Genomic DNA, 105489 nt, shown 5'->3' on the forward strand with positions numbered 1-105489 from the left:
CGACGCAACGGTAAAAAGGTGCCAGATGATACATGACCGTTGCGTTCGATCTAGGCTATGAAGGCAAACCGTGCAACACCTCATTAGGTACCACTGATGTTGATAATTTATCTTATGTAAAATTACGAATAGTCGACGACACCATCAAGCAAGCCGAGTTCGAGCATCTACCGTCAGTATCTTCTGACTCATGTAAACTCCTCGCATGCCTCCAGAAATTGACTACCTCAACCCAGCTCTGCCCCCAGGCCTCCGCCACGTGTCGATGCCCGTGGTCGACGCGACTCCGGAAACCCTCACCGGATTTGGCAGGCTTGTAAGGGACCCAAGCGAGTGCTCGATCGAGATTGTGCAGTGGCCGGCGTTGGGGACAAGACCCATAGACCCCGGAACCGGTGACGAGGCAGGCACAACCGAAGGCACATTCGTGAGCGAATGGCGCGGCGACATTCTCTACGGTCAAAACGAAGCTGTAGGCGGCAATTACATCCTTGCATACGCAAAGGAACCTGAAGCAGCCCGCGACGACCACGCCAACGCGCCGGAACGCATGTTGCTCTGGCACGCGAACTACCACCCAGACGGCGGACAACTGTTCTTCCCACTGGACCATCGCCCCTTCTACGTTCCATTGGCATTGCCCGGCGACGACATCGCGCCGGAGAAGTTCGTGTGCTTTCGCTTCGATGGACAGCAGGGTCTCTACATCCATCCAAACATCTGGCATGAAGGCGTGTTCACGCTTCGAGGGACACAGCGGTTCTTTGACAAACAAGGCGCCGTCCACGCTCGCGTCTCTGTCGATTTTGCCCGCGAGTTCGGTTGCCTCCTCGAGGCGCCGATCACCAGCGCCGCCTAACCGCTTGGTCTAGACACCGACCTGCAGCGATAAAGCGCAGACAATCAGCGTCTTGACGTATCGATGCGGCCATTGAGCGACCGCTTCAAACCCCCAAATCAGCCAGAATCTGTTCAGCGAGAAAATCGCAGGGCGGTCGCCCGGACCGCGCACTGCGGGCCAGAACGACTTCGAGGTCATTCAGCGGCGGCAGCCCCTCGTTCTGCGACAACTGAACGAGGTGAGCCGGTACGCTGCACCGTGCAAGAGGCGCTATCGCGAGCCCTGCTTCGACCATGCTGATAAGGCCCAACAAACTCGGGCTTTCGTAGGACATCCGGTATTTGATATTTTCCCGTTGGAGCGCGCTGATGGCATGGGCACGTGCAGTACTGCCATGCGCGAAAACGGCAATCGAAAGCGGGCGCTCTTTCCACACTTTTCTTGCGGGCGACCCGACCCACACCATTGGCTCGAACCGGATGAATTCGCCCGCGACGCCCCTTGTTTTCGTGAAGCAAGCCAAGTCGAGCGTGTTGTCTTTAAGCAATGGAACAAGCTCACTGCTTGGCAAACCGATCACCCGGATTTCTACGCGCGGATGAGCAACCGCGAACTTTGCCAGAACCTGCGGCAGCAACGACGAAGCGTAGTCGTCCGGAACACCGATGGTGACGCGCCCCTTCATCTCCGGGCGCACTACTGACGCCCACGCTTCCTCGCGCATCGCAAGCATTCGACGGCCATAGTCCAAAAGCGTCTTGCCCTCCGCGGTAATCGCTACGTTGCGGGTGCTTCGCGCAAAGAGCGGTTTTCCCAGCGCTTCTTCAAGCGCCTTAATCTGCATGCTCACTGCCGACGGCGACCGACGCACGGACTCCGCACCGCGAACAAACGATCCTGTATCAGCAACCGCCACCAGCATTTCAAGCACGTCCAGATCGAGCTTTTTCACTTTGGTAAGAAAATCTGATTAATAAGTTCAGTTTAATCCGTTTTACTGGAGTATGCATCAAAGCGATACTAGGCCCAATGACCACTTCAGGAGCCCGGAAAAATGCACGGCACAGCTTCGATTTACGGATTTCTGGCGGTCGGCGGAATGCTTGCTGTGACACCGGGGCCGAACATGATCTACGTGATGTCGCGCTCGATTGCGCAAGGACGCACGGCCGGGCTTATTTCGCTTGCGGGCGTCATGCTCGGATACCTCTTCTATATGTTTGGGGCAGCGTTCGGCATCACCGCCTTTTTCCTGAGCGTGCCTTATGCAGGCAGCGTTCTGGGCGCAGGGGGCGCTGCGTATCTGTTCTATCTGGCGTGGCAGGCTGTGAAGCCTGGTGGCCGCTCTCCGCTGGAGGTTCGTGAACTGCCTCGCGAACACCCTCGCCGGCTCTTCGCGATGGGCGCAACGACTAGTCTGTTGAATCCCAAGCTCGCGATGATCTTTCTGTCACTGCTGCCGCAATTCATCAACTACCAGGACGGCAGCGTTCTTAGGCAATCGCTCGTGCTCGGCTCGTCGTTGATTGTCGCGTTCGCATCCGTCAATGGTTTCGTGGCGGTCTGCTCGGGCAGCATGGCGACGTTCCTCTCCAGTCGCCCGGGACTCCTGCAGGTTCAACGCTGGACTATGGGCGTAGTTCTGGTTGCCCTCGGCGCACATATGAGCATCGATGCATTGAAGCTCGGAGGCATCACCTAGAGGGACACTTAAGGTCAAGACCTCGTCGGACGTCAATCCGAAAGCCTTGCACCTAGTAATCCGCCCAACCGTCCTCACCGATTAGCGGCACGAAGCTCACGTCGCCTAACCAGCACTCGTGATAATCCTGTTCACCGTGCCGCACCAGTTTGATCAATTGCTGATGGTGACGCTCGCGCCCTACCGGCATCACGATCCGGCCACCAATCGACAGTTGCGAACGCCATGCTTGCGGGATACGCGGGCCGCCAGCCCCGGCGATGATCGCGTCATACGGTGCATAGTCGCTCAAGCCGACCGTGCCGTCGCCAAGATGAACGGTCACGTTGAATATACCCAGCCGCGTCAGCGTCTCGCGAGCGGCGTCGGCGAGCACCGGATCGCGTTCAATGGAATGGACGTGCGCCACGATTGCCGCCGCAATCGCGGCGGCATACCCTGACCCCGTGCCGACGTCGAGAATCCGGTCGCGAGGTCCCAGTTCGGCCGCCTCCATCATCTGCGCGACGATGGCGGGCTGCGAAATCGCTTGCTGGTTCGCGATAGGCAACGCGCCATCGTCGTACGCGAATTCACGGAGTTGCGCAGGCACGAATTCCTCGCGCGGCACATGGCGCATCGCGGATAGCACGTTGGAATCGCGGACGCCCCGCCCCGCGATTTGCCGTACAACCATCCGCTCCCGGGCTTCCCTGAAATCGATCATCGTGGCCTCCGTCTGAGGGTCGCGCAGGCTTTGCAGCAGGCTGCACATTGCTTCCACCGGACGATTCAATTTTGCGCCTCGCTCGATTTCAGCGAACGCGAATTAGCCTTGCATTCGACGCAGCCCGACGAATCAGGTCCTCAACGGCCATGCGCTTAAGGGTCAGCACTGATGGCGTCGTATGGCACATTGGTCCGTTTTCGCCAATAATGGCCCAACATCCACTACTGGACGAGGGCGGCCATGCATTACAGCCCCGACGCCATCCGGACCATCGCTCTGGTCGGCCATGCAGGATGTGGCAAGACATCGCTTGTCGAAGCCCTGCTCCATCAAGGTGGCGAGTTACGCGCGCCCGGCAGCGTGGAGCGCGGCACTACGGTCTGCGATTTCGACCCGCTCGAACGAAAATATCACCACTCCCTGAACTCCGCCGTCGCCCACCTGCACTACCGGGATACCCGCATCTATCTGCTGGATACGCCCGGCTATCCGGACTTTTCCGGGCTGTCGATCAGCGCCCTGCCCGCTGTAGAAACCGTCGCCATTGTCATCAACGCGCAGACCGGCATTGAAATGACCACCCGGCGCATGATGGCCTGGGCGGAAAACCGCAAGCTGTGCAGAATGATCATCGTGAACGGTATCGATCGCGACAAGGTCGACCTTCCGGGGCTTCTGACGCAAATCCAGGAAGCCTTCGGCAAGGAATGCCTGCCCATCAACCTGCCGGCGCAAAACGGCAGCCAGGTGGTGGATTGCTTTTTCAACCCCGCCGGCGACGCCGACTTCCTGTCTGTTGCGGCGGCGCACAATGCGCTGGTCGATCAAGTGGTCGAAATCGATCCTGCCTTGATGGAGATATACCTGGAGCAAGGCGAAGCCATCAGCCCGGAGCAGTTGCACGAGCCCTTCGAGCGGGCGCTGCGCGAAGCTCATCTGGTGCCAATCTGCTTCACGTCAGCGGCCAACGGCGCCGGCATCGCGGAATTGCTCGACGTGTTCGTCCGGCTTTTGCCCAATCCGATGGAAGGCAACCCGCCCCTCTTCTACCGCGACGCCCGCGGCCGCCAGGAAATCGTACGTGCCGAACCGGTCGCCGACAAACATGTATTGGCGCACGCCTTCAAGATCGTCATGGACCCTTACATCGGCAAGATGGCCGTGTTTCGCGTCCATCAGGGCACGATCAGGCGGGATAGCCAGCTCTATATCGGCGACGCACGCCAGCCGTTCAAAGTCGCCCATCTGATGATGCTGCAGGGCAAGGAACACGTGGATGTCCCACAAGCCGGCCCAGGCGATATCTGCGCCACGGCCAAGATCGACGAGATCGGCTTCGATGCCGTGCTGCACGACGCGCCTGAGGACGGCAACATCCACCTGACCCCGCTCGATTTCCCCACGCCGATCTATGGACTGGCGATCGAGCCTGCGCGCCGGGGCAACGAGCAGCGCCTCTGGGAGATTCTGCAAAAGCTGCGTGCGGAAGATCCATGTCTGCGCATCGAGCACCCGGTTGGCACCAACGAGACGGTGGTGCGAGGCCTCGGCGAGTTGCACCTGCGCCTCATGCTGGAGCGACTATCCGAGCAGTACAAGCTCGAGGTCGTGACGCGGCCACCGAAGATCGCCTATCGGGAAACCATCGGCGCCAAAGCCGAGGGGCACCATCGCCACAAGAAGCAGACCGGCGGCGCCGGGCAATTCGGCGAAGTGATGCTGCGCGTGGAGCCACTGCCGCGCGGTACGGGGTTCGAGTTCGTCGACGCCGTCAAGGGTGGCGCTATCCCTGGGCAGTTCATGCCGGCCGTGGAAAAAGGCATCCTGCAGGTCATCGATAGCGGGCCGCTGGCCGGCTTCCCGATGCAGGACGTGCGCGTCACCGTCTTCGACGGCAAGAGCCATTCAGTCGACTCAAAGGAAGTGGCATTCGTTTCCGCCGGGCGCAAGGCCTTCATCGACGCGGTGCTGAAAGCTCAGCCCGTGCTGCTCGAACCGATCGTGGACATCGAGGTGATGACGCCGGAAGCCGCAATGGGTGACATTATCGGCGACCTGTCCGCCAAGCGCGGGCAAGTCCATGGCACACGTTCGGCCGCCGGCAACGCCGTGGTCGTCGCAGGCCAGGTGCCATTGTCCGAACTCAACGACTACCAGTCGCGGCTGAACGCCATCGCGGGCGGGCACGGCAACTACAGCATCCAGCTCAGCCACTACGATCCGGTACCTCCTGCGCAGCAGGAGCGGATGGCGTCGCAACACAAGAAACAGGGCGACGGCGCAGCGCAGTGAATGTTGCACCTGCGTCCCGGACGCGCTGGCTGGCACTTAAGTGCCAGCCCCGTCACAGATGCCTCAGAACGAATGCCGCATCCCGATCCGCACATCAGACTGCGTATTCGACGACGACGGCGTGAAGCTGTAGCCGATCACCGCATTCACGCCATCCGACGCACGCAGATAGTCGCCGGAAATATACACATCGGTCCGTTTGGACAACAGGTAGTGCAACCCGAGCGAGCCCTGGTTCCAGTGATTGCCTTCAAAGGCCGTGTGTTGATAGCCGCCGTACAGCGACAGCGCAGGCGTGAAGTTATACGATGCGCCTCCTTCGTAGACCTGCATGCGCGAAGTCTGCCCGAAGCCCTTGATCGTCGTGTACGTGAAATCGCCGGTGAGCATCAGGTTGCCGATCGTATACGCGGCGCCGATCGCGAACGCGCCTTGCTTATCCACCGGGAATGCCGACGAGCCATACAAATCCGTCACCGCGCCAGTGGCCGGATCGACGGAAACGGTCGGCTGGCCGAGGAAGGTGTGCGTGCCGATCATCGCGTACGGGTCGAACGCATAGATGCCGAACGGATTGTTCAACTGCGTATACGCCACGCCCATGTTGAACGGACCGTGGTCATAATGCGCGCCGACGCTCCATGCGCTCTTCTGATGGAAGTCGCCGGCGGTATTGCCGAACGAGTACATGCCGCCGAAGGTGAAGCCGGCAAAATCATTCGACAGGAACTTCACCGAGTTCGGCAGACGGTCGCCGTTCATCCGGTCGAAGTCGCCCTGGTGAATCGCGTAACCGCTCGCCCATGCGGAGATGTTGTACAGAAAGACAAACTCTTCGGTCATATCGAGCTGATTGCCGAACGAGAAAGTCCCCCACGAGTTCTTGATCCCGACATAAGCCTGGCGTCCGAATTCAGCGCCGCCGAATCCCAATTGCCCATTGCCCAGGTGAAAACCCGATTCGAGCACGAAGACCGCTTGCATGCCGCCGCCGAGATCTTCCACGCCTTTGAAGCCGATCCGGTTGCCGTACGAAATGCCGTCGTCGAATTTGTACTGGTGTGCGCCGCCGGCGTTGTTCACGTAGGTAATGCCTGCGTCCAGAATCCCGTACAGGGTGACGCTGCTTTGCGCATGGACCGCCGTCGGTGCGCATACCGCGCTTGCCGCGAGGGCGAGTCCCGAAAGACTAACGGCATTTTTCTTCTTCATCTAGTTCTCCCCTGCTCTTTGCCTGCGTATTTCGTTAGATAAAGCGATCCCTGCTGCGTGTTGTCTTCCAACGCGCGGCGCTTCTCGCATGACGGGCAGTTCGAAATCGGCTGAGACTGATTGAAACGGATTGAAGCTCACTAACGCTGACCTGGCCGGCTAATGCTGACTTGACGGACCAGGCTGATCGAAGCTATCGGCACTGCATACGATGCATCTGCATGCCTGCATCGACGAGTCAAGAATAAGTGTCCAGATTTAAGATGATTCGACCGGATGCGACATGAATCTGTCGAGTAGCGACCTCGTAGTCAGGAATGCCCGAGTTATTTCACACCGAGTGCGGTCTGCACAGCTTGCAAGCCGTTGGCGCCGCTGGCGGTGTTCACGCCGTCGAGCCATGACTTCAGCAATTCCGGGTGGCGCCTGAGCGCTTCGGTGGCGGCCGTGTCGACACCAGTCTTCTTCTCGAGCACCTCGGTGATCACGCCGTTTTCCAGATCGACATTGAACGTGAGTTGCCTGAACAGGCGGCCTACATTCGGACACTGCTCGGCATATCCGCTACGCGCAACGGTATTGACCGTGGCGCCGCCGTAGTTCGGCCCGAAGTACCTGTCACCGCCGTCGAGGTAAGTCAGCTTGAACTTCGTGTTCATCAGATGCGGCTCCCACGCAAGGAACACGATCCATTTCTTCTCACGCACCGCGCGGTCGACCTGCGTGAGCATGCCGGTCTCGCTCGATTCGACGAGCTTCCAGCTGCCGAGCCCGTAGGCCTTGTCGTCGACCATCTTCTTGATGTTCTGATTGGCCGGCGCCCCCGGTTCGATGCCATAGATCTTGCTGTCGAACTTGTCGGCGTTCTTCGAAAGGTCCGCGAATGAATGCACGCCTGCGGCCGCCACGTAGTCGGGCACCGCGAGCGTGAACTTCGCGTTGCTCAGATTCGGATGCACGACCTCGATCGATTTTTCATCCTCGAATGGTTTCACGACCGGTGCTTGCGCCGGCATCCAGTTGCCGAGAAACACGTCGATTTGCCCTTTTTTCAAGCCTTGATAGGTGATCGGCACCGACAGGTTCGACACGTTCTGATGGTAGCCGAGCCCCTTCAACAGCACACCGGTCATTGCATTGGTCGCGTCGATGTCGGTCCAGCCGGGCCCCGCCATGTTGACCTGCGTACAGGACTGCGGCTCGGCAGCCACGGCAAAGGTGGCCGCCGCGCACAGCAGCGCAACGCCGGATACAGCCTGTTTGAAGAGCTTTTTCATCATGTCGGCTTCCTGTAGATGGGTTGAATCGTGAGCGGAGACGTCAGCGCGTTACAGCGGGAAAACGCGCCATCGCTTCGAGCGTGTCGAGGTCGATGTGATTGCGCATGTAGCGCTGGCTCGCATCGACATGCGGCTGCCAGTCCCATGACGCGACCGTGCCTTGCGTCGTGGCCTCGAAATGAAAACGGCGGCGGCGCTGGCTTTTCAGTACTTCGTTGTGCAGCGCGGCGAGGTTCCAGCGTTGCGTGATCTCCTCACGAAATGCCGAGACCTGTGATGCATATTCGGCGCGCGCGGCGAGATTCTCGCGTTCGAGCGGGTCCGATGTTACGTCGTACAGCTGGTCTGGATCGGCCGGCGTGTGAATGAATTTGAAGCGGCCGCGTCGCAGCATCACAATCGGCGCTATAGCGCCTTCCGCCAGGTATTCACCGATCGCTTCGTCGTGGCCAGCTTGTATGCCGTGCAGATGCGGTACGAGACTTTGGCCATCGAGCGAATCCGGCCAGGTTGCAGGCTGCTCGCCGCGCGCCAACTCTACTAATGTGGGCAGCAGATCGAGATGCGACACCGACTCGTGCACTCGATGCGCATCGAACCGCTGCGGCGCATGAACGATCAACGGTACGCGGCAGCCTCCTTCGAAGAACGTCATCTTGTACCAGAGCCCGCGCTCGCCGAGCATCTCACCGTGATCGGACGTCACCACGATAAGGGTGTCTTTCGCGAGCCCTGACTGTTCAAGCGCCTCGAGGATCGCACCGAACTGGTCATCGACATAAGAGATCGCGCCGTAATAAGCGCGTCTTGCATTGCGGATCTGCTGGTCGGTCGGCGGCGTGCGATCGGTTTCGCATACGTGGCGCAGGCGCTTCGAATGCGGATCGGCTTCATCGAGCGAATCGCGATGCGCGGGCAGATCGATGTCTTCATCCGCATACATGTCCCAGTACTTCCGCGGAATCGCGTACGGGTCGTGTGGATGCGTCAGCGAGGCGACCATGCAGAACGGCCGTGCATCTTTGCCTGCATGCCGCTCACGTGTGATATCGAAGAGCTTCTGGCGCGTGGTGAACGTGACTTCATCGTCGAAGTCCAGTTGGTTCGTGCGCACGCACGGACCCGCGTCGATCACCGAACTCATGTTGTGGTACCACGTGGGGCGCGTTTCGAAATCGTCCCAGTTCGGGGTCCAGCCGAAATCGGCTGGGTAGATGTCGGTTGTGAGCCGCTCTTCAAATCCGTGCAACTGGTCGGCCCCGCAGAAGTGCATCTTGCCGGACAGGATCGTGCGATATCCTTCTGCGCGAAGATAGTGCGCGAAAGTCAGCGTTTGCGACGGAAATTCTGCTGCATTGTCATAGGCGCCGATCGCGGACGGCAGCTTGCCCGATAAAAAAGAAAAGCGCGACGGTGCGCACAATGGACTGGCGCAATACGCCGAGTCGAATACCACGCCCTGCTTCGCGAGGCGATCGAGATTGGGGGTTTTCGTTAGGCGATGCCCGTATGCGGCAAGCGCAAATGGCGTCATCTGGTCGGCCATCAGAATAAGGATATTCTGTTTCGTGTCATGCATTGGAGCGTGCCTCGAATAGAATCGCAAATAGGGGTGCGGGTGTCGTTGCAAGCGGGATAACCGATGTGCCGGTCCTCGCGTGAACACCACTATTGCCGTCCAATTCGCCGCTGTGAAGACGGCAAATCGTTATGTGCCTATAAGGGGGCCTTATGTCGAGGCAGGATCGCTTGCCGCCGATGCAGGCGTTGACGATGTTCGAATCCGCAGCGCGTCTCGCGAGCTTCACGGCGGCTGCACGCGAACTGGGCTCGACGCAGCCGGCGGTTAGTCAGCGTGTGGTGCAACTCGAAGAAGCACTCGGTGTGCCGCTGTTCGAACGCGGCCATCGCGGCGTCACGCTGACGGAAGATGGTGTGCGCCTCTTCGAAGCGGTGCGCAACGCCCTCGACACCATCCGCCTCGCCACCACCGAGATCCGCGCGCGGCGCACGCCGCAAACGCTCACGCTCTCCACTGACTTCGGTTTCGCGACCTACTGGTTGATGCCGCGGCTTTCGCAATTCAAGGCGCTGATGCCGGACGTCGACGTCAAGATCATCACGTCGCAGAGCGTATTCGATCCATCGCACGACCAGGCGGACATTGCGATTGCGTTCGGCGATGAAGATGCGGACCTGAGCGCGCGGGGTGCGCTCAAGCTATTTCCTGAGCGTGTCACGCCGGTGTGCAGTCCGGCTTTTCTCGCGGCGCATCCGCAATTGCGCACGCCTTCGGACCTGTTGAGCTTGCCGCTGCTGCACCTTGAACCTACACAGCCGGCACGGTGGCTGTCGTGGGTCGACTGGTTCGCCGCGCAGGGTCTGGATGCACCGGCCGCTCATCGCGGCATCACATTCAATAGCTTTACGCTCGTGGCCCACGCGGCGATCATGGGCCAGGGCATCGCGCTCGGTTGGGCGCCACTGGTCGACGAACTTCTTGCCACGGGGCAACTCGTCGAACTGTTCGACACGCCTGTGGTGACGGAGCGCGGCTATCTGCTCGTCACGCAGCGCGCGGCGACACCGGCGGTCAGCGCATTCCGGCAATGGTTGCTCGGCGAATGTGGACTCGATGCTGAGTGAGGCGGTCGCTTCAGAAAAGTTGATTGTGAACCACAGTTCACATATGTGGAATCTATCGATTACACTCCCTGCATTGTGAATATCCGCACCACCGCGACAAGTGAACAATGGAAAAGATCAAAACTCGGCAATGGAATTCAGCCGAACACCTGAAGACCGAAACGGACATGGCTGAATATTTTGAGGCCTGTCTGCTTGAAGGCGGCGACGACCCGGCATTCCTCGTGCATGCGTTGGGCGTGATCGCGCGTGCGCGTGGCATGGCGCAACTCGCCCGCGACACCGGAATCTCGCGCGAAGGTCTCTACAAGGCGCTGTCCGAAGATGGCAATCCCAGCTTCGCGACGATCATCAAGGTGATCCGCGCCCTCGGTCTGGAACTGCACGCGGCACCTGCCCACGCCTGAGATTGATTTGTGCCTGGGGCGCGCTGCTCTTTCCCCCCACCCTCCCCTGACGCTCCCATTCCAGCGCGACGGCGGTTAGCTTCTATCCCCCTGTACCGCTGATTTGCTCTACTGCGATGATGCATGCCGCGCCCCGCGGCGTTGCCCTATTGCCTAACTGGAGAGCGCATGTCCGCCGATTCCCGTCCCGATCAACTGGTTCTCACGGTCGCCTGTCCTAGCGCGGCGGGCCAGGTCGCCGCCGTCGTCGGTTTTCTCGACCGGCATCATTGCTACATCGACGAACTGACCGTTTTCGACGACGACCTCAGCGAGCGCTTCTTCGTACGCTGCGTGTTTCATGGCGTCGACACCAACGAGACCCTGCACATCGCGGCACTCAAGCGCGAATTCAAACCGATCGCCGAGCGCTTCCGGATGACATGGGCGATGCATGACGTCGGCACGCGGCCGAAGGTGCTGATCATGGTGTCGAAACTCGAACACTGTCTTGCCGATTTGCTGTTCCGCTGGCGCATGGGCGAGCTGAAGATGGATATTGTCGGCATCGGCTCGAACCATCGCGATCTGGAGCCGCTCGCGCAACAGCACGGCTTGCCGTTCCATCATCTGCCGATCAGCGCCGATACCAAACCGCAACAGGAGGCGCGTTTGCTCGATCTGTTTGAAACCTCAGGCGCCGAGTTGATGATTCTTGCGCGCTACATGCAGATTCTTTCAGGCGAAACGAGCCGTGCGCTCGCGGCACGTGCGATCAACATCCACCATTCGTTTCTGCCTGGCTTCAAAGGCGCCAAGCCTTACCACCAGGCGCATACGCGCGGCGTAAAGCTGATTGGCGCAACCGCGCACTTCGTCACCGACGATCTCGACGAAGGTCCGATCATCGAGCAAGTCGTGGAGCGCGTCGATCATTCATACAGCCCGGAGCGGCTGCTAGCGACGGGGCGCGACGTCGAATGCATCACGCTGGCCCGGGCCGTGAAGGCGTTTATCGAGCGACGGGTGTTTATCAACGGCGATCGCACAGTCGTTCTGCAATAAAAAAAACGCCGCTGAAAGCGGCGTTCTTTATCGTACGAGTTGCCGCTCAAAACAAGCGGCGACTCACTCACCTCAAATACGACATCACTTCACCCAGCTATCCACACGATCTCCGTGCGCGCTGATCCACGCATCGGCAGCCGCCGTCGGCTTCTCGCCGTTCTGCGTCGCCAGCATCACGCTGTCGATCTCGCCCGGTTTCCATTGAAACTTCTTGAGGAACGCGACGACCGTCGGCGCCTTCGTCTCCAGTCCAGGATTGACGACGCTATCCACGTGCTCCGCTTCGCCGAACACCTTCTTCGGATCGTCGAGGAATTTGAGCTTGTACTTCGCGAACATCCAGTGCGGCTTCCAGCCGGTGACGATAATCGGCTTGCTCGCCGCTTCCGAGCGCGCCAGTTCGGCAGTCATCGCACTGCCCGAGCTCGGCATCAGCTGATAGTCGAGACCGTATGCCTTGATCGCTTCGCTGGTTTTCTGCATCACGCCCGCGCCGGCATCGATACCGACAATACGCGAGCCGAATTCCGCTTTCTTCGCTTCCAGATCGCCAACGCTCTTCACGTCCGCGTTATCCGGTACGATCAGGCCAATCTTCGCATCATTGAAGTTGGCACCCAGGTCGACGACTTTATCCTTGAAGTTGTTCCAGTACGCGCCATGCGTGACCGGCAGCCATGCGGACAGCGTTGCGTCGAGGTCGCCGCGCGCCACGCCTTGCCACATCACACCGGCTGCGACCGGTACGAGCTGCACCTGATAACCGAGGCGCTTTTCGATCACGCGCGCAGCGACGTTTGTGGTTGCGACGCTGTCGTCCCAGCCTTCTACATAGCCGATCTTGATGGTCGGCTTGCTATCGGCCGACACACTTACGCTGCTTGCCGCCAGCGCCGCACTCAACGCGCTCAACACGAATATCTTTTTGATCAGTCTCATCGCCGTTCTCCCGTTCACCGTCCAAACTACCCATTGAGCATTTAGAATCGCCAACCAGAATTGCCGGGTAGCGTTGTTTTCCGACATCCAGTTGTCCGCAGGCGACTTCGACCTCGACCTCGACCGCGAGTCCCGTTCCCGCTCTTGTCTTACTTATCGACGACGAGATCGCTCAGCGGCTTGCTGCAGCACAGCAGCACCATGCCCTGATCGATTTCGCGCTGACGAATCCCGCCGGCGTGTTTCATGGCAACTTCACCAGACACCAGCTTCACCTTGCAGGTGCCGCACATGCCCTGCGTGCACGAGGACGGGAGCCGTATGCCGGCCTTCTTCGCCGCGTCGAGTACATGCTGGCCGCTGCCGCATTCGATTTCGCGATTGCTTTTAGCGAAGCTCACCTTAAACGTCGTTTCTATTTCCACCGGCGTGATCGGCACCTGCGCGGGTGCAAATCCAGCCGCGTGCTCACGCGCTTCGACAAAGCTCTCCGCGCTTGCCGTGGGCGCCTGCAGCGCATCGGCGACATGCGCGGCCACCTCGCTGATCGTCTCGAACGAGAAGCTTTCCTCGTGATAATGGCTGCGATCGAAGCCGCCTTCATCCAGCAGATGACGGACTGCCTGCATGTAGGGCGCCGGACCGCAGGTGAAAATCTCGCGATCGAGAAAATCCGGCGCGATGAGTTTAAGCAACGGCAGGGTCAGAAAACCGGTGACACCAGGCCAGTTCGTGCGCGCACCAACCCGCTCACAGACGAAGGCTGTGCGGAAATTGGCCTGATTCGATGCAATCAGATCGAGTTCGCGCGCGAAGATGATGTCGTCCGGCGTGCGAGCACTATGCACGAACACAATGTCGCTATCTTCGCCGAGTTCGTGGTGCGCGCGGCTCATCGACATCAGCGGCGTAACGCCCGAACCCGCGGACAAGAACAGAAACTTACGCGCCGGATGCCGCGCACAGGTGAACTCGCCGGACGGCCCCAGCACACGCACCTGCGTACCCGCGTGCAGATTGTCGTGCAGCCAGTTCGATACCTTGCCACCCGGCACGCGCTTCACGGTGATGGAGATGGTGTGCGGGCGCGTGGGCGGCGAGGAGATCGTATAGCAGCGATTCACGGCCTCGCCGTCGATCTCCAACTCGAGCGTGATGAACTGTCCCGGCTCGAACACGAACGCCCGCTCGGACGGTGCGCGAAAGAAAAAGCTCTTCACGTCGTGCGTTTCCTGACGGACCTGGCAGCACACCAGTGTCTCGTCGGTATCGCTGTTCCAACGCGCCGGCAACGTCTCCCAGAACCGCGGTTGCGTCACCCGGCTCGAAGTTTCGCGGCTTGATACCTCGCGGTTTGGAGCCGGCTCGGGGCTGAGCTGAAGCGTCGCCTGATCGCGCATCATTATTTTCTCCCGCTCCTGGTTGCGGTATCGCGCTCAGCGCATGAAAGACACGACTTTTTCGCCGTGCGAAACCGGCGTATCGCCGGCATCATGGGTTTGGGGCGCATTGCTGAATTCCGCAATACGGCCGATGTACCACTCGCAGAACTTTTCGACGAGGCCTTCGGTGAACGGCGAATACGGACCCGGTTCGTACGCGCTGCTGGTCGCGCCGCGTTGCGAGTACTCAACAAGCGCACGATCCTGGTCATTGGTGGCGCGCCACACGGCCGTGAGATTGTTCACGTCGTAATCGATGCCTTCGCGCGCATCCTTGTGGACGAGCCACTTGGTGCGCACCAGCGTTTTACCTGCGGACAACGGAATCACCGAAAAGCTGACGATGTGATCGCTCATGAAGTGATGCCACGAATTCGGCTGCGTCCAGAACGAGAGACCACCGAGGTCCGCCTGCTCGAAACCGCCGAGCAACTTCTTCGAGGCCACCTTCGCGTCCATGGTCTGCGATTCGCCGTCGCGATCGAGCGGCAGGCGTTGCGTGCGGAAGCCCGTCACCAGATCCGCCAGACGGTCGATTTCCGCCGACGGCAGTTTCATCGCCTCCCATTGCGCGGTACGGCGCGCCACGGTCTCTTCGAACGCGGCCATGCCTTCTTCATTGGCGGGTGTGCGTTGATACCCAAAACCGTATTCGTAAAGCGAAATCGTCAGCTCGGGATGATTCGCGACGCAGTGGTAGCACTCGCGATTGTTCTCCATCGTGAGCTTCCAGTTGCCCTCTTCGATGATATCGATCGTCGCTGCGACCTTGCAGCCGGCGAGATCGTGCGGCAGCAGGTACGGTTCCATCGCGGCGCGCATCACGGAGAAGTCGGCCGGCGGTTCATCAGCGAGACAGATGAAGATCAGACCGGCGAGATTCTGGAGGTGCACCGCTTTCAGGCTGTGCTTGCAGCGGTCGAACTGGTCGCCCATATGCTCGGCGAACATCAGATCGCCGTTCAGGTTGTAGGTCCAGCTGTGATACGGGCAAACGATATTGCCAAGCGAACCCTTGTCCGTATTGCACAAACGCGCGCCACGATGGCGGCAAACGTTGTGAAACGCCCGCACCTGCATGTCGTCGTCGCGTACGATCAGGATCGAATCGTTACCGATTTCCACTGTGATGTAGTCACCCGGCTCCGGAACATCCGGTTCCACCGCGACCTGAATCCAGTGCTTGCGGAAAATCGCCTCCATGTCGAGCGCGAAAATTTCCTCGCCCGTATAGAACGGCGCTTCCAGCGTGTGATTCTTTTTGCGGCGTTCGATCATTGCGCGAACGTCTGCCGAAACTTTCATTGTGTGCTCCGTTGCATGTCACGTCTGGCGCTGCGCCAGGCCCTCCTGGTCGCATGCTGGCCCGAACCGGAAATCAATAATCCACGAGTTGATGCTCGCGCAAATACGCGAGGATCACTTGTGCTTTTTCGACGGAACTCCCTTCAATTACGACGCTGCCGCCGCGGCTTTCGGTCGTCGTCGCCGAGAGCATGCGGGCATGGCCGGAGCGCTTTTCAGCAGCGGCGAGGCGCACCGGTTTGGCGGTCGCGGGACGGATCGTCCAGGCGGGTTCGTCGGGGTTGGCTGCGGGTGGCCTTCCGGGCGTTGTTGTCGCGACCGGACGGATCGTGCCTTCGCGCAGCCTTGCATAGGCGTAACTCGGCGCCGTGTTGGCCATCGGATGCACGGCGATCAGTGCCGGCAGCCGCACTTCGACGCGGCGGCGCAAGCCTTTCGGCATGAATTGCCGGACTTCGGCATGGCCGTCGCGAATCGTCAGATCGACCGCTGCGCCGACCAACGGCATGTCAAGCGCACTCGCTACTTGATACGGCAGCATGCCGCTATCGAAGGCGCCTTCGGCGCGGGTGCCGGTCAATACAAGGTCGTAGCCTTGCAAACGCGTGGCGAGCGGCGCTATCGCATCGCCTTGCCATTCAGGCGTTGCCGGCATTTCCAGCACCTCGACAGTGCGCGCGCCGAGCGCCAGATACTCGCTGAGCGCCGGGTTCGACGGATCGCCCGCGTGCAATACGTCGAGCGTCGCGCCGTGTGTTTTGGCGAGCGAGAGCGCGATCGTCAGCGCGGCGGCGTCGTTGCGGCTATAGCGCGCCGTGCCGCTGACAGGGTGCCGCCCCACGGAAACCAGTACGGCGATTTTCATGCAAGCGCTCCTTCCGCAACAGCCGTTGAGTTCAATAGCGCCGCCCCCGTCCCGCGTGCCGTACGTGCAGCCGCCGCGGCTTCATTCAGCGCCGCGATGGTTTCCTGCGCATCGGCGATGACGGTCAGATTGGCGCGTTTGGCGATTGGCGCGCTGGCGTCGAGATTCACGGCGATCACGTGCCGGCAATCCTTGATGCCCTGCAGATGCTGAACCGCGCCGGAAATACCGAACGCGATATAGACGCTCGCCTCGACCGTCTTGCCGGTGGCGCCAATCTGCTTGTCGCGGGTGAACTTACCGTCGTCCACGGCGACGCGGCTTGCACCGATCGCAGCGCCTAACGTGGCCGCAAGACGCTCGAACGCGGGCACATCGCTAACGCCGTTGCCCGCCGAAACGATGAAATCCGCTTCTTCGAGCGCGAGCTGGGCGGCGTCGATTTCCTCGATGCCAAGATCGCGCACGACGCCTTTGGACGACGCCGGTTCGCCATCGAAACGCCACACCACTCGCTCGCCCGCCCCCAAAAACGGCAGTTTCGGATCGACCGCGTTCGGTGCAAGCAACACGACTTCCGGCAGTGCGCGTACGGCGAACGCCGTATTCGTCTGAATATAAGCAGCGACATGGTCCGCATCGATCTCGACGACATGCGTCGCGACGCTCGCGTTCGCGGCGGCCGCGTAACGGCGACCGAGGTCGCCGTCGCCGGTCGCGTTGTCGGGCAGGAAAATATGCGCCGGTGCATAGGCCGCGACGCACGCGGCCAGTGCGTTCAATTCGTCGAGCGGCGCGAAAACGCGGCGGTCGAACATCGGCAACTCGATCAGCTTGTCGGCACCAAGCGCAGCGGCGTCGCTGCTGAACTCACCGAATACGAGCAGTACGACTTCAGTGGTCGCATCCGCGATCAACGCGGCGGCGGCCAAGGTCTGACGCGCGTGATCATCCAGCGCGCCGCGGTCCGCGTGAGCAGCCACCAGCAGCACGCGCTGCGCTGCGGCCGTCGTGCGGCGCGGTTTTGCGTGCTCGCGATGCGCCGCCCCCGTCGAGCCATGCGCCGCAAGCTCCGTCGAACCGGCAACAGCCGTCACGCCGAGCGTAATACGCCTGAGCCCATCGGCCGTAATCGTGAACGGCCGGCGCGGATCGATTCGTTTGAGAGTGTTCATGGCGTTACTCCAGCGCCGCTGCAACCAGTTCGGCGACGTCCAGCACTTCCGGACGCGGGCCGACCACGCCTTCGAGCATCGCCGTGCAATTCGGGCAACCCACCGCGACGATTTCGGCGCCGATCGTGCGGGCGTCGTCGATACGGATATCCGGAATGCGTTTTTTCCCGGGGATGTCAGTCAATGGCGCACCACCGCCGCCTCCGCAGCAACGTCCGCGCATACCATTGCGTTCCATCTCGACCACCTTGATGCCGATGGATTTCAGCAAACGGCGCGGCGCTTCCGTCTCACCGTTATAGCGGCCCAGATAGCACGGATCGTGATACGTGATCTTGCGGTCCGCGAACGCGGCGACCGCCTTCGGCGACAGCTTGCCGCTCGACACCAGTTCTTCGATCAGTGCCGTGTGATGCTGAACCTCGTAGAAGCCGCCGAGTGCGCGATATTCGTTGCGCAGGCTGTGCAGCACGTGCGGATCGGCGGTAACGATCTTGCGGAACGAGTACTGCGAGAGCGTGCCGATCAGCCGTTGAGCGAGTTGCTGGAAGGTCGCTTCGTCGCCGAGACGCCGTGCCGTATCGCCGGTATCGGTTTCGACGCCACCGAGCACCGCGTAGTCGATCCCTGCCCGGTTCAGCACCTTGATCAGCGCACGCAGCGTGCGCTGATAGCGCATGTCGAATGCGCCTTCACCGGCGATTAACAGCACGTCCACCTGCCGGCCCGGTTGTGCAACCTGTACTTGCAGATCGACTGCCCAGTCGTAGCGCGCGCCGATGTCGTAGCCGTTCGAACTGCCGGTTTCGCGCAGATTGGCGAGCGTGATCGGACCTTTTCCGGGCACGCTGCCTTCGACCAAGGTCTGGTTGCGGCGCATATCCACGATCGCGTCGACGTGCTCGATCAGCATCGGGCACTCCTGCACACAGGCGCGGCACGTGGTGCACGACCACAGCGTGTCGGCTTCGATCAGGCTCGATACGAGCGGTTTGCCCGGCGCGCCACCGTGTTTGCCGACCGGAATGCCCGGTGTCGGGCTACCGGCATAAGCCTCGTCCGTGCCACCGACCATGCCCGTGACGAGATCCTGAATCAGCTTCTTCGGATTGAGCGGCTGCCCGGCGGCAAATGCCGGGCACGCCGCTTCGCACTTGCCGCATTGCACGCAGGCGTCGAAGCTCAGCAACTGGTTCCAGCGGAACTCGACCGGCTTGCCTACGCCGTATTCCTTCGCGTCGAGGAGCGGCACCTTCAGTGCAGTCGGCGGCACGACATCGTTGTCGTTGCGCTCGGCAAAACGCTCCTGACGCGGATGAAACGCGAGGTGCAGCAACCCGGCGAGCGCATGCTTCATCGGACCGCCGCGAGCCGCGCCGAAGGTCATCGTGAACGCGCCCACCGCGATCAGCAACGCGACGATAATCGCCAAAGCACCCGACATCGCCGCAGCCGGCAGCGCAATGAAGAGCGCCAACCCGAGCGCGAACGACCCAAGCAGCAGCGGCAGATGATCCCAAGGCCCGCGCGAGAGCCGTGCCGGCACCGCCTTCGCGCCATGCCGCCGACGCCAGACGAACACCGCGCCGACCAGCATCACCAGCGCCGCCAGAAAGATCAGCTTGTCGAGCCACGGCGAGTAGATCGCAAGACCGTAGTTGACGAACACCAGCGACATCGCGAGGATCGCCCCGCCCGCCGTCGCAACGTGCGTCTTCGCGATGTACGGGTCACGAGCGACCACATGGTGCAGGTCGACGAAATAGCGCTTCGGGATCGCCAGCAGATTGGTCCAGCCGTACGCGCCCGCCGCCGTGGCACGGCCTTCACGCCAGTAGGCAGCACGTTTGGCAAGCGCGAACGCGAGACCCGCCACCGACAACCACAGCAGGACGGTGATGACAAACACGGGGCTCATCGTCAGAAATCCTTGCAAAGGCGCAGCGCGTCATAGATCGCGCCGTGAATGTTGTGCATGGAAATGCAGTCGCCGACGCGGAACAGCAGGAAGCGGCCGTTACCGAGTTCTTCGCTGAGCGACGGTTGCGGCTCGGACGCAAAGAGCTTGTGCACGTCCACCTGGCCGCGATTCACCGACTCGGGCTTGAGCGTCCAGTAGAGCTGGTCGTTCGGCGTGCTGCCGTTCTCGATCACCACCTGATCGACCGCGCGTTCTTCCTGCTCTTCCGTGTACTCGTTGCGGATCACGGCGATCTTCTTGCCGTCTTCCTCGTACACCTTGTCGAGCCAGTAGTTCGGCGTGTGAATCACGCCTTGCGCATAGAGGCGTCGATAGAAAATCGGGAACGTGGTGCCGCCGACGTCGTCGGCCACCTTCACGTCCGGCGTGACGATCTCGACGTTCGAGCCGCGGCTCGACATGAAATCCGCGACGCCCGCGCCGGCATGCGTACTGACGCCGTCATACACCAGCACGTTCTTGCCTGGTTCGACCTTGCCCGACAACACATCCCATGAACTGACCGCGAGTCCTTCTTCGACGCCCCACGCCGCGACTTGCGACGTGAACGACGAACCGCCCGTGGCCAGCACGACGATGTCCGGCTTCTCGGCCATGATGGTCTTTTCGTCAGCCGCAACGCCAAGACGCCGATCGACGCCGAGGCGTTTCGTTTCCATATCGAACCAACGCACGATGCCTGCCATCTGCTCGCGCTGCGGCGCTTTCGCGGCCAGCATGATCTGACCGCCGACGTAGTCGTTCTTCTCGAACAGCACCACGTCATGACCGCGCGACTTCGCCACACGCGCCGCTTCCAGTCCAGCGGGACCCGCACCGACCACGACCACCTTGCGCTTCGGCCCACGTGTCTTCGCGATCACGTGCGGCATGGTTTCTTCACGCGATGTCGCGGCGTTCTGCACGCACAGCACGTCCAGGCCGTTGTACTGGCGGTCGATGCAATAGTTCGCGCCGACGCATTGCTTGATTTCGTCCTCGCGACCGTCGCGGATTTTGATGACCATATGCGGATCGGCAATCTGCGCACGCGTCATACCGACCAGATCGACCATGCCGCTCGCGAGCAGACGTTCCGCCTGGCCCGCATCGCGAATGCTTTGCGCATGCATCACCGGCAGCTTCACCACCGACTTGATTCCGGCCGCGAGATGCACGAACGGTTCGGGCGGCAGCGCCATCGGCGGCATGCAGTTCGCCAGCGTGTTGTGCGTATCCGCGCCGGAACCGATCACGCCGAGATAATCGATCAGGCCGGTTTCGCTCATCGCCTGGGCGATCTCTTTCAACTGTTCGTGGTCGAGACCGTCTTCATGGAATTCATCGCCACACATGCGCAAACCGACGCAGAAATCCGCGCCTACCGCTTCGCGCACGGCCTTCAACACTTCCGTGCCGAAGCGCAGACGGTTCTCGAGCGAACCGCCCCATTCGTCGGTGCGGAAATTCGTGCGCGGGCTCCAGAACTGATCGATCAGATGCTGGTGAGCCGCCGAGATTTCGATGCCGTCCATGCCGGCATCCTTCACGCGCTTGGCAGCCGCGGCAAAGTCCGTGATGATGCGGCGAATCTCTTCCACTTCGATGATCTTCGCATTGCCGCGGTGCACCGGCTCACGCACGCCCGACGGCGACATCAGATGCGGCCAATGCTCGCCATGAAACGCCGAGCGGCGCCCCATGTGCGTGGCCTGAATCATGATCTTTGCACCGTGCTGATGCATCGCTTCAGCGAGCCGCGCGAGTGGATCGATGATCTTGTCGGTCGAGAGATTCACCGACTTCCACCAGCCTTGCGGGCTGTCGATCGACACAGGGCTCGAGCCGCCGCACACGGCGAGGCCGACGCCGCCCTTGGCCTTCTCTTCGTAGTAACGGATATAACGGTCGCCGGGCAGACCACCCGGTTCCGCATACACCTCGGCGTGCGCGGTGCTGACGATGCGGTTACGCAACGTCAGCTTGTTCAGCGTGAGAGGCTTGAAAAGGTTCGGGTAACGCATCGCGATCGACCTCGGAATGGATAGGCTTTGTGCGTTTTTACGACGCGAGCGGCGACACTTCGAACACGCAGTGATCGTGGCCTTCTGCCGCGCAGCGCGCTTCCTTCGAATGGGACGGCGGACCCTTGCGCTGTCCATCCGGCGCGGTGTCGTTGACCCAGTCCATCGCGCCCGCGAACCAGCCGGCGAACATGTAGCAAAGCTTGCCTTCCTTGCCCGGTTGCGCGAGCACGAACGACGAGTGGTGCAATTCAATGCGGGCATGCGAGCTCGACGGATCGGCTTCCGTAATCGTGAAGAGGCCCCAACCGCGTTGCGACAGGCGGTTCAGGTAATGCTCGAACACCGCCATGCCGGCAATACCGTGCTGCTTCGCTTCCTTGTCGCACCAGAAATACGCGGACTTGTAGCCGGCTTTGTAGAGAATCTCGGCATACGTGTCGATGCCGAGCGCTTCCTCAACGGCCGTGTGATTGTTCGTGAAGAAGTGACGCGGCACGTAGAGCATCGGCAGCGCGTCGGTGGTCCAGACGCCGGTGTTCGGATCGACGTCGATAGGCAGTTGGGGTTGCATGTGGGGGCTCCGTTTTTTTAGGTTCAGGTTCGGTGAATGGCAAATCAGACTTTCCAGACTTCGCCGAACACGCGTACCCAGTTTTCACCCATGATCTTCTTGATGCGCGTCTCGCTCCAGCCGGCGCGTTCCATCGCGGCCGTCAGGTTCGGAAACTCGCCGATCGTGCGAATGCCTTCCGGATTCACCACCTTGCCGAAGTTCGTCAGTTGGCGATAACGGCCCTTGTCGTGCGTGATCCAGTCGAAGAACTCGGTGCTATAGCCTTGCGTGAAGTCCGTGCCAATGCCAACCTGGTCTTCACCGATCAGATTCACCACGTATTCGATCGCTTCGATATAGTCTTCGACGGTCGCGTCCGGGCCACGCTTCAAGAACGGCGCGAACATCGTCACGCCCACGAAACCACCCGCGTCAGCGATCTCTTTCAGTTGCTCATCGCTCTTGTTGCGCGGATGCTCTTTCAGCCCCGACGGGCAGCAATGCGAGTAGCACACCGGCTTGTTCGAGGCCGCGATCGCTTCGGACGACGTCTTGCCGCCCACATGCGAAAGATCGACCATGATGCCAACGCGATTCATCTCCTGAATCACTTCACGGCCATAGCCCGACAGGCCGCCGTCACGCTCATAGCAGCCCGTGCCGACCAGATTCTGCGTGTTGTAGCAAAGCTGGACCACGTTCACGCCGAGGTCCTTGAAGGCCTCGATATAGCCGAGGTTGTCTTCGAACGCATGCGCGTTCTGGAAGCCGAAAATGATGCCGGTCTTGTTCTCTTTCTTCGCGCGCAGGATGTCGTCGGTGGTGCGCACAAGCGTCAGGATCTCGCCGTATTCGCGGATCTGCTGCTTCATTTCAGCGATGTTGTCGACGGTCTTCTGGAAGCTTTCCCAGACCGACACCGTGCAGTTCACCGCGGTTACGCCGCCCTTGCGCATGTCTTCGAACACCGAGCGCTCGAACTTCGAAATGTTCAGACCGTCGATGATGATGCTGTTGTCGTGCAGAGTGCTCATCGTTTGCTCCAGGCGTACTTAGTAGATGGGAAAGCGTTCGCACAGCGCGAAAATCTCGCGGCGCACGCGTTGTTCGGTTGCGGCATGGCCTTCCGGGTGATCACGCAGCGCATCGAGTACCTCGACGATCAGCCGCCCGACTTCGCGGAACTCACTCACGCCGAAGCCGCGCGTGGTGCCAGCCGGCGTGCCGAGGCGAACGCCGGAGGTGACCGTCGGCTTCTCGGTGTCGAAAGGAATGCCGTTCTTATTGCAGGTGATGCCTGCGCGTTCCAGTGCCTGCTCGACCTGATTGCCTTTGAGGCCCTTTGGACGCAGATCGACCAGCAGCAGATGGTTATCCGTGCCGCCCGTAACCAGATCGACGCCACCGGCTTTCAGCACTTCGCCGAGTGCCTGCGCATTCGCGAGCACGTTATCGATGTAGGTTTTGAAACCCGGTTGCAGCGCCTCGCCGAAGGCAACGGCCTTGCCGGCGATCACATGAATCAGCGGGCCGCCCTGCAAGCCCGGGAACACGGCGGAGTTGATCTTCTTGGCGATGTCTTCGTCATTCGTCAGTACAAAGCCGCCGCGCGGACCGCGCAACGTCTTGTGCGTGGTCGATGTGACGACGTGCGCGTGCTCGACCGGATTCTGATGACGCCCGGCCGCGATAATGCCGGCGATGTGTGCCATATCCACCATCAGCTTCGCGCCCACGCCATCGGCGATTGCGCGCAGCCGTGCGAAGTCCAACGCACGCGGATAAGCCGAGAAGCCGGCGATCAGCAGCGCCGGTTTGTGCTGCTGCGCGAGTTCTTCGATCTGCTCGTAATCGATCAGCATCGTGTGGCGATTCACGCCGTATTGGACCGCGTTGAACCACTTACCCGACATCGCCGGCTTGGCGCCGTGGGTCAGGTGCCCGCCCGCGTCGAGCGACATGCCGAGCACCGTGTCGCCCGGCTTCACCAGCGCGAGCATCACCGCGCCGTTGGCCTGCGCGCCGGAATGCGGCTGCACGTTGGCGAACTTCGCGTTGAAAATCTGCTTGATGCGATCGAGCGCCAGCGTTTCGATCACGTCGGCGTATTCACACCCGCCGTAATAGCGCTTGCCCGGATATCCTTCCGCGTACTTGTTGGTCAGCACCGAGCCTTGCGCTTCGAGCACCGCGCGCGACACGATGTTTTCCGACGCGATCAACTCAACTTGCGACTGCTGGCGCTCCAGCTCTTTCAAAATGGCGCCGCGCACCGCCGCGTCACGCGTGGCCAGCGATTCTTCGAAGAAAGGATTCGGGTTCGACATGGAAGGTCCGTGGGGTGGTTGGCGAAGGACCGGAAGCGGGTTGCTGATCGGGCTGTGAAGCCCTGCTGCCACCGGTCTGCATTGGGTCTATTCTTGACTCTCGCCCCGCGCGCCAATTTACGAATTCAGACGCGTTCTTTGCCTTTTCCGCCATGAGCGACCTTTTTCGACAAGTCGCGATGGCAGGTTTCGAACGATCGTTAGCGGTTCGCGCTTTTGCTGCACTGCAGCTGATCGTTGTGCGCAGTTCGGGTGCGCGTGTGGGCTCAAGTAGCTCCGTTCTGGTGCCGTTCGTTTAGCGATCCGACTGTATTGATGCGCAACCGAGGGTTTAGCCTGATGGCACGTTAGTTGCGCTAGTACTCAAAATTGCAGGAGTCGCTGCTCCCCACGGCGACGCGATATTACAGATTCGAAGGAATCATTTCCCCCATGTCCACCGATCGCACGGCGTCGTTGTCGCACTTTGCATTCATGCCGGTGCCGAACTTCACGATGATCGCGTTCACCAACGCGATCGAAGTTCTCCGCATGGCGAACTACCTGACTGGACAAACGCTTTACCGCTGGTCGATCGTGAGCCCCGAAGGCGGCCCGGTGACGGCGAGCAACGGCCTCTCGGTCGATACGGGTCCGGTCGAGTGTGTCGGTCAGCCGGATATCGTGTTCGTGGTCGGCGGCATCGACGTGCAGCGCGCCACCACCCCTGCCCATCTCGTCGCGCTGCGCCGATTCGCCCGCATGGGCAGCGTGCTCGGCAGCCTGTGCACCGGCACCTATGCGCTGGCGCGTGCCGGCTTGCTGGCCGGTTATGCGTGCGCGATTCACTGGGAGAACATGTCGGCGCTCAAGGAAGAGTTTCCCGACACGCGTTTTCTGAAAGAACTGTTCGTGATCGATCGCGATCGCGTTACGTGCACGGGTGGCGTGGCGCCGCTCGACATGATGCTCAACCTGATCACGCCGCGGGTCGGTACAGCGCGCGTCACGCAGATCGCGGAGCAGTTCATCGTCGAACATGTGCGCGATAACAGCGCACAACAGAAAATGCCGCTGGTGGCGCGGCTCGGTTCGGCCAATAAGTCTCTCTTCGAAGTGATCTCGCTGATGGAGAACAACATCGAAGAGCCGCTTTCGCGCGAAGAACTCGCGCGGCTCGCCGGTATGTCGCAACGGCAGTTACAGCGCCTGTTCCGCGAGCATCTGGGGATGACGCCCACGCATTACTATCTGACGCTGCGCTTGCGGCGCGCCCGCGAGTTGCTGCTGCAGACCGATATGTCGATCATGCACATCACGATGGCTTGCGGCTTCCAGTCGGCTTGCCACTTCTCGAAGAGCTACCGCGACGCGTTCGGCACCGCGCCGACGCGTGAACGGCGCAAGCAGGCGCCGTCGCTGGCCTCAGTGCCGGTGCTGGCGGCTTGAGTCGAATACCTCGCTGATAGAAGGTGATTGAAGGGACCGCGAATGCGGTCCCTTTTCGCGCCGTCAAGCCGCTTTCAGCAACCCGTGCGGGTCGATCACAAACTTCTTCGGCGCGCCGCCATCGAACTGCCGGTAACCGTCCGGGGCCTGGTCGAGCGAGACAACCGTCACGTTCACGATATCCGCAATCGGCAACCGGTCCCACAGGATCGCCTGCATCAGATTGTGGTTGTACTTCATCACCGGCGTCTGCCCCGTGTGGAACGAGTGCGACTTGGCCCAGCCGAGGCCGAAGCGGATGCTCAGGCTGCCTTTGCGGGCAGCGGCATCGGTGGCGCCCGGATCGTCCGTCACATACAGACCCGGAATGCCGATCGCGCCCGCGGCACGCGTGATTTCCATCAGCGAATTGAGTACCGTGGCCGGCGCTTCCTCATGAGAGCCGCTGCTGCCGTGACCGTGCGCCTCGAAACCGACGCAGTCCACCGCGCAATCCACTTCGGGCTTGCCGAGAATCTGTTCGATCTGCTCGCCGAGCGTCGCGTCCTTCGACAGGTCGATGGTCTGGAAACCCATCTTGCGAGCATGCGCGAGACGGGCCTCATTCATATCGCCGACGATCGTGCAGGCCGCGCCCAGCAAGCGTGCTGAAGCAGCCGCCGCCATCCCCACCGGCCCAGCGCCCGCAATATAAACGGTAGCGCCCGGCTTCACGCCTGCCATCACCGCTCCGTGATAGCCGGTCGGCAGAATGTCGGACAGACACGTCAGGTCGCGGATTTTCGACATCGCCTGCGCGTAATCGGGGAATTTCAGCAGATTGAAGTCAGCGTACGGCACCAGCACGTACTCGGCCTGGCCGCCGATCCAGCCACCCATGTCGACGTAGCCATAAGCGCCGCCCGCCCGCGACGGATTCACATTCAAACACACGCCGGTGTGCTGCGCCTTGCAGGTCGGACAGCGTCCGCAAGCGACGTTGAACGGTACCGACACCAGGTCACCAACCTTCAACGTTTCAACATCACGGCCCACCTCGATCACCTCGCCGGTAATCTCGTGGCCGAGTACCAGGCCGACCTCGGCGGTCGTGCGGCCACGCACCATGTGCTGATCGGAGCCGCAAATATTCGTGCTTACCACCTTCAGGATCACGCCGTGGCCGATTGACCGGCCACGCGGATCGACCATCTTCGGAAAGTCGATCGACTGCACTTCCACCTTGCCCTGCCCTAGATACACGACGCCGCGATTGCTGCTCATTTGTCTGTCTCCATGTCTCGTGAGCGGCGCGTCTGACTCTACGTGACGCGCCGTTCAACGAGCGTAGCGCCCGCTGAAACAAAGGACATGTACCGAACACGACACCGGTTTGGCAGGAACCGACACGCCGGACGCAACCCACGCCCATGCTGATGCAACCCGGTTTTTATTGATTGACCGTTCAATATAAAAAAACTAGTATTCCCCATCGAACACTTGGGCGGCTGGCCTGCGCCCGCCGCCTCCAGCCCTATGCCCAAACTTGGAATGCGCGAAATCCGCCGCGCCCAGCTGATCGACGCAACGCTGCTGACCATCGACCAGACTGGTCTCGCCGGTGCGACGCTCGCTTCGGTCGCGCAGCGCGCGAGCATTTCCACCGGCATCGTCAGCCACTATTTTGGCGACAAGGACGGTTTGCTCGAAGCCACCATGCGCCACGTGCTGCGCGATCTGTGGCAAGCCACGTCAAGACGGCGACGCGCGGCGAAGGCCGATCCTCGTTCGAAGCTTCGCGCAGTCGTCGCGGCAAATTTCGACGCCGAGCAGACCAGCGGCCCCGTCATGAAAACGTGGCTCGCGTTCTGGTCCGAGAGCATGCACAAGCCGCAATTGCGGCGGCTGCAATACGTAAACACGCGGCGCCTGAACTCGAACCTGTGCGCGGATTTTTCCAAAGCGTTGCCGCGTCCGGCGGCGCGCCGTGCGGCGAGCGGCCTCGCGGCGTTGATCGACGGGCTATGGCTGCGTGGCGCTTTGTCCGGTGAGCCGTTTGATACCAAGGCTGCACTGCGCGTGGCAAACGAATACATCGATCTGGTGCTGGAAGCACGTAACTAGACCAGCGAACATTTCCGAAAAAAGGAGCAAGTCATGGCGGTATTCGAAACGCAACGTCTCTATATAGGCGGCACCTATGTCGACGCGACCAGTGGCGAGACCTTCGACACGCTCGACCCCGCCACGGGCGAAACGCTCGCCGCCGTGCAACAGGCCTCAGCGGCGGACGTGGATCGCGCGGTGCAATCCGCACGCGACGGTCAACGCGAGTGGGCAGCGCTCACGGCGATGCAGCGCTCGCGCATCCTGCGCCGCGCAGTCGAGATCCTGCGTGAACGCAATGACGAACTCGCCGCGCTCGAAACGCGCGACACCGGCAAGGCGATTGCGGAGACTCGGGCGGTCGATATCGTCACCGGCGCGGACGTGATCGAGTACTACGCAGGGCTTGCTACCGCGATTGAAGGTCAGCAGATTCCGTTGCGGCCCTCTTCGTTTGTTTATACGCGGCGTGAACCGCTAGGTGTGTGCGCAGGTATCGGCGCATGGAATTACCCGATCCAGATCGCATGCTGGAAATCGGCGCCCGCGCTGGCAGCCGGCAACGCGATGATCTTCAAGCCAAGCGAAATCACGCCGCTGTCTGCACTGAAACTCGCCGAGATTTATACCAAAGCCGGTGTACCGGCAGGTGTGTTCAACGTCGTGCAAGGCGACGGACGCGTCGGGGCGATGCTCGCCGCGCATCCGGACATCGAAAAGATTTCATTCACTGGCGGCGTTGAAACTGGCAAGAAGGTGATGTCGCTGGCGGGCGCTTCGTCGCTGAAGGAAGTGACGATGGAACTGGGCGGCAAGTCCCCCCTGCTCGTATTCGACGACGCCAACCTCGAACGCGCCGCCGACATCGCGATGAGCGCCAACTTCTTCAGCTCCGGCCAGGTCTGCACGAACGGCACACGTGTATTCGTGCAGCGTAACGTGCTGGAACGGTTCGAAGCGCTGGTGCTGGAACGCGTAAAACGGATTCGCGTCGGCGCGCCCACGGACGCCGACACCAACTTCGGTCCGCTGGTCAGCGCCGCGCAATTGCAGAAAGTGCTTGGCTACATCGAAAGCGGCGTGCAGGACGGCGCGCGGCTCCTCGCAGGCGGCAAACGGCTGACGGAAGGCCACTTCGGCAACGGCCAGTACGTCGAGCCGACGGTTTTCACCGGCTGCCATGACAACATGCGCATCGTGCGCGAAGAAATCTTCGGCCCGGTGATGAGCATCCTCGTTTTCGACGACGAAGACGAAGCGATCTCGCGCGCCAATAACACCGCTTTCGGTCTTGCTGCGGGTGTTGTCACCGAGAACCTGGCGCGTGCGCATCGCGTGATTCATCGGCTCGAAGCGGGTATCTGCTGGATCAACACCTGGGGCGAGTCGCCCGCGGAAATGCCGGTGGGCGGCTACAAGCAATCGGGCGTCGGCCGTGAGAACGGCATCACCACGCTCGAACACTACACGCGCATCAAGTCCGTGCAGGTCGAACTCGGCCCGTATCAACCGGTGTTCTAAGGAGAGTTGGCGATGGCTTCGAACGAATACGACTACATCATCGTCGGCGCGGGTTCAGCGGGCAACGTGCTCGCCTCGCGCCTGACCGAAGACGCGGACGTGACCGTGCTGCTCCTCGAAGCAGGCGGCCCCGACTACCGTTTCGATTTCCGCACGCAGATGCCCGCGGCCCTCGCCTATCCGTTGCAAGGTCGGCGCTACAACTGGGCGTACGAGACCGACCCCGAGCCGCATATGAACAACCGACGCATGGAGTGCGGGCGCGGCAAAGGGCTCGGCGGTTCGTCGCTGATCAACGGCATGTGCTATATCCGCGGCAATGCGCTCGACTACGACGGTTGGGCAACACGCTCTGGACTGGAAAACTGGACCTATCTGGATTGCCTGCCGTACTTCCGCAAAGCCGAAACACGTGATGTCGGCGCGAACGCCTATCACGGCGGCGACGGCCCGGTCCACGTGACGACGAGCAAGCCCGGCAACAATCCCCTGTTCGCGGCAATGGTCGAGGCCGGCGTGCAAGCGGGTTTTCCGCGTACTGACGACCTCAACGGCTATCAGCAGGAAGGCTTCGGCCCAATGGATCGCACGGTCACGGCGAACGGCCGACGCGCCAGCACCGCGCGCGGCTATCTGGATCGTGCGAAGAAGCGTCCGAATCTGACCATCGTGACGCACGCCATGACCGATCGCGTGCTGTTCCTCGGCAAGCGTGCGATAGGCGTCACGTATCTGCATCACGGTAGTGCCGAAACTGCGCATGCTCGCCGCGAAGTGCTGGTGTGCAGTGGCGCGATTGCCTCGCCGCAATTGTTGCAACGCTCAGGCGTGGGCCGTTCGACGTGGCTGCGCGAACTCGACGTGCCGCTCGTGCACGATCTGCCGGGTGTCGGCGAAAATCTGCAGGACCATCTGGAGATGTACATCCAGTACGAATGCAAGGAGCCAGTTTCGCTGTATCCCGCGTTGCAATGGTGGAATCAACCTGCCATTGGACTTGAATGGATGTTTAACGGCACGGGTATTGGTGCGAGCAATCAGTTCGAAGCGGGCGGCTTCATCCGTACCCGCGATGAGGACCTGTGGCCGAACATCCAGTATCACTTCCTGCCCGTCGCGATCAACTACAACGGTTCCAACGCGATCAAGATGCACGGTTTCCAGGCGCATGTCGGCTCGATGCGCTCGCCAAGCCGTGGACGCGTGAAGCTCACGTCACGCGACCCTGCCGCGCATCCGAGCATCCTGTTCAATTACATGGCCGATCCGCTCGACTGGCGCGAATTCCGTGACGGGATCCGTATTACGCGCGAGATCATGCGGCAGCCGGCTTTGGATCGTTATCGCGGGCGTGAGTTGAATCCGGGCGCGGAGTTGACCACCGATGAGCAACTCGATGCTTTCGTTCGCATGCGTGCGGAGACCGCGTTTCATCCGTCGTGCTCGTGCAAGATGGGTTATGACGATATGGCTGTGGTGGACGGCGAGGGACGCGTGCATGGGCTTGATGCGCTACGCGTCGTCGATGCGTCGATCATGCCGCAGATCACAACCGGCAATCTGAACGCGCCGACGATCATGCTCGCGGAGAAGATCGCTGATCGGATTCGAGGGCGGGAGGCGCTGGCGCGGGTGGGGACGCCGTACTTCGTGGCGAATGGAGCGGTTTCGCGGAAGCGTGAAGTAGCGGCAGTCTAATCCGCGTCGACACCGACCATCGCCCCCACCAGAAGTAAAAAAGCCGCGAACATTTCGCGGCTTTTTTCGTGTTGGCTCAGAGGGTAAGCGGTTATTCTCAGACGAGACAGGACACTCGGTAAGCGTCACTCTCGCGCAGGACTCAACACCCCCTGCGCGTCCGGCTCAACCGCCTCCGACACCAAGGTCTCCAACGCCAGTCCACGCGTCTCGATCCCCATGATCCATACTGCCGCGGCCGCGATCACAAAACACATCGCGCCAAGCGAAAACACGCCGCCTTGCCCGAACATCGGCAGCACCACGCCGACCACGTAAGGACCAATCAAGGAACCCACACGGCCAATCGCCGATGCAAATCCTGACCCCGTAGCCCGTGCTCCCGTGCCGTAAAGCTCAGGCGTATAGGTGTAAAGCACCGCCCACATTGCAAACATAAAAAACTGCATCGCAAGTCCGGCGCAGATCAGCAGCGTCGGCGTTTGCGCGTGTAGCGCGGTTTGCCCGTAGACATAGGCCATCACCGCGCTGCCGGTCAGCGACGCGATACAGGTTGGCTTACGTCCCCAGCGTTCGACCAGCCACGCAGCGCAGATAAAACCCGGAATCCCGCCGAGCGAAATCAGTACCGTATACAGCACCGACTTCGTCACAGCGAAACCCGCTTGCTGCATCAAAGCGCCGAGCCACGACGTCAGCCCGTAAAAGCCGAGCAATGCAAAGAACCACAACGTCCACACCATGATCGTGCGGCGCCGGTAGGCTACGCTCCAGATCTCGCGGAATGCACTCGTGCCCTTCGCTGCCGGCGGTTCCTGCAACATCACCGGTGCGCGCAACTGGCTCAGTCCAGCCGCTTTCATCACCTTCACTTCGACCTCGGCGAGGATCTTGTCCGCCTCGGCGAGGCGTCCGCGATGCTCCAGCCAACGCGGCGATTCCGGCACAACGCGACGCACGATCAGCACGAACACGGCGGGAATCGCCAGAAGCGCAAACTCCATGCGCCACCCAAACGCCGGCAACACAAAATACGACACCACGCCTGCCGTGATAAACCCGAGCGGCCAGAAACCATCCATCAACGCGATCAGCCGTCCGCGTGACTTGGCAGGCACAAACTCGGACAAAAGCGTCTGAGCAATGGGAAACTCCATGCCCATGCCAATACCAAGCAGCACGCGATAGAAAATCAGCGCTTCGACGCTCTGCGCGGTAGAGCACAGATACGACGCGAGCCCCCACAGCACCATGCTCCACTGAAACACGGGGCGGCGTCCGAAGCGATCGGCCAGTAAGCCTGCGACGGCCGCGCCGATCACCATACCGAAGAAGCTCGCGCTCGCGACCAACCCCGCCGTCGCGCTCGACAGATGGAATTCGCTCCTGATCGAACCGAGCACGAAGGTCATCGTGCCGAGATCGACCGAGTCGAAAAAGAACGCGATCGCGATGATGATGAAAATGGTCCGGTGATATCCGGAGAACGGCAGTCGTTCGAGTCTGGCGGCTGCGCTCGCGCGAGGCTGAAAAACGGTAGACATGTCATGCCCTCGTTGATGCGGCGGCTGCCGCGTGGACGTTCCGATCAGTGCGTATTCAGTAGACGCCGACATAAATCGGCCACATAGAAGAAATACGTCATTGGGATGGAACGAGGGCGTCGTTAGGGCCGCAACCGCGCACGCGCAGCGCCGGCAATCCGCGCAAGCGCATCCGCACTCAAGCGAGCGGCGATCTTCTCAACGTATTCGTGATGCCGCGATTGCAGCGGTGCGCCCAACTGCTGTGCAAGGAGATAGCGGATCAATGCGATGCGCCGGTGCCGCAATACGATGCTCTGATCGAGCAGCTCGAGCGCGGCATGGGCATCGCCCTGTTGGCACGCGCGTTCGGTGAGACGCGCGGTGGCTAGACGTGTCGACGTCATGTCAGTCGGCGGTCGGGAGAGCCGCGAGCGGTGCTTGATAAGCCAAACACCGCTCGCCGCGCTTCACGACATCAGCGGCTCGGCCGCATCGAGCATGATTTTGACAAAGTAGTCCGCAAAGCTGCGGCGCACGACGATATCGAAGCTGTCCGCGCCGGTGGGCAACAACGTCATCGACGCTTTGAAGTAATGACTCTGCGCGCACTGCCCTTCGCCGAACAGTTTCGGATGCAGATCGAGCGGACAACCGCGCGCCAGCACCTCACGCGTACGCGTGCCGCTAATTTCGAGCATCGTATAGCCGCTTCCGATATCCACCGCCGACGCGAACACGCCCACAAATGCTGCACCAAGCTTTGCCTGCAACGGTGCGGTACGCGTCGCGTCGTGCGCCATGGCCGAGCGCACCAGCCACTCGTCGGGGCCGAGCCACAGCATGTCGTAGCCATTGCCGTGCGCAATAGTGTTCGCCTTCTCAGGCGGCCGGCAGCCGATCACGCTTTCCACCGCGCTCACGAACGCCGCGTCGCGCGTGTCGCCACGCACGTTCACCAGTTCCAGGAACGGCCGCTCGCTCAAACGGAACGCCGCCGACACCGTCGCCTGATGCTTCTTCAGCAGCGCATCCGCGCCCACCAGCGGCGACTCCTGCCACACGCCCGTTTGCTGGCCGACAGCGCGATCCACCGCCGACACCGTCCCTCTTGTTTCATTCCACATGTTGACGTGCTCCTTCGCTGTCGTAGAACACCGAGCTGGTGACCTTGGCCGCAATCTGTCTGCCGCTCGCGAGCGGAATTGTGACTGTTTCGCCGATCTTGTCGAGACCGCCCTTCACTACCGCCATGGCAATCGAACGCTTCAGGATCGGACTGTAATAGCTCGACGTGACGTGGCCGAGCATCGGTGCGGTATCGCCCTGGAACGGACCCGCGACGATCTGTGAGCCTTCAGGGATCACGAACGACGGATCGTCCGCGAGCAGCCCGACCAGTTGCTTACGCCCCGCCTTCGCCGTATCCGAGCGCGTCAATGAACGCTTGCCGAGAAAGTCTTTCGACTTCGCGACCAGCCCGCCCATGCCGAGGTCGTACGGCGTCATGGACCCATCCGTGTCCTGCCCGACGATGATGTAGCCCTTCTCAGCACGCAGCACGTGCATGGTTTCCGTGCCATACGGCGTGATGTCGAATTCCGCACCCGCGGCCATCAGCGCCTCCCACACCGCGCGGCCGACGTTCGCGGGGACGTTCACTTCATAAGCCAGTTCGCCCGAGAAGCTGATCCGCATCACGCGCGATGCCGCACCCGCCACGGTGCCTTCGCGATAGCTCATGAACGGGAACGCCGCGTTCGCAAAATCGATGTCGTGGCAAACCTTCTGCAGGACCTTGCGGCTGTTCGGACCCACCACGGCAAACGTCGCCCAATGATCCGTTACGGAAGCGAGCCGCACGCGCATGTCCGGCCACTCGGTTTGCAGCCAGCGTTCGAGCCACGTCAGCACGCGTGCCGCGCCGCCCGTGGTGGTCGTCATCATGTAGTGCTGGTCGGCGAGACGCACCGTCACGCCGTCGTCGAAGATCATGCCGTTTTCGTCGAGCATCAGGCCGTAGCGGCACTTGCCGACTTCCAGCTTACTCCACGGATTCGTATAGACCCAGTTCAGCAGCTTCGCCGCATCGGGGCCTTGAATGTCGATCTTGCCGAGCGTCGAAGCATCGAGAATGCCGACGCTCGTGCGCACCGCGAGCGACTCGCGCGCCACTGCGGCATGCATGTCCTCGCCGGCCTTTGCGAAGTACCAAGGGCGCTTCCAGTTGCCCACGTCCTCGAACGCCGCACCGTTTTCCACGTGCCATTCGTGCACGGCGGTCTTGCGCACCGGATCAAGAAACTCACCCAGCTCGCGGCCCGCAAACGTGCCGAACGTAACCGGCGTGTAGTTCGGACGGAACGTTGTCGTGCCTGTTTCGGGAATCGTTTTGCCGAGCGCCTGCGCGAGAATCGCCATGCCGTTGATGTTGCCAAGCTTGCCCTGATCGGTGCCGAAGCCCATCGCCGTATACCGCTTCACGTGCTCGACCGATTCGAAACCTTCGCGCGCCGCGAGAAAAATATCGGCTGCCGACACGTCGTTCTGGAAGTCGACGAACTGCTTCGGCCCGCGCGTCGCCAGTTCGCGGCCGCCGACCAGCCACAGCGGCTGCATCTTCGTTTCGCTAACCTCGGCGACGTGCACGGGATTCGGCCGCGCAACGATGTGACCCGCCGCACGCGCAGCCTCGACACCGGCATCGACCGCGAAGCGAATCCCTTGTCCCAGCGTGAAATCGCCGGCACACGCACCAACGCTCGTCTCCGCCTGCATCGCCTTGCCCGGCACGAAGCACGCCTTGTCGTCATGCCAGTGCGCCTTGCCGCCCGATTGCGCGAATAGGTGCAGCACCGGGCTCCAGCCACCGGACATCGCGAGCAGATCGCAGGGCAGTTCGCCCTGCTTCGCACCGACCTGTCCGTTCGAATACGACGCGACTTCGACCGAGGCAACCCGCAGCTTGCCGTGCGCCGCTGTCACAGCCACACCGTTCATCACCTTGACGCCATAGCGCCGAGCGAGCGCGGGCAGCGTGCCCTTCGATTCGCCCGCGCGCGGATCGATTACCGTCACCAGGGCACCGGCCGTTTTCAGATCGAGCGCACATTGATAACCGTCGTCGTTATTCGTGAACACGACGGCATTGCGGCCCGGCAGCACCGCGTAGCGATGCAGATAGGTGGACACAGCCGAGGCCAGCATCACGCCCGGCAGATCGTTGTTGCCGAATACGATCGGCCGCTCATGCGCGCCTGTTGCGAGAATCACGCGTTTCGCGCGGATCTTCCACATCAGTTCGCGCGTACCCTTTCTCTGCGACACCGGCAGATGCTCGGTGAGCCGCTGCGTGACAGTGATGAGGTTATGGTCCTGGTAACCGAATGCGGTGCTGCGGCACAGGATCGTCACGTCCGGCATCTGCCGCAACTCGTCTTCGATCTTGTGGACCCATTGCAGCGCCGGTTTGCCGTCGATCTCCGCGCGGCACGACAGCAGCGAGCCGCCGAGTTCCAGCTGATCGTCGATCAGCGTGACGCGTGCGCCAGACAATGCTGCTGCATGCGCGGCCGCCAGCCCCGTCGGGCCACCGCCGACCACCAGCACGTCGCAATGCGCAAAGCACTTGTCGTAACGGTCCGCATCGGTTTGCTCGGGCGCCTTGCCGAGACCAGCTGCATCGCGAATCACTTCCTCATATTTCGGCCAGAACTTGCGCGGCCACATGAAGGTCTTGTAATAGAAGCCCGCCGGAATGAAGCGTGCGAACTTCTGATTGATCGCCATGCGGTCTTTTTCGATGCTCGGCTGCGCGTTCACGCTGGTCGCGACGAGTCCCTGATACAACTCCACTTCGGTCGCACGTGCGTTCGGCACCGTGTACGCGCCGGTTTCGAGCTGCACGACCGCATTCGGCTCTTCCACCCCCGCCGTCACGATGCCGCGCGGCCGGTGGTACTTCCAGCTGCGCGCCACGAAGTGCTCACCGTTCGCGAGCAGCGCGGACGCGAGCGTGTCGCCCTGATAGCCCTGAAACTTGCGCCCGTTGAACGTGAAGTTCAGTACGATCGCGCGGTTGATGCGCCCACCGCTGGGGAGTCGGTCTTTCTGGCTCATGGTGCCTTGCCCTCGTGTGCCTTGTCTTGTGCGTTAGCCTCGTTGCTGTCCATCGCAAGCAGCGGACGTTCGAACGTCTCGTAGCCCTGAATCTCGTAGCTCACGGTGTCGCGCTGAGCCTTGAACCAGCGGCGGCATCCTTGCGCGTGCATCCATTGCTCGCGATGCACGCCGCGCGAATTCTTGCGCATGAACAGGTAGTCGCCCCATTCCTTGTCGGTGAGTTTGTCGGTGTCGAGCGGACGCGCAATATCCGCTTCGCCGCCGCAGGAAAATTCGGTTTCGGCGCGTGGCCCGCACCAAGGGCATTCGATCAGCAGCATCTGGTTTTCCTAATGTGCGTTAGTGGGCAACAGCGGCAGCGCCGTGCTCGTCGATCAGATGGCCGGTATAGAACCGATCCAACGAAAACGGCGCGTTCAGCGGATGCGGCTCGTCCTTCGCGATCGTGTGTGCATAAGCCCACCCGGACCCGGGCGTTGCCTTGAAGCCACCCGTACCCCAGCCGCAATTGAAATAAAGCCCCTTCACGTCGGTCTTGCTGATAATCGGGCACGCATCCGGCGATACATCCACGATGCCGCCCCACTGGCGGTTCATCCGCACGCGCGAAAACACCGGGAACATTTCAACGATCGCTTCGAGCGTGCCTTCGATGATCTGGAAGCTGCCGCGCTGACCGAAGCCCGTGTACTGATCGACGCCCGCGCCAATCACCAGGTCGCCCTTGTCGGACTGGCTGATGTACGCGTGCACCGCGTTCGACATCACCACCGTATTGACGACCGGTTTGATCGGCTCCGAGACCAACGCCTGCAAAGGATGGCTCTCCAGAGGCAAACGGATACCCGCCATATCAGCGAGCGACGAGGTGTTACCCGCCGCGACCACCGCAACCTTCTTCGCCTTGATGAAACCCTTGGTGGTATCCACGCCAACCACCTGGCTGCCGTCGCGGCGAATCCCCGTGACCTGGCAGTTCTGCACGATATCGACACCATGCTGATCCGCGCCGCGTGCGAAGCCCCACGCCACCGCATCGTGGCGGGCCACACCGCCGCGGCGTTGAATCGACGCCCCGAGCACCGGATAGCGGCTGTTCAGATTGATGGTCGGCTCGATTTCCTTGATCTGCTCCGGCGTGAGGAATTCGGCATCCACGCCGTTCAGCCGGTTTGCATTCACGCGGCGCTCGGTGTCGCGCACGTCCTGCAAGGTGTGCGCGAGGTTCATCACGCCGCGCTGGCTGAACATCACGTTGTAGTTAAGGTCTTGCGACAGACCTTCCCACAGCTTCATCGCCTTTTCGTAGAGCGCGGCCGATTCGTCCCACAGGTAATTCGAACGCACGATCGTCGTATTGCGCGCGGTATTGCCGCCGCCAATCCAGCCTTTCTCCAGCACGGCGATATTGCGCACGCCATGCTCCTTCGCGAGGTAATAGGCAGTGGCGAGGCCATGCCCGCCGCCGCCGACGATCACGACGTCGTATTCACGCTTAGGCTCCGGGCTCTTCCACTGACGCTCCCAGTTCTCGTGATACGACATCCCGTTGCGCAACAGGCTGAATATCGAATAGCGGCTCATTGTTGGTCCTTTGGGTCCTGTTGTTACTCTTTGATTCTCAACTTGTTCAACACTCGATGACGTTCACGGCGAGTCCACCGCGCGACGTCTCCTTGTATTTGGTCTTCATGTCCGCGCCGGTTTCGCGCATCGTCTTGATCACGTTGTCGAGCGACACGTAGTGCTGGCCGTCGCCTTTCATCGCCATGCGCGCCGCGTTGAGCGCCTTGATCGCGCCCATCGCATTGCGTTCGATGCAGGGAATCTGCACGAGCCCGCCAACCGGGTCGCAGGTCATGCCGAGGTTGTGTTCCATGCCGATCTCGGCGGCGTTTTCGACTTGCGTCGGCGTACCGCCCATCACGGCAGCGAGCGCCGCGGCGGCCATCGAACACGCAACGCCCACCTCGCCCTGGCAGCCCACTTCGGCGCCGGAGATCGAAGCGGTTTCCTTGTAGATGATGCCGATCGCCGCGGCCGTCAGCAGGAAGGTGACGATGCCCTCGTCATTCGACGCATGCATGAACTTCACGTAGTAATGCAGCACCGCCGGAATCACGCCGGCCGCGCCGTTGGTCGGCGCCGTGACGACGCGCCCGCCCGCCGCGTTTTCTTCGTTCACGGCCATCGCGTAGAGGTTGACCCAGTCGAGCATCGACAGTGGATCGCGCAGCGATTCTTCCGAACGGAAACGCAACTGCGCGCACAGGTCGGCCGCACGGCGCTTCACGTGCATCGGGCCCGGCAACTCGCCACGCACCTTGCAGCCACGCTCGACGCAGGCGGACATGACGCGCCAGATCGTCAGCAGCCCTTCGCGCACTTCCTGTTCGGTGCGCGACGCGCATTCGTTGCGCAGCGTAACCTCGGCGATCGACAAACCGGTTTCGCGGCATACACGCATCAGATCGTCGCCGGTGCGAAACGGGAACGGCACTTCCGCCCCAGCACGCAGGCCATTGACGCGATCACCTTCGCGGTTGATCACAAAGCCGCCGCCGATCGAGTAATACTCCTTCTCCACCAGCAACTGGCCGTTCTCGTCGAAGGCCTGAAAACGCATGCCGTTCGGATGCACGATGCTCGAACCGGGCGCGCCCGGCATTAGCTTGCGAAAGAAGCCGAGTTGTTCGCGCTCGTCGAATTTGACCGGATGCTTGCCGAGCAGCACCAGCTGCTTCGTTTCGCGAATCGCCTGCAGGCGCGGTTCGATCACGTCCGGGTCGATCAGATCGGGCAAATTGCCTTCGAGGCCGAGCAGCACCGCCTTGTCCGTGCCATGCCCTTTCCCGGTCGCGCCGAGCGAGCCGAACAGCTCGACCTTGACGCGCCGCACGAAGCTCAGCAGATTGGCGTCTTCGATATGCGAGGCGAAGCGGCACGCAGCAATCATCGGCCCGACGGTGTGCGAGCTGGAGGGACCGATGCCGATCTTGAACAGATCGAAGACGCTGACGTTCATGGCGTGCCTTATACGTTGCGATACTTAGGGTGCCGGGTTTGGCTTGAACTAGCCCCTATTGCACCGCACGTCAAATTGGACCGATAGAATAAAAACGGCATGACAGTGGGATAGTGGCGTCAAGCAGGCCGCCGGCCAAGCGCTGCGGCGGATTTGCGATGACTTCTGACGCATTTGCGACATGAGCCGCTTAAGCGTCCCTGTCCCCGGTGCTATGCTTGTTTCAACCTCTTTCCCTTGCTGGCTGCATGCATGAATTCCGCTGAACCGCTTCCGCTTCAATCGATCGACGGCACCTCGAAGCAACGCATCCGCTTCGGCATCATCCTGCTGCCGAACTTCACGCTGACGGCGTTCTCGGGTTTCGTCGACCTGTTGCGCCTGTCCGCGGACGAAGGCGACTTCAGCAAGCCCGTGCGCTGCTCGTGGAGCGTGATAGGGGAAACCCTCGCTCCGGTGCGTGCCAGTTGCGGGATCCAGATCACGCCGTGGGAAACGTTCGACAACGCCGAGCCCTTCGATTACGTCGTGGTGGTGGGTGGCCTGCTGCATTCGGGGCCGGCTGCGAACGATGCGACGCTGGCCTTCATCCGTCGCGCCGCCGCCACCGATGCGACGCTCGTCGGCATGTGCACCGGCGTGTTCTCGCTGATGCGTGCTGGCGTGCTGGAAGGCCACCGCATCTGCGTAAGCTGGTTTCACTACTGGGATTTCATCGAGCGCTTTCCGTCGGTCAATGAGGAGGCGCTGGTGGCGGATCGGCTATTTGTGATCGATCGCCGGCGCATTACGTGTTCCGGTGGGCGGGCATCGATCGACGTGGCGGCCGCGATTCTGCTGCGTCACTTCGAAACGGCCACGGTGCAGAAGGCGTTGCGGATTCTGCTGGTGGACGATATGCAGAAGGGCAATGCGCCGCAGCCGCATCCGCCGGGGTTGGCGCCTGCCGCGCATCCGAAGGTGAAGCGCGCGATTCTGCTGATGGAACAGCATGTGGGGCGATCGTTATCGCTCGATGAACTGGCGCGCAAACTCGATCTGTCGCCGCGTCAGCTCGAAAGGCTCTTCAAGGCGCAAACCGGCAAGGCGCCGCAGGCCTATGCGAAGCAGGTGCGTTTGCGCACTGCCGCCTGGCTGCTGACGAGTTCGGATAAAACGGTGGCGGACATCGCGTCGAGTTGCGGCTTTTCCGATGCCTCGCATCTGGGCCGAGAGTTCCGCAAGCAATTCGGTTTGCCGCCGATGATGTACCGCGAGCAACGCGGTACGGCGGCTGAAGTGGATGACGGCTCGGGCTATGACGAAACCTTTCCGGGGCGGGCTCAGGCGATTTGAGGGCGGTATTTGTTGATTTGTTGTCCGGGTTTTTCAGTCCCGCTTTCGCGCCGCCGGAGCGGCGCGAAAGCTAAACCCAAACGCTCGACTCTCAACCTTCACTTCCCCGCAACATAAGCCTTCACCGCCGGCAACCCATCCTTCCCGTCAAAGGTCTTCACGCCGGCAAGCCACTTGTCGAGCACAGCCGGATTCGCTTTCAGCCAGTCCTTTGCCGCTTTGTTCGGATCCGTCTTGTTCATGATCGGCAGCATCACGTGGTTTTCGATATCCGTCGTGAACTGCAGGTTCGACACGAGCTTCGCGACGTTCGGGCAACGCGTCGAGTAATCGCTCGGCGTGACCGTCAGCACTTTGGCTTCGCCGTAGTTCGGGCCGAACACGTCGTCACCGCCGGACAGATAGTCGATCTTCATCTGCACGTTCATCGGATGCGGTTCCCAACCGAGGAACACGATCGGCTTCTTGTCCCGAACCGCGCGATTCACTTCGACCAGCATGCCCGCCTCGCTCGACTCCACCAGCTTGAACTTGCCGAGGCCGTACTGGTTGCTGTCGATCATCTTCTTGATCAGCGCATTGCCGTCGTTACCCGGCTCGATGCCATAGATTTTGCCGTCGAGCTTGTCGTAGTTCTTCGCAATGTCCGCGAAGGTTTTGATGCCAGCCTGATACGCGTAGTCCGGCACGGCCAGCGTGTATTTCGCGCCCGTCAGGTTCGGCGTAGGCAGCACGGTGAGCTGGCCGGCCTTCTTGAACGGATCGATCATCGGGTCCATGGTCGGCGACCAGTAGCCGAGGAACACGTCGATCTGCTTGCTCTTCACACCCGCAAAGGTGATCGGCACCGAAGCGATGGTTTTGGTCGGCTTGTAGCCGAGCCCTTCAAGCACGGTCGAAGCGAGACCGGTCGTTGCCGCGATATCGGTCCAGCCGACATCGGCGAACCGGACGTCCCGGCAGGTGGCAGGTTCCGCGGCAAGGACAGATGACATCGACAGCGCGCACAACGACGCAGCCCACAAACGTTTCATGGCGATCCCTTTGGGTGATTGATGCTTTACTGGTTTTAATAATCGAATCGGATTTTCAAAGTGCGACTTCTTGCGTCGACTTCATTGACGTCAACTCACTTACGCAGACTCTTTTACGCCGACAAGCGTCGCTCCACACTCGGTGCGTGACCGAACTGCGCGCGATAGGCCTTACTGAAATGACACGGCGAATGAAAGCCGCATACAGCCGTTACTCGCGCAATCGACGCATCCGTATTGCGCAGCAGTTCACGCGCACGACGCAAACGCAGCGTCAGGTAATAGTGCGTCGGCGACACGCTCAGAAACATCTTGAACATCCGCTGCAAATGACGTTGCGACAGATGCACGAGCCGCGCGAGCTCATCGAGCGACAACGGCTCTTCGATATTCGCTTCCATCAAGCGCACGACTTCGATCAATTCCGCCCGCGAGAAGCCGACCCGCGCATCGACGGGAATATGCTGATAATCCGTCGAACCACGAATCCGCTCGACGATGAACTGCTCGGATACTTGCGCCGCGACTGCATGGCCGAGGCGCATGCCCACCAGGTTCAGCATCAGATCGAGTGGCGCGGTGCCGCCGGTGCAGGTCATCCGGTCACGGTCGATCACGAACAGTTCATCAGCAAAACGCACGTGCGGGTAACTCTTGTGCAAAGGCGACATGTCTTCCCAATGCACGGTACAGCGATAACCGTCGAGCAGATTGGCAGCCAGCAGCGCATACGGTCCCGTACAAATGCCTCCAAGCGGAATACCCTTCGACGCAACGTCTTGCAGCAACGCGATGATCGTCTCGTCCACGTAGTCGCGCACATGCCAGCCGGCGCAGACGATCAGTACATCCGGCATGCCCGCTTCGGCCAGCGTCGTGGTCGGCTTCACGGTGATGCCGTTACTCGCTCGCGCCGGCTCGCCGTCCGGCGTAATCACCGACCATGTGTAGTGCTGCGCGCGGCCCACGTAGTTGGCCATGCGCAGCACCTCGACCGCGCTTGTGAACGCGATCATCGAAAAGTTCGGCAACGTCAGAAAACCGAAGTGCGCGAGCCCGGACAGCGGCGAATCGGATGGGGCCTCAACAACTGGAGAGATCGCGTCGCGCTTCATAGGCGGCTCAGCCGTGCTGGGCCGCCGGCGCCCGGCGCACCTTCATGACGCTGCGCAAGCCCGACAACAGAGGCGCCCGCGCCGTACCCGGCGAGCGGCCGAAGCTTTCCGTGATGCGGTCGAGAATGATCGCCAGCATCACCACCGAGAGGCCGCTTTCAAAACCCAGGCCGATATCGAGCCGTTGAATACTCGCCAGCACGTCGTTGCCGAGACCGCCCGCGCCGACCATCGAGGCGATGATCACCATCGAGAGCGCCATCATGATGGTCTGGTTCACGCCGGTCATGATCGACGGCAGCGCATTCGGAAACTGCACCTTGTAGAGCAATTGCAAGGGCGTGCAGCCGAACGCCTGCCCTGCTTCGACGATTTCGCGATTCACATGCTTGATGCCGAGCGACGTGAGACGCACCGCAGGCGGCATCGCGAAGATCACCGTGGAAAGAATCCCCGGCACGCGGCCGAGACCGAACAGCATCGCCGCCGGAATCAGGTAGACGAACGCGGGCATGGTCTGCATCAGATCGAGCACGGGACGCACCATCATTTCGACGGTGCGGCTCTTCGCGGTCCAGATGCCGAGCGGCACGCCGAGCAGCAGACTGATCAAGGTCGACGACAGCGTGAGACCGAGCGTGATCACCATCTGATCCCAGAAGCCGGTGCCGTAGATCAGCAGCATCGCCAGCAAGGTGAACAGCGCGAAACGCCAGCCCACCCGCCACAAACCGACACCGACGAAAAACGCCATCAGCGCCCACATCGGTACCGCTTGCAGGCCGTGCTCGATCAGCGCGGCAAAACTCTCGATGACCTTGCCGATCGAGTCGAAGGTTTTAGCGTCGTGGTCGAGCAGGTAGTGAACGCCGTGATCGACCCAGGCGCCAAGTGGAATGACTTCAGACATGGGAACCTCGATGGCGCGTGAGAACGTTCAGCACGTTCGTCTTGTTGACCGAACCGCAGTAGGAGCCGTCCGCTTCGACGACCGGCAGCGGCGCACGGCTCGCCACCACGCGCTCGACGACGTCGTCCAGCGGCGTGGTGCGGCGGATGCACTCGATGTGATTGAGCTGCGGCGACGCGCTGCCCATCGCATCGCGGCACACGAAGCCGCGGAACTTGCGCTCGCTGTCGAGTACGAACGCGTATTCGGCGCTGCCGTTGAGCGTCGCGGCCACGCTCGAGGCGTCGATCTGCGGCGAATGCTGCATGAGCGGCACGGCGTCCGTCTGCATCAGGTCGCCGGCCGTCAGATAGCGGCTGGTGTCGATGCCTTCGAAGAACGCGCGCACGTAGTCGTCGGCGGGATTGGTGATGATTTGCTGGGGCGTGCCGACCTGGACGACCTTGCCGCCTTCCATGATCGCGATCCGGGTGCCGATGCGCATCGCCTCTTCCAGATCGTGCGAGACGAACAGGATGGTGCGCTGCTGCTCGCGTTGCAGATCGAGCAGCACGTTCTGCATTTCCTTGCGCTTCAGCGGATCGAGTGCGGAGAACGCCTCGTCCATGATCATCAGCGACGGGTTGACCGCCAGCGCCCGCGCCAGCCCGACGCGTTGTTGCATGCCGCCGGATAGCTGGGCCGGCAGCTTTTGCGCGAACGGCGCGAGGCCGACCTGCTCGAGCACGGTCATGGCGCGCTTCTCGCGCTCCTTCTTGCCGATGCCCGCCACTTCCAGCCCGAACGCGGCGTTGGACAGCACCGTACGCTGTGGCATCAGCGCGAAGGACTGGAACACCATGCTCATGTCCTTGCGGCGCAGCGCCGTCAATTCCGCGCGCGGCACGCTGGCCACGTCGCGGCCGTCGATCAGCACCTTGCCGGCGGTCGGCTCGACGAGACGGTTGATCAGGCGAATCAGCGTCGACTTGCCGGAGCCCGACAGGCCCATCAGCACGAAGATCTCGCCTTCCTTGACTTCGAACGATACGTTGTGGACGCCGACTATCTGACCGGTGCGCGCGAAGACTTCTTCTTTGGTTGCGCCGCCTGCCAGCATGCCGATCGCCTGTTTCGGGTTGGTGCCGAACACCTTGCACAGCCCTTCGACCACGACCTTGGGGGAATTCATTGAATGCTCTCCGTTGTCGACCGGGGTTAGCGCATTAGCCCCTACTCCGGTCCCATGCAAGACTTTGCTGCGGTGGCGGACGTCCGTCCGCGCTGTGCATACATAGTTGCCAGAAAAAAGTACGCCTAGCCGACTATTTGCGACAACCACATGTGGAAATGCGACACCGCCCGTGCGCGGGCGTCGGCTGGTGGCGAGTGAAGCCTTGCTGGCCAAGGGTTTGCGGGGTGTTGGAGGGGTTGACCGGCCGTGTCGCGCCAGAGCAAGTGAGGGCGGTCTGGCGGAAAAAAAACTATGCGGACGACGTGGCAGGCGCATTTTGCCGCAACGCAGCAAGCGCACCGCCGCTCAGCGACTGTCGTTGCGCGTCCGCGACGTGGGCGCCAAGATCAGTTATCGAAGCTCAATGACGGGCGCGAACCACCTGCAGCAGACGGTCCGCCCGCGAAAAATACCAGACCGCAAGGCCGCCCAGCACGGGGTACATGCAACACAGGCGCGCTAGCGCCCAAACCTCAGCAGAAAAGCCCATCGCGATTCCCCGCCCATCGTAGATGCCATTCGGCAAAATTTGAAACGGCGCGACCTGGCTATTGATTGCTGGTTCGAGCCGAAAACAGCGCCGCTGGTTACGCGCAGTGGAGGAAAACCGGCGGTCTGGCCGGTTCATCGTGCACGGAAATCATTAGGGCAACCTTAAGGCTGCGCGCCGTTACGCCGTGTTACCAATCTCGCATCCCTCTTGCACCTGCAAACCGCGGCCCTGCCTAAACTGCGCACCATCTTCACTGCCATCGCCTGCCATCTTCGGGCGAAAAGAAAAACATGCGCAAGAACCTATTATCAGTGATTCTCGGCGGCGCGATATTAGTGGCTTCCACAGTCGCTTCCGCGCACGTTGACGTGGGCATCGGCATCGGCATTCCCGGGCCGGTTTTCGTGCCTGCGCAACCGGCTTACATTGCGCCTCCGCCGGTCGTTTATGCGCCCCCGCCGGTGGTGGAATATGGCTACGGCTACGGCGACGACTGGCGTGCCCGTGAATGGCATGAGCGGCAGGAGTGGCGCGAACGGCAGTGGCGCCACCATGAGCATGAGGAGCACGAGCGCGAATGGCGTGAACGCCATGGTTGGGGGGATGGGGATTGAAAACGCGGAAGAAAGTTGTTTGAGCGCCCCTAAGGAGAAGTTAAGGAAAGCTTCTTATTCTGTGGGTACGCGTCGACCGGAATGGTCGGCGCGGCACCATCACACTATTGGAGAGCCTTCATGAAAGCACTCAAACACGTCATGCTCATTGCTTCGATCGTCGCCATCCCTACCCTGTCGTTTGCGCAGCAGATGAACACACCGACGAACGACACAACACCGACACCAACCGTCTCGATGCAAGACACGCAGAACAATCAGGCGGGTACGCAATATCAGCAGCCCTCACACAAGACGTCGGGCTATGGTGACAGCTCAGGTTACGGCGCACCCGCTACAAGCTTTTCGCAATCTTCGACGATGCATTTCGCGGGTAAGGACTCGCGACTGTTCAAGCATTGAATACGCGCGATGATGCGTCGCACTTCGGCGCCGTCTCCGCGCTAACCATTGTTCGCACCATGTCAGCGGACAACAATTAGCGCGGGAGCGAGGCACATCGTCAATCGGGAAACCGATCAGAAAGCCAGCGAGATCATTGCGGCGCAGGAGCCGCCCGATATCCTCGCCGGCCGATAGCCAACGCGAGCATGGCCGATACCGCAAGACTCGCCGCCACCACATAAAGTCCTGCGGCATATCCCCCCGTCACACTCTTCAGCCAGCCGATCGCAAACGGACCGACGAAACCGCCAAGATTGCCGATCGAGTTGATCATCGCGATACCAGCCGCTGCACCGGCGCCAGAGAGGAACGTGCTCGGCATGGCCCATAGCGGCGCCTTGGCCGCGCTGATGCCCACGTTCACGAGAATCAGCGCGAGCACCACCGCAAGGACGGTATCCGCAAAGCCCGCCCACGCGAGTCCGACGCCGGCTGCGACGCACGGAATCACCACGTGCCACGTGCGCTCGCCGGTGCGATCCGAGTGGCGTGCCCACACCACCATGCCGATCACAGCCAGTACGCTCGGAATCGCGTTCAACGCGCCGGTACCGAGTGCGCTAAAGCCGAATTGACGAATGATCAGCGGCGCCCACAGTCCGAGCGTATAGAGTCCTGCCGAGGTGCCGAAGTAAATCATCGACATGATCCACACGCGCGGGTCGCGCAGCGCGGCGAGCGCACCCGCCGCGTGGCCTGCCTGCGATTCACGTCCCGCGCGTTCTTCGCGCAAGGTTGCGACGAGCCACGCTTTCTCATCCGCGGCAAGCCACTTCGCCTTCTCCGGCGAATCGGTGAGCGCTTTCAAAACCACGAACCCGAGTACGACAGCAGGAATTGCCTCGATAAGGAAAAGCCATTGCCAGTCTTTCAAGCCGAACAGGGCCGGCATCTGCATGATGGCACCTGAAATGGGTGACCCGATTGCCGTCGACAACGGCGCGGCCGCCATGAACGCGGCCGCCGCAACGGCACGCTGCCGTGCGGGAAACCACTGGCTGAGATAAAGAATGATGCCGGGGAAAAAGCCGGCTTCGGCCACACCGAGCAAAAAGCGCAGCGTATAGAACGAATTCGGCCCGACGACAAACGCGGACGCCGCCGACACCAGCCCCCACGTCACCATCACACGTGCGATCCAGATGCGTGCACCGACCTTGTTCAGAATGAGGTTCGAGGGCACTTCGCACAGAAAATACCCTAGAAAGAAGATGCCGCCGCCGAGCCCGAACATGGTCGGCGAGAGGCCGAGGTCCTTGTTCATCGTGAGCGCGGCAAAACCGACGTTCACACGATCGAGAAAGCTCACAAAATAAAGCAGCATGACGAAGGGCAAAATGCGCCACGTCAGCTTGCGAACCACACGGGCTTGCAATTCATTGGCCATGCCAGTCTCCAGTCTTTGAATCGCCCGTGACGGTTTCGTCCGGGCGTTTTGTTTTTGTCTGATGCGGGCGTTGTGTATTGCGTATTGCGTGTTACGTGCTCAGGCGGCTTTGAACTCCGCCGCTGGTTTCGCGGCGAGGATCGCGCAGACGGCATCGGTCACCTGCACGGTCGTGGCCGTTCCACCAAGGTCGCCCGTGTGCAACGCCGGGTCAGCCGTGATGCGTTCGATCGCGCTCATCAATTGCTGAGCAGCGGCCATCTCGCCGAGATGCTCGAGCATCATCACAACCGACCAGAACGTGCCGACCGGATTGGCGAGACCCTTGCCCATGATGTCGAAAGCGGAACCGTGAATCGGTTCGAACATCGAGGGGTAGCGGCGCTCGGGGTCCAGATTCGCGGTCGGAGCAATGCCGAGGCTGCCGGCCAGTGCCGCGGCCAGATCGCTGAGAATGTCCGCGTGAAGGTTCGTGGCGACGATCGTGTCCAGCGTGGCCGGACGGTTGACCATGCGCGCGGTGGCGGCGTCGACGAGTTCCTTGTCCCATTTGACGTCGGGAAATTCCTTCGAGACTTCGAGCGCAATCTCGTCCCACATGACCATGGCGTGGCGTTGCGCATTGCTCTTGGTGATCACCGTCAGTAGCTTGCGCGGCCGCGATTGCGCGAGGCGGAACGCGAAACGAAGAATGCGCTCGACGCCCGCGCGGGTCATCATCGAAACATCGGTGGCGACTTCGATCGGATGACCCTGGTGTGCGCGTCCGCCTACGCCGGAATACTCACCCTCCGAGTTCTCGCGAACGATGACCCAGTCGAGATCCTTCGGTCCACAGCGTTTTAACGGTGCATCGATGCCAGGCAGGATGCGGGTAGGACGCACGTTCGCGTATTGATCGAAGCCCTGGCAGATCTTCAGGCGCAAACCCCAAAGCGTCACGTGATCGGGAATATGTGGATCGCCCGCCGAGCCGAACAGAATCGCATCCTTGTTGCGGATGGCGTCCAGTCCATCGGCGGGCATCATCACGCCGTGCTGGCGGTAGAAATCGCCGCCCCAGTCGAAATTCTCGAACTCGAACTGGAAGGCGTCGCTTTGCGCAGCGATGGCTTCGAGAACCCGTTGGCCCGCGGGCACGACTTCCTTGCCGATGCCGTCGCCGGGAATGGTTGCGATGCGATAGGTCTTCACTGCCGTCTCCTTGGTGTTGAACGTATGGCTGCATCCTAGAACGGCAACAGCACGCGGAAACGCTGCTAGACTCAAAGCATCCTTAACCTGAAGTTAACAATGGGCTGCTCGACGGCCTGCTCGTTGGCCCACTCAACACATGACTTCGTCGATACAACCGGAAGACCTCGCCTTCTTCTCCACGCTCGCCGCAAGCGGCAGCCTGACCGCGACTGCACGCGAACTCGGCTTGAGCACGGCGGCCGTGAGCAAGCATCTGGCGCAAATGGAATCGCGCGCGGGCGTGTCGCTTGTCAACCGCACAACGCGGCGCATGAGCCTCACGCCGGAGGGCGAGCTCTATCTCACCCGGGCGCGGCGCATCCTGAGCGAAATGGACGACCTGGCCCAGTTGCTCGGCGGCTCACAAGCAGCCCCGAAAGGCCTGTTGCGTGTGAACGCGACGCTCGGTTTCGGCCGCAGTCACGTGGCGCCGCTTATTTCCCGATTTGTGCGGCGCTTTCCCGAGGTTGACGTGCAGTTGCAACTCTCCGTCGACCCGCCACCGATTAGCGACGACGCCTTCGACGTGTGCGTGCGTTTCGGCGAACCACCGGATGCGCGCGTGATTGCGCGCCGGGTCGCGTCCAATCGCCGGCTGCTGTGTGCATCGCCCGCGTATTTCAGCAAACGACGAGCACCGCGCAGTCCCGCGGAGTTATCGCAACACAATTGCATCGGCATTCGTCAGGGCGACGATGGCTACGGGCTATGGCGTTTGACCAGCGGACGCGGCGCGGCCGAAAAGACCGAGACCGTCCGCGTGCGCGGCAACCTCACCACCAATGACGGCGAGATCGCGGTGAAGTGGGCGCTCGACGGGCACGGCATTCTGATGCGGGCCGAATGGGATATCGCGGAGTATCTCGCCGATGGTCGCCTGATCCACGTATTGCCGGAATACCGCACGCCCGATGCCGATATTTACGCGGTGTACCCGCAACAGTTGCAGATGACGGCGCGGGTCAAGGCATTCGTCGACATGCTGATCGAAACGTTCGGCGCACGCTGAGTCAGTTCTTTGCTAGTTCTGCAGTGCAGAACTACTGCATCCGCTGCCGACCTCGCAATTCAAACCGGATAATTCCAGCAATCTCCTTGTATTACATAGCCTTACGGCACAGTTCAAGCACACCTTCAGCGCCAGGTGTTTTCCCTATTTTGGCCTGCATTGCAGGCCAAACGAGCGATTTCCCCCGTTGACACAGTACGAACGGTCGTGCCAAATTGTGCCTGCATCCTGTGCGCAAGCATGCGATCAATGAACTCCTAGCAGCGCCGAGCCGCCCCAGCACCCAGGAGACAAGCCAGCCGGCAATCGGACTCGAGACGCGTACCAACAGATCCACTATTTCGCATCCCTTACCAGATCGCGAGGGCTCTTTATCGCCTGTTGAAATCGTATCGCGCAACAGATCGCCAGAATCTTGCAGCACAAGCATTACTTCGGCAGTTCAATTGATTCCAATAAACAAGGAGACACGAAGCATGCCGGCAAGTCATCGCAATCGAATTGGAGCCATTCTTGGATTAGTGGGCGCATGCGCCCTGGGCACGGCCCAGAGCGCCCATGCGCAAAGCAGTGTCACGCTGTACGGCATCGTCGACGGCTCGATCCTCTACACCAACAAAACGCTTAACGCGACCACCGGTCAGAACGCCGGCCGTCAATACTCGTTCACCGACAGCGGGCTTTCCGGCTCGCGCTTCGGCTTGCGTGGCGCCGAAGATCTCGGCGGCAGCATGCGCGCGATCTTCGAACTCGAAAGCGGTATCAGCATCGCCAACGGCGCGTTCAGCAATTCGAACGGCAACGCGTTCGGGCGGCAGGCTTGGGTCGGTGTGGACAGCCGCTACGGTACGGTCAAGGCCGGCTTGCAGTTCTCGCCCTTCTTTCTCGCGGTGTACGACTTCGATCCGCGTGAGATGTCGTACTTCGGCAGCGGTCTCATCACCTATCTCAACAACGTCTATGTGACCGGCCTGTTCAACCCGAACGGCATTTCGTACACGTCGCCGGAAATCGCTGGCTTGCAAGCCAGCGCGATGATGGCGCTGGGCGGCACGGCCGGGGACTTTCAGGCGGGACGGCAGTACTCGGCGAGCCTGCGCTACCACCTCGGCACGCTGACCGTCGATGCCGCGCTCTACAGCGGCAATGCCGGCGGCAGCGCTGCATCGATCGCGATTCCGAGCGTGGTCGAATTCGACGGCCGTGCAATCGGCGCCAGCTACGTGTTCAATAACCTGACCGTGAAGGCTTCCTACGTGCAGTACAAGGTGGCCGGCTCATTCAACGATCGTGTCTATTCAGGCGGCGCCAGCTATCGCATCACACCTGCGCTGAACGTCGACGCGGGTGTGTGGGTCACGCGCGATGGCAACAACTCGTCGAACAATTCGATCCTGGCGTCCACCGGGATCGACTATTCCCTCTCGAAGGCTACCGTGGTGTATGGGCAGGCCGGCTTCGTGACGAACCACGGTGCCATGCACACCGGACTGTCTGTCAACAATGCACTGAACGAAGTGACCGGCACAACGGCCGGCGTGAACATCGGCATGCGGCACATGTTCTAACCGCCGCAGAACGCGAGATGCCGGCGTGCCGCACAAGCGGCGCGCCGGATCATGCAAATGGGCGACTTGATGCGCGTCAGCTAAGTGACTTCCCTAATAATCTGCAATGCAGAACAATCCAATGGAAAAACCTATTGACGAAAAGTGAACGCCCGTGCCAAATTTCTCTAACGCCGCCACACATCACCATCTTCAGTTTGCGCCGATGCGTGCGTGTTTTAAGCGTCGACAACCGTCGATAACGGTCGCCGGATTCGAGAAAGCGGCTGTTGTCCCGTCCGTAGTCAGGCGTGCGGCGATGCGTTCCCCGCAGCAAGGGTAACGATTGCACAGCGCGCCTCCGTTGGAGGGTGTCAAAGCGTGGACATGTTTTTGCAGCAGCTTCTCAACGGCTTGACGCTGGGCGGCATCTACAGTCTCGTCGCACTCGGACTCACGCTGGTCTACGGCATTCTCGCCGTGCCCAATTTCGCTCACGGCGCGTTCTACATGGTCGGCGCGTTCGTCTCGTTCTACCTGATGAGCCGGCTCGGCTGGAACTACTGGCTCGCGATGATCGGCTCCGGCCTCGCGGTCGCGTTACTCGCGATCCTCGCCGAGCGGCTGGTGTTCCATCCATTGCGTAAATCTTCCGAATTGCATCCGATGATCGCCGCAATCGGCCTCCTGCTGTTTCTCGAAGCCGGTGCGCAGGCGATCTGGGGCGCGGACTTTCATCGTATGGCCACGCCTTACGCGGGGATCATCGATCTGGGCGGCGTGACCGCGCCCGTGCAGCGCCTGCTGATCATCGGCGCAGCGTTCGCGTTGGTGGTGCTGCTGCAACTCTTCCTCAAATACACGGTGATCGGTTCGAGCATCATCGCGATGGCGCAGGACCGCGAAGGCGCCTCGCTGATGGGCATCGACGCCAACAAGGTGACGATGCTGACTTTCGGCATCTCCGGCCTCCTCGCCGCCGTGGCCGCCACGTTGTACGCGCCGATCAACCTCGTCTATCCCGCGATGGGCCAACTGGTGATCCTGAAAGCCTTCGTGATCATCATTCTCGGCGGCATGGGCAGCGTGCCGGGCGCGATCGTCGGCGGATTGATCATCGGCATGGCGGAGAGCTTCGGCGCCTTCTACATTTCGACCGACTACAAGGACATCATCGCCTTCGTTCTGCTGGTGGTGATCCTGTCGGTTCGTCCTCAAGGACTGTTCACCAGGGAATTGCGCGCATCGTGAAACCAGTCATGAAATTGTTCGAGGGCAAGCTGGGGTGGACACTGCTGTTCGTGCTCGGTCTCGTGTTTCCGTTTCTGGCCACCAATGACTACATGCTCACCGTGATGTCCACCGCGTACGTCTTCGCGCTGGCCACCGTCGGGCTGAATCTGATCACCGGCTATACGGGGCAGTTCAATCTCGCGCACGGCAGCTTCATGGCGGTGGGCGCGTACACGGTGGGCATTCTCACGGTCGATCATCAGGTGCCGTTCTGGATCGCGTTCATTGCGTCGGGCGTTGTCGTCGCGATACTGGGTGCGCTGGTCGGCCTTGTGTCGCTGCGTCTGCGCGGCCACTACTTTTCTATTTTTACGCTGTGCGTCGGCTACATCATGTTTCTCGTCATCGAGAAATGGGACAGCCTTACGCATGGCGTCTCGGACATTGTCGGCATCCCGGCGCCTTCGGGCTTCGGCATCGTCTCGTTTGAAAATCCGCGGCCGCTCTATTACCTGGTGTTCGCCTTTCTGGTGCTCGGCGTGTGGCTGATGCATCGCATCGCCGACTCGCTGCTCGGCCGGACCTTCATGGCGATCCGCAATAGCGACGGTCTCGCACAGTCGCTTGGTATCAACCTGATGCGCAACAAGGTGCTGGCCTTCGTGCTGTCGGTCGTCTATGCCGGGCTTGCGGGTGGACTCTATGCGGGGTCTGTGCGCTTTCTCGGACCGGATCTTGCCGGCGTCGAACATACCTTTGACATGACCATGTACATGCTGGTGGGCGGCATCGGCACCCTCGCCGGCCCGCTGCTCGGCGCGCTCGCCATACCCTGGCTCACGCAGTATCTGCAGTTCTTGCAGGCGTACCGTTTCGTCGTGTTCGGGCCGATTCTCATTTTGCTGGTGATCTTTTTGCCGAACGGGATCGTCGGTTTGTATAGGGCGAGAAAGAGCAAGCACGCGAAACTGGCAACGGCAAAAAACGGTGTCGTCTCGCGTCAATCGCAGCCCACGCGCGGAGACCGTCATGCTTGAAATCGACTCGCTCAGCAAACGCTTCGGCGGTCTCGTCGCGGTCGACGACGTCAGCACGCACATCGAAGCCGGCAAGATCAATGCAATCATCGGACCGAACGGCGCGGGCAAGACCACGTTCTTCAATCTGATCAGCGGCACCCATCTGCCGAGCTCGGGGCGCATCCGCTTCAAAGGTCAGGACGTGACAAAGCTGGCCGCCGACCAGATGGCGCGCCTCGGCATTGCGCGCACATTTCAATCCACCGCGCTGTTCGACCGGGCCAGCGTGCTCGACAACCTGATCGTCGGCCACCGGCTGCGCACCCGCTCGGGGCTGTGGGACGTGTTGACGCATTCCACGCGGCTCAAGCAGGAAGAGCGTATCTGCCGCGAGAAGGCGCGCGAGGCCCTGGATTTCGTCGGACTGTCGGCGATTGCGGAACGGATGGCCGGCGACATCTCGCAGGAAGAGCGCAAGCGTTCCGCCGTGGCGCTCGCGCTCGCCACCGAACCGAGCCTGATGCTGCTCGACGAGCCCGCCGGCGGCGTCAATCCCGAAGAGACCGAAGGCCTCGCCGAACTGATCCGCAAGCTGGTGAAACACGGCGTGACGGTGTGCCTGGTGGAACACAAAATGAACATGATCATGAAGCTCGCCGATCGCATCATGGTGCTGAACTACGGCAAGAAAATCGCCGAGGGCACGCCTGCCGAGATTCGCGCCAACCCGGCCGTGATCGATGCCTATCTGGGGAGCGAACATGCTGAAGTTTGAGAACGTCGCGCTCGATTACGGCAGTTTCCGCGCGCTGGACGGCATCACGCTGCACGCGGACGACGGCGAACTGGTCGTGCTGCTCGGCGCCAACGGTGCGGGCAAGAGTTCGATCTTTCTCGCGGCAAGCGGCCTGCGCCGCGCCACGAGCGGCAGCCTGCGCCTCGGAACGCGCGAACTGCTCGGCATGACGCCCGCGCAAATCGTGCGCAACGGCGTGATTCAGTGCCCCGAGGGCCGCAAGCTGTTCCCGGGCATGTCGGTGCTGAAGAACCTCACGCTCGGCGCCTATGTGCATCGCGGCGACAAGGCCGGCAATCAGCGCAATCTCGATCAGGTATTCGCACTCTTTCCGCTTCTCGCGGAGCGCAAGGATCATGCGGCCGGCTCGCTGTCCGGCGGGCAGCAGCAGATGGTGGCGATCGGCCGCGCGATGATGGCCCGGCCCAAGGTGCTGCTGCTCGACGAACCGTCGCTCGGTCTCGCGCCGCTGGTGGTCAAGCAGGTGTTCGAGGTGATCCAGCAGATCAATCGCGCGGGCACGACGGTGCTACTCGCCGAACAGAACGCGTTTGCAGCGTTGAAGATCGCGCACCGTGCCTACGTGATCGAGAACGGCCGCATCGTGCTCGAAGGCGATCACGCGAGTCTGATGAACAACGAAGCAATCCGGCGCGCTTACGTCGGCGGCTGAACGGATTTGATGCACAGCCTGACGCATGGCCATAAATGTGACCATGAGCGTCGGGCCATATTCAAACAATCCCAAAGGAGACACGTATGACGATCAAACGCTTGTGCGGACGCGCTGGAGTAGTTGCGGCGGTCGCCACGACTGCGCTGCTGGGCACGGGCGCCGCGATGGCGCAGCAGGTGGTGCATATCGGTTACTCTGGTCCGTTGAGCGGAGGCGCGGCGAAGTACGGCCAGGAAGTGCTCGAAGGCATGCAGATGGCCGCCGCCGACGTCAATCAGGCCGGTATCGAAGTGGCCGGCAAGAAGATCAAGCTCGAAATCGTGCCGCTCGACGACAAATACAACCCCGCCGAAACCGCGATCAACGCCCGGCGTCTTGCGCAGGAACAGCAGGCCGCTGTGGTGCTCGTGCCGCATTCGGGCGGGGGCTTCGCCGTGCAGACCAGCAATGAGCAACAGAAACTACTGCTGCTCTCGTACACCAGCGTGCCGCAGATCAGCGAGCGCGGCAACAAGCTCACTGTGCGTATTCCCCCGGCGTTCACGTCATATCTGAACTCGTTCATCAAGTACGAAATGGCGACGTACGGCAAGAAGGTCGCACTCGCCGCCACCGACACCGACTACGGCAAGGTCTGGGTCGCCGCATTCAAGCCCGCGTGGGAAGCCGCCGGTGGCACGATCGTCGCGGACAATTCGATGTCGTATAACCGCGCCACCGATTTCTACAGCGGCGTAAGCCGTGTGCTGGCAGCCAAACCGGATGTGATGTTTATCGGCGGCCCGTCCGAGCCGACTGGCCTGATTGCGCAGCAGGCACGCGAACTGGGTTTCAAGGGTGGCTTTATCGTGATGGACCAGGCCAAGCTCGACGAAGTGGCCAAGGTGACCGGCGGCTATGCACCGCTGAACGGCGCGATCGGGGTATTGCCGCTGGCCAACGATGAAACGCCGAACGCTAAAGCGTTTGTCGAGCGCTTCCGCAAGAGTCACGGCGGCCGCGATCCGAGCCAGGAAGTATCGCTGAACTACACCGCGGTCTACGCGACTGCCATCGCGATGAAGCTGGCCGGCAGCGTCAGTGATGCGACCGCGATCCGCAATCAGTTCGATAAAGCCGTGAAGGCGCTGCCGCCACAGGCCAATCCGCAGAGTGTGACGGGCGTCGATGACCACGGTGGCTTTGTGATCGGTAATCCGGTTGCGGCAGTGGTTCAGGGTGGACAGTTGAAGTCGGCGGTGTTGAGTTCACTGACAGCGGCGAAGTGACGATGTGACGGCCTGATATAGGCGTAAAAAAAGCGCCGTGGGTTCCACGGCGCTTTGCGCATTTCCAGTTCGGATTACCCCTTCAACGCCTCGATAATCTGAACACGCACATCGGGCCGCTCGGCAAACGGATCGGTCGGATTACGCGGCGTCACGATATCCTCAGCGCGCGTTTTCACTGCGGCCAGCGCGTGCGGATGCGAGAAGATATAGAACTGCTCTTCGCGGATCGCATCGAACACCATGCCCGCGACGGTTTCCGCACTCACCTTCCCCGAACTCACCGCCTTTTCGCTCATCATGCGCGACACGCGTTGCGACAAGGTCGGCGGCGTATCGTTGTCCAGTTCGGACGGACGATTGCGGTGGGCCTTCGCGATACCCGTCGGCACAAAGTACGGGCACAACACCGAGCACGTCACCTGCTGCGTGACCAGCGAAAGATCCTGATAAAGCGACTCGGTCAGCGACACCACCGCATGCTTCGACACGTTGTACGGCCCCATCATGGGCGGATTGAGCATGCCAGCCATCGACGCCGTGTTGACGATGTGCCCGCGATAGTCCGGATCGCGTTTGGCGGCCTCGAGCATCAGCGGTGTGAAAGCCCGCACGCCGTGAATCACGCCCCAAAGGTTGACGCCGAGCAGCCATTGCCAGTCGCGTTCGGTGTTCTCCCACACAAGGCCGCCGCTGCCGCCTACGCCCGCATTGTTGAACACCAGATGCACGCCACCGAAGGCGTCGAGCGTGGCGCGCGCCAGTGCTTCGATTTCCTCGCCTTTCGCAACATCGACGCGGCGCGCGATGGCCTGTGCGCCGGCCGCGCTCACCTCGGCGAAGGTTTCGTCGAGTGCGTCCTGTTGTACGTCGGCGAGTACGAGGCGCATGCCCAGCTTCGTGCCGAGCCGTGCGAACTCGCGGCCGAATCCGGAGCCCGCGCCGGTAATCACTGCAACCTTGCCTTCAAAATTGTCCATGCCTTGTCCCATTGCCAGTTGGTGTGAGTTGGTCTATCCAGCCAGGTGTATTCGGACGTCTCTATACACTGTGCTAGCGCGCGGCGGGATAGTACTGCTCGCGCAATTCCCGTTTCAGCACCTTGCCGATCGGACTGCGCGGCAACGCGTCGACAAAGGTCAGCGCGGAGAGCCGCTGCATCTTGCCGAGCCGCGCGTTGACCCAGGCCAGCAGCGTGTCGGCATCGATCGGTGCAGCCGGGCGAAGCACCACGAACGCAACCGGCGTCTCGCCCCATTGCTCCGACTGCGCGCCCACCACGGCCACATCCGCGACATCCGGGTGCGAGCACAGTTCAGCCTCGAGGTCGCTCGGATAAACGTTGAAGCCACCCGAAATGATCATGTCCTTCTTGCGATCGAGCAGCGTCAAAAATCCGTCTGCGTCGAAACGACCCATGTCGCCTGTGCGGATGAAGCGCTTGCCACTCGGGTCGTACCACTCCGCCTCGGCAGTTTTCTCCGGTTGACGGTAGTAGCCGGTCATCATCGCGGGCGAATGGCCGACGATTTCGCCCACCTCGCCCGCTGCGACCTCGTTGCCGAGCTCGTCGATCAGACGAATATCGTGACCTTCGATCGGTTTGCCGACCGTATGCAGCTTGGTGGGCCATTCGTTGGCCTCCAACTGACACGAGCCACCGCCTTCGGTCATGCCGTAGTACTCGGTGAGCTTGCCCGGCCAGCGGCGCACCACGTCCGCCTTCACGCTCGCCGCAAACGGCGCGCTCGTGCAGAACTTGGCCTGAAAGCTGGAGAGGTCGTAACGGTCGAAGTCTGGATGGGCCATCAAGCGCTGATACTGGACCGGCACCAGCATGGTATGCGTGACGCGGTACTGTTGCGCCAGTTCGAGATAACGTGTGGCGTCGAATTTCGGCATCAACACGACTGTGCCGCCGAATGTCAGCGTCGGCATGAAACTTACGAGCGTCGTGTTCGAATACAACGGCGTGGAGATGAGCGTGGTGGCGTCTGGGCCATAGCCACGTTCGATGCTGCGCACCGCATAAGCCCAGCGCATGCCGTGCGACTGCACAATGCCTTTCGGCGTACCCGTAGTGCCTGACGAATAGATGATGTTGAACGGCCACGCCGGATTGATCGTGACAGCTTCAGGCGTCGCACCCTTGGGCGCGAGCCACGCTTCAAGCGGGGTGCCGCCCGCGTGCGCATCGAGTGCGATGGGGATTGCGCTGATCTCGGCGGCCACCGGTTCGAGCAAACGCTTGACGTCGGCATCGAGAAACAATAGCCGCGCACCCGAATTGCCGATCATGCTGACGAGACTCGCCGCGCTCGACGACGGCGCGAGCGGCGCGACCGCCGCCCCTGCCCGCAAGCCGCCGAGAAACACCACAGCGTATTCCACCGAAGCGGCCGCGCATAAAGCAATCGCATCGCAAGGCTTGATGCCGTCGCGCTGCAACGCGGCAGCAAAGCGATCGACTCGTGCATCAAGCGCGGCATAAGTCACGACCTCCCCGTCACAGATCAATGCCGCGTGCTCACCGCGTTCTTTAGCGAAGCGGCGGAGCATATCGGTGATGCAGACGAAGGGTTCGTCCAGTAAGGCTTCGAGCCATGTCATGATGAGGCGCCTCCTATGTTGCCAGTGTCGCCGTTGCTCTCACTCGCCGCGGCCGTGCGTGCCGCATCCTCTTCCTGCAACTTGCGCCACAGGATCTTGCCGCTGCCCGACTTGGGCAGCGACGTCACGAACTCGACAATGCGCGGCGCCTTGTAAGACGCCATCTGATCGTGCGCCCAGTCGATGATTTCCTGCTCCGTGATCGCGCCGGCATGCACCGCGGCGGGCACCACCAGCGCCTTGACCGTTTCGCCGCGCTTCGCGTCCTTCACGCCGATCACACACACCTCCTGGATCGCGGGATGCCGGTACATAAGCGCCTCGACTTCCGCGGGCCACACCTTATAGCCCGATGCATTGATCATGCGCTTGAGGCGATCGGTCATGAAGAAATAGCCGTCCTCGTCGATATGACCGAGGTCGCCGGTACGTAGAAAACGCTTGCCGTCGAGTTCGATAAACGCTTCTTCAGTCGCCTTGGGATTGCGCCAGTAGCCTTGCATCACCTGCGGCGCGTTCACGATGATCTCGCCGGTTTCGCCTTGCGGTAGTTCCTGCAGCGTGACTGGATCGATCACGCGCGAGTCCACGTCGAATACGGGAATGCCCAGGCACTGCGGCTTCGGCCGATGCGGGGGGTTGATGTGCGTGCCAGCAATCGTCTCCGACATGCCGTAGCCTTCGACATAATCGAGCCCTGTCAGCGACTTGAGCTTTCTGGCAATCGCGTCCGGCATTGCCGCGCCGCCGCCCCGTGCGCCCGTCAGGCTAGACAGGTCGTACTCGCCGAGCTTCGGGTTCGACAGAAAATCGACCATCATCGCCGTGATCGACTGCCATGCGGTCACGCGATATTTCTGCATGCATAGCGCCGCGGCTTCGCGATCCCAGCGCGGCAACACGATAATCGTGGCGCCGGAGTAGACCGCGCTGTTCATGCCGCCTTGCATGCCGGTCACATGAAAGAACGGCAATATCGATAGATACACACCGTCCGGCGGCGCCGAGAACCAGACGCAACCGCCGAGCAGCGTGCTCATCACGCTGCGATGCGTATGCATGCAGCCCTTCGGCTTGCCGGTGGTGCCGGACGTGTAGGGCATCACGCACAGATCGTCCGGACCGGTGGTGAGCGGACCCGGCGCGATATGCCGTTCGAGCACCTCGCGCCAGGGCGTGACGCCGGGAATATTGAAGGTCTTGCGCGGCGCCGCCACGAACTCTGGAACGGGAATCGGCGACGGCCGCTTCAGATAATCGCTATACGTCGCGACGATGACGTGCTCGATGCCCTGCCCCGGCCCCTTGCCAATCAACGGCTCGACGTTCGCGAACAGGCATTGCGGCGCAATGATCGTGGTCGCCTCGCTGTCCTCGACGTAATGCGCCAGCTCACCGCTCATGTTCATCGGATTGACCGGCACCACGACGGCGTTCGCACGCAGGATCCCGTAGTAAGCGATGATCCACTGCGGACTATTCTGCATGTAAAGCAGCACGCGGTCGCCCGCCTTGACATGGCATTCCTGCTGAAGAAACCCTGCGATACGCTCGGTTTCGTCCTTGAACTCGCCGAACGTAACCGGCGTGTCGTAGAAGACGATGAACGGTTTGTTGGGAAAACGCGCCGCCGACACCTCGGCGTTATAGAAAATATTGGTCTCGGGCAGCGTCAGATGCAGCGGCACTTGCGGCGGCCAATTCGGGTGATGGCGTTCGTTCATAGGCGTCTCCTGCCTTTACTGTCTGTGCGCGTTTCACACGGATGGTGCGCGCTTCGTTCACATCCGCCGCGTGAAGGACGCGGCGGGTTAATGCGTCATGGCAATCAAGGGAATCAGTTGCTTGATGAATGCCCGAGATGACGTCCAAGCTCCATCTTCGCAATGGCGTTACGGTGCACTTCGTCGGGGCCGTCCGCGAAACGCAGCGTGCGCGAACTCGCATACGCGCGAGCGAGGCCGAAGTCGTCGCTGACCGCGCCGCCGCCATGCACCTGCATCGCCCAGTCGATCACCTGGCACGCCATGCTGGGCGCGGCCACCTTGATCATGGCGATCTCCTGACGTGCGTCCTTGTTGCCGACCGTATCCATCTTGTGCGCCGCGTTCAGCACCAGAAACCGCGTCTGGTCGATCATGATGCGTGCATTCGCGATCCGTTCGCGGGTGACGCCCTGGTCCGCAATCGGTTTGCCAAACGCTACGCGTTCCAGCGAGCGGCGGCACATCGCTTCGAGCGCACGCTCAGCGCGTCCGATCAAACGCATGCAGTGGTGAATACGGCCGGGTCCGAGCCGCCCTTGCGCGATCTCGAAGCCGCGGCCCTCGCCGAGCAGCATGTTGCTGGCCGGCACACGTACATTTTCAAAGGAGATTTCGGCGTGACCATGCGGCGCGTCGTCATAACCGAATACTGGCAGATGACGCAGTACTTTCACGCCCGGCGTGTCTATCGGCACCAGAATCATCGATTGCTGCTGATGCCGGTTGGTGTGGTCCGGGCTGGACTTGCCCATGAAGATGAGGACCTTGCAGCGCGGATCGTTCGCGCCCGAGGTCCACCATTTGCGGCCGTTCAGAATGTAATCGTTGCCGTCGCGTTCAATGCGTGCTTCGATATTGGTCGCGTCTGACGACGCCACTTCCGGCTCGGTCATTGCAAAGGCCGAGCGGATCGAGCCGTCAAGCAACGGCAGCAGCCATTGCTGTTGCTGCTCCGGCGTTGCGTAACGCACCAGCGTTTCCATGTTGCCGGTGTCCGGCGCCGAGCAGTTGAAAGGCTCCGCGCCGATATGCGAGCGCCCCATGATTTCGCACAGCGGTGCGTATTCGAGGTTGGTGAGCCCCGCGCCGTATTTCGATTCGGGCAGGAACAGGTTCCACAAACCCACGGCCTTCGCTTTCTGTTTCAATTCCTCGATGACCGGCGCGGGCTGCCAGCGATTGCCGGATTCACGCGCGGCGTCCATCTGCGCTTCGAAAACCGCCTCCGCTGGATACACGTGCTCGTCCATGAAAGCGTTCAGGCGCTGCTGCAAACTCTTGACCTTGTCCGAGTGCTGAAAATTCATGCGGCGTCTCCATCTTTTTAGGTAGACGCAGCGCGCCCTTGCCAGCGCGCTGCGTCTGAAGACCACTCAATCAAACAATGATCGAGCCGCCATCCACCGCAAAATACTGTCCCGTGATATGACGCGACGCCTCACTCGCGAGGAACACGACCGGACCTTTGAGATCCTCATCGCCGCCGAGACGCTGCAACGGCGTGCGCGAGACGACGGTGTCTTCGAGTTTGTCGAGCAAGCCCGCCGTCATCTTCGACGGGAAAAATCCGGGGCAGACCGCGTTGACGTTGATGTTGTACTTGCCCCATTCCGCCGCAAGCGCCCGCGTGAAATTGATCGCCGCAGCCTTGGAGGTGTTGTAGGCAATCGTATTCATGCCGGGCGGCGAACCCTTCAGCCCCGCCACCGACGCGATGTTGATGATCTTGCCCGCACGACGCGGGATCATGCTGCGCTTGCCGACTTCCCGAGCGACGAAAAACGGCGCATGGACATTCAGGTTCATCACCTTGTGCCACGCCTCGTCGGGGTAGTCCTCGGCCGGTGCGCCCCACGTCGCGCCTGCGTTGTTCACGAGAATGTCGATGCTGCCATGCAGGCCGAGCACTTCATCCACGAGACCAGGGATACCCTCGAAGCGCTGCAGATCGTTGACGATGGTCTGTACCTCGACACCCCGGCTTTGCAGATGCGTTTTCGCTTCGGCGAGCTCATTGGTCTTACGCGCGGTGATCGCCACGCGGCAGCCCATTTCTCCCAGTGCCTCGGCCATTTGCAGGCCCAGCCCGCGTGAGCCTCCGGTGATCAGTGCAACCTTGCCGTCCAGTTGAAACAGGTCTTTCACAGACATTACGACGCTCCTCCAAGTTGTTCTGCAATGCAGACTTATATTCCAGATTTGCTACCCATCATACGTGCCGAAATTCAGCCTGTAAATAAAAGCACGCTCATTCACTTTTGATTTAAACTGACACGCATCGTCGATGGGCGGGTCATCGGGACTTACCCGAATACCGCACTTTTCAATCGAGCCGCGTCTATGCGATTTCGTGGGTTTCCGCGCGTGTCGTGTAGTTGTTCTGCATAGCGGCTCACCTTTGGACGGGTCTTCTCCCATGCAAGATGCGCTGATCATCAACTCGCGTGATTTGGAATTCCAACTGTTCGAGGTGCTCGAGGCCAAGACGCTCACGCAGCGCGCACGCCACGCCGATCACACTCGCGAGACTTTCAACGCGGCGCTCGAAACCGCTCATGCGGTCGCCGCCGAAAAGTTCGCGCCGCACAACCGCCTTTCGGACGAGCACGAACCGCAATTCGACGGTCAACGCGTCACCATGCCCGCCGAGGTCAAAGACGCACTCGACGCGTTCCGCTCTGCCGGTTTCCTTGCGGCAGGCAAAGACTACGAATGGGGCGGCATGCAGTTGCCCTCGGTGATTTCCTTTGCATGCCTGTCGCTCTTCAAGAGCGCCAACATCGCCACCTCGTCTTACGCGATGCTGACCACCGCGAATGCGAACGTAATCGAGCGCTTCGGCAGCGCGGCGCAAAAGCGCAAGTATCTACAGGCCTTATTCGAAGGCCGCGCGTTCGGCACGATGGCGCTGACCGAGCCGCAAGCGGGCTCGAGCCTCTCGGACCTCGTCACCAGTGCAACGCCTAACGAAGACGGCACCTATTCGATCCGCGGCAACAAGATTTTCATTTCGGGCGGCGATCACGAGTTGAGCGAGAACATCGTTCACCTGGTGCTGGCGCGTATTCCCGGCGGGCCGCCGGGCGTCAAAGGCATCTCGCTCTTCACGGTGCCGAAATTCCATGTGAATGGCGACGGCAGCCGCGGTGCGCGCAACGACGTCGCGCTCGCGGGCTTGATTCACAAGATGGGCTGGCGTGGCACCACGTCGACGATGCTGTCGTTCGGCGAGCGCGGCGAATGTATTGGCGAGCTGGTGGGCGAACCGCATCACGGTCTCGCTTACATGTTCCACATGATGAACGAGGCACGCATCGGCGTCGGTCTCGGCGCGGTGATGCTCGGCTATCGCGGCTATCTGGCGTCGCTCGATTACGCACGTGAACGGCCGCAAGGGCGACGTCCGGATAACAAGAATCCGCTCGATCCGCAATTGCCGTTGATCGAACACGCCGACGTGCGCCGCATGCTGCTCGCACAAAAAGCGTATGTGGAAGGCGCGTACGCGCTGTGCCTGTACGCGGCTCGCCTCGTCGACGAACAGAACACCGGTGAGAGCGACACTGCACGTGCCGAAGCGGGCCTACTGCTCGATCTGCTGACACCGATAGTGAAGTCGTGGCCCTCGCAGTGGTGCCTCGAAGCGAACAGCCTGGCGATCCAGATTCACGGCGGTTACGGCTACACGCGTGAATATCCGGTCGAACAGTTCTATCGCGACAATCGCCTGAACATGATTCACGAAGGCACGCACGGTATTCAGGCCATCGATCTGCTCGGCCGTAAAGTCGTGATGAAACAGGGTGCGGCGCTTAAGTTGTTGGGGCGTGAAATACAGCGCAGCGCCGAATCGGCTCGCGCTCATCCGGCACTGCAAGCGTATGCCGATTCACTCAGTCAGGCGTGGAGCGAATTGACCGGCACGGTCGAAGCGTTATTGCCCACGCTTGCCGGCGAAAGCGAACGCGCGCTTGCCAACGCGAATGCCTTTCTCGAAGCGTTCGGTCATGTCGTGATTGCGTGGACGTGGCTGCGGCAGGCGATTGTTGCGAGCGGCGCGCTACCTGATGCGAAGAGCGAAGCCGACCGTGACTTCTATCGCGGCAAGCTGCATGCGTGTCAGTGGTTCTTCCATTGGGAATTGCCGCGCGTCTCGCTGATGCTTGCCACGCTGCGCAGTCTCGACGATACGACGCTCAGCATGGCGCCTCAGTGGTTCTAAGCGGCTTCAACGCGGCGGCGTTCGATGCAGCTATCGACGCCGCTCGATACCGCTCAATGCGACAGCGCGATTTCCAGTTGCGTCACCACGTCGATTAGACGTGGCCGCACTTCTTCGAGCAGGAATTCCTTTGAGAGCTTGAACGAAGGTCCGCCAACATTGATCGCCATGATCGGCAACTCGCCACCCGGCTGGAAAGCACGCGCGATGCCGTTCACCTCTTTCTGCCAGTCCCCGAACGAAGTCGTCACACCGAGCGTGCGGTAATCTTCGAGCGCATTCTCGATGCCGCGGCGTGTTTTCGGCCACTGGACGTGATCGAGCTCACGCACCTGCTCCATAAAGCTGAGACGGTCGTGTTCAGGGATCGCCGCGAGCCACGCGCGGCCAATCGCCGACGTGGCGACCGGAATACGCGAACCGACTTCCAGCGTCAGCGTGAGCGCCACCGAGGCCCGGCAATTTTCCACGTAGATCATCGAGAGCCGGTCGCGCGTACCCAACGACACGGTTGCGCCGACAATATCGGCCAACTCCTGCATCACCGGCCGGGCGATCTTGCGGACATCGAGCCGCGCCAGCATCGCGCTGCCCAGCGCGAGCGAAGCCGTGCCAAGCCGGTATTTGCCGCTCTCTTTCAAATGAATCAGATAGCCAAGCAGCGTCAGCGTATGGGTCAAACGCGATACCGTCGATTTCGGCAGCTTGCAGCGCAATGCGAGTTCCTGATTGCTCAGCGATTTGTCGCCTGAGCGAAAACACGCCAGCACTTCGAGTCCGCGCGCGAGTGCCGTAACGAAATGCCGGTCGTCCTTGTGCGCCTCGTGCGCCGTCCGGCTCGCAAGGACCGAATTTGCGCCGGCGGATGCAGCGGGTGTCTGCTCGCCGTCTGCCGCGCTCGGGTCCTCGACCGGATGATCGATCGGGCTGTGATTGGTTTTGCTCAAAATGAAACGCGCTCCCGCGAAACGGCACCATCTGAAGGACAAACCATAGTCCGGAACAAGGGTGATCCGGGCTGCGGAATTATAGACAAATGCAAAAAATCGCTCAGACTTCTTCTTTCGGCGCCACCACCACCGGGCTGAAAAAATAAACTACGGCGCCGACAGCAAGCAGCACGACGGTCACCGAGAACAGCGCCGAATAGATCCCCGCGTTCGATAGATGCGCCTGTTTTGCGACACCCGCGATCCAGCCGAAACAACTGCTGGTCAGCGCCACGCCGAGAAAAACGAGGCTATTGAGCAAGCCCAGACCGAGCCCGAGCCGGCGCGGTGCAATGATGGCGCGCGCTTGCGACATCACGAGCGGATGGATCGAGCCGACCGAGAACAACACGCAGATCAACGCGACACTGACGCCCCAGTTGCCGTCCGGGCTGACCGCGAGCACCAGTGCCGCCAGCACGCCGGCAATCAGCCACAGCAACGAAATAAGCTTGGGTGCGCAGAACCGCACGACCACCGGAATACAGAAAGATGCGGCGATCCCGATCACGCTGGTGACGGTCATCGCATTGCCGCGCGCGATGACGTCGAAGCCGTAGACGTCGGCGAGATACGGGCCGCCCCATGACGTACGGAACGTGCTGCCAACCGAGAGCGCGAGGCAGGCCGGCATCAAGGTCCAGAAACCGGTGCGCCGCCTCACCGCGCCTGCCGCGTGTTGCGATGCAGCGAGGCTCTGCTCATGCGCAGCGGCGTCGCGCCGGCGCACGAAACAAACGACACAAAGCGTCGCGCATAGCATGCCTAGCGCAGCGGTAACCATGACCGGGCGCCAGCCGAAGCTGGCCGTCGCTCGGCTCAAAGGAAACGCCGCCAGCAATGCGCCCGCCATGCCGATCGCACTCGCGGTCGTGACAGCACGCACATTGCGCGTGCCGTGGCCGGAATGCAGCACGTAGTTGAGCAGCCCCATAAAGATCGGCGCGCAACCCAGTCCAATGCCGGCTTGCGCGACGAGCGCCACGGTTGCGCTCGTCGTCATCGAAAGAATGCCGGCGCATGCAGCGCCGATGCCCATCAACAACGCGGTCGGGCCGCGCACGCCGTAGCGGTCGAACATGACGCCGACCGGCAGTTGCGCGATGGCGAACACGAGGAAGAACGAGCCCGCGAACCAGCCGAACATCTGCGGCGAGAAATGAAAATCGCCGATTAGCTGGGTGGAAATCACAGCGATATAACTACGGAAAAACTGACTCAGCACGTAGCTGAAGGTCAGTGCCCACAAGCCATAATCGATCGACGATGCAGCGGCTTCCGTGCGTGGTTCTTGTAGTTGTTCCTGTACGCCATCAGACATCTGCGGTACGCCCTGGATGATCGAAGCCGTCATGATAGGCGAATCGGGCGACGGGCGACCAGGTCAGTTTTTTCAACGCTCGCGCGTTTGCTGGAGTATTGTTTAAGCGCGCCGGGAGCTTCACGACGTCACTCTTCTACAAGACCGGAGGCCCCATGCGGGCGGAAAAGTGCTTGCAGGCGCGTGTTTTTGCATGCAACGATGCGAAATCAACTTTTCGAGGAATGGAGAAAACGTGAAAACAGTCAATCTATTGAAGGCGCTCGGCATCGCATTGTGTGTGGCGACTGCGTCCAGCGCCTATGCCCAATCGAGCGACGCGATGGCGTCTGGCACCATGATGGCGCCGGCTCCGAATTCGAAAGCGATGAAGAGCACGGACCGCAAGTTGGGGCTGGCCGTGCGCAAGGCTTTGGGCAAGGCACAGGGTTTTGATGTGTCGAACGTGTTTGTCCGGGCGCGCGGTGGTGCGGTGACGTTGACTGGAACGGTGCCCGATGGCGCGCAAATCCCACAAGCTGAGGAAATAGCCAAGGGTGTTTCAGGCGTGACCTCGGTGAACAACAAGCTGACGCTCGGCACGCAGGGCGGCGGCGGGGGTTGATCGCGTCTGACGATTGACGGATGACAAGCAGTGGCGATGGGTAGCGCCGCAAGAGCCAATTTGCGGCGCTGTCTGTCGTTCTGGCGGTTTTCAGCTTATGTGCGCACGAGTCCTGTCATCGGGCGCATGCCGGCGGTCTGGCCGAACAATGTGGCGGCTGTGCGCTGCGGATCGAGTCCGAGGCTTTCGCTTGCGGCGCCGGCGAGCAACGCATCCAGCGACATCGTCGGCTTGAGGTCGCGCGCTTCGTAAAGGTCGCCCGGTTTCAGGCCCGGCCAGTCGGCCAGCACACGTCCGCCCGCCACCGCACCGCCCAGCAGCATCGCCACCGAACCGGTGCCGTGATCGGTGCCCCCCGTGCCGTTGGCCGCGGCGGTTCTGCCGAATTCGGTTGCCACCACCACGGTGGTCTTGCTCCACAACGGCCCCATGCCGTCGCGCAACGCGGCCAGCATCGTGTCGAGCGCTTTCAGCTGATTGGCGAGGCGTGCGTTCTGCGCCGTGTGAGTATCCCAGCCACCGGTTTCGATCATCGCAATTCGCGGACCATCGTCGCGTGACAGAAAACCGGCGGCGAGCTTGCCGAGGCTCGCCGGGTCCTGACGCGCTCCGGCGTCGCCCGCGAGTCCACGCGCGGTCATGGCCGACTCCCATAGCGGGCGCAATTGCGCATCCTGGTCGTACAGTTGCGACACCCGCATAAGCAGATCGTCAGGCGCCTGCGGCAACCCCGAGGGCGCGTACGAGGTCACCGCCGCGTTGCCGCGCAGCGCCATCGGCACGGTCGGCGCGAAGGCGATCGCGTTCTCGCGCGTGGCTGGCATCGATGCGACGAGCCGGTTCAACCAGCCGTCCTTCATCTGATACGGCGAGGCGCCGCCAGTCTCCAGCACGTTCTGCCCGTCGAAATGCGAGCGGTCGCGATACGGCGACGCCACGGCGTGCACGAACAGCGCTTGACGATCCGCATACATCGCGGCGGTCTGCACCAGCGAGGGATGCAGCGCGAAGGTGCCGTCGAGCCGGGTCGCTTTGGATGCATCGATCGCAAGCGCACCGCGCAATGTCGCGTAGGCGGGTTCGGCGTACGGTACGACGATGTTCAGGCCATCGGCCGCACCGCGCTGGATCACGAACACGAAGCGGCGATCCGTGGCGACGCTGGCAAATGCGATCCGTGGCGACACGAGAATCGCGCCCGCGCCGGCAGCGGCAACGCTCAGAAATTTGCGGCGTGAAAACATGGCGTTCATCTCCGTTGAAAATCCGGCGAGACCAGCAGCAGCGCGATCGCGGTCGATGCGCTTTCGGCACGCGATACGGCGGTGGCAGTCGGCGCACTGAGCGAGCCGGCCAGCAAGGTCTGGCCGAGCGAGCGCGCATCGAGCCGGTCGCCGACCCGCGACGCGAAGCGCTGCGCCACTTCGACCCGGCGCACGAGCGCGTCGGGCGCCGCCCAGCTCGCGGCAATGTCGTCGTAGCCCGCGGGCGAGCCCGGGCGCCATACCGGTTGACCGAGTTGCGTCAGGATGGGCGCGGTCTGCATGTTGCCGATATCCTGCCAGCCGAGCCCGCGCATCGAAGAAATGGTCCACTCCCACGGCGTCTTGAACTTCACCGCAGCGGGCGACCACGCTTGCGGCATGTCGAGCAGCGTCCGGTACACGGTTGGCAGATCGCCGCCGCTGCGCGCGAACGCATTCGCCAATCGCTCGCTCACATCTGGCGGCGGATTATCCGCGACGAAGTGACGGGCGAGCTTGCCGCCTATGTGATGCGCCGTCGCGGGCGCGCTCGCGAGGTCGTGCAGGATCGCCAGCGCCTGCTCTTCGCCCGGCTGGTCGTAGCGGCGGCCCATGATGGTTCGCGAACCCGGCTCGTGCAGCGCGACGCGAAACACGAAGGTGCCTGGTGCAGCGTTCGTCTGCAGACCCTGCCCGCGCGGGTTGCCTGGATTGCCCGGATTGCCGGCAAGGCTCCAGCCGGTCAGCGCGCGGGCGAATTCAGTGACGTCGTCCTGGTTATAGCCGCTGCGCACGCCGAGTGTGTGCAGCTCCATGATTTCGCGCGCCAGGTTCTCATTCAGACCGCGTTTGACGTTCGGATTGCGCTCTGCAGCGCGCATGGCCGCCATGCTGTCCGGCCCGACCGAACGCGTCTGATCGAGAAACAACTGCATGGCCGGATGACGTTCGACCGCGACCAGCATGTCTTCGAAACGGCCAAGCACGTGCGGGCGGATCGCTTCCGCTTCGAATGAGCCGGCTAGCGCCGCGACGGCGGGTTTCTCCGTCGACACCGCGAAGTGGTTGGCCCAGAAATGAACCAGCCGCTCGATGAAAGGCGTCTCTGTGGTCAGCGCGCTTGCGACCCGCGCGTTCACCGAGGAACGGTACACGTCGAGAATTTCGCCGCGCAGCGCTTTTCGTTCGGCTTGCTTAGCAGTTTGGGTGGCGGTATCCGGTGCGCCCTGGTTGGCTTGCCCGGCGGTTTGCATGCTGGCCGGCGCGTTCGTCTGACTGGCGGCTGCGCCTTCGCTGGCGTTCTGCTGGGTCTGCCGGTTCAGTTGATTCAGTTGCATGCGCTGCTGCGCCAATTCGCCCGACAGCGCCACCGAATCAGGCTGGCTCGCCCACGCGGCAGGCCGCGGCTGATATTGCTCGAACTGCGCGAGCAGCCATCCCTTCGGGTCGGCGGGCGGCGTATCGTCGGCACGTGCGCCGAGGCCGAAGCGGTTCAGCGCAATCGCCGCGGCATTCAGGTTCGGTGATGTGGCCATACCATCCTCTTCGGCGTTGGATACTTCTTTAAACGACCGTCACGCTCCAATCCGTCGCGGCCGTTCAGAATTTTTTATTCGCCCGACGCTTCACTCGAAGATTCACTTGCGGCCGGCTTCGGTGGCTTGTTCGCATTGGCGGCCGGCTGCGGTTCACGCCATTGTCCGCGCAGCTTCAGGCTGTCGGCGAATGCGACGCGCTCTTCAGGCGACAGCGTCGCCGCGAAGTCCGCCACACTGCCCTCCACTTGCGCGCGCAAGCTGCTGTCGGCCTCACGCGTGCGGGCCAGCGCTGCGTCCAGTGCAGCGCGATCGAACTGCGGTGCGGCGAGCAGGCGCAATACTTCATGACGCCCTTCGCGGCCCTCGCGAGCATATTGCCGGCCCTCGCGGCGCGCATTCTTCAGGCCGTCGATGAAAGCCTTCTGACGCTCGGCTGGTAGCGTCTCGGCAGCAAAGCGCAACGCCGTGCGCTGCTGCGCCAGCACCGTGGTAGTCGCGCCATGCGCCGCGAACCATTGATAAGCACCTCCGACAATCGCGCCCAGCAGAAACACGTTGAGCACCAGCGAAGCCACCAGCACGATTTTCCATGACCGGCCGTTCATTCGCCGCTCCAATCGGCGGACGAACCACCGAAGCTCGAAGTTAAATAAGAGGACTCATGCACTGGCGGAACCGTCCCCGTCAAAACAAAGAACGAGACCGCAAAGGCGCCGGCCACGCCGCCCAGCACGCCGACGCCTGCCACCGCCGCACCCGACCACCATAATTTCCGGCGTGGAGCGTCCGGCCGCCGTCCCGGTGCGCTGCCGATGATGCGCTGCTGCAATGCCGCGTGAGGCGGATCGACCTTGTCGGCGGCCAGCCATGCATCGATGCCGGCCGCGTCTGCCAGCAACGCGTCGGCTTCGGCACGATGCGCCGCGGCCCAGGCCTCTGCGGCTGCGCGTTCCTGTTGCGGCCAGCGGCGCGGATCGGCGCCGTAGGCTTCAACGATCTGATGGAATCTTTCGGGCGTCATGACTTGTCCTTGCTAAGGCCGCTGCCGGCCAGTTGGGCGCGCAGATTGCGGCGCGCACGTGCCAGCAGACTTTCCAGCGCATCGACCGTGATGCCCATCAGGGCGGCAGCGTCGATGTTCGACATCTCCTGGTAGTAATTCAGCACCAGCGCCTCCCGCTGTCGTGCCGGCAATGCGGCGAGCGCCTCGCGAACGCGCTCGTCCTGGGCGCGCGCTTCAAGCGCGGCGTCGGGCAACGCGGCGGGGTCGATCTCGTCGGGCATGTCGTCTTGCAGGACTTCGCGACGGCCGCGCAGACGGTCATAGCAAAGATTGAGCGCGACACGATGGACCCACGTATCGACCTTCGCTTCGCCTTCGCGCCAGCGCGAAGCCTGTTTCCAGATTCGCACGAAGACCTCCTGCGCCACGTCTTCCGCTTCCATGCGGTCTCCCAGCATGCGCGTGGCGAGCGCGAGCAGACGCGGCAGCTTGCGCGCGACGAGCGAGCGGACGGCGGCCGGGTCTTGCCGGGCCACCCCCTCGAGCAATTCCGCATCGGGATCGCGTTCGCTCAAGGCATGCGGCTCCGCAGCGAGCCGAGAAGCACGACGGCGCTCAACGTTCAGGCCCAATGCCCTTCGACCCAACGCCAGTTAGGTCCGCGCTGCACCCAATGCCCCGGCACCCAGCGATAGCCGACGCGCACCGGCTGCCAGTGCCCCGGCACCCACACATAGCGGCCGTGGTTCCAACGCCAACGGCCTTGGTCCCAGACGTAGCCGGCACGAGGCGCCGGCATCACTTCGACGCGCGGCGGCGGCGGCGCCATCGGCGCGATGATCACCGCCTGCGCGAAGGCAGGCGCAGCCGTCAGTGCGGCAACGCACGTAATCGCCGCAGCGAGCACGGAAGTCATAAGGCGGACCGGTTTGGTCGATGTCATGTTCGATTTCTCCCATAAGAGCCGAAGCCAGAAGCGGCTGCGTTTGTTCTTGAACGTCGCAGCCTGAAAAATCCGTCGTTTTCCGTCGCTCTGATTGGCGCTGAAAGAAACGCGCCCCTGCGCGCCAATCATGGAGGCCACAACACCCTTTCCATCACGGCCTCGCGCAAGCAGAACGACAGCAAACGTTATCGAAATGAATGGCGGCCGATAGGTGACGTAATGTTCGCGCCCTCAAATCTTAATCAGCGGATGTTTCAATGCGCCCAGTTTCTTGCGGTAAGACACCTCAGCTGTATTTCTAACAATATCCCCAGCGAACATCCACACGTGCATTACTGGAAACGCTGAACGGCGAAGTCGAATCTGGAGCCAGTCACATGTTCCGTAGAACCCTCTTACCCATCCCGTTGGCCGCGATGCTTACGCTCGCTGCTTGCGGCAACAATAGCGTGAGTTCGACGGCGTCCGCGCCGCCGGCTGCATCGACACCGGCAGTCACGGTATCCGCGCAGGATGCCGTCACGACGGCCACGCCGATCAAACACGTGGTGGTGATCTTCGGCGAGAACGTTTCGTTCGACCACTACTTCGCAACTTACCCGCAGGCCAACAACCCGGTCGGCGAGCCGCAATTTACCGCAGCCGCAGGCACGCCGTCAGTCAACAACCTCAGCACCAACAACCTGATCGCCGCGAACCCGAACGCACTGTCGACCTCGCCGAACACGGCAGGCCGCACGGTGGGTTCGGTGACGATCGCGGGTCTCGGTCTGCCGGCCGCCGACCTGCTGCCGTTCCGTCTCGATCGTTCGCAAGCCAATACGTCGAGCCAGAACCACGCGTATGCCGCAGAACAGCTCGCATACAACAACGGCGCGATGGATTCGTTCCCGCTGTTCACGGCATCGGGTTCGACCATTGCCGGCAGCACCGGCGCGTTCGCCACGAAGGGCCAGGTGCTCGGCTACTTCGACGGCAACACGGTCACGGCAATGTGGAACTACGCACAGAACTTCGCGATGAACCAGAACGCGTACACGGACACGTACGGTCCGTCGACGCCTGGCGCACTCGAAGTCATCTCCGGCCAGAACAACGGCGTCGTGGTGACGGGCGGAACTTCGGCCAACGCAATTTCTGACTCGGCCGGCGGCTTCACATTGATCGGCGACCTCGACCCGACGGGTGACGTCTGCACGACCGCGGCCGGCAGCACAGTGACGGCCGCGATGTCTTCGAACAACAAGAACATCGGCGACCTGCTCAACGCGAAGGGCCTGACGTGGGGCGGCTTCATGGGCGGCTTCAACCTGACGACCACCAATGCCAACGGCACGACCGGTTGCGCACGCTCGACGTTCTCGCAAGTCCTGAACGCGACCAAGACCGACTACGTGCAACATCACGCGTGGTTCCAGTACTACGCCAGCACGGCCAACCTCAAGCACACCCGTCCGACATCGACGGCAGTGATCGGTTCGACCGACCCGCTCGACAACACAGCAACGCCGGTTCACCACCAGTACGACACCGACGACTTCTTCACCGCGGTGAAGGCGGGCAACTATCCGTCGGTGAGCTTCCTGAAGGCTCCGGCAGTCGGCGACGGCCACCCGGGCAACTCGGACCCGATCGACGAGCAGGCATTCGTCACGAAGGTGATCAACTTCCTGCAACAGCAGCCTGACTGGAAGAACACCGCCGTGATCATCGCCTACGACGATTCGGACGGTTGGTACGACCACCGCTACAAGGCGCCGACGAGCGCGTCGTTCGACTCGACTACGGCGCAATCCGCAGGCGGCGCAACGATCGCCGGCAGCGACAACCTGAGCGGCACGGGTCAGTGCACGGCAACGGGCGCGGTGCAACCGCAGGGCGTGAATGGCGGTGCAGTGAACGGCCGTTGCGGCCCGGGTACGCGCACGCCGTTTATCGTGGTGTCGCCGTGGGCGAAGGTCAACTTCGTCGACGATACGCCGATCACCCAGGCGTCCGTGGTCAAGTTCATCGAAGACAACTGGCTCGGCGGTCAGCGCCTTGGCAGCGGTTCGTTCGATGCAACGGCGGGCAGCATCATGAACATGTTCAACTTCTCGGGCTCGGGCAACAATCCGACGGTGTATCTGGACGAGAACCTGGGTACGAAACTGTCGGCACCGCCGGCTAGCTGACCCGCAAACGTGCGGACTGCCTTTCCGGTGCGCCTGACGTCACGTCATGCACGAGCGCTGCTCGTGCATGACGACACGACGCGCAGCGCGAGGAAGCGCTCGAAACACATCAAGCTGTAGTTGGGCGTCGAGCCAGTGCAAACGTGCTGGCTCGATTTGCTTTTGATCGCACCTGATCGAATTACTTGTCACTACCGCCATGAATCATCCTTCAGACGCCCTGCTGCCCCCGCATCTGCCTGCCGGCGGTGAGCCGGGTCCCGTCATTACCCGTCGTGCGTGGCTCAGGCTGCTCGTGTGGAGCGCCGCCGGCATCGTGCTCGCGCTCGTTGTGGTTTGCGCGTACGCGCTCGTCTACCCGGAACGGATGCCGCCCGCAGTTGGTTCGATCGTCGAGGAAATCACCGGCGCGAATCCCAATCCGGTGCATTTGATGCGTCCGCAAGACGCGCCGCTGAGCGCGGTTGCGCTGCTCGGCAAACAGATTTTCTACGACCAGACATTGTCGGCCTCGGGCACGCAGTCGTGTGCATCGTGCCACTCGGCGCAGCATTCGTATGCGCCGGATAACGCGTTCCCGGTTCAACTCGGCGGCGCGCACATGAACCAGGCCGGCTATCGGCCGCCGCCCTCGCTGACGTATCTGTACCGCCAGGCGCCATTCAGCATCGGGCCGGATCAGGGCGATACCGACGTGCCTGTCGACATGACGCAACTCGCGTCACAGGCCGCCGGCGTACAGCGCGCGCAGAAGACGGCGCTTGCCGCACCCGCCGCGCCGGCGATGGTGCCGCAAGGCGGCCTGTTCTGGGACGGCCGCGCCGATACGCTGCAAATCCAGGCGATCGGTCCGCTGATGAATCCGGTGGAGATGGCCAACGCGACGCAAGAGGATGTCGCGCGCAAGCTGCTGCAAACCAAATATCTGGACCAGTTCAAACAGATCTTCGGAGCGGGCATCGTCAATAATCCGAGCCTGCTGATTTCGGAAGCCATGTTCGCAGTGGGACGGTATCAGACCGAGGATCAGTCGTTCCACGCTTTCACCAGCAAGTACGATTACTGGCTCGAAGGTAAAGCGCGCCTGACCCACGCAGAATTGCATGGCTTGCAGTTGTTCAACGATAAGGACAAGGCTAATTGTGCGGGCTGCCACTTGAGTCAGCCCAGCAAGGATGGCTTGCCGCCGGTGTTCACCGACACGCAGTACGAAGCGCTTGGCGTGCCGCGGAATCCGGCCATTCCGGCCAACAAGGATCCGAAGTTCTTCGATATGGGCGTGTGCGGGCCGTTCCGCGACGACATGACGAAGGAGACGCAGTACTGCGGGATGTTCCTGACGCCGACCCTGCGCAATGTGGCCGAGCGCAAGGTGTTCTTCCACAACGGCGTGTATCACGACCTCAAGCAGGTCATGGACTTCTATAACCTGCGCAACACGGCACCCGAGAAGATCTATCCGCGCGATGCTTCGGGCAAGGTCCAGAAGTACAACGATCTGCCGGCCCAGTATCACGCCAATGTCGACGTTGCCGATGCGCCGTTCGATCGCAAGTTCGGCGATCAGCCGGCCATGACGGATCAGGACATTCAGGACATCATCGCGTTCATGAAAACGCTGAGTGACGGGTATAAGGCTGCAGGGTCCTGACTCCCATTAGGGCCGATTAGGGCCGTCGCGCAGCGTCGCGCGAGCCGGTGAGGTATCCTTGCCGGTTCCGCGACCACTTTCCGTACCCTGCCCGATGGCCGATTTCCCTTTCGACGCCGTACTCTTCGACTGCGACGGCGTGCTCGTCGACTCCGAACCCATCACCAACCGCGTGCTCACCGAAATGCTCGGCGAGTTAGGCTGGCATTTGAGCGTTGAAGAGGCGATGCAGATTTTTGTCGGCAAGGCCGTCAGGGATGAAGCCGCACTCATCGAAGCGCGCACCGGCTTTGCGATTACGACGGAATGGCTCATGCAATTTCGTGCGCGCCGCAATGAGGCGCTCGATCGCGAGCTGGTGGCGATCGATGGCGCGGCGTCTGCAGTACGCGCGCTTTACGCGTCGCTCAACGGACGCATTGCTGTCGCGTCCGGCGCCGATCGCATCAAAGTGGAATTGCAACTGGTGAAGGCCGGTATTCTCGACTGCTTTGAAGGGCGCATCTCCAGCGGTCACGAAACACCGCGCAACAAGCCCTATCCCGATGTCTATCTTGCCGCGGCCGCAAGTTTGGGCGTAGAACCGCAGCGTTGCGCCGTGGTTGACGATACCGTCACGGGTGTGACTGCAGGCGTGGCCTCCGGCGCCACCGTGTTCGGCTATTGTCCGAAAGAACTGAGCCACAGCAGCGCCACGGCCTTGCATGGCGCGGGCGCGGTTCACGTCTTCCGGGACATGGCCGAGCTGCCCGCGCTGCTCGCCGGATGGCGCGGCGTGCAGGGTTAAGCGCGGGATTAAGGGCGCGCCCTTACTCGAAAGCGGGGTCGATCGGCACGCGATAGCCCACCGCGAGGCGGTTGGTCTCGTTCGCCATACCGACCACCGCCAGCAACTCGCCGAACATTTCATCGGTCATACCCGCGCGGCGGGCCGCGGCCGTATGGCTCGCGACGCAGTAGCCGCAGTTGTTCGTCACACTCACCGCGACGTAAAGCAACTCCTTGATCAGCGGATCGAGCGCACCCGGCGCCATCACGTCCTTCAGACTGTCCCACGTGCGCGCGAGCGTAGGCGGATGCTGGGCGATGTATTTCCAGAAGTTATTGACGTCGTCGACCTGGCGGGTCTGCTTGATGTCGTCGTAGACGGCTTTGACTTCAGGCGAAGCTGCGGAATATTCGATGGCTTTAAGCTGGCTCATACATCCTCCTTTGCTTGCTAATGGAATTCGGCGATTCGTGCGCGAGTGGCGCAGGGTTGCTCATTGTGCCCGCAATTCCGGTGGGCGTAGCTGTTGGCAGTACGCCAACACCATAACGTCACGAGTCGGTGGATCTCAAACCATCTTGCGCTTGCGAGATCGGTAGATGTGGACGCCATGCCGCTTTGCGCTGGATGGCATGGTGTGTGCAAAGGGAACCAGTGAGCGCGGCGATACCCGGGCTCACTGTTAATCCAACCCTGCCGGAGATCCACCATGAAAACGCTAGTTCTCAAAGATTTGCCCCGCGCCGATGAACTCGACCGCGCGGCTTCGCAATCCGTCCGCGGCGGCATCGCCTGCCTCACGCGGGAAGCGCCGCCCGCTTGCCCCGGCGGGATGATGCCGCCTATTGTTGTTCGGCGTGGCTGGGAGTGTCCGCCGATTCATTGGGGTTGCGGGCCTGTCCATGTCCCATACGGCAAGCCGCCTTGCCACTCCGAGCCGGTGGTGGTGCCGCTTTAGGCATCGCGAGAAACCACGTGAAGCGTGAAGATAGACGGGCCAGCATGGCGGCCCGTCTACTTTCATCGCCCCGCCGGGATATCGTTACTTCCCTGTAGCGCGCGGACGCAGCACCTGCCCACCCGGACCGTCTTCCACGATCCAGCCCTTGGCTCGCAATTGCTCACGCAGACGATCAGCCAAGCTCCAGTCCTTGGCCGCACGGGCCTTGTCACGCTCATCGAAGAGAAGCGCGATATCGGCGGGAATCGCAGGCACGTCTTCCTTCCAGTCGGCGAGTCGAAGTCCGAGCACGGCGTCGAATTGATCGACCGTTGCCCGTCGCGTCGCCGCAGGGAGATCGCTTCTCACCACATCCCACAGTACAGCGAGCGCACGCGGCAGATTCAGATCCTGATCGACCTCAGCCTTGAAACGCTCAACGCTGTTCGCATCGGGCATGCCCCCTTCAGGCCATTGCACATAAGCTCGACGCAAACGGTCCAACGCGGATTGCGCGGCATCGAGCGCTTCGAGATTGAAGCGCAGTGTGCTCCGGTAATGCGCGCTGAGGCATAAGTAGCGATACGCGAGCGGATCGATGCCTCGATCGATCAACGTCTGCAAGCGCACGAAGTCGCCGCCCGACTTCGACATCTTGCCGGCGTCCAGCGTGAGGAAATGGCCGTGCATCCAGAAGTTCGCAAGGCGGGTTCCATGGCGTGCCTGAGTCTGCGCGATTTCATTGCTGTGATGCACGGCGATGTGATCCTCTCCTCCGCAATGAATGTCGAACCACGGGCCGAGGTATTTCGCCGACATCGCCGAGCATTCGATGTGCCAACCGGGAAAGCCGCGACCCCACGGGCTATCCCACTCCATTTGCCGCGTGCTGTCCGGTGGACTGAATTTCCACAGCGCGAAATCCGTTGCGTGCTGTTTCTCCCCTAACGCAACACGCTTGCCGGCCTGCAGGCCAGCGGCATCGAGACGGGCGAGAAAGCCGTAATCGTCCTGTTTGCTCGTGTCGAAGTAGACGCCGTCGGCCGTGCGGTACGTATAGCCGTTGCGCTCGAGTTCGGCAATGAAGTCGATCTGTTCGACGATGTGATCGGTCGCTCGGCACCACAGGGCTGGCTCCAGCAGGTTCAGCGCGTGCCAGTCGTTCATGAAGGCTTCTGTATATCGCTCCGCGATCGTCCATGCCGATTCGCCGGTGCGGCGGCTGCCCTTTTCCATTTTGTCTTCGCCTTCGTCGGCATCGGAAACCAGATGACCGACGTCGGTGATATTGACGACGTGCCGCACGGTGTAGCCGTTCAATGTCAGCACGCGTCGCAGCACGTCTTCGAACACGTAGGTTCGAAGGTTGCCGATATGCGCGTGGTCGTACACGGTCGGACCGCAGCAATACAGCCCCACGTGGTCCGCTTGAATCGGCGTGAAAGCGCGTAAGGTGCGCGACCAGGTGTCGTACAGGACGAGTGGCATGTGAATTCCTGCAGTGTTGTGCGCGTTAGTGAACGTAACAACGAGAACGGACAGATCAAAACAAAAAGCCACCGGTCTTGTGACGGGTGGCCTCAGGGATACGGACGTGTGCAGATCGACTCGCTAGACGCAAGCTCCCCTTGGCAGGCTGCAACAGCATGCTTGCAAAGAATGCGAAGGGGAATGGATAGATGCGGCCATGGAAACGATGCTAACGCGTGTTTCCAGGCCGGTCAATCTCGAACTCGCCCATAGGTGTCTTCGAAACGCACGATGTCGTCCTCGCCGAGATAGGCGCCGGACTGCACCTCGATCAACTCGAGCGGAATCTTGCCCGGATTCAGCAACCGGTGCGTCACCCCAAGCGGAATGTACGTCGATTGATTTTCGGTCAGGATGATCTCTTTGTTGCCGTTGGTGACGAGGGCAGTACCCTTGACGACGATCCAATGCTCCGCTCGATGATGGTGCATCTGCAGACTCAATTGCGCGCCGGGGCTGACAACGATGCGCTTAACCTGAAAGCGGTCGCCGCTGTCGATGCCTTCGTACGATCCCCACGGCCGCACCACGCGACGGTGCGTGACCGACTCGTGGCGTCCCATGGTATTCAACTGCGCAACGATCTTTTTGACGTCCTGCGCCTGGTCGCGATGCGCCACGAGCACAGCATCGGCGGTCTCGACGATCACGACGTTATTCAGGCCGATCGCGGCCACCAGCCGGTGTTCTGCGCGGATGTACGAGTTGGTCACGGCATCGGTCAGCACGTCGCCGATCAGCGCGTTGTCCTGCGCATCGCGCTCCGCAATGTCAGCAAGCGCCGTCCACGAGCCGATGTCGTTCCAGCCGAGGTCCGCCACCGCGACCACGGCGGCGCGCTTCGTTTTTTCCATCACGGCATGGTCAACCGAGATGTTGGGACAGGCCGAGAAGCTTTGTGCTTCGAGACGCACGAAATCGTTGTCGCGTTGCGCACCCTCCAGCGAAAGCTCCGCCTGCTTCGCGATTTCCGGCTCGTAGCGACGCAGCTCCTCCATGTAGGTGGACGCTTTCAGCATGAACATGCCGCTGTTCCAGTAGTAACTGCCATCCTCAAGAAAACGCTGCGCTGTCGCCGCGTCCGGCTTCTCGACGAAGGAATCGACCGCAAAGGTCGGCTCGCCTTCAACAAGGCTTGCACCTGAACGGATGTAGCCGTAGCCGGTGTGCGGTTCGGTCGGCGTAATACCGAACGTGACCAGGTAGCCGTCTTTAGCAATCTGCGCGGCGGCTTCGGCCGCTTTAACGAAAGCCGCTTCGCCCTTGATCACGTGATCGGACGGCAGAACGAGCAGCAACGCATCCGGACTTTCTCGCATGGCCAGCAACGCCGCCACCGCGATAGCCGGCGCCGTGTTGCGGCTGGCCGGCTCGAGCACGATCGCCGACGACACGACATCGACCTGGCGCAACTGCTCGGCCACAAGAAAGCGCTGCTCATTATTTGTGACGACGATCGGCGACGCGACGTCGGCGATACCTCGCAGGCGCAGTGCGGTTTGCTGAACCAGGGTGTTGTCACCCGTCAACTTGAGATATTGCTTCGGATATCCGCCGCGCGACATCGGCCACAGCCGCGTGCCGCTTCCACCGCAAAGAATGACTGGATAAATATGCATGGTCTTTTTCTCTTTTCTCTCTAGATATTGTTTGAATGTGTACGCCCCGATTCCCCTGCCCCCGAATTCAAGCCCGGCGCATAAGCTGCATTCGTACCGATTCCAGTTCATGCGGCAAACGGCGCGAGATTGGCGCGCGGCGCGGCAGTTCGACAAAGCCCAGGCGTTGATACAGATCGTACGCACGCCGATTGCTGACCAGTACGTCCAGTACGATCTGCCGATCGGGCTCGTCGTGCATCAGTCCCGCGCGCAATACGCTGGTAAATAGCGCACTGAACACGCCCGACCCTCGCATCTGTTCATCCGTCGCGCAATGTGCAATCAGCGTTTGTGACGACTTCGGCGCGGGCAATTCGCTCTCCAGCACCAGCCCACGCAACAGCATGCCCACGGTGCTGCGCACGCCAAAAAACACCATCAGCATCAGCGCAACATGAGGATCGTCAAACCAGATGCTCCTGCCGTCATGCATGGCAAGCACCGCTACGACCTTATCGTTGCCCGTCACGGCGACGTGGTGCCGCCGATAGGAGAAACGGCCATGTTTCGACGTGAACGCGAATTGCAGAAACTCGATGCACCGGTGGTCGGGTTCGCCGAGAAAGAACCCGAACTCACGCACACCCGAGGCGAAGATCAACGGCGCGCACGCCTCTGCATCTTCTGCCCGCGCGGGGCGGAACTGCAAAGCGCCGGCTTCCTGCCCCTGATGCGACGTGCGAGCGCGCTCTGATTGAACGGCGTACATGGCGAGTGTCCCTCTTTAACGCGGCAGGCGCTTGAGCGCCGCAATGGTTCGGCTGATCTGTTCCGGCTCATGCGTCGAACAGATAAAAAACCGCAGACGCGCCGCCTTCTCTTCGACGGCAGGATAGAAAATCGGCTGCACGTTGATGCCTTCCGCAAACATCGCGTTGGCCCACTGCGCGGCCTTCAAGGTGCTGCCGGTAATGATCGGCACGACCGCATAGCCCGCGCTCTTGCCCGTGTCGAGACCCGCGGCGCGCGCTTCGTCGAGAAACTGTTTGCCGCGTGCACGCAGCAGCGCCGCCCGCGCCGGTTCAGCAATCAGCCGTTCGAGCGCCGCAAGCGACGCCGCCGCCAGAGCTGGCGCAAGGCCGACGCTGTACAGAAAGCCGGGCGCGAGATGCCGCAAGATATCGATCAGTGCCTGCGAGCCGGCGATAAATCCGCCGCAGCCCGCCAGTGTTTTGCTGAGCGTGCCCATCCAGATATCGACGTCGCCGCTCGCCACGCCGCAATGCTCGCGAACGCCCTGACCGCGCTCGCCCAGCACGCCGAGCGAGTGCGCCTCGTCAACCATCAGAAACGCGGCATGCCTGCGCTTGATGTCGACGAACTGAGCCAGATCGGGAATGTCCCCGTCCATGCTGTACAGGCCTTCGATCGCGATCAGCACACGCCGGTAATCGTGCCGCACGCGTGCAAGCAGCGCGTCGAGCGCCTGCCAGTCGTTGTGCGGAAAGCTCAACCGTTTCGCGCCGCTCAATTGCGCGCCTTGCACGATACTGTTGTGCGCGAGCGAGTCATGCACGATCAGATCGCCGGGACCGAACAGCGAGCCGATTACCGTCACGTTGGTGGCATGGCCGCTCACGAACACGACGCAATCGTCCACCTCGTACAACGAGGCGAGCGCCGCTTCGAGTTCGCGCTGCACGGGCCGTTCACCCGCCACCATCCGGCTCGCCGATGCCGACGTGCCATAGCGATCGATCGCTTCTTTCGCGCGCGCGGACACGAGCGGATCGCCGGCAAGACCGAGATAGTTGTAGTTCGCGTAGTTCAAATACTGCGCGCCGCCGATCTGGGTGGTCGCGCCCGCAATACCTTCATGCACGCGAAAAAACGGCGACTGCACCTGCAGCTTCTCGCCCATCTGCCGCAATATTTCGACCTGCTGATAACCCGGCATGGTCTCGAAGCTGCACAGCGCAGCGCGCGAAGCGTCTTGCGCCGCGCGTGTGCCACCGGCGGGCAATGGCGCGCCCGGGGTCTGCGCCTCTTCGGAGACGCGCTCCAATTGCCGCATCAACGCCTTCGCGGCGAGTTGCTGGCGGATGTGATCACCCAATCCCATGCTGTTCAGATAACCCTGTGAGGTGCCGGCCTGATGTCGATATCAAGCCGGAAATTCGGCCCATTCCCATGCGTCGCGCGTGGAGAGCAATTCGGCAACCAGCCGGTAGTTCATTTCATGACTCGGCCGCAGTGCGGTGATGCGACCGAGCAACGGCGCGCCGGCCATCGCCATGTCGCCGACCAGATCCAGCACGCGGTGCCGCACAAACTCATCCGGCACACGCATTCCGCCCAGCACGCGATTGCCGACGATCGCCGCGGTACACGACAGGCGCGCGCCGCGCAGAATCGGCATACCGCGCATATAGCCGGCGAGAATCGCGGGGATGGCCCATTTGACGCGTCCGTATGAACGCGAGGGGGCGATCTCATCTGCAAAACTCTTAGGCGTCACCGCGCCGTCCCAGCGCAATGCACCGAAGCCTTTGAGGTCGTTGCGCACGGCCATTTCATAAGCGGCCGATGGTTCGATCGAGATACTGCGCTCGTCGCGCGTGCCCTCGCCGTCGGCTATCTTCACGGCACGCAGCACGCGAATAAAGCGCTTGGCGTGTGGCAATTCGATTCGTCCGCACGCATGGATCGCCTCGATCCACGGCTGTGCGCTGCCATCGAGAATCGGTACCTCTTCCGCATCCAGTTCGACGGTCGCGCGATCGATTTCGCAGGTCAGCAGCGACGCCAGCAGATGCTCGACGGTGCGCGCACGCACACCATTGGCGCTTTCGAGCATCGTGCAAAGCGGCTGGCCGCGTCGCAACGACGGGCTCACCGCGAGCTCAGCCAACACGCCTGCGCCCTGCATGCGACGAAAGACGATGCCACGCGGACCATCGGCATCGGCGGGAAGAATCCGCACGTTCACGCGCCGTCCGGTATGCAGACCGTGACCGCTTAACGCCAGCGGTCGCGCGAGCGTCCCTTCACGGCGGCGCCAGCCAGCAGGTGCGTTCATCAGACGAGCTCCGTCGCGGCGGGTGTCGGGACGGGCGTTGCCGTGTTTGGTTGCCCCGACAGCGCGCCGGTGACGTCGGCCAGCGCATGAGCGCCGACATCGAGCGCATGTTGTGCGGCAACCGCCGCCACCTGCGCCGCGACGCCGTTTGACTCCGCCACATCGTCCTGCGTCTGGATCGATTCGACGATCCGCTGCGCCAGTGAGTGCACCGTTGCGCCTTCGGCCATCGTCATGATCGACAGCTTGACCTGGAAGCTCTCTTCGACCGCCATGCCGAGCTCCATGCCCATCAGCGAATCCATGCCCATATCGAGGATCGAGCGGCCGGTTTCGATTTTTTCCGGCGACATGTGCAAGATGCGTGCGATCTGTGCCTGCAAGGTTTCTTCGACCAACTGCAAGGCATCCGCGAATGCCAGGCCGAGAATCTGGTCGCGCATCTGCGCGCCGCTCTGACGTGCCGGTTCGTGACTGCCGCGTGCATGCAGTTCCGTGTAGCGGCGCGCACGCGCAGCCGGCATGCCGAGCGAAAGCGCCTGCCAGTCGAGCCGCACCACTGCTTCGCCGACGTTCATATCGACGATCGCACGCTCCAGCGCCGCGAGCGCTTCGGCCGACGTAATCGACAGCCCGCCAATGCGCGCTTGTAGCGCTTCGCGGGTCTCGGCGTTGCGCGCGAGGAAGCCGACGTCGTCCAGCGGACCCCATGCCATGTAGGTGCCCCACAAGCCGGCCGCGCGGCGCTGGGCGATCAGCGCCTCGAGGAAGCTGTTGGCCGCGACGTAGCTCGACTGCCCCGGGTTGCCGAGGAAAGTCGTCGCCGATGAATAGACCACGAAGAAATCGAGTTTTGTATCGCGCGTGGCGCGGTGCAGGTTCCATGCGCCCGCCAGCTTCGGCGCGAGCACCGCGGCGAAACGTGCGTCGTCGAGATTACGCACGAGGCCGTCGTCGATCACCATCGCCGAATGGAGCACACCCTTGAGGGGCGTTCCGCGCGCGGCGATATCGGCGAGCAGTGCGTCGAGCGCGGCTGCGTTCGTGACGTCGCAGGCTGCCGTGTGCACCTGTGTGCCGTTTTCTTCGCGCCAACGCGCAGCCTCTGCGGCGAGCTCCGGTGCGAGCGCGCCTGAACGGCTCGCGAGCGTCAGGTTTCGTGCGCCGCGCGACATCATCCAGCGCGCGGTGGCAAAACCAAGGCCGCCCGTGCCGCCCACGATCAGATACGCAGCTGCCGGATCGAGTTGCAGCGCGTCAGCGCCGGTCGTCGCGCGCGACGGACTCGGCGTACCCGCCGGATACGTCACGAGGATCTTGCCGATCTGACGTGCCTGCTGCATGTGACGGAAGGCTTCCTCGACGCGTTCCGCCGGAAACGCGCGATAAGGCAGCGGATGCAACACGCCGCCCGCGAACAGTTGCATCACCTCTTCGAACAGACGCGCGGTCAGATCCGGCAATGCGCTCATCAACTGGTCGGCATCGATGCCGAAATAGCTGATGTTGTTGCGGAACGGCCGCAAGCCGATGCGGCTGTTCTCGTAGAAGTCACGCTTGCCGAGTTCGAGGAAACGGCCGAACGGACGCAGCGTGTCGATGCCGCGCACCATCGCTTCACCGGCAAGCGAATTGAGCACGATATCGACGCCTGCACCTTGCGTGCGCTCTCGGATTTCATCGGCAAATGCAAGGCTGCGTGAATCGAACACGTGATCGGCGCCGAGCAGACGCACGAATTCGCGCTTCTCGCGGCTGCCCGCCGTTGCAAACACCTCCGCACCCAGGTGGCGCGCGAGCTGGATCGCCGCGATCCCTACTCCGCCGGCCGCGCCGTGCACCAGCACGCGCTCGCCGCGGCGCAGTCGCGCCAGCTCGCACAGTGCGTAGTACGCCGTAAAGAAGGTAGTCGGCACCGTGGCCGCTTCTTCGAAAGTGAGACGTTCGGGCTTGTGGGCGATGGCCTCGGCCTTCGTGCGCACGTGGCTCGCGAAGGACGCCGGCGCGAAACCGAGTACCGCATCGCCCGGCGCGAAACGCCGCACATCCCGGCCGACGCGCGCGACGCGCCCCGACAGTTCCATGCCGATCGTCGCGCCGGCAAAACCGTTTTCGACGGCTTCGTCGGACAGCAAGCCCATCGCGTACATCACGTCGCGGAAATTCAGACCCGTTGCAACCGGTTCGATTTCGACTTCATCGGCCGCAAGTTCGCGTTGCGGAAGTGCAAACCATTCCAGATTGCGCAACGAGCCAGGCGACGCAAAACCGAGCACCGCCGCTTCGTTCTGCGGACGCACCGAGGCAGTCGATTCGCGGCGCACTGCAGCGCTCGCCGCAGGCAGCATGCGCGGCACGTAGCGGCCGTGTGCGGCGAGCAGCACTTCTTCTTCGCCGTCGGACGCGAGCAGCTCACGCGCCAATTGGGCGCCTGCATTGCGGCACGCTGGCGATACGTCGATCAAACGGCACGACAGTTCCGGATGCTCGTTGGCCAGCACACGGCCGAGCCCCCACATTGCCGCTTGCTCAGGACGCAGCGTCGCGGCATCGGCAAACGGTGTGGCGACCGGCGCACCGCCGCGCGTCACGATCCACAATTGCGGCTGTGTTACGCCAGCAACCGCGATGAGATCACGCACAAGTTGCGCCAGTGCGAGCGTGGTCTGCTGCTGGATTTGCATCACCTCCGCGCCGTCCGCATCAGCGGACAGCGTGTGATCGGGCGCGATGAACACGACGTGGTGCGGACGCCCTGCCGGCGCGGCCAGCTTGCTCATGTCGTGACGCAATGCCTTGAGCGTGTTGCTCGACGTCGTGTGGCCGGCTGCCTGCAAGGCAGCCGCCAGGGTCTCGTCGGCGCCGGTTTCCGCTGCGTACAGCAGGGACCAATGCGCTGACGGCGTCTGTGCTTCGCTCTCGTTGTCAGCAGAAGCGCCTCTATGCGGCTCGCGTGCGACGATCAGCGTCGGTGCGCCTTCGAGATCCAGACCCTGCTCCGTATGCCGCGTGACCTGTTCGAAGCCGGCTTCTTCAAGGTGTTTCGTCAAGGCTACCGGCGACAACCATGCCGCACGGCGCGCGTTGGCGTGCGCGGCATCCGCGTCGAGATCGAACACGATATCGGCGAAGCGGCTATTGCGCGGCTCCGCGATCACGACCAGCGCGCCCGGCGCGAGCCAGCCGCGCAGTGCGTCGAGTAGTGCATGTGGTTCGGTCTGTGCGGCAAGCACGTGGCTCGCCACAACGATGTCATAACGCTCGCCGGCTTCGATGCCGGACAGGCGCGGTGCATCACCGAACTCAATGTTGGCGATGCGCACGGATGGATGCTCGCTCGCGTCGAAGCCGCTCAACTGCTCATGCGTGCCTGCAATCGTGTAGTCGCAGCGCGACACCGGCACGTGAATCGCGAGCGGCTGCAACACATCGCTCGACGGCGAATCGAGTTCGAGCACGCGCAAGCGGCGCGATTCGCTCCACCCTTCGATCGCGCGATGCAGGCAGGCGCCAGTCAGCGCATTGACGTGGGCCCACGTCGGCGAAGCTTCGAAGAAGTGTTCGACCAGACTGCTGCGCGACGACGGCAGGATCTGCGCGCCGCTCACTTCGCCGCGCAACACGGCGGGCAGCGCTGCGCCACAATGGGCAAGCAGCGTCAGTTCGGCCACGTGCGCGGGCGACTGAGCAAGCAGGTCGCGCCACAGTTCATCAATGCCCGGCAGATTCCCGCAGGCCGCTGCGTCGCGCACCAGACGGGTACCGTCGCGCTGCGCCAGGCCGTCTTCCACGACGATCTGCACGAGACGCGCCAGCAGGGCCGGATGCGCGCAGTCCGGCAGCGACGGTTGCGCAAACACGTCCGTCGCATCGAGGGCATTCAATGCGTACGCGCTTGCGAGCACGTCGAGCAACGGCAGCATTTCAGTCAGATGCGCCTGTCTGCGCGGCTGATCTTCTTGCGCAGCCAATGCCGCGGCGGCATCTTCCAGCAACGCGGCCGGCTCGGGCAACATGCGTGCGTCGAGATCGGCGGCAAGCGGTTTGGCCTCGACGATATAGGCGTAACGTGCAGGCGCATGCTGACGGCGCGCCATCAGATCGACACGGCGGAAGCGGCATGCGCCGAGTCGCGCGACGATCGCGCCGTGCGCGTCGGCGAATTCGAACGACGCCACCACCGAATGCGGACTGCGCCGTTCGATCCGGGCGACCACGTAACGGATCGCGTCGCCGCGCAGATAGTCGATGCGTCCGATTTGCACCGGCACATAAGCCGCGTGTTCGATCTCAGCTCGATCTTCTGACGCGAGCAAGGCGAACAGCGGATGGAAACCGCTGTCCATCAGGGCCGGATGAAGCGCGTAGGCGCTCGGTTGCGCACCGGATTCGGCTTGCGCGAGGACGGCCGGGATTTCCACTTCCGCCAGCGCCATGTCGGCGTTCGCGTCGACGTGCACCGCGCGCACCCATTGGAACGCCGGACCGTAGCTCAAGCCAATTGCGGTGGTGTTCGCATACAACGTTGCGCCGGACATGGCCGGTTGCGCGAACAGCTCGGTGAGCGTGGTGGCCGGCAGTGTGCTTGCCTCGCCTTCCGTGCTCAGCGCGCAGCCGCTCGCCAGCAAGCGGCCGGTAACGTTGAGCGACCACGCTTCGTCTGACATGCGATCGCGTGTTTCGATCGTGAAACTCGCGGTACGCACGTCGACGGTAAAGCGGAACAGCTTCGAATGCTGCGGCTGGAACACCACCGGCAGACGGATTTCGAGGTTCTCGACGGCGCAGCTTGGCGTGCCGAAATGCACGCGCGCGGCGGCGAGCGCCATCTCGACGTAACCCGCTCCAGGGAACGCCACACCGCCATCGACCACGTGATCGGCCAGCATCGGCAGACCGGCCGGATCGAGCTGATTTTCCCAGGCGAGCGCGTGCTCGCGCAGACGGTAACCGAGCAGCGGATGTTCGCGGCGGCGATTGACCAGGTTGTAAGCCTCGGCGGTCGGGCCGAGCCAATAGCGTTCGTGCTGCCACGGATAGGACGGTAGCGCCACGCGCGTGCTCATTGGCGCGAAGCGATCGACGTCGACACGCGCGCCATTCGCGAGCATCGTGTAGATCGCGTGGTGCAACATCTGCGCGCTGTCGTGGTTGCGCTTGAGTGTCGGCAGCGAGCGGCCCGTAATGCGGGCATCGTCTAGTGTCTGCGTCACATAGGTGCGCAGAATCGAATGCGGGCCGACTTCGAGGAACAGGCGCACGCCCGTCTGGGCGACCTGAGCCACCGCATCGCCGAAACGCACCGGCTCGCGGATATTGCGCCACCAGTATTGCGCGTCGAGTTCGGTGCCCGCGAGCGCGGTACCCGTCACCGTCGAGACGAAGCTACGCGATGCAGCAATCGGCACCAGATCCGCGAGACCCTGCAGCACGCTCGACTCGATCGGATCCATCTGACGGCTGTGGAACGCGTAGTCCAGGTCCAGCATCTGGAAGAAGCGGCCGCTTTCCTTCACCGCGGCTTCCAGCACCTGCAATGCACCAAGCGGGCCGGCCACCGTGACCGCATGCGGGCTGTTGACCCCTGCGACTTCCACCGCGGCGTCCACGCCGAGTTGCGCCATCAGTACACGCATGGCGGCTTCGCCCAGCCCGGCAGCAGCCATTCGGCCCGTGCCGCGCGTGCTTGCCTGAGCGCGACTGCGAATCTTGATCACGTGTGCGGCTTGCGCCAGCGTCAGCGCACCCGACGCCCACGCCGCAGCGACTTCGCCGACGCTGTGCCCAAGGCACATGTCATAGCCGACGCCACGCGCTTCGATGACGCGCACTACGCCCACCTGAATCGCGAATAGCAGCGGCTGGGCGTGCTCGGTTGCTTCCAGCGTGGTGGCGTTGACGCCTTCACGCAGCACCTCGACCAGCGAGGCACTGCCGTCGGCACGCCACAGCGCGTCGAGCTCGTCGAGCGCGGCACGGAACACCGGCTCCTGTTCGAGCAATTGCCTGCCCATGCCGGTCCACTGCGAGCCGTTGCCGGAAAATACCAGCGCAAGACGTGAATCGTCGCCCGGGGTTTCGCCCTGCACGAGCGCCGCGTCTGTCTGATCCGACGTCGGCGTGGCTAGCGCGGCGAGCGCCGCACGCGCTTCGGCTGGGGTCAACGGTGCGATGATCGCGCGATGCTTGAGCCACTGCCGGCGATGCGCCGCGTTCGAGGCCAATGTGCTCCAGGGCGCTCCGTTGTCCAGCATCGATAGATAGCGTGCCGCCAGCGCCGGCAGCGCGGCTGCGGTGCGTGTCGAGAGGATCAGCGGGGACAGGGTCTTTGAGTCGCTGTCGGTTCTTGCAGCGGCATCTGCTTTCGGTGCTTCCCGCAGGACGATGTGTGCATTGGTGCCGCCGAACCCGAACGAATTGACACCGACCACCAGCGGTTCCGCACCACCGTCGAGTGCTGTCAGACGATCCACGACACGCAACCGGCCGCCGACAAAATCAATCGATGGATTCGGCGTTTCGAAGTGCAGTGTCTTCGGCACCGCGCGGTGCTTCAGGCACAGAATCGCCTTCATCAAACCGGCCATACCCGAAGCCGTTTCGAGGTGGCCGACGTTGGTCTTCACCGAGCCAATCAACAAGGGCTGATCGACCGGCCGTCCCGCCGACGCGACTTCCATCAAGGCGCGCGCTTCGATCGGATCGCCGACCGCCGTTCCCGTGCCGTGCGCCTCGACATAGGCGAGCGAGCGCGGATCGACGCCCGCGCGTTCATAGACAGTGCGCAGCAAGGCCGCTTGCGTCGCCGCGCCCGGCACGCTGATGCCGCCTTGCGAGTAGCCGTCCGAGTTGACGCCCGAACCGGCGATCACTGCGTGGATCGTGTCGCCGTCGGCCAGCGCGCGGTCGAGCGTCTTGAGCATCACCAGCGCGCCGCCTTCCGAGCGCACGTAACCGTCGCCGGTCGCGTCGAACGCGCGGCAGCGTCCGCGAGGCGACAACATCGACGCCTTCGAGAACGTCACGAAGCCGAACGGATGCAGCAGCAGATTGACGCCGCCCGCGAGCGCCATCTCCGCGTCGCCCGATTGCAATGCCTGACACGCCTGATGCAAGGCGACCAGCGACGACGAACACGCCGTATCGACCGACACGCTCGGCCCGCGCAGATCGAACAGATAGGACAAACGGTTGGACGCGATGCTGAGCGTATTGCCGGTCGCCGAATACGGATCGACTGCGTTGAGATCGTCGACGAAACGATTGCCGTAGTCCGGACTCGCCACGCCGATGTAGACCGCGCAGTTGCTGCCTTCCATGTCGCGCGGACGCACGCCCGCGTCCTCGAAGGTTTCCCATGCGAGTTCGAGCAACAGGCGTTGCTGCGGATCCATCTGCTGCGCTTCGCGCGGCGAGATGCCGAAGAAAGCTGCGTCGAAACCGGCGACGTCGTCGAGCACGCCGGCTGAGAACGTGTAGCTCTTGCCCGCTTCGCGTTTGGACGGGTGCTGATAGAACTCCGTGCCGAAACGGTCTGCCGGTACTTGCGTGACCGCATCTTTTTCGTCGCGCAGCAGCGCCCAGAAATCATCGGGGCTCTCAACATGGCCGGGGAAACGGCAGGCCATCCCCACAATCGCAATCTGTTTGGTCATCGTTCGGTCATTGGGTGCAACGTGCGTGCCGGCGCCCCGCCAGGCAGGCCCGGTTCGAGTGCTCGAATCAGGGTGAGGCCGAGTTGTTCGGCGCGCAAAGCTTCATTCGTGGCGGGCGCTTCGCCGTAATTGCGCCAGATAAAGTAGTCGCTTCGAACCGGCTCGCAACCGAGTTCGCTGAATACGTGCGACAGCGCGGGCACGTGATCGCCGTAAAAGCACAGCACCGTGTCGCGGCGCCGTGCGCGTAGCGCTGAAAGCAGGCGGCCGAGCATCGCATCGGCGTTGGCGAGGTGGCGTAGATAGGCAGTCAGATCACGCCAACGCGCATCGTCGCCGAGCGTGTGGAAGGCTGCGCCCTCACCTGCCTGTACCGGTTCGAGATGCAGCGGCCCGTGGTTTTCCATCGTCATCGCGAAGATGAAGGCAGGCTTGTCGCGCGGTTCGTCGAGCGCGTTGAGAATCGATTCGGCGACCGCCATATCGCCGACGTACGGGCCGGCACGCGGCGCATCCTTGAACGACGCGATGTCCAGAAAGCGGTCGATCTGGAGATGTTTGAAGGCGCGTTCGCGGCCGAAAAAATCCGCGTAGTACGGGTGAATCGCCCTGGTTTGATAGCCGCCCCGCTTGAACCACGAGGCGAGCGATGCGCAGGCACTGCGCACGAATGCGTACGGATAGAAACGCGCATAGCCGAGTTGCGCGCCTTCGATACCCGTCAGGACCGCGAACTCCGTGCGCATTGTATTGGCGCCCCATGCCGGGACCGTCAATTCACCGTGCTGGAAGGACTCGCGGCGTGCTGTGTCGAAGTGATGAAGGATGGCTGGTGCGATCGATTTAGTGAGGCGACGCGCGTCCAAGAACGACTCGCTCTGGATCAGGATCACGTCGGGCGTCGACCGGGGTGCGCCTTCGGCAAAGGGACCCATGGCCAGCGCCTTACGCAATTGGCGCGGCGTGGCCGGCTTCATGCCGTTCAGCAGATAGGCGATGAAGACGGCGAAGAAACCGTGACGCTTCTGGTCGTCGGACGGATTCAATGTAAGAGGCAAGCGTGCGGCAAGCAGATAAGCGGCGGCGAGGCAGGCCGCGGCAGCGATGGCGATAACACCGAACGGCCTGCTGCTCATTGGCGTGTCCGCTACGAAAGCACCGATCACCACTGCAATGCCAACGATGATCGCTGCCACCGTTCCTGCGCTCAGAAACGGCAGGTACAAACGCGGATGCGCAAACAGCTGACTGAAGAGGCTTAAATCGGTGAAGACGAACGGCTCGCGCAGGGATGCATATTTTGCATTGCTCACGCCGGCAAGCAATGCGACCAGCGCGATTGCGACAAACGCGGAAAACCTCACGCGCCCTGTCACCAGCAACAGGCATAGGCAGATGAAAACGATTGCGGCGACATGCAAAGCAAAGGCGAGCGGCGAACGGCGCAGCGACGCGCGCGGCACCGCGATCGCTTCGGGCAGAAGCGCGAGGCCGGCGGCGGCCGCGAAGCTGAGCACGAGCGTTCGATCCACTCAGCGTTCCTCGCGTGGCAAATAGGACAGCCCACCCAGAATCGCATCGGCCATTACCGCGGGCAGCAATGGCAAAAGGCGCATGCCGAAAGCGAGCAGACCGGGGAAAGCGATTTCGGCGCGCCCTGCTTTCAGTCTGTGTTGGATATGCTGGGCGGCTTTATCGGCCGACCAGAGGAACCGCTTGTCGCCAGGGAAGACGTCGCTCATTGCCGTCTTTACGAAGCCGGGCAAGACGATCGACATGCGGATGCCGTCACGCGACAGGATCGGGCGCACTGAATCACCGTAGGCTTTGATCGCTGCCTTGCTGGCGCAGTAGGCCGGTGAGATTGCCATGCCGCGCAACGCGGCAAGCGAGCTGATCAGCGCGATCTGACCACTGCGGCGCGGGCGCATGCGGGCGATGACCGGAAGCGCCGCGTGCATCACGCCGTAGAAGTTCGTGTCGACGATGGCGGCCGTGCGTTCGAGTTCTTCCCAGTCTCGCGCGGACGCGAGCGTGCTGGCCGCGCCGGCGTTGGCGATTAGCAGGTCGATGGGATGGGCGTCGTCGAAATGGTGCAGCCAGACTTGCATGGCGGCGGCGGCGCGGACGTCGATCAGGCCGGTTTCCACTTTTGCGCCATTTGCGCGGCAGGCGCTGGCCACTTCTTCGAGTCTTTTCTCGTCGCGGCCAATGAGACCGAGAACGACGCCTGGCGCCGCATACGCCTGCGCGAGCGCGCGGCCGAGCCCCGCGCTCGCGCCGGTGATTACGATGTGGCGCGGCGTGGCATTAGGCACGGGCTGCCGCCTCGAGACGCTGCACTGCGCCGGCCGTTGCCATGGCGATGCCGGTGCGGGTGTAGAAGTCGCCGTTGATCTGGGTGTGGTGGACGACGTAGTCCAGAAAGGCTTGATACAGATGCATGTCGGGCTGCTCGCCGTGCAGCCAGAAATCGTCCAGCGAGCCTTGCCAGGTCAGACCCGGCATGCTGTAGATCGCCGTGCCGAGCGCGATTAGCGGACGGCGGTGATGCAGCGCTGACAAGCCGACCGTGCTGTTGACCACCACGGCACCGCGCGCATGATCGAGAAGCGTCGGCAAGTGGCCGGCGTCGATGAAGTGAAGGCGATCGGCCACGCCAAGCTCGCGCGCGAGTTGTTCCGAATGACCGCGGTAATCGATCAGCCCGGTATCGAGGGGGTGGTTCTTGATTACGAGCCAGCTATCTGCCGGAGCATGCTGGGCGAATGACCTGAGTACTTTGGTTATTGCTTCACGCACGCCATCGAACGGCGAGTGGACGACGATCTGCGCGTCCGAATTTAATTGCAGCGGAAATATGTAATACGCATGGCCGGCATCAAGCAGATCGCGGGTGACTTTATCGGAATCGCGATGATGCTGGCGTTGACGCAATGCGCGGGCGGCCAATCCCGAGTATTCGAAGAAGCCGTTTCTCGGACGATGGCTGCGGTAATGGGGAAAGCGCGTGGCGAATAGCGTGTTCGCACTGCGATAACGGATATCGTGGAAAGCGCGTTCGTAGAGGTTGTAGCCGGTGGGCCGGCCGGCTGGGCTCGGCGGAATGAAGCGGCGTTGATCCAGATACCAGGCGGGGTCGCGGGGTAATTGCGAACGGCCGTTTACACCGTGTTTTTCAAGCGTTAACCAATGCGGGCGGACGTAGCCTTCTTCGAAGACGTGAACACGCATCCCATTGGCTTGCGCAATGGGATGCATATGGCGATGAATTTCGCGGCAATCGCCAAACATTATGACGTCGGTAAAGTTACCCGCTTTCACCCGTTTGACATACCAATCCGTTAATTGGCTCGCCTGGTCACGGAAATTCCAAGCGTCACCAATACCTGCGTATGCCAGATCACCGCCGCAGAAATTAACTCGACGCACAGCATGGCCCCGCTCGCGCAACGCAGTGGCAAGTCGGCTAAAGAACGGGGAAGCCGTGCCTTGCAGAGCGAGAAAGGAGTGGTGCATGTAAGAACGTCGAAGAGCGGCCCGAGCTCCACCGACAGAACGGCATACCCACACGCCCTTCCCCCGAAGACTTCGGAATCGTTTGAATAATTGCTGCTGGTCTTAAGCAAGGACCGAAGAATACAACATTACGAGATAAAAAATAAGTAACGTTAAGAAAAATAAGGAAATTTGTTGGAAGGACACGAAGGTGGATGGCATCTGCTTTATCGGGTGGCTATAATCGGCCGCCCTTGGTGCATTGGCTGGGTATGCGTGGCTGTTGCCGTGTAAGGATTGCAATGCCCCGCATTGCGTCTGCAACCCTGATAAAGATGCCAGGTAAGGATTTGTATTGGCTCACGTAAAACGTTTGCGCCCATTGTGGCTGCACACTTTTTGCGCGAGTTTCCGCTCTTGCCTTTGACTCACTCGAAGTGAGTCAAAGGGGATTGAAAGAACTATTCAAAGTTGGATAAGACGTTGGAAACAGTATCTAGCAACAACGCGGCACTGCCGCCCTCGGGGAAGAAGAAAGGGCTGGTCGAACGCATCAAGGGAGTCAACCGCATCTTCGCGCTGACTGTCGTCGTGCCGACCACGATTGCCGTGGTGTACTTCGGGCTAATTGCATCGGATATTTATGTCTCGGAGTCGCGCTTTGTGGTGCGGAGTGCGCAAAGACAGAGTCAGACCAGCGTAGTGGGTGCCCTTCTACAAGGCACCGGGTTCTCGCGGGCACAGGACGACACTTATCCCGTGATCGACTACATCCAGTCTCGCGACGCGCTTACGGAACTGAATCAGAACGACTATATTGCCGATGCTTACGGTAATCATGGTGACTTGTTGAGCCACTTTTCGCGGAGCCTCGACAACAGTTTCGAAGCGTTGTGGAAGTATTACGGCAAACATATCGTCACGGTCGATCTGGATTCGACGTCGGCGATTACAACCCTCCAGGTTCGCGGCTATACGGCTAACGACGCAGAAAAGATCAATGAAAAGCTGCTTGAGATGAGCGAGCGGCTGGTTAACCGGATGAACGCGAGAGCCGCGGCAGACACGGTTCAGTTTGCACAAAACCAGGTAGATATTGCCGCCGCCAAAGCAAAAGACGCTGCAGCCGCATTGGCAACCTATCGTGATTCGTACACGGTTTTCGATCCTGACCGGCAATCTGCGCTGCAATTACAGCAGGTCACTGCGCTGCAAACGCAACTATTTGCCGCCCAAACCCAGTTGATCCAATTGCAGTCGATTGCTCCGCAAAATCCACAGATTCCGGTGCTCAAGACCAGCATTGCAACGCTTCAAAAGCAGATCGAAGGGGCAAATGGCGGCGTGACTGGCGGGAAGAATTCGTTGTCGAATAAGGCAGCTGCGTATGCGCGTCTGCAATTGGACTCGCAGTTTGCGGACAAGCAATTGGCCTCGGCAATGGCTGCGCTTGAAAGCGCGCGGGCTGAAGCGCAGCGGAAACAACTGTATCTGGAAAGGTTGGTTCAGCCGAATACGCCGGATGTGGCGATTGAGCCGAAGCGATTGAAGTCGATTTTTGAAGTGTTCGCGCTGGGAATGATCGTTTGGGGCGTGTTGAGTCTGCTGCTTGCTGGCGTACGCGAGCACCACGACTAAGGATTGGAAACCGTGCATCACGACACACCTTTCCTGAGATCGCTGCAAATTCAAATGCGTGTTGTAGGTGCGCTTTTGATGCGGGAGATTCTGACGAGATACGGGCGGCATAACGTCGGCTTTTTGTGGATCTTTTTTGAGCCGATGATGTTTACGTTGGGGGTCCTGGCGCTGTGGACCGCCACCAAAGCGACGCACGGATCGACGCTTCCTGTAACGTCATTTGCCGTAACGGGGTACTCCTCAGTTCTAATGTGGCGCAATTGTGCCAATCGATGTGCTCTCGCCATTCTGCCTAATCAGACATTGCTCTATCACCGCAATGTACGCGTGATCGACTTGTTTATGGCGCGGGTACTATTGGAGATCGCAGGGGCAACGATGTCCTTCGTTTTCTTGACAGCCTTCTTCGTGACCGTCGGGTTGATGCAGCCTCCACAAAACATCTCCATGGTCATCGGCGGTTGGGTGCATCTGGCTGTTTTTGGCAGTTCCGTCGGATTCATTGTGGGTGCGTTAAGTGAGCGAACCGAGACCGCGGAGCGCATCTGGCACACCATGGCGTATCTACTGTTCCCACTCTCTGGCGCTCTCTTCATGGTCGAGTGGATGCCCGCAAAGTTCCAGAAGATCCTTCTGCTTCTGCCAATGGTTCACGGGACAGAAATGTTACGCGGCGGCTATTTCGGATCGCTGGTTAAGGCGCACTACGATGTCAGCTACATGATTACGTGTGACTTGATTCTTATGTTCATAGGTCTCTTCCTCGTAAACGATGCTAGCAAGCGAGTCGAACCCGAATGATAGAACTCAAGGAAATTTGTAAGGAGTATCACACTCGGCAAGGACGCCGGCGCGTTCTTGACAGAATCAATCTGCGCGTCAATCCGGGCGAGAAGATTGGCATCCTCGGACGCAATGGCGCTGGCAAGTCGACGATGATCCGCATGATTAGCGGAGCCGAATTGCCGACATCGGGAAAAATCCGCCGCGAGATGAGTGTTTCCTGGCCCCTTGCGTTCGGCGGAGCATTTCAGGGCAGCCTCACCGGAATGGACAACCTTCGGTTCATCTGCCGCGTATACGGCGCTGACGCAAAGGCGGCGGAGCCGTTTGTTCAGGAGTTCTCCGAGCTCGGTTATTATCTGCGCGAACCGGTCAAAACGTACTCTGCCGGTATGCGCGCCCGCCTCGCTTTTGCCATTTCAATGGCAGTTGAATTCGATTGCTTTCTGATCGATGAAATTGTCGCCGTTGGTGATAGTCGCTTTCACGCCAAGTGCCACCACGAACTTTTCGAACGTCGAGCGGACCGGTCGCTGATAATCGTAAGTCACGACGCCGGATACATCCGTGAACATTGCAACCGTGCCGCAGTGCTTGTCGAAGGCAAACTCCACACCTTCGATCAAGTCCACGATGCCTATGCGTACTATCAGGAAAGCGTGAGTTGAGCGTACTTGCGCGGTACAACAATTGCCCCAACTGATCAAGACACTCAAAGCAGCCGCGCTCCAGTTCTCTGCGATTTGGTGGTTTCCATGCCAGGTAAAAGCCGCCAGGCGCGCGGTGATGACGCTTCAGTCAACTGGCACCACTAGCCGGCAATCAGCACGGCAATTACTTGTTGACGTCTCCATCATCGTCTCGCACGATGCAGGCACAGGCATCCAGCGAGTCGTCCGATCACTGCTACTGCAACTTCTGGACGCACCGCCGCCCGGGTTTAGAATTCGACCTGTCCAGGCGACAAGAAAGCAGCCATATCGCTACGCCGATAGCTACCTTGCTTCGTTGATCTCGTCCATGGAGGCACCAGAGAACGACTACGTTCAAGTATCTGAAGGCGATATTTTTCTTGGTCTTGATTTTGCCAGTCGTATTGCACCGCGGCGCCAATTTGATTTACTCAAATGGAGAGTGCAGGGTGTTCGATGTGCATTCGTTGTCTACGATTTACTACCCCTACTTCATCCTCAGTGGTTCACCCCGCGCTCACGTCGGTCATTCCGTCACTGGCTATCGACACTCGCAATACATGCGGACGCTCTCCTTTGCATTTCCAACTCAGTTTCAAATGAGACACGTAACTGCATGTCGCGTCGATTCCGTTTAACTGGCAACGAACCCTCAATTCAATGGTTTCATCTCGGCGCAGACCTTCCGTCTAACCACGTCAACGCACCCGCCATCGCTATGCATCCGGCGTCAGAAGTACGCCAGCGCGTCCTTATGGTGGGCACGATTGAACCACGCAAAGGTCACACACAGGCGCTTGATGCCTTTGATCTGCTATGGCGAAACGGTGTTGACGCAACGCTGATCATCGCGGGCAAGCAAGGCTGGGATGTCGAGCCGTTCATTGAACGAATGAAGAGCCATCCGGAAGCCAACAATCGGTTATTTTGGCTTCAAGATATCAACGATGCGCAACTGATAGCGCTCTACGCCGATCTTGACGGACTCATGATGGCGTCCGAGGCCGAGGGTTTCGGTCTTCCGCTGGTAGAAGCTGCGCAATATGGAATGCCCATGTTTATTCGCGATCTTCCCGTATTTCGCGAGGTCGCCGGGGAACATGCAACCTACTTTGCCGCCCAAAGTGCGGCTGAACTCGCCCCTCAACTAGCAAAATGGCTGGGCCAGTTGGAGCGCGGCATGGCGCCCCCCAGTCACGCCATGAAGTCGTTGACGTGGTCCGCGAGTTCCGAACAGTTAAAAGCATTGATTGCGGACATCGACGTTCCACGCTAACTCATCCAAAACGGCGGTACACGTCAAGCGTACGTTTTGCACACCGCTCCCAGGTTGACCTACTGGCAACCTGCAAGCCACGCGCTACTGCAGCCTCTCGCCACGAGTCATCGCACAAAACTTGCTCGATACCCTCGCATAGCAAGTCATGATCGTCGGGTTCGGCAAGCCAGGCCGAGCCGTCCGCGACTTCCGGCAGTGACGAAGAGTTCGAGGTCAAGGTCGGCACCCCACTTGCCATCGCTTCAAGCACCGGAAGGCCAAATCCCTCGTAAATCGACGGATAGAGAAATGCACGCGCCCCCGAGTAAAGCAACGGCAAAACCGCCTCCTCGACAAACCCTAGATACCGCAACCAGCCTTCCCGTTCGCCTCGTTCGATTTGCTCTCGCAGCGTTTCGCTTAGCCATCCGGCACTCCCGACCAAAACCAATGGATAGCGGGCACGTAACGCCGGAGTCAAATCGAGGTAGGCAGCTAGTAGACGATCAATCCGTTTGCGCGGTTCGAGCGTGGAAACACATAGCGAGTATTCCCCGTGTACAAGACCATAGCCGCTGAGGACACTTGCGACACCCAATACATCTCGAGGGCGAAACTCAGAACGTGCACCTAGACCGATGGCCGTAATGCGTTCCGAAGACCATCCAAAATAGTCGATGACTTCGCTGCGGGTCGCTTCGGAATCAGTGATCAGATGAGTTGCGCGCGCCAGTGTCGACGCAAAGCCTTTTTCGAAATGCCTGATTCGCGCCGCGGGATGAGTCTCCGGATACTTGAAAACTGAAAGGTCATGTACCGTCACGATGCCACTATCCACCGGCTCCGGCAAAAAATAGTTCGGAGAGTGGAAGACGTGTCCTCTCATTTCACGCCGCAGCCGCCAATGCCGCCAACTTTTGGGCGCACGCAAAAGCCAATGCTTGCGCTTGGCGATCGCCCCATTAGCGCCAGAGGGTCGCAGCAGATCCGCCGGATCGACGATCCACCGCCCAGCGAAGAAAAACCGCATTGAATCAAGATCGTCGTGCAACGTCTGATAATGGCTCGCCAACTCCCACGCGTATCGGCCTATGCCGGTCAGCGGCGGAACGAGTGCATCGACAGCCAGGATCAGTTTCACGCTGGACCTGCCCCCTATACCTCGGCGACCAGGTAGCACGCTATAAATCCATCGATTCCTGTCACCAGCGCCTCGAACATATTCCGCCCAAAAGTATTTCCAATTACCGATCCGTTCGGACGCGGCTTATGTCGCGCAGACGATCACCCCGACGTATCTATCGCTATGTCCCCCCAAGATTCGGCCGAACGGTGCCGACATCGTGGAATCAATTGTGTCGATCGGCTTATTGCGATGACACCTGATCCCAAACACCCTGGTCCATGGATACTTCCTCTTGCTTGTCCATATGACTGTCATCGCTCGACACATGACTGAGTTCACCGGTTTGGCAAGACTCAATCTCGATCAGTGAAATTTGCAAGTCACTCGTGTCCGTGACCCACACCCTAACCTCAAGGTCGCTGCATGGCGAATCAAGTAATACCGGCAAGATAACGAAACAACCCTCCGCATCTGGTTCACCAAGGGGACACCCAGCAAGAATCCTTTCGCCTTTGTCGACCGCAATATCTACATGTGCTCCTGCAACACCACCTTCGCCTGCAGTGCCGCGAATCACTATGCCATAGCAACCGGCAGCCAAACTAATATACGGTCCGAAAGTCAAATATCCGGGCTGTCCAGTACACACAATCTCATGGCCCTTGCGCTCTCCGATCTGCGTGTATAGACGTCTGTCACTGCCTCGGAATCGATGAAACCCCTCGTCAGAGCCTCCACGGTCCGCCTCCGACTCAATAGGTCTAAGGTGTATTTCCGCAGGCAGATAGGAATAGCCTGCAAACGCTTGCTTGACCTGATGAAAGACTTGGAACTCGCACATTACGTCGTGCCATGCGAGCTCCTTCACCTCATCCGATAAGCGCTCCGCGAAAGCAAAACCAGCGGTATATTTTCCGGCCGGAAGATGAGCAATCAAATTATGGGTTACACGATACTCGCCACTTGGCAACGACTGATGTGTCTGACCTAACAGCGTGCTGTTGATCCCAAACGCCCATCGACGATCGCTGTCGAATAAATGGATGCCCATTTCAAGGTCCATCACTTCCCGCGTTAAAGCAAAGTCGATATCGAACGTCATCGGCTGTCCGTGGCGAATATCGTATCCCTCACAAAGTATCGCTGCACTGATGGTGATATCCGGCGTAGTGACAACACGATCCATCTTTGGCTCGTATCTCGCCCACTTCGGCACGGTCAGCGACGTCGGTCTGGTTGACGCCTCTCGTGCGGTGGGTGCTTTCCAAGCCACCACCTCCGAGTACAGACGCAAGTCCAGCTGATTGAGCGCGACAATGCGTTCGCGCAACACAGGCGTTACCTGGTCTACGGCTCTTCGTACACTAGTAACGTTTACACGGGCAAGCTCATGCGGTGCAGGTATGCCAATCAGAGCGGCGACATCCGCAAGAAATTGCGGCATAGTCTCGTACACACCGACGACGTCATATTGTTGTATCGCAGCTAGCGCGTTCGCGACTTTCAAATCATCACACTCTGATCCATCGCCAAAAATGCGACAAAAGTGCTCGGTGTAAGGATTTGTGATCGACTCAAGGAATTCCGCAGAGCTCTGCCAACCTTCTGACGCCAAAAACTGTCGAGCTCCCTCTTTGAGGGGAATAGTATCTCGAGCTACACCCGCATCATTCAAGACATAAAATATCCACGAAATCGCTCTATCCACGGGCTCCCGGAAACACGTCATGTACTGGTAGCGAGGATCGAGTTGCTCCGAATTCTGAAAATGAACGTGCCCACTAATGATCGAGTACAGCCCACCTTGCCTCCGGATCAGATCGCGGTGATCCCCGTATAAGTTGGGGGAAACGCAACCCGGCCCCAAGACCTGCGTTAACCAGGCATTGACTGCCTGGCCCGCGGTCTTGGGAAGATGATCGAAAATTATCCGCCCGGGAAACGCACCATCAAAGAACCGCATTATTTTTTTCGCCTTAAATTAGAAGGAGAACCCAGCCTCATTGCGGCGAACATCTGCTTCCACCATCATTTGACATAGTTGTTCAAGCGTGGTCTTCGGCTTCCAGTCCAGTTCGCGCGTCGCCTTCTCGGGATTACCGATCAACAGCTCCACTTCAGCCGGGCGGTAAAACTTTGGATTGACTCGCACAAGCGTTTTGCCGCTCTTGCTGTCAACGGCCACCTCATTTTCTGCCGAACCGTGCCAGACCAAATCGAATCCCGCTGCCTTGCCCGCCATCGAAACAAAATCTCGAACGGTCTCAGTACGGTTGGTTGCCAGCACATACGTATCCGGTTTGTCAGCCTGCAGCATGCGCCACATCCCTTCCACATATTCCTTGGCGAAACCCCAGTCACGCTTCGCATCCATGTTGCCGAGTTCTAGCACGTCCAGTTTCCCAAGGCTGATCTTGGCCATACTGTCAGTGATTTTACGGGTCACGAATTCGCGACCACGGAGCGGGGATTCGTGATTGAATAAAATACCACTGCTCGCGAATATTCCGTAGCTCTCCCGATAGTTGATCGCCATCCAGTGCGCATACAGCTTGGCAACACCGTAAGGGCTCCGTGGATAGAACGGTGTCGATTCGATCTGTGGGATGGCCTGCACGTTCCCGAACATCTCCGACGTGCTTGCTTGATAGAAGCGGATCGACGGGTTGACGATACGGATCGCCTCAAGAAGGTTCACAGGTCCCAATCCAGTGATTTCTGCTGTGGTCACCGGTTGGTCAAACGACACACCGACAAAGCTTTGCGCCGCGAGGTTATAGACCTCGGTCGCACCAGTCGTCTGCAACAACCGGATGCTTGAACTCAAATCCGTTAGATCGTATTCGACGAGGTGCAGACCAGGGTTCTTATCGATCCCAAGCTCCTCAATTCGCCAAAAGTTGACGGAACTCGTACGGCGATAGGTACCGTAGACCGTATAGCCTTTCCCCAAAAGGAGTTCCGCGAGATAAGCGCCGTCCTGCCCCGTGATCCCCGTAATCAATGCAATATTTTTCATGGTAATTTCCATCATTAATCAACTATATGTTTCAACAACCCCGGATCCACCGTGTTACGCGATTTTTGCACTCGTCAGAAGAATTACCGTAAACATGCATAACCGGGCGCAGAACATCAAGAGCAACGCTGCCCGAAATTTGCTCTACATCGGTCCAAGACCTTGATATCAGCAGCAGCCGTCGGAACTCGGCCGCTTGCTGGAGGCGACGGTAACAACGCCTTCTTTTTGCTCCGCCCATTCGAAGAAGATTCAATCACTCTGACCTTGCCCCTGTTTAGCGAATCCCATAGCTGAGAGATTTATGCGGCTCGTCCCTGTTGAGCGGCGAACCAGTTTTTCTCGAACGTCATGGGGCTGACGTAGTCGA

85 protein-coding genes are annotated in these 105489 nt (G+C 61.2%); 30 read left to right on the forward strand and 55 right to left on the reverse strand.

Going from position 1 to position 105489, the window contains the following annotated elements; all coding sequences use genetic code 11:
- Positions 1–427 precede the first annotated feature (427 nt).
- Positions 428–859 (forward strand): ureidoglycolate lyase, encoded by a 432-nt coding sequence (locus KHO33_RS34140; RefSeq protein ID WP_236062721.1) that lies wholly within the window; start codon positions 428–430, stop codon positions 857–859.
- 85 nt (positions 860–944) lie between these two features.
- Here the strand turns inward: KHO33_RS34140 and KHO33_RS34145 are convergent, their stop codons facing one another.
- Entirely contained in the window at positions 945–1793 is an 849-nt protein-coding gene (locus tag KHO33_RS34145; protein WP_200567172.1) for a LysR substrate-binding domain-containing protein, read from the reverse strand.
- Positions 1794–1895: 102 nt separating this feature from the next.
- Between KHO33_RS34145 and KHO33_RS34150 the strand changes: the two genes are divergently transcribed.
- Positions 1896–2543 carry a LysE family translocator gene (locus KHO33_RS34150; RefSeq protein ID WP_054038729.1) on the forward strand — a complete coding sequence of 216 codons (648 nt, stop codon included), beginning with the start codon at positions 1896–1898 and terminating at the stop codon, positions 2541–2543.
- Positions 2544–2595: 52 nt separating this feature from the next.
- Here the strand turns inward: KHO33_RS34150 and KHO33_RS34155 are convergent, their stop codons facing one another.
- A complete protein-coding gene (locus KHO33_RS34155; protein ID WP_200567171.1) occupies positions 2596–3249 on the reverse strand; it encodes a protein-L-isoaspartate(D-aspartate) O-methyltransferase in 654 nt (217 codons plus the stop codon).
- Positions 3250–3492: 243 nt separating this feature from the next.
- Here KHO33_RS34155 and fusA point away from each other — a divergent pair, with 243 nt between their 5' ends.
- Positions 3493–5544: an elongation factor G gene (fusA, locus tag KHO33_RS34160; RefSeq protein ID WP_200567170.1), complete on the forward strand. Its 2052-nt coding sequence runs from the start codon at positions 3493–3495 to the stop codon at positions 5542–5544.
- A 63-nt stretch (positions 5545–5607) separates the two neighbouring features.
- Here the strand turns inward: fusA and KHO33_RS34165 are convergent, their stop codons facing one another.
- From KHO33_RS34165 to betC, 3 genes are all read right to left on the reverse strand, one after another.
- A complete protein-coding gene (locus KHO33_RS34165; protein WP_200567169.1) occupies positions 5608–6756 on the reverse strand; it encodes a porin in 1149 nt (382 codons plus the stop codon).
- 326 nt (positions 6757–7082) lie between these two features.
- Positions 7083–8036, reverse strand: a complete 954-nt coding sequence (locus KHO33_RS34170) for a choline ABC transporter substrate-binding protein (RefSeq protein ID WP_200567168.1) — start codon at positions 8034–8036, stop codon at positions 7083–7085.
- Between the two features lie 40 nt (positions 8037–8076).
- A complete protein-coding gene (gene betC, locus KHO33_RS34175; protein WP_200567167.1) occupies positions 8077–9615 on the reverse strand; it encodes a choline-sulfatase in 1539 nt (512 codons plus the stop codon).
- A 152-nt stretch (positions 9616–9767) separates the two neighbouring features.
- Between betC and KHO33_RS34180 the strand changes: the two genes are divergently transcribed.
- The 3 genes from KHO33_RS34180 to purU all read left to right on the forward strand — a co-directional run bounded on the left by KHO33_RS34180 (position 9768) and on the right by purU (position 12133).
- Complete coding sequence (locus tag KHO33_RS34180) at positions 9768–10682, forward strand: choline sulfate utilization transcriptional regulator (RefSeq protein ID WP_200567166.1); 915 nt, start codon at positions 9768–9770, stop codon at positions 10680–10682.
- Between the two features lie 107 nt (positions 10683–10789).
- Entirely contained in the window at positions 10790–11089 is a 300-nt protein-coding gene (locus KHO33_RS34185) for an addiction module antidote protein (protein WP_200567165.1), read from the forward strand.
- Positions 11090–11257: 168 nt separating this feature from the next.
- The gene (gene purU, locus KHO33_RS34190; RefSeq protein WP_200567164.1) at positions 11258–12133 is read left to right on the forward strand and encodes a formyltetrahydrofolate deformylase; all 876 of its coding nucleotides are present in this window, start codon (positions 11258–11260) and stop codon (positions 12131–12133) included.
- A gap of 84 nt (positions 12134–12217) precedes the next feature.
- On the opposite strand, the gene KHO33_RS34195 is transcribed toward purU, so the two are convergent.
- From KHO33_RS34195 to KHO33_RS34240, 10 genes are all read right to left on the reverse strand, one after another.
- Complete coding sequence (locus tag KHO33_RS34195) at positions 12218–13075, reverse strand: glycine betaine ABC transporter substrate-binding protein (RefSeq protein ID WP_054038718.1); 858 nt, start codon at positions 13073–13075, stop codon at positions 12218–12220.
- Between the two features lie 149 nt (positions 13076–13224).
- Positions 13225–14478, reverse strand: a complete 1254-nt coding sequence (locus KHO33_RS34200; protein WP_200567163.1) for a hybrid-cluster NAD(P)-dependent oxidoreductase — start codon at positions 14476–14478, stop codon at positions 13225–13227.
- A gap of 33 nt (positions 14479–14511) precedes the next feature.
- Positions 14512–15822, reverse strand: a complete 1311-nt coding sequence (locus KHO33_RS34205; protein ID WP_054038716.1) for an aromatic ring-hydroxylating oxygenase subunit alpha — start codon at positions 15820–15822, stop codon at positions 14512–14514.
- A 73-nt stretch (positions 15823–15895) separates the two neighbouring features.
- Positions 15896–16687, reverse strand: a complete 792-nt coding sequence (locus tag KHO33_RS34210) for an electron transfer flavoprotein subunit beta/FixA family protein (RefSeq protein WP_200567162.1) — start codon at positions 16685–16687, stop codon at positions 15896–15898.
- Positions 16684–17862: an electron transfer flavoprotein subunit alpha/FixB family protein gene (locus KHO33_RS34215; protein ID WP_200567161.1), complete on the reverse strand. Its 1179-nt coding sequence runs from the start codon at positions 17860–17862 to the stop codon at positions 16684–16686. Before KHO33_RS34215 ends, KHO33_RS34210 begins: the two co-directional genes overlap by 4 nt.
- 4 nt (positions 17863–17866) lie before the next feature.
- Positions 17867–19780, reverse strand: coding sequence for a (Fe-S)-binding protein (locus tag KHO33_RS34220; protein WP_200567160.1), 1914 nt, complete (start codon positions 19778–19780; stop codon positions 17867–17869).
- A gap of 2 nt (positions 19781–19782) precedes the next feature.
- The gene (locus KHO33_RS34225; protein ID WP_093644435.1) at positions 19783–21846 is read right to left on the reverse strand and encodes an NADH:flavin oxidoreductase; all 2064 of its coding nucleotides are present in this window, start codon (positions 21844–21846) and stop codon (positions 19783–19785) included.
- Positions 21847–21883: 37 nt separating this feature from the next.
- On the reverse strand, positions 21884–22420 hold the full coding sequence (locus KHO33_RS34230; protein WP_093644438.1) for a DUF5943 domain-containing protein: 537 nt from the start codon (positions 22418–22420) through the stop codon (positions 21884–21886).
- A gap of 44 nt (positions 22421–22464) precedes the next feature.
- A complete protein-coding gene (locus KHO33_RS34235) occupies positions 22465–23436 on the reverse strand; it encodes a dipeptidase (RefSeq protein WP_007177107.1) in 972 nt (323 codons plus the stop codon).
- 18 nt (positions 23437–23454) lie between these two features.
- On the reverse strand, positions 23455–24729 hold the full coding sequence (locus KHO33_RS34240; protein ID WP_200567159.1) for a serine hydroxymethyltransferase: 1275 nt from the start codon (positions 24727–24729) through the stop codon (positions 23455–23457).
- Positions 24730–25161: 432 nt separating this feature from the next.
- Between KHO33_RS34240 and KHO33_RS34245 the strand changes: the two genes are divergently transcribed.
- A complete protein-coding gene (locus KHO33_RS34245) occupies positions 25162–26157 on the forward strand; it encodes a GlxA family transcriptional regulator (protein ID WP_054038708.1) in 996 nt (331 codons plus the stop codon).
- A 63-nt stretch (positions 26158–26220) separates the two neighbouring features.
- On the opposite strand, the gene fdhA is transcribed toward KHO33_RS34245, so the two are convergent.
- Positions 26221–27420: a formaldehyde dehydrogenase, glutathione-independent gene (gene fdhA / locus KHO33_RS34250; RefSeq protein WP_093644447.1), complete on the reverse strand. Its 1200-nt coding sequence runs from the start codon at positions 27418–27420 to the stop codon at positions 26221–26223.
- A 252-nt stretch (positions 27421–27672) separates the two neighbouring features.
- On the opposite strand from fdhA, the gene betI reads away from it, so the two are divergent.
- Genes betI through betA form a run of 3 tightly spaced genes read left to right on the forward strand, consistent with a single transcriptional unit; the run spans position 27673 to position 31461 of the window.
- Positions 27673–28260 (forward strand): transcriptional regulator BetI, encoded by a 588-nt coding sequence (betI, locus tag KHO33_RS34255; protein ID WP_054038750.1) that lies wholly within the window; start codon positions 27673–27675, stop codon positions 28258–28260.
- 33 nt (positions 28261–28293) lie between these two features.
- The gene (gene betB / locus KHO33_RS34260) at positions 28294–29763 is read left to right on the forward strand and encodes a betaine-aldehyde dehydrogenase (RefSeq protein WP_200567158.1); all 1470 of its coding nucleotides are present in this window, start codon (positions 28294–28296) and stop codon (positions 29761–29763) included.
- 12 nt (positions 29764–29775) lie between these two features.
- Positions 29776–31461: a choline dehydrogenase gene (betA, locus tag KHO33_RS34265; protein WP_200567157.1), complete on the forward strand. Its 1686-nt coding sequence runs from the start codon at positions 29776–29778 to the stop codon at positions 31459–31461.
- Positions 31462–31586: 125 nt separating this feature from the next.
- Here the strand turns inward: betA and KHO33_RS34270 are convergent, their stop codons facing one another.
- From KHO33_RS34270 to KHO33_RS34300, 7 genes are all read right to left on the reverse strand, one after another.
- Positions 31587–33005, reverse strand: a complete 1419-nt coding sequence (locus tag KHO33_RS34270; protein WP_200567156.1) for an MFS transporter — start codon at positions 33003–33005, stop codon at positions 31587–31589.
- 122 nt (positions 33006–33127) lie between these two features.
- A complete protein-coding gene (locus KHO33_RS34275) occupies positions 33128–33391 on the reverse strand; it encodes an SET domain-containing protein (protein ID WP_054038704.1) in 264 nt (87 codons plus the stop codon).
- Between the two features lie 63 nt (positions 33392–33454).
- Positions 33455–34111 (reverse strand): sarcosine oxidase subunit gamma, encoded by a 657-nt coding sequence (locus KHO33_RS34280; RefSeq protein ID WP_054038702.1) that lies wholly within the window; start codon positions 34109–34111, stop codon positions 33455–33457.
- Entirely contained in the window at positions 34101–37103 is a 3003-nt protein-coding gene (locus tag KHO33_RS34285) for a sarcosine oxidase subunit alpha family protein (protein WP_200567155.1), read from the reverse strand. The genes KHO33_RS34280 and KHO33_RS34285 overlap by 11 nt, the downstream gene beginning before the upstream one ends.
- Positions 37100–37426 carry a sarcosine oxidase subunit delta gene (locus KHO33_RS34290; protein ID WP_054038700.1) on the reverse strand — a complete coding sequence of 109 codons (327 nt, stop codon included), beginning with the start codon at positions 37424–37426 and terminating at the stop codon, positions 37100–37102. The genes KHO33_RS34285 and KHO33_RS34290 overlap by 4 nt, the downstream gene beginning before the upstream one ends.
- Positions 37427–37445: 19 nt before the next feature.
- The gene (locus KHO33_RS34295; RefSeq protein WP_054038698.1) at positions 37446–38690 is read right to left on the reverse strand and encodes a sarcosine oxidase subunit beta family protein; all 1245 of its coding nucleotides are present in this window, start codon (positions 38688–38690) and stop codon (positions 37446–37448) included.
- 46 nt (positions 38691–38736) lie between these two features.
- Entirely contained in the window at positions 38737–40131 is a 1395-nt protein-coding gene (locus KHO33_RS34300) for an L-serine ammonia-lyase (protein ID WP_154560708.1), read from the reverse strand.
- Positions 40132–40383: 252 nt separating this feature from the next.
- Between KHO33_RS34300 and KHO33_RS34305 the strand changes: the two genes are divergently transcribed.
- Positions 40384–41466 carry a GlxA family transcriptional regulator gene (locus tag KHO33_RS34305; protein ID WP_200567154.1) on the forward strand — a complete coding sequence of 361 codons (1083 nt, stop codon included), beginning with the start codon at positions 40384–40386 and terminating at the stop codon, positions 41464–41466.
- Between the two features lie 98 nt (positions 41467–41564).
- Here KHO33_RS34305 and KHO33_RS34310 read toward each other — a convergent pair whose 3' ends face one another.
- From KHO33_RS34310 to KHO33_RS34325, 4 genes are all read right to left on the reverse strand, one after another.
- Positions 41565–42500: a choline ABC transporter substrate-binding protein gene (locus tag KHO33_RS34310; protein ID WP_054038686.1), complete on the reverse strand. Its 936-nt coding sequence runs from the start codon at positions 42498–42500 to the stop codon at positions 41565–41567.
- Positions 42501–42613: 113 nt separating this feature from the next.
- Complete coding sequence (locus KHO33_RS34315) at positions 42614–43615, reverse strand: GlxA family transcriptional regulator (protein WP_054038684.1); 1002 nt, start codon at positions 43613–43615, stop codon at positions 42614–42616.
- Positions 43616–43622: 7 nt separating this feature from the next.
- Positions 43623–44525, reverse strand: coding sequence for a choline ABC transporter permease subunit (gene choW, locus KHO33_RS34320; RefSeq protein ID WP_093644471.1), 903 nt, complete (start codon positions 44523–44525; stop codon positions 43623–43625).
- The gene (locus KHO33_RS34325; RefSeq protein WP_093644473.1) at positions 44518–45696 is read right to left on the reverse strand and encodes a quaternary amine ABC transporter ATP-binding protein; all 1179 of its coding nucleotides are present in this window, start codon (positions 45694–45696) and stop codon (positions 44518–44520) included. Before KHO33_RS34325 ends, choW begins: the two co-directional genes overlap by 8 nt.
- A gap of 825 nt (positions 45697–46521) precedes the next feature.
- On the opposite strand from KHO33_RS34325, the gene KHO33_RS34330 reads away from it, so the two are divergent.
- On the forward strand, positions 46522–46845 hold the full coding sequence (locus KHO33_RS34330) for a hypothetical protein (protein ID WP_054038679.1): 324 nt from the start codon (positions 46522–46524) through the stop codon (positions 46843–46845).
- Between the two features lie 120 nt (positions 46846–46965).
- On the forward strand, positions 46966–47247 hold the full coding sequence (locus tag KHO33_RS34335) for a hypothetical protein (protein WP_200567153.1): 282 nt from the start codon (positions 46966–46968) through the stop codon (positions 47245–47247).
- Positions 47248–47380: 133 nt separating this feature from the next.
- Here KHO33_RS34335 and KHO33_RS34340 read toward each other — a convergent pair whose 3' ends face one another.
- Together KHO33_RS34340 and KHO33_RS34345 are read right to left on the reverse strand one after the other, a co-directional pair.
- Complete coding sequence (locus KHO33_RS34340; RefSeq protein ID WP_200567152.1) at positions 47381–48676, reverse strand: MFS transporter; 1296 nt, start codon at positions 48674–48676, stop codon at positions 47381–47383.
- 99 nt (positions 48677–48775) lie between these two features.
- The gene (locus KHO33_RS34345; RefSeq protein ID WP_200567151.1) at positions 48776–49870 is read right to left on the reverse strand and encodes a tartrate dehydrogenase; all 1095 of its coding nucleotides are present in this window, start codon (positions 49868–49870) and stop codon (positions 48776–48778) included.
- Positions 49871–50009: 139 nt separating this feature from the next.
- Here KHO33_RS34345 and KHO33_RS34350 point away from each other — a divergent pair, with 139 nt between their 5' ends.
- From KHO33_RS34350 to KHO33_RS34380, 7 genes are all read left to right on the forward strand, one after another.
- Positions 50010–50921 carry a LysR family transcriptional regulator gene (locus KHO33_RS34350; RefSeq protein ID WP_054038672.1) on the forward strand — a complete coding sequence of 304 codons (912 nt, stop codon included), beginning with the start codon at positions 50010–50012 and terminating at the stop codon, positions 50919–50921.
- A 476-nt stretch (positions 50922–51397) separates the two neighbouring features.
- Positions 51398–52489, forward strand: coding sequence for a porin (locus KHO33_RS34355; RefSeq protein WP_200567150.1), 1092 nt, complete (start codon positions 51398–51400; stop codon positions 52487–52489).
- Positions 52490–52855: 366 nt separating this feature from the next.
- The gene (locus KHO33_RS34360) at positions 52856–53719 is read left to right on the forward strand and encodes a branched-chain amino acid ABC transporter permease (RefSeq protein WP_234475395.1); all 864 of its coding nucleotides are present in this window, start codon (positions 52856–52858) and stop codon (positions 53717–53719) included.
- A gap of 8 nt (positions 53720–53727) precedes the next feature.
- On the forward strand, positions 53728–54738 hold the full coding sequence (locus tag KHO33_RS34365) for a branched-chain amino acid ABC transporter permease (RefSeq protein WP_200567148.1): 1011 nt from the start codon (positions 53728–53730) through the stop codon (positions 54736–54738).
- On the forward strand, positions 54731–55495 hold the full coding sequence (locus tag KHO33_RS34370; RefSeq protein ID WP_200567147.1) for an ABC transporter ATP-binding protein: 765 nt from the start codon (positions 54731–54733) through the stop codon (positions 55493–55495). The genes KHO33_RS34365 and KHO33_RS34370 overlap by 8 nt, the downstream gene beginning before the upstream one ends.
- Positions 55482–56189, forward strand: a complete 708-nt coding sequence (locus KHO33_RS34375; protein ID WP_200567146.1) for an ABC transporter ATP-binding protein — start codon at positions 55482–55484, stop codon at positions 56187–56189. The genes KHO33_RS34370 and KHO33_RS34375 overlap by 14 nt, the downstream gene beginning before the upstream one ends.
- A gap of 86 nt (positions 56190–56275) precedes the next feature.
- Positions 56276–57460, forward strand: a complete 1185-nt coding sequence (locus KHO33_RS34380; RefSeq protein WP_200567145.1) for an ABC transporter substrate-binding protein — start codon at positions 56276–56278, stop codon at positions 57458–57460.
- Between the two features lie 74 nt (positions 57461–57534).
- Here the strand turns inward: KHO33_RS34380 and KHO33_RS34385 are convergent, their stop codons facing one another.
- From KHO33_RS34385 to KHO33_RS34405, 5 genes are all read right to left on the reverse strand, one after another.
- On the reverse strand, positions 57535–58440 hold the full coding sequence (locus KHO33_RS34385; protein WP_200567144.1) for an SDR family oxidoreductase: 906 nt from the start codon (positions 58438–58440) through the stop codon (positions 57535–57537).
- Positions 58441–58513: 73 nt separating this feature from the next.
- Positions 58514–60070 carry a class I adenylate-forming enzyme family protein gene (locus KHO33_RS34390; protein WP_200567143.1) on the reverse strand — a complete coding sequence of 519 codons (1557 nt, stop codon included), beginning with the start codon at positions 60068–60070 and terminating at the stop codon, positions 58514–58516.
- Positions 60067–61794: a long-chain fatty acid--CoA ligase gene (locus tag KHO33_RS34395; RefSeq protein ID WP_200567142.1), complete on the reverse strand. Its 1728-nt coding sequence runs from the start codon at positions 61792–61794 to the stop codon at positions 60067–60069. The genes KHO33_RS34390 and KHO33_RS34395 overlap by 4 nt, the downstream gene beginning before the upstream one ends.
- A gap of 113 nt (positions 61795–61907) precedes the next feature.
- Positions 61908–63143, reverse strand: a complete 1236-nt coding sequence (locus KHO33_RS34400; RefSeq protein ID WP_200567141.1) for an acyl-CoA dehydrogenase family protein — start codon at positions 63141–63143, stop codon at positions 61908–61910.
- 70 nt (positions 63144–63213) lie between these two features.
- Positions 63214–63987, reverse strand: a complete 774-nt coding sequence (locus KHO33_RS34405) for an SDR family oxidoreductase (RefSeq protein ID WP_200567140.1) — start codon at positions 63985–63987, stop codon at positions 63214–63216.
- A 265-nt stretch (positions 63988–64252) separates the two neighbouring features.
- Here KHO33_RS34405 and KHO33_RS34410 point away from each other — a divergent pair, with 265 nt between their 5' ends.
- The gene (locus KHO33_RS34410) at positions 64253–66058 is read left to right on the forward strand and encodes an acyl-CoA dehydrogenase (protein ID WP_200567139.1); all 1806 of its coding nucleotides are present in this window, start codon (positions 64253–64255) and stop codon (positions 66056–66058) included.
- 53 nt (positions 66059–66111) lie between these two features.
- Here KHO33_RS34410 and KHO33_RS34415 read toward each other — a convergent pair whose 3' ends face one another.
- Positions 66112–67005: an IclR family transcriptional regulator gene (locus KHO33_RS34415; protein WP_234475384.1), complete on the reverse strand. Its 894-nt coding sequence runs from the start codon at positions 67003–67005 to the stop codon at positions 66112–66114.
- Positions 67006–67108: 103 nt separating this feature from the next.
- Positions 67109–68401, reverse strand: a complete 1293-nt coding sequence (locus tag KHO33_RS34420) for an MFS transporter (protein ID WP_200567138.1) — start codon at positions 68399–68401, stop codon at positions 67109–67111.
- A gap of 202 nt (positions 68402–68603) precedes the next feature.
- On the opposite strand from KHO33_RS34420, the gene KHO33_RS34425 reads away from it, so the two are divergent.
- On the forward strand, positions 68604–68972 hold the full coding sequence (locus tag KHO33_RS34425; RefSeq protein WP_054038748.1) for a BON domain-containing protein: 369 nt from the start codon (positions 68604–68606) through the stop codon (positions 68970–68972).
- 95 nt (positions 68973–69067) lie between these two features.
- Here the strand turns inward: KHO33_RS34425 and KHO33_RS34430 are convergent, their stop codons facing one another.
- The 6 genes from KHO33_RS34430 to KHO33_RS34455 all read right to left on the reverse strand — a co-directional run bounded on the left by KHO33_RS34430 (position 69068) and on the right by KHO33_RS34455 (position 73700).
- The gene (locus KHO33_RS34430) at positions 69068–70216 is read right to left on the reverse strand and encodes a DUF1501 domain-containing protein (RefSeq protein ID WP_200567137.1); all 1149 of its coding nucleotides are present in this window, start codon (positions 70214–70216) and stop codon (positions 69068–69070) included.
- Between the two features lie 5 nt (positions 70217–70221).
- Positions 70222–71751, reverse strand: a complete 1530-nt coding sequence (locus KHO33_RS34435; RefSeq protein ID WP_200567136.1) for a DUF1800 domain-containing protein — start codon at positions 71749–71751, stop codon at positions 70222–70224.
- Between the two features lie 74 nt (positions 71752–71825).
- Positions 71826–72359 (reverse strand): periplasmic heavy metal sensor, encoded by a 534-nt coding sequence (locus tag KHO33_RS34440; RefSeq protein ID WP_054038658.1) that lies wholly within the window; start codon positions 72357–72359, stop codon positions 71826–71828.
- The gene (locus KHO33_RS34445) at positions 72356–72775 is read right to left on the reverse strand and encodes a hypothetical protein (protein WP_054038656.1); all 420 of its coding nucleotides are present in this window, start codon (positions 72773–72775) and stop codon (positions 72356–72358) included. Before KHO33_RS34445 ends, KHO33_RS34440 begins: the two co-directional genes overlap by 4 nt.
- On the reverse strand, positions 72772–73383 hold the full coding sequence (locus KHO33_RS34450; RefSeq protein WP_128576578.1) for an RNA polymerase sigma factor: 612 nt from the start codon (positions 73381–73383) through the stop codon (positions 72772–72774). Before KHO33_RS34450 ends, KHO33_RS34445 begins: the two co-directional genes overlap by 4 nt.
- Positions 73380–73700, reverse strand: a complete 321-nt coding sequence (locus tag KHO33_RS34455; protein WP_054038744.1) for a YXWGXW repeat-containing protein — start codon at positions 73698–73700, stop codon at positions 73380–73382. The genes KHO33_RS34450 and KHO33_RS34455 overlap by 4 nt, the downstream gene beginning before the upstream one ends.
- Before the next feature lie 380 nt (positions 73701–74080).
- Here KHO33_RS34455 and KHO33_RS34460 point away from each other — a divergent pair, with 380 nt between their 5' ends.
- The 3 genes from KHO33_RS34460 (at position 74081) to KHO33_RS34470 (ending at position 78315) form a co-directional block, all read left to right on the forward strand.
- Complete coding sequence (locus KHO33_RS34460; protein WP_200567135.1) at positions 74081–75877, forward strand: phospholipase C; 1797 nt, start codon at positions 74081–74083, stop codon at positions 75875–75877.
- A gap of 199 nt (positions 75878–76076) precedes the next feature.
- Positions 76077–77528, forward strand: coding sequence for a cytochrome-c peroxidase (locus KHO33_RS34465; protein ID WP_200567134.1), 1452 nt, complete (start codon positions 76077–76079; stop codon positions 77526–77528).
- 94 nt (positions 77529–77622) lie between these two features.
- Positions 77623–78315 carry an HAD family hydrolase gene (locus tag KHO33_RS34470; RefSeq protein ID WP_054038653.1) on the forward strand — a complete coding sequence of 231 codons (693 nt, stop codon included), beginning with the start codon at positions 77623–77625 and terminating at the stop codon, positions 78313–78315.
- 22 nt (positions 78316–78337) lie between these two features.
- On the opposite strand, the gene KHO33_RS34475 is transcribed toward KHO33_RS34470, so the two are convergent.
- A complete protein-coding gene (locus KHO33_RS34475; RefSeq protein WP_054038650.1) occupies positions 78338–78730 on the reverse strand; it encodes a carboxymuconolactone decarboxylase family protein in 393 nt (130 codons plus the stop codon).
- Between the two features lie 276 nt (positions 78731–79006).
- On the opposite strand from KHO33_RS34475, the gene KHO33_RS34480 reads away from it, so the two are divergent.
- On the forward strand, positions 79007–79255 hold the full coding sequence (locus tag KHO33_RS34480; protein ID WP_200567133.1) for a hypothetical protein: 249 nt from the start codon (positions 79007–79009) through the stop codon (positions 79253–79255).
- 84 nt (positions 79256–79339) lie between these two features.
- On the opposite strand, the gene cysS is transcribed toward KHO33_RS34480, so the two are convergent.
- From cysS to KHO33_RS34525, 9 genes are all read right to left on the reverse strand, one after another.
- Positions 79340–80725, reverse strand: coding sequence for a cysteine--tRNA ligase (gene cysS / locus KHO33_RS34485; protein WP_200567132.1), 1386 nt, complete (start codon positions 80723–80725; stop codon positions 79340–79342).
- Positions 80726–80958: 233 nt separating this feature from the next.
- Entirely contained in the window at positions 80959–82386 is a 1428-nt protein-coding gene (locus KHO33_RS34490; RefSeq protein ID WP_200567131.1) for a mannose-1-phosphate guanylyltransferase/mannose-6-phosphate isomerase, read from the reverse strand.
- Positions 82387–82453: 67 nt separating this feature from the next.
- On the reverse strand, positions 82454–83137 hold the full coding sequence (locus KHO33_RS34495; protein ID WP_200567130.1) for a GNAT family N-acetyltransferase: 684 nt from the start codon (positions 83135–83137) through the stop codon (positions 82454–82456).
- 15 nt (positions 83138–83152) lie between these two features.
- The gene (locus KHO33_RS34500; protein ID WP_200567129.1) at positions 83153–84490 is read right to left on the reverse strand and encodes an aminotransferase class I/II-fold pyridoxal phosphate-dependent enzyme; all 1338 of its coding nucleotides are present in this window, start codon (positions 84488–84490) and stop codon (positions 83153–83155) included.
- A gap of 42 nt (positions 84491–84532) precedes the next feature.
- The gene (locus KHO33_RS34505) at positions 84533–85447 is read right to left on the reverse strand and encodes a UDP-3-O-acyl N-acetylglycosamine deacetylase (RefSeq protein WP_200567128.1); all 915 of its coding nucleotides are present in this window, start codon (positions 85445–85447) and stop codon (positions 84533–84535) included.
- A complete protein-coding gene (locus KHO33_RS34510; RefSeq protein WP_200567127.1) occupies positions 85447–93102 on the reverse strand; it encodes a type I polyketide synthase in 7656 nt (2551 codons plus the stop codon). The genes KHO33_RS34505 and KHO33_RS34510 overlap by 1 nt, the downstream gene beginning before the upstream one ends.
- Positions 93099–94634 carry an LTA synthase family protein gene (locus tag KHO33_RS34515; protein WP_200567126.1) on the reverse strand — a complete coding sequence of 512 codons (1536 nt, stop codon included), beginning with the start codon at positions 94632–94634 and terminating at the stop codon, positions 93099–93101. The genes KHO33_RS34510 and KHO33_RS34515 overlap by 4 nt, the downstream gene beginning before the upstream one ends.
- Positions 94635–95420 carry an SDR family NAD(P)-dependent oxidoreductase gene (locus tag KHO33_RS34520; protein ID WP_200567125.1) on the reverse strand — a complete coding sequence of 262 codons (786 nt, stop codon included), beginning with the start codon at positions 95418–95420 and terminating at the stop codon, positions 94635–94637.
- On the reverse strand, positions 95413–96621 hold the full coding sequence (locus tag KHO33_RS34525) for a capsule biosynthesis protein (protein ID WP_200567124.1): 1209 nt from the start codon (positions 96619–96621) through the stop codon (positions 95413–95415). Before KHO33_RS34525 ends, KHO33_RS34520 begins: the two co-directional genes overlap by 8 nt.
- Positions 96622–97071: 450 nt before the next feature.
- Here KHO33_RS34525 and KHO33_RS34530 point away from each other — a divergent pair, with 450 nt between their 5' ends.
- From KHO33_RS34530 to KHO33_RS34545, 4 genes are read left to right on the forward strand one after another with little or no spacing between them, the layout of a single operon-like run.
- On the forward strand, positions 97072–98238 hold the full coding sequence (locus KHO33_RS34530) for a hypothetical protein (protein ID WP_407946210.1): 1167 nt from the start codon (positions 97072–97074) through the stop codon (positions 98236–98238).
- A gap of 54 nt (positions 98239–98292) precedes the next feature.
- Positions 98293–99042, forward strand: coding sequence for an ABC transporter permease (locus tag KHO33_RS34535; RefSeq protein ID WP_200567175.1), 750 nt, complete (start codon positions 98293–98295; stop codon positions 99040–99042).
- Positions 99039–99692: an ABC transporter ATP-binding protein gene (locus KHO33_RS34540; RefSeq protein ID WP_200567123.1), complete on the forward strand. Its 654-nt coding sequence runs from the start codon at positions 99039–99041 to the stop codon at positions 99690–99692. The genes KHO33_RS34535 and KHO33_RS34540 overlap by 4 nt, the downstream gene beginning before the upstream one ends.
- A gap of 22 nt (positions 99693–99714) precedes the next feature.
- The gene (locus KHO33_RS34545; RefSeq protein ID WP_328822819.1) at positions 99715–100992 is read left to right on the forward strand and encodes a glycosyltransferase family 4 protein; all 1278 of its coding nucleotides are present in this window, start codon (positions 99715–99717) and stop codon (positions 100990–100992) included.
- Between the two features lies 1 nt (position 100993).
- Here the strand turns inward: KHO33_RS34545 and KHO33_RS34550 are convergent, their stop codons facing one another.
- The 3 genes from KHO33_RS34550 to gmd form a co-directional block, all read right to left on the reverse strand.
- On the reverse strand, positions 100994–102115 hold the full coding sequence (locus KHO33_RS34550) for a glycosyltransferase family 4 protein (protein ID WP_200567122.1): 1122 nt from the start codon (positions 102113–102115) through the stop codon (positions 100994–100996).
- 226 nt (positions 102116–102341) lie between these two features.
- Positions 102342–104063 carry a Wzt carbohydrate-binding domain-containing protein gene (locus KHO33_RS34555; protein WP_200567121.1) on the reverse strand — a complete coding sequence of 574 codons (1722 nt, stop codon included), beginning with the start codon at positions 104061–104063 and terminating at the stop codon, positions 102342–102344.
- Between the two features lie 18 nt (positions 104064–104081).
- A complete protein-coding gene (gene gmd / locus KHO33_RS34560) occupies positions 104082–105119 on the reverse strand; it encodes a GDP-mannose 4,6-dehydratase (protein WP_200567120.1) in 1038 nt (345 codons plus the stop codon).
- Positions 105120–105489 lie beyond the last annotated feature (370 nt).

This window comes from Paraburkholderia nemoris, assembly GCF_905221015.1.
GTDB classification, from domain to species: domain Bacteria; phylum Pseudomonadota; class Gammaproteobacteria; order Burkholderiales; family Burkholderiaceae; genus Paraburkholderia; species Paraburkholderia nemoris.

Excerpts from the sequence above, each read along its gene's own strand:
- KHO33_RS34150 (WP_054038729.1), top strand. The coding sequence starts at position 1,896 with ATGCACGGCACAGCTTCGATTTACGGATTTCTGGCGGTCGGCGGAATG.
- KHO33_RS34155 (WP_200567171.1), bottom strand. The coding sequence starts at position 3,249 with ATGATCGATTTCAGGGAAGCCCGGGAGCGGATGGTTGTACGGCAAATC.
- fusA (WP_200567170.1), top strand. The coding sequence starts at position 3,493 with ATGCATTACAGCCCCGACGCCATCCGGACCATCGCTCTGGTCGGCCAT.
- KHO33_RS34165 (WP_200567169.1), bottom strand. The coding sequence starts at position 6,756 with ATGAAGAAGAAAAATGCCGTTAGTCTTTCGGGACTCGCCCTCGCGGCA.
- KHO33_RS34170 (WP_200567168.1), bottom strand. The coding sequence starts at position 8,036 with ATGATGAAAAAGCTCTTCAAACAGGCTGTATCCGGCGTTGCGCTGCTG.
- betC (WP_200567167.1), bottom strand. The coding sequence starts at position 9,615 with ATGCATGACACGAAACAGAATATCCTTATTCTGATGGCCGACCAGATG.
- KHO33_RS34180 (WP_200567166.1), top strand. The coding sequence starts at position 9,768 with ATGTCGAGGCAGGATCGCTTGCCGCCGATGCAGGCGTTGACGATGTTC.
- KHO33_RS34185 (WP_200567165.1), top strand. The coding sequence starts at position 10,790 with ATGGAAAAGATCAAAACTCGGCAATGGAATTCAGCCGAACACCTGAAG.
- purU (WP_200567164.1), top strand. The coding sequence starts at position 11,258 with ATGTCCGCCGATTCCCGTCCCGATCAACTGGTTCTCACGGTCGCCTGT.
- KHO33_RS34195 (WP_054038718.1), bottom strand. The coding sequence starts at position 13,075 with ATGAGACTGATCAAAAAGATATTCGTGTTGAGCGCGTTGAGTGCGGCG.
- KHO33_RS34200 (WP_200567163.1), bottom strand. The coding sequence starts at position 14,478 with ATGATGCGCGATCAGGCGACGCTTCAGCTCAGCCCCGAGCCGGCTCCA.
- KHO33_RS34205 (WP_054038716.1), bottom strand. The coding sequence starts at position 15,822 with ATGAAAGTTTCGGCAGACGTTCGCGCAATGATCGAACGCCGCAAAAAG.
- KHO33_RS34210 (WP_200567162.1), bottom strand. The coding sequence starts at position 16,687 with ATGAAAATCGCCGTACTGGTTTCCGTGGGGCGGCACCCTGTCAGCGGC.
- KHO33_RS34215 (WP_200567161.1), bottom strand. The coding sequence starts at position 17,862 with ATGAACACTCTCAAACGAATCGATCCGCGCCGGCCGTTCACGATTACG.
- KHO33_RS34220 (WP_200567160.1), bottom strand. The coding sequence starts at position 19,780 with ATGAGCCCCGTGTTTGTCATCACCGTCCTGCTGTGGTTGTCGGTGGCG.
- KHO33_RS34225 (WP_093644435.1), bottom strand. The coding sequence starts at position 21,846 with ATGCGTTACCCGAACCTTTTCAAGCCTCTCACGCTGAACAAGCTGACG.
- KHO33_RS34230 (WP_093644438.1), bottom strand. The coding sequence starts at position 22,420 with ATGCAACCCCAACTGCCTATCGACGTCGATCCGAACACCGGCGTCTGG.
- KHO33_RS34235 (WP_007177107.1), bottom strand. The coding sequence starts at position 23,436 with ATGAGCACTCTGCACGACAACAGCATCATCATCGACGGTCTGAACATT.
- KHO33_RS34240 (WP_200567159.1), bottom strand. The coding sequence starts at position 24,729 with ATGTCGAACCCGAATCCTTTCTTCGAAGAATCGCTGGCCACGCGTGAC.
- KHO33_RS34245 (WP_054038708.1), top strand. The coding sequence starts at position 25,162 with ATGTCCACCGATCGCACGGCGTCGTTGTCGCACTTTGCATTCATGCCG.
- fdhA (WP_093644447.1), bottom strand. The coding sequence starts at position 27,420 with ATGAGCAGCAATCGCGGCGTCGTGTATCTAGGGCAGGGCAAGGTGGAA.
- betI (WP_054038750.1), top strand. The coding sequence starts at position 27,673 with ATGCCCAAACTTGGAATGCGCGAAATCCGCCGCGCCCAGCTGATCGAC.
- betB (WP_200567158.1), top strand. The coding sequence starts at position 28,294 with ATGGCGGTATTCGAAACGCAACGTCTCTATATAGGCGGCACCTATGTC.
- betA (WP_200567157.1), top strand. The coding sequence starts at position 29,776 with ATGGCTTCGAACGAATACGACTACATCATCGTCGGCGCGGGTTCAGCG.
- KHO33_RS34270 (WP_200567156.1), bottom strand. The coding sequence starts at position 33,005 with ATGTCTACCGTTTTTCAGCCTCGCGCGAGCGCAGCCGCCAGACTCGAA.
- KHO33_RS34275 (WP_054038704.1), bottom strand. The coding sequence starts at position 33,391 with ATGACGTCGACACGTCTAGCCACCGCGCGTCTCACCGAACGCGCGTGC.
- KHO33_RS34280 (WP_054038702.1), bottom strand. The coding sequence starts at position 34,111 with ATGTGGAATGAAACAAGAGGGACGGTGTCGGCGGTGGATCGCGCTGTC.
- KHO33_RS34285 (WP_200567155.1), bottom strand. The coding sequence starts at position 37,103 with ATGAGCCAGAAAGACCGACTCCCCAGCGGTGGGCGCATCAACCGCGCG.
- KHO33_RS34290 (WP_054038700.1), bottom strand. The coding sequence starts at position 37,426 with ATGCTGCTGATCGAATGCCCTTGGTGCGGGCCACGCGCCGAAACCGAA.
- KHO33_RS34295 (WP_054038698.1), bottom strand. The coding sequence starts at position 38,690 with ATGAGCCGCTATTCGATATTCAGCCTGTTGCGCAACGGGATGTCGTAT.
- KHO33_RS34300 (WP_154560708.1), bottom strand. The coding sequence starts at position 40,131 with ATGAACGTCAGCGTCTTCGATCTGTTCAAGATCGGCATCGGTCCCTCC.
- KHO33_RS34305 (WP_200567154.1), top strand. The coding sequence starts at position 40,384 with ATGAATTCCGCTGAACCGCTTCCGCTTCAATCGATCGACGGCACCTCG.
- KHO33_RS34310 (WP_054038686.1), bottom strand. The coding sequence starts at position 42,500 with ATGAAACGTTTGTGGGCTGCGTCGTTGTGCGCGCTGTCGATGTCATCT.
- KHO33_RS34315 (WP_054038684.1), bottom strand. The coding sequence starts at position 43,615 with ATGAAGCGCGACGCGATCTCTCCAGTTGTTGAGGCCCCATCCGATTCG.
- choW (WP_093644471.1), bottom strand. The coding sequence starts at position 44,525 with ATGTCTGAAGTCATTCCACTTGGCGCCTGGGTCGATCACGGCGTTCAC.
- KHO33_RS34325 (WP_093644473.1), bottom strand. The coding sequence starts at position 45,696 with ATGAATTCCCCCAAGGTCGTGGTCGAAGGGCTGTGCAAGGTGTTCGGC.
- KHO33_RS34330 (WP_054038679.1), top strand. The coding sequence starts at position 46,522 with ATGCGCAAGAACCTATTATCAGTGATTCTCGGCGGCGCGATATTAGTG.
- KHO33_RS34335 (WP_200567153.1), top strand. The coding sequence starts at position 46,966 with ATGAAAGCACTCAAACACGTCATGCTCATTGCTTCGATCGTCGCCATC.
- KHO33_RS34340 (WP_200567152.1), bottom strand. The coding sequence starts at position 48,676 with ATGGCCAATGAATTGCAAGCCCGTGTGGTTCGCAAGCTGACGTGGCGC.
- KHO33_RS34350 (WP_054038672.1), top strand. The coding sequence starts at position 50,010 with ATGACTTCGTCGATACAACCGGAAGACCTCGCCTTCTTCTCCACGCTC.
- KHO33_RS34355 (WP_200567150.1), top strand. The coding sequence starts at position 51,398 with ATGCCGGCAAGTCATCGCAATCGAATTGGAGCCATTCTTGGATTAGTG.
- KHO33_RS34360 (WP_234475395.1), top strand. The coding sequence starts at position 52,856 with ATGTTTTTGCAGCAGCTTCTCAACGGCTTGACGCTGGGCGGCATCTAC.
- KHO33_RS34365 (WP_200567148.1), top strand. The coding sequence starts at position 53,728 with ATGAAATTGTTCGAGGGCAAGCTGGGGTGGACACTGCTGTTCGTGCTC.
- KHO33_RS34370 (WP_200567147.1), top strand. The coding sequence starts at position 54,731 with ATGCTTGAAATCGACTCGCTCAGCAAACGCTTCGGCGGTCTCGTCGCG.
- KHO33_RS34375 (WP_200567146.1), top strand. The coding sequence starts at position 55,482 with ATGCTGAAGTTTGAGAACGTCGCGCTCGATTACGGCAGTTTCCGCGCG.
- KHO33_RS34380 (WP_200567145.1), top strand. The coding sequence starts at position 56,276 with ATGACGATCAAACGCTTGTGCGGACGCGCTGGAGTAGTTGCGGCGGTC.
- KHO33_RS34385 (WP_200567144.1), bottom strand. The coding sequence starts at position 58,440 with ATGGACAATTTTGAAGGCAAGGTTGCAGTGATTACCGGCGCGGGCTCC.
- KHO33_RS34390 (WP_200567143.1), bottom strand. The coding sequence starts at position 60,070 with ATGACATGGCTCGAAGCCTTACTGGACGAACCCTTCGTCTGCATCACC.
- KHO33_RS34395 (WP_200567142.1), bottom strand. The coding sequence starts at position 61,794 with ATGAACGAACGCCATCACCCGAATTGGCCGCCGCAAGTGCCGCTGCAT.
- KHO33_RS34400 (WP_200567141.1), bottom strand. The coding sequence starts at position 63,143 with ATGAATTTTCAGCACTCGGACAAGGTCAAGAGTTTGCAGCAGCGCCTG.
- KHO33_RS34405 (WP_200567140.1), bottom strand. The coding sequence starts at position 63,987 with ATGTCTGTGAAAGACCTGTTTCAACTGGACGGCAAGGTTGCACTGATC.
- KHO33_RS34410 (WP_200567139.1), top strand. The coding sequence starts at position 64,253 with ATGCAAGATGCGCTGATCATCAACTCGCGTGATTTGGAATTCCAACTG.
- KHO33_RS34420 (WP_200567138.1), bottom strand. The coding sequence starts at position 68,401 with ATGACGGCTTCGATCATCCAGGGCGTACCGCAGATGTCTGATGGCGTA.
- KHO33_RS34430 (WP_200567137.1), bottom strand. The coding sequence starts at position 70,216 with ATGTTTTCACGCCGCAAATTTCTGAGCGTTGCCGCTGCCGGCGCGGGC.
- KHO33_RS34435 (WP_200567136.1), bottom strand. The coding sequence starts at position 71,751 with ATGGCCACATCACCGAACCTGAATGCCGCGGCGATTGCGCTGAACCGC.
- KHO33_RS34440 (WP_054038658.1), bottom strand. The coding sequence starts at position 72,359 with ATGAACGGCCGGTCATGGAAAATCGTGCTGGTGGCTTCGCTGGTGCTC.
- KHO33_RS34445 (WP_054038656.1), bottom strand. The coding sequence starts at position 72,775 with ATGACGCCCGAAAGATTCCATCAGATCGTTGAAGCCTACGGCGCCGAT.
- KHO33_RS34455 (WP_054038744.1), bottom strand. The coding sequence starts at position 73,700 with ATGACATCGACCAAACCGGTCCGCCTTATGACTTCCGTGCTCGCTGCG.
- KHO33_RS34460 (WP_200567135.1), top strand. The coding sequence starts at position 74,081 with ATGTTCCGTAGAACCCTCTTACCCATCCCGTTGGCCGCGATGCTTACG.
- KHO33_RS34465 (WP_200567134.1), top strand. The coding sequence starts at position 76,077 with ATGAATCATCCTTCAGACGCCCTGCTGCCCCCGCATCTGCCTGCCGGC.
- KHO33_RS34470 (WP_054038653.1), top strand. The coding sequence starts at position 77,623 with ATGGCCGATTTCCCTTTCGACGCCGTACTCTTCGACTGCGACGGCGTG.
- KHO33_RS34475 (WP_054038650.1), bottom strand. The coding sequence starts at position 78,730 with ATGAGCCAGCTTAAAGCCATCGAATATTCCGCAGCTTCGCCTGAAGTC.
- KHO33_RS34480 (WP_200567133.1), top strand. The coding sequence starts at position 79,007 with ATGAAAACGCTAGTTCTCAAAGATTTGCCCCGCGCCGATGAACTCGAC.
- cysS (WP_200567132.1), bottom strand. The coding sequence starts at position 80,725 with ATGCCACTCGTCCTGTACGACACCTGGTCGCGCACCTTACGCGCTTTC.
- KHO33_RS34490 (WP_200567131.1), bottom strand. The coding sequence starts at position 82,386 with ATGCATATTTATCCAGTCATTCTTTGCGGTGGAAGCGGCACGCGGCTG.
- KHO33_RS34495 (WP_200567130.1), bottom strand. The coding sequence starts at position 83,137 with ATGTACGCCGTTCAATCAGAGCGCGCTCGCACGTCGCATCAGGGGCAG.
- KHO33_RS34500 (WP_200567129.1), bottom strand. The coding sequence starts at position 84,490 with ATGGGATTGGGTGATCACATCCGCCAGCAACTCGCCGCGAAGGCGTTG.
- KHO33_RS34505 (WP_200567128.1), bottom strand. The coding sequence starts at position 85,447 with ATGAACGCACCTGCTGGCTGGCGCCGCCGTGAAGGGACGCTCGCGCGA.
- KHO33_RS34510 (WP_200567127.1), bottom strand. The coding sequence starts at position 93,102 with ATGACCAAACAGATTGCGATTGTGGGGATGGCCTGCCGTTTCCCCGGC.
- KHO33_RS34525 (WP_200567124.1), bottom strand. The coding sequence starts at position 96,621 with ATGCACCACTCCTTTCTCGCTCTGCAAGGCACGGCTTCCCCGTTCTTT.
- KHO33_RS34535 (WP_200567175.1), top strand. The coding sequence starts at position 98,293 with ATGCGTGTTGTAGGTGCGCTTTTGATGCGGGAGATTCTGACGAGATAC.
- KHO33_RS34540 (WP_200567123.1), top strand. The coding sequence starts at position 99,039 with ATGATAGAACTCAAGGAAATTTGTAAGGAGTATCACACTCGGCAAGGA.
- KHO33_RS34555 (WP_200567121.1), bottom strand. The coding sequence starts at position 104,063 with ATGCGGTTCTTTGATGGTGCGTTTCCCGGGCGGATAATTTTCGATCAT.
- gmd (WP_200567120.1), bottom strand. The coding sequence starts at position 105,119 with ATGAAAAATATTGCATTGATTACGGGGATCACGGGGCAGGACGGCGCT.